The sequence below is a fragment of the Antribacter sp. NEAU-D49 genome (assembly GCF_057158775.1).
The window spans coordinates 56,498-141,680 of sequence record NZ_JBXTSN010000010.1 but is presented as its reverse complement, the minus strand read 5'-3'; the positions used below and the strand labels follow the sequence as shown (position 1 = coordinate 141,680).

Genomic DNA, 85,183 nt, shown 5'->3' with positions numbered 1-85,183 from the left:
TGCCGTCTTCGACCACGCGGCCGTGCTCCATGACGAGCACCCGGTCGGCGATCGCCACGGTGGACAGGCGGTGGGCGATGATGATGGCGGTCCGGTCGGCGAGCAGGGTCTGCAGGCCGTGCTGGACGAGCCGCTCGCCGGGCAGGTCGAGCGACGACGTGGCCTCGTCGAGGACCAGCACGGCCGGGTCGGCGAGGAACGCGCGCGCGAACGACAGGAGCTGACGCTGGCCTGCCGACACCCGCCCGCCGCGCTTGTTCACGTCGGTGTCGTAGCCGTCGGGCATGGCCATGACGAAGTCGTGGACGCCCACCGCCTTGGCCGCCGCCTCGATCTCGTCCTGGGTGGCGCCGGGCCGCCCGAGCGCGATGTTCTCGCGCACCGACCCGCTGAACAGGTACGCCTCCTGCGTCACCATGACGACGGCGCGGCGCAGGTCTGCCGACGACAGGTCCCGCAGGTCCACACCGTCGAGCCGCACGTGACCGGCCGTCGCGTCGTAGAACCGCGTGACCAGCTTGGCCACCGTCGACTTGCCGGCGCCGGTGGTGCCCACGAGCGCCACCGTCTGGCCGGCGGGGATGGTCAGGTCCAGGTCGGGGAGCACGACCGGCCCGTCGCCGTACTGGAAGCGCACGTGCTCCAGGCGCAGCTCGCCCTTCGCCGCGGGCAGCGGCACCGGCTTCTCCGGCTCGACGACGGTCGGCTCCTCCGCCAGGAGCCCCGACACCTTCTCGAGCGCGGCCGCGGCCGACTGGAACGCGTTGTAGAACATGCCGAGCTGCTGGATGGGCTGGAAGAACCGCTTCACGTACAGCAGCACGGCCACGAGCATGCCGACCTCCATGGTGCCGCCCAGCACCCGCCAGCCGCCCACGGCCAGCGCCGCCACGACGGTGACGTTGCCGATCAGGACGAGTCCGGGCTGGTAGCGGCCGTTCACGCCGAAGATGCGGAGGTTGGCCTGGCGGTACTCCTGCCCGAGGCGGTCGTACTCGGCCTCCGTGGTGGCCTCGCGGCGGAACGCCTGCACCGCGCGCATGCCCGTCATGGTCTCGACGAACTTCACGATGAGGCGGGCCGACGCCGTGCGCTGCTCGCGGTAGTACACCTGGGACTTGCGCTGGAACCACCGGGTCAGGAACCAGGCGGGGACGAACGCGCAGGCGAGCACCAGGCCCGAGCGCCAGTCCACGAGCATCAGACCGACGAACGTGAACACCATGACGAGCAGCGAGGAGACGACGCCGGTCAGGCCGCCGTCGAGCAGCTCGCGCAGGGCCTCCAGGTCGGACGTCTGCCGGGAGATGATCCGGCCCGACGTGTACGACTCGTGGAACTCCAGCGACAGGCGCTGCGTCTGGCGGAACACGCGGCGGCGCAGCTCGAGCAGCACCGTCTGCGCGATCCGGGCAGCCGCCACCCGGTAGGCGCCGATCGCCAGGCCCGCCACGACCGCGGCGATGAAGTAGGCGACGCCCACCGAGATGAGCAGGCGCGGGTCGTCGTCGCGCAGGGCGGGCAGCGCGTCGTCGATCGCCTTGGCCACGAGCCACGGACCCGCGACCTGCCCGGCCGTGGAGGCCACCACGAGGACGCCGGCCCAGGTGAGGCCCTTGCCGTGCGGACGGAGGAGGTTGCCGAGGAGCGACAGCGAGCGGGAGCGGACGGCGCGGCTGGTCGCCTTGTCGAGGCGGGTCTCGTCGTCGGCGGCCGCGTCGGTCGGACGGTGGGCCGGACGGTCGGCGGGGCGGGGGCTCACAGCGGCCTCGGCGGTCACAGGCTCTGCTCCTCGGGCTCGGTCTCTGCGTCGGTGTACGGGTCGGGCTCGAGGTCCCGGTCCCCCTCGCGGGCGTGGCTCTCGTAGTCCTCCTCGAGGCTGGAGATGATGTGCCGGTAGTGCGGGTCGCGGGCCAGCAGCTCCGTGTGCGTGCCCACGGCGGTGATGCGGCCGTCGCGGAGCACGGCCACCCGGTCGGCGAGCGCGACGGTGGACGGCCGGTGCGCGATGATCAGGCTCGTCGTGGTGCGCAGCACGTCCCGGAGGCGGGCGGTGACCGCCTCCTCGGTGGTGACGTCGAGCGCCGACAGCGGGTCGTCGAGCACCAGCACCGGCGGCCGGGCAGCCACCGCCCGGGCCAGCGCGAGCCGCTGGCGCTGGCCGCCCGACAGCGAGAGACCTTCCTCGCCGATCCGGGTGTCGATGCCGAGCGGCAGGTCGTGGACGAACTGCGCCTGCGCCACGTCGAGCGCCTCGTGCAGGCGGGCCTCCCGCTCGGCCGCGGGGAGGTCGTCGCTCACGCCGAGGAGCACGTTGTCCCGGACCGACGCCGAGAACAGGGTGGGGTCCTCGAACGCGACGGCCACCATGGACCGCACCTGCTCGCGGGTGAGGTCGCGCACGTCGGCGCCGTCGAGCAGCACCTGGCCGCCCGTGACGTCGAAGAGCCGCGGCACCAGCATCGCCAGGGTCGACTTGCCCGAACCGGTGAGGCCGACCAGCGCCGTCGTCGTCCCGGCGGGCAGGTCCAGGTCCACGTGCTCCAGCACCGGACGCTCCGCGTCCTCGTACCGGAAGGTGACGTCACGCAGGCTGACCTCGCCGGCTGGGACGGGCACGCGGACCGGCTCGGCCGGGTCGCTCACGGTGTTGGGCGTGTCGAGCACCTCGAAGTAGCGGTCGACGGCGGTGCGCGCGTTGAGCGTCATCGACAGGGTCATGCCGAGGTCCACCACCGGGCCGTTGATGACGGCGGTGGTGGCGAAGAACATCACCAGGTCGCCCAGGTCGATCTGGCCGTCCACGGCGAGGACGGTGCCGAGCACCACGCACGCCGCGATCGTGAGCTCCGGGATGAGTGTCAGGCTCGTCATGAGGCCCGCGTCGACGGACGCCTTCTTCATCTCCGTGCGGCGGAGCTCGTCGGCCTGGTCGGTGAAGGTCGCGAGCGCGTCGCGGCCCCGCCCGAACGCCTTGAGCACCCGGATGCCGTGCACGGACTCCTCGACCGTGGTGGCGAGGTCGCCCGACTGGTCCTGCGACTGGCGCGAGACGAGCCGGTACTTGCGGGAGAACCGGAAGACGATCACGACCACGGGGACGGCCCCGGCCAGGTACACCAGGCCCAGCCACCCCGCCGTGGCGACGAGGATGCCGATGCCGACCACGATCGTGGTCGCGCTGACGACCAGCTGCAGCACGCCGAAGATGAGCCAGCGGCGCAGCAGGCCGAGGTCGCCCATGATGCGCGACAGCAGCTGTCCGCCCGGCCACCGGTCGTGGAACGCGATCGGCAGGTTCTGCAGGTGGCGGAACAGCGCCATCCGCATGTCCGCCTCGACCTGAGTTCCAGGGAACATGACGAGGGTGCGGCGGAGCAGGATCAGGCCCGCCTCGGCCAGGCCGAGGACCAGCACGATGGCGACGGCCACGGCGAGGCCGCGCCAGTCGTGCTCCTGCGCGCCCGCGGCGAGCGGCCCGTTGACCACCCACCTGAGGGCCTGCGGGATGGCGAGCGCCGCGAGGCTCGCGCCGAGCGCGGACAGGAGACCGCCGACGAGGCGCGGCATGGCGGGGCGGACGAAGGGGTACAGCCGGCGGATCGAGCCGAACGTCGACAGGTCGGTCGATGCGTTTCGAGGTTCCGCGGCCGTGGCTGACGCTGGGGAGGTGGGTGTGGTTGGCATCACCCCCATTATCCCCCAAGGTCGTTAGTTAGCGTAAGCATCCATTTTGGGCGGGGCGTCCGCGCCGGCGCCCGCCGGGTCCGGCGTGGCGGCCGCCAGCGCCTCCGCGAGCGCCGCCCGGCCCGCCTCCGCGAGCGCGAGCCCCTTGTCGCGGCCGAGGTAGACGAGGCAGGCGTCCTTGGGACCGTAGGCGGACTCGAAGGTGACGCGCTCCCCCAGGTCGAAGCCCATGTCGACGGTCCTGGCGACGGCCTTCTCGTTGCGGGCGTCGGGCTCGCCGACGAGCCGGGCCACCGCCTCGGGCGCGAACAGGAACTCGATCATGGCCGGTCCCAGCACGGCCCACGCGGGCAGGAGTCCGCGCCCGCGGCCGCCGAGGAAGAAGTGGAACCCGAGGTCACCCGGCGCGGCCTCGTAGGCGGTGGCGACCGGGTCGTCCTCCGGGTGATACGCCTGCAGGAGCACCACGGGCTCGCCGTCCCAGCGCACCAGGTAGGCGTTGTGGGTGGGGAGCGACTCCACGAACTCGTAGGTCTCGCAGACCTCGTCGGGCGTGAGGTCGCCCAGCCCCCAGAAGGCGGCACGCGGCTCGGTGAACCAGCCGTGGAGCAGGGCGGCGTCTGCCTCGGGGTCGAGCACGTGGACCGTCACGGTCCCCGCGGGGCCCAGCTCGGTGCGCCACACCTCCTGGCCGCGCGACCCGCCGAGGAGGCGGTCGGTGGCGGTGGCGGGGGCCGTCGCGGGGGCCGTCGTCGGCTCGGGGGTCTGGTTCGTGGGCTCCGTCATGGGGCCACCTCCACTCTCGTGACGCGCCGCAGGCGCGCCCAGTCGGTCACGACGGGCGCGGTTCCCGCGTCCGCCCAGGTCTCCAGCTGGTCGGCGAAGTGCGGCGACCGCGGGTCGCCGCTCGCCCCGAACGGCACGCCCCAGCGGCTGCGCTCCCGGTCGGACAGGTCCCACACCCAGCGCGCGACGGACCCCCGCCACGACAGGTCCGTGGTGCCCGGCGCGGACGCCGTGCAGCGCACGGTGTCGGAGTCGCCCGCGAGCGCCACGGCGGGGACGCCGGGCGTCTCGGCGCCCGGTACGTCGGCCAGCACGTGGAGGGGGTGGAGGCGGTGAGTCTCGCCCCAGGTGACGTCCCTGTGCCCGACGCCGGTCGCTCGCCCGGGTGCGGCCGTCACCCGGGCGGCGACGACCTCAGCGAGGGCGGCCCAGGCCTCGGCGCGCGGGTCGAGCCGCTCGCCGCCGGGCCCGGCGACCAGGAAGCTGTTCCCCGTGTGGCCGTCGGAGGGGGAAGGGGTTCCTGGTCGCGGGGGGTCGGCCGGGCCGGCCGGGCCGGCGGGGCCGGCGGGGTCGGCCGGGCCGGCGGGGTCGGCGGGGTCGGCCGGGCCGGCGGGGCCGGCGGGGCCGGCGGGGCCGGCGGGGCCGGCCGCGGCAAGGATGCTCGCGAGCCCTTCTGCGACGCGGGCGGTCAGCGAGAACCACGGCGCAAAGATGACGCCGTAGCGGGCCACGGGGTCGGCGGCGGCGGTGGCGTCGGTGGCGTCGGTGGCGTCGCGCAACGGTGCGAGGACAGGGTGGGCGGCCACGCGGCGCACGAGCGCGTGCCGCCAGGCGGCGAACAGCGCCGCGCCTGTCGAGCCCGCGTCCATCCGCGCGCCGGCGTCGCACCAGGTGTGAAGCCGGCGGGCGGCGTCGAGCACCTGGGACGTGAGCTCCGTCGTACTGGCTCGCGCGGCTGCGGCCTCCGGGCGCGCGCCCTGCGTGTTCGGCAGTTCGTAGCGTGTTCGGTAGTCCGAGCTGCCGATCACGCCCCGAACTGCCGATCGAGCGAGGGTGTCGGCGGCAGGGTCCAGCCAGGACAGCAGTGCGGGCGCTCCACGGTGGACCGTGTCACCGTGCACCCGCTGCTGCGTCTCGGGCCGCTCGCCGCCGGCCGGGGCCGCAGCGAGCAGCTCCCGGATGCGGTCCGCGCGATGGGGGGCGTACGCCCAGCCGAGCGCGTGCGCCTCGCGGCCGGGCCGACGGTCCGCCGGGACACCGCCGGGCACACCGTCGCCGCCCGGCACGGCGGCCGGCTCACCGCCCGGCACACCGCCCGGCACGCCGTCACCGTGCGCCTCCCCCGCACCCCACGTCGCCGGGCGCTCGTTGGCGTCCACCGCCACGTCGGTCACGGCGACCGGCTCGGGGAGCCGAACCCAGGGCCGGGGGCGGGCGGCGTCGGTCCAGGCCGCTACCGGGAGCACCCGCTCGCGGGGCGACCGCTCGGCGAGGCGGCCGGCGGTCAGGCTGAGGATCTCGGTGCGGTCGGCGGCGAGGACCCGGTTCACGGGGTCCACCCAGCCGGTGAACGCGTCGGCGACGTCGCGCGCCGACCGCGCCCGCAGCAGGGCGCGCCACGAACCGATCCCGAGGTCGGCGCCGGCCCGCACGGGCCAGCGCACGGAGTACGCCACCTCCTCCCCGGAGCCGTCAGACGCTCCCCGGCGCACAGGCCGGGGAGCGTCTGACAACTCATCGAGGGAGCGGGCGAGCCCGGCCACCACGGGGCCTCGGGCCGTCTCCACCCAGGGGACCGTCACGGGCTCGGCGCCACGGACGAGCACCACCTCGCTGCCGGACGCGGCGGGCTCCCACCCGTCCGGGCCGTGCGCCTCCACCGCCGCCTGTGAGGGAGCCTGTCCGGGCCCACTCCAGGCACCGGGCCCGCCCCAGGCGTCGGACCAGTCGGGCAGCAGGTCCCGGTCCGCGGCACGACGGCGGAGCCGCTCCGCGAAGACCTCCGTGTGGTGGGCCATCGCGTTGGTGATGCCCCAGGCGGCATCGCCCGTGTGCCCGAAGTGCTGCACCCCGGGCACGCCGGGGAAGGCGAGCCCGACCACGTCGTACTCGTCGCACGCGAGCCGCACCTGCTGGTACACGCCGGGCAGCTCGAGCAGCCGGTGCGGGTCCCCCGCGAGGAGCGGCGCGCCGGAGGTGGTGCGCGAGCCGTGCACGGCCCAGGCGTTGGACCCGGAGGAGGGTCCGGCGTCGGCGGCGAACAGGGCGGCCAGCTGCTCAGCGGCCACCCCGGGGAAGGCCGGGCCGAGCGTGCGGGCCACGTGGTCGCGCCACAGCACGTTGGCGAACCCGCCGAACAGCACGTGCGCCACGAGGAAGACGCCGACCGGCGCCCAGGTGGGCCACGGCTCGACGTCGGGCAGCGGGCCCTCGAGCTCGGAGAGGGCGGCGAGCTCGGGGGCGCCGTGCGTGCCCTCCGCGAGGCCCGCGTTCACCCCCGCCGTGTACGCGGCGAGCCAGGCCTGCTCCGCCGAGGGCAGCGCGGCGTGCACGCGGCGGGCCGTGTCGGCGAGCCGCACCTGCACGGCGAACCGGTCCCACTCCAGCCCCGCCGGGCCGAGGCGCTCCGCGAGCCGCCCCTCGGCCCGCCACCGGTCCACCTCGATCTGCCAGCCCCGGTCCAGGGCCGTGACGTAGCCCTGCCCGTAGGCGAGCGCCCCCTCGTCGGCGGCGCGGACGTGGGGCACGCCGAGGCCGTCCCGGTAGAGCTCGAACGCGTGGGTCACCGGGCCACCGGGTTCGGCATCTCGCCGGCGTAGATGAGCGAGCCGGACTGGTCGGCGAGGTCGACCATCTGCAGCGTGTTGCGCAGCTGGAGCCGGTTCAGGCAGGAGTGCGCGAACCGCTGGGCCCGGAGGTCCACCCCGGTGCGCAGGTCCGGGTGCTCCGACCGGTGCCGGTCGATCACCTCGGCCACGAGGGCCCAGAACCGGTCCTCGCGCAGCACCCCGTCCGTGGCGAGGATGCCCGCCAGGTGCCGCAGGACGCCGTCGAACACGTCGGTGAAGATGGCGAGCGCCTTCTCGTCGTCGGGCACCACGGACCGCACCCGCTCGATGCCCTCGGGCAGCGCCCGGTCCCCCACCACGACGATCTCCTCGCCGATGTCCTTCATCAGGGTGCGCCGCACCACGCCGTCGCGGAGCACGAGGATGAGGTTCTCGCCGTGCGGCATGAAGGCGAGGTCGTGCGCGAGGAGGCAGTGCACGAGCGGGTAGAGGTACGCGTCGAGGTACGCGCGCACCCAGGCTGTGGGCGTGACGCCCGAGGCCCGCACCAGCCCGCTCACCAGCGCCTGCCCCGACGCGTCCCGGTGCAGCAGGGAGGCCATCGTGGCGAGCCGCTCCCCCGGCGCGAGGCGCGGCAGGGGCGACTCCCGCCACAGTGCCGCGAGCATCTTGCGGTGCGCGTTCGGCTTCGGCGTGCGGTGGTAGACGTCGCCGGTGTAGCCCACCGACGCGAGCTCGCGCAGCACGCCGAACCCGGCACCCTGGAGGGTCGCGTCGCCGGTCACGAGGCCCGCCACCCAGTCGTTGATCGCGGGTGTCGCGCGCATGTACGCGGGCGACAGGCCGCGCAGGAAGCCCATGTTCTGGATCGCGAGCGCCACCTTGACGTAGTGCCGCTCGGGTCGCGTCCGGTTGAGCATGGTGCGGATGGACTGCTGCGGCTGGTACTCGTCACCGCCGGGCCCGAGGGGCACGAGGTCGCCGCGCGCCACGTCCGCGGCGAACGTGAGCGGCACGCGGTGCTGCCACTGCCAGGGGTGGACGGGCAGGTAGAGGTAGCCGGCGGGGTCGAGGCCGCGGGCGGTGAGCCGGTCGGCGAACGCCTGCCGCTCCGCGCCCGACAGCTCCGCCCCGTAGTGCTCGGCCTCGGTCAGCGGGGCGCCGTCGGGTCCGGCACCGAGCGCCAGGTGGGAGTGCTCGCGGCGGGCCGCGAGCCACATGAGCCGCAGGCGCGCGCCGCGCTCGGGGGCGTAGGCGCGGTAGTCGTCGAGGGCGAAGCCGATGCGGCCGTTGTTCGCCACGAAGCCCGGGTGGCCTTCGGTCATCGCGGCCTCGACGGCCTGGAAGGCGTCGGCGGCGAGGCGGCGGTCGTCGCCGGGCTCCGGGCCGACGGCGTCCGGCACGAGCGCCGCGACGAGGCCGGCCGACGACGGCGAGGCGCCGCTCGTCTCCCGCTCGAGCTTCGCGGCCCCGCTGGCCAGCGTGGACGACAGCTCCTCCAGGTACACCGCGAGCAGGTCGTCGGGGATGTGCAGGAGCGGCTGCAGCTCGGCGACCAGCTCGAGCGCGTCGACGGGCGCCGGGGCGCCGGCGACGGTGCGCGTCAGACCTGCCTCGTCGATCACCCAGTGCTCGAGGGCGTACCGGCGGGCCGCGAAGCGGTACTCCACCGTGCAGTCGCCGGTGTCGAGGGCGAGCACGTAGTCGAGCGGCTCGTCGTGCACGTGGGACCCATCGGCGGGGGTGCCGTCGGCGCGCTCGGGCAGGAAGAGGCGCTCGTGGGTGAACTCGGCGATCGCCTTGGCGACCAGGTGGCGGTGCGCGCGTTCGCCCAGGTCAGGGCGCAGGTGCGGGGCGAGCTCCGGCCCGTCGCCGAGGGGCGACGCCGCGTAGTCCTCGCGCGTGCAGACCGACAGGGCGGCGCGCTTGCCCGGCAGCTCCACCTCGCGCAGCACGCGGAAGCCGGCGGCCGCGTTCTTGGCGGCGATCTTGGTGTTGCGCACGTCCGGCTCGACGACGACACGGAGCGCGCCGAGGCCGCCGTCGTCCGGCTCGCCCAGGCAGAACCGCATGACCGTGCCGAAGACGGCGTCCGTGAGGCCCGCGCGCGGGGCGACGGGCGGGGCGACCAGGAGGTGCATGCCCAGGTCACCCGGCAGGGCGTCGTGCACGCCCGCGAGCGCGACGTGCCGCGGGTCGTAGGTCTCGGCGAGGAACAGCGGCTCGCCGTCGAGGCGGCCGAGCCACGCGTCCTGGTGCGGGTGTGCGACCACCGAGGCGAGGTAGTCGCGCACCTCGTCGGCGGTGAGCGAGCCCATCTGCCAGAACGCCGACGCGGGGTGGGCGAGCCAGCCCTGCACCAGGGCGGCGTCGCGGGCGGGGTCGACCGGCTCGACGGTCAGGGTCCCGAGGCGGGACGGCGCGGAGAAGCGGGGCGCGGTCGCCGGGGTGGCGGGCGGCGCGGCCTCGCGGGCGGCCTGCGGGACGACGACGTCGGCGCTCACCGGGCCACCTCCGCCAGGGGTGCCTGCTGCGCGGGGTGCGTGCCGGCGTCGTCGGCGGGGGCCCCCGCGCCGGGGAGACCGAACTGCTGGAACGCGATGCGCCGCTCCACCGGGTAGACCTCCCGGCCGGTGACGCCCGCCAGGATGACGGAGTTGCGCCAGGCGCCGAAGCCCAGGTCGGGGGCGGTGACGCCGTGCGTGTGCTCCTCGGCGTTGACGACGTGGACGCGGCGGGCGTCGTCCACCGTGTAGTCGCGGGCGACGGCGAACCGGCCGCGCTCGTCGAGGTTGAGCAGGTGGCGCACCGGGTCGAGGAAGTCCGGTACGGACGACCCGTAGCCCGTGGCGACGACGACCGCGCGGGTGCGGTGCTCCGCCGTCGTGCCGAGCTGGTTGTGCCGCAGGGTGAGGATGTGCTCGTCACCGTCGGTGCGGGCGTCCGTCACCGCCGTGTCGGTGAGCAGGGTGGTCGGCACGGGGCGGCCCAGGGCGGACTTGCGGTAGAGGGTCTCGTAGATGTCGTCCACGAGGTCGCCGCTGATGCCCTTGTAGAGGTTGCGCTGCTCGCGGCCCAGGGTGTCGCGCAGGGCGCCGGGCAGGCCGTGGAAATGGTCGGTGTACTCGGGCGACGTCAGCTCGAGCGTCAGCTTCGTGTACTCCATCGGGAAGAACCGGGGCGAGCGGGTCACCCAGTCGAGGGTGAGACCGGGGCCGGCGTCGTCGAGCAGGTCGCGGTACACCTCCGCGGCGCTCTGCCCGCTGCCCACGACGGTGACCGCGCCGCTCGCGACGAGGGCGTCGCGGTTCGGGAGGTAGTCGGCGGTGTGGACCACGGGGCCGGCACCCGCCGCGCTCGCGCCGGCCAGCCCGCGGAACGCCTCCGGGACGCGCGGCGTCGTGCCCACGCCCAGGACCACGTGCCGCGCCCGGTACGTCTCCGTGCCGGAGGCCGTCTGCGCGGTCACCTCGAACCCGTCGCCGGTCTGCACGACGGCGGTCACGCGCCTCCCCCAGCGCAGCGAGGTCAGGCGCTCGCTCACCCAGCGGCAGTACTGGTCGTACTCGGACCGCAGGGGGAAGAACGACTCCCGGATGTAGAACGGGTACAGGCGGCCCGTGTGCTTGAGGAAGTTGAGGAACGAGTAGGGCGACGTGGGGTCGGCCATGGTCACGAGGTCGGCGAGGAAGGGGACCTGGATGGTGGCCCCCTCCAGCATCATCCCGGGGTGCCAGCGGAACTCGTCCGCCTGGTCGAGGAAGACGGCGTCGACGTCGGGCAGGGGGTCCGCCAGCGCGGCCAGGCCCAGGTTGAACGGGCCGACGCCGATGCCGACGAGGTCGTAGGTGCGGTTCACAGGGACTCCAGGGCCGTCTCACCCGAGCGGGCGAGACGAGGGTGGACGGTACGGCAGGGCGGGGCGTCGTCCTCGGCGAGCTCCTCGCCCGCGAGGAGACCCTGGGCAGCGGAGCGCACCAGCTCGAGGACGCCACGGACGTCGTCGAGCGTGACGTCCGGGTTGAGGAGGGTGAGCTTGAGGCAGGGGCGGCCGTCGATGACGGTCTTGGCGACGAGGGTGCGGCCGGAGTCGAACAGGACGCGGCGGATCTGCGGCACGAGCTCGTCGGCGTGCGCCGGGTCGAGGCCGTCCGGCTCGTAGCGGAAGAGGACCGTGCTCAGGTCCGTGGGGGCGAGGAGGCGGAGGTCCGGGTCGGCGTCGACCACGGCGTGGACGGCCTGGGTGAGGTCGCAGAACGCGTCGACCATCGCGCCGATACCGTCGGCGCCGAGGGCGCGCAGCGTGGTCCAGAGCTTGAGGGCGTCGAACCGGCGCGTGGTCTGCAGCGACCTGTCGACCTGGTTGGGCTCGGCGTTCTCCAGCGGGTTCAGGTAGTCCGCGTGCCAGGCGACCGGGCCCAGGTCGGCCCGCTCGCGCACGATGAGGGCGCTGGAGCTGACCGGCTGGAAGAACGCCTTGTGGTAGTCGACGGTGACCGAGCGGGCGCGCTCGATGCCGTTCAGGAGGCGGCGGCGGGCCGGGCTCACGAGCAGGCCGCAGCCGTACGCCGCATCGACGTGGAGCCAGGTGCCGGTCGCGTCGCAGAGGTCGGCGATCGGGGCCAGCGGGTCGATGCAGCCACGGTCGGTGGTGCCCGCCGTCGCGACCACCGCCATGACCGTGTCACCCGCGCGGGACGTGCTCGTCAGGGCCGCGGCCAGCGCGTCCGCGTCCATGCGGCCCGTGAGGTCGGTCGGCACGGCGACGACGGCGTCGTCGGCCAGGCCGAGCAGGAGCGCGGACTTGGCGACGCTGAAGTGGCTCGCCTCCGTGGCGAGGATGCGCAGGCGCTCGAGCGGCGCGCCCGTGCGGCGGGCCCGCTGGCGGGCCAGGAACAGGGCCTGGAAGTTGGACTGCGTGCCGCCCGAGGTGAAGACGCCGTCGGCCCCCGCCGGGTTCTCCGCCGATGCCGGCTCGAAGCCGATCCGCGACGCCGTCCACGCGACCACCCGCTGCTCCATGAGCGTCGCGACCGTGGACTGGTCGTACGTGTCGACCGACGTGTTGATCGCCGCGAGCATCGCCTCCGCCGCGACCGCGGGGATCGCCACGGGACAGTTCAGGTGCGCCGTGTAGGCGGGGTCGTGGAACCAGATGGCGTGGGTGGCGTAGAGGTCGGCCACCTCGCGGAGCGCCTCCTGCGTGCCGGCGCCCGGGGCGTCCAGGTCGACCGCGTCGACCAGCGCCTGCAGCTCGGAACGGCTCGCGCCCGAGAACGGCTGGGTGACGGCCGCGAGCCGCGCAGCGACGTCGTCGACCACGCCGTGGACCGTCGCGGCATAGTGCTCGGCGGTCGCGGTGCGCAGCAGGGCGGCGGGGTCGTACGACGCCGTCGCGGACAGTCCGCCGGCCTCGGGCAGGGCTGAGGGCATGCGAAGGGCTCCTCGGGCATGGGAAAGGGACCGGCACGTTCGCCAGGGCTACCAAGTAAGGTATGCCTGGCCTAACTTAATGGAAGCGGGGCCGCCGTCAACCCGGTGCCCGTGATCCGGTCCGGCGATTCCGTGCCACGCGCCGCCAAGCCCTTCGCACGAGCGCCCAGGATCGGTACCTTTCCGTCATGACCTCGGACAGTGGCGCGACGCAGACCGGGCACGACGTGACAGAGAACACACCCGATGTCGAGGAGGCCGCAGCCGCCTCGCAGGGCGCGGCGGCGGAGGCGGGCGCGGCGGAGGCGGCGGAGGCGGGCGCGGCGGAGGCGGCCGCCGGTTCGATCGGCGACTACAACGTGGACCGGCTCGAGCGGCTGCGCGCCCTGCTGACGGCCCCGATCAAGATCCCCGAGTCGGCGACCACCGCGGCGGCGACGGCGGCAGCCGAAGCCGCCTCCTCCGCAGGTGGCGCCGACAGTCCCGAAGGAGCGGCGCCCGGCAACGGTGCTGCGGTTGCGGACCACGGCAGGGCAGCCGGCACCGCGGCCGACGACGACTACGCCGCGCCGGTCGTGGACGTGGAGCCCGCTGCCGGCGGGGTGCAGGTGGTCGCGTCGGTCAAGGCCGCCGCGCTCGCGGCAGCCTCGGCCGCTGGGGAGTCGACGGTCTCCACCGGGTCGCTCCCCCGCGTGCCGTCCGCGGACGGCGGGTCCGCCCCGCGGACGCCCGGTGCCGGGGGGGCACGCTCGCGCCGTACCTGGGCGGACGCGTTCCTGGAGCGCCCCGTCAAGGCGCTCACCGCCGAGGAGCTGCGCGAGGAGCTCGTGACCCGGCTCGACAGCGACGCGGCGGCCGCCACCGAGGCACGCGAGGCGGCAGCGGCGCAGCTCGCCGAGCTCGCTGTCAAGGTGGCCGAGCTCCAGCAGGCACTCACGGCCGCGGCCGACGAGGCCACCGCCGCCCGCGAGGAGGCCGAGCAGGCGAAGGCCGCCGCCGCGTCCGCGACGACGACCGCCCAGACGGCGACGACCAGCAGCGGCGCGGCGACCGAGTCCGCGAACGCCGCGGCCACGAAGGCCGGGTCCGCCCGGACCCTGGCCGTGGTGGCGACGCTCGTGGGTGTCGTCGCCGCGGTGGTGGGGGCGATCCTGCCGATGTAGGGGTTGCTCGCCGGCTCGAGCAAGCGGGCGCGGGGGCGCTCGCCGCTCGAACCGACGGGCGGGGCCGGCCGACGGGGGCAACGCCGGCCAGCCCGGTCAGTGGGAGCCTGCGCCGCCCGCCGCCGGCCGGGCAGCCGTGGGGTCGTCCAGGTCCATGCCCGCCCGCAGCACGATCCGCGTCGGCGCACGCCGGGCAGCGCGACCCGCCGACGGGTGGGACGACGGGTACGACGCCGCAGGACCACCGGCGCGCAGGTCGGCACGCGACAGGTAGGTCACTCGCGGCCGCTCGCGCGCCGAGGCCACGAGCGCGGCGAACGCCCCTTCGACCGGTGACACGCCGGCCCGGATCGGCTCGTCCATCTCAGCACCCCTCTCACCCAGCGACTCGTACGTATGTTCGAGTATAGCGACCGAGAGAAGATCCGCCACCCCACGACCGGCTCGACCACGACCCTAGACGGGCCCACCCACACCCTCGGCGACCCGGGTGCGACGATGCTGCCGTGATCCTCCGGCCCGTCGCACCCGCCGACCTCGAGCGCGCCCCGGCGTGGCTCGACGGGCTTCACCTGAAGCCGGACAGCTGGCGAGACCGCTCCTCCAGGGCCGTCCTCGCCGAGGAGGGCGGGCACCTCGTCGGAGTCGCTCAGGCGTTCGCCGGGCGGGTGCACGACTCCCGGCTCTACCTCGACGTTCGGGTCCGGCCCGACCGGCGTCGCCACGGTCTGGGTACGCAGCTCGTCCGGGAGCTCGCACGCCTTCGCCCGGATCCGCGGCCCTTCCGGGCAAGGGCCCCTCACGGGTCCGCGGCCCACCGGTTCCTGGAGTCGCTCGGCGGCGGCGTCGTCCAGCGCTGCCCGCCCATGGAGGTCGAGGTCGCGGAGGCGCTCGCCGCCCTCGATCCCTGGCCCCTCCCCGACGAGATCCGCACCGTCCCGGCGCGCGACCTCCCGGTCCCTGACCTCGAACGGGCCGTGGTGGACCAGTACCGCTGGCAGCACGAGGGGTGGGCGCCGGTCGCAGACGGGTTCGAGCCGTGGCTGCTGCGGTCGGCCCAGGAGGCCGACCGAGACGCGTCCACCTGTGCCGTCGGCCCGGCGGGCGAGATCCTCGCCCTGGCACTCGCCTATCCGGACGACGATCCGCTCCCCGTCCTGACCGTGGAGACCGAGGCCCGCCATACCGCCGACGGCGAGGCCCTGGTCGCTGCATGCACTCGGGAGTCGCTGGCCGTGCTCGGGTCGGCGGGCATCGGCCGGCTGACGTTCGACGGCCACGTGTCGGACCCGCACTTCACCCAGGTCCTGGCGCGGCTCCCCGCGACGGGCGACACCGTCGTGATCCTCGATCTCCCGTAGCCGACCGGGTTGCCCGTGTGATCGGTAGTTCGGTGCGTGATCGGCAGTTCGAACTGCCGATCACGCACCGAACTACCGATCACACGGCTGAGAGGCCCAGTGCGGCGGCGGCACGCGCCCGGCATGTACGGTCTTCACCCATGGCGACCGACGACACGGCCCCGGCCGACACCTTCGAGCCCCTGACCGCCGGCCCCGGAACCCCGCGGCACGCCACCCCGCGGCAGCGCCGTGGCTGGGGCTTCCTCAACGACCTCACCGCGGAGGTGCGCCAGCAGCTCGCCCGGCTCGACCTCGCCGTCCCCGTCACCGACGCCGACCTCGACCGGGGCGACCTCGACACTCCCGCGCCCCACGCCGCGGCTCCCGCCCCGCAGGCAGCGCCCGCGAACGCTGCGCACCACGCCGACGACGGCGGCCAGGACCCCTGGAGCCTCCACGACCTCGCCGGGCTCGCGTCCAGCGCGCTCAAGATCGCCGACGGCGCGGCCGCCCAGGCCGACACCGCACGGTCCGAGGCGCACGCCGCGCTCGGGTATGCCCAGGCAGCCCAGTCCGACGCGGCCGCGGCCGTCGTCGAGGCCCGGAACGCCCAGTCGGAGACGTCGGCCGCCCGCGGGGAGACAGCCGCCGTGCTCGCGGAGCTGCAGGCCACCCGGGCCGAGCTCGCGCAGCTCGCCGCCACGACCCGCCGCAACATCACCATCGGCTGGTCCGTCGGCGGGGCGGGCCTGGCGCTCGCGGCGGTGTCCCTGGTGGTCGCCCTCCAGTAGCAGGGCCGACGCCGACCCCCGTCACGACACCCGCGTGTACGTGACCTGGCTCGCCCCGCCCTCCGGGGTGCTGTACGAGATCAGGAGCGTGTTCTCGTCCACCAGGACGTACGGGGCCGGCTGGCTGAACGCCGCCCGGACGTACTCCAGCCCGGGGAACGGGGTAATCGGGGTGCCGTCGAGGATCATCGTGCCGTCGCCGGTGAGGCCGGCCAGGACGAACGTGGAGCCGTCGTCGGTGTAGGTGGCGGTGAAGCTGACGGTCCCCGTGCCCGTCCGCTCGAACAGCGTGCACGCAGCCTGGTACCCGCCGGTCCACGTCAGGTCCTCGGCGAAGGTCATCGTGTAGTCGCCGTCGCAGTCCATCGGCGACGCGCCCGCGTCGGGCCGCATGGCGCTGACCACGTCGTCGTAGTCGGCGGTCCACGTGCCCACCAGGCTGCGCTCGCAGGCCTCCTCCAGGGAGACGGACCGCGCACGGACCGCCACGTCGCCCGGCTCCACGGCGCCCGCGGCCGCCACGCCCGGCCCCGCGCCGGCGGGAAGCAGCCCCGGCGGGGTGGTGCCGTCGGGGCACTCGCACTCGGCAGCATCGAGGCAGAACCGCACGCCGGCACCGGGCGCCAGCGGGACGGTGCCCGTGCCAGGCAGCTCGACCGCGCCCGCGACCCCGCCCTCCAGCGTCACCTCCAGGATGGCGACCCCGCTCGGGACCAGCCGCACCGGCAGGGCACCGAACCGTCCGACGGCGAGCCGCGTCTCCTCCGTGCCGCCGTCGCCCACCCGCAGGTACAGCTCGGTCCGGGCCCGGGTGATGCCCGGGCCGGTGGACTCCCACTCGGTGCCGAGGTCGGGGTAGCGCACCAGCGCCATCGCCTGGGTCCGCACCGCGTCCGCCGCGGCCATCCCGCCGAAGAGCGTCTCCACGGCCGTCGTGACCCCTTCGCCGAGCATCGGCAGCATCGTTCGCCACGGGTCCGCCCCCGCGGCCGCCGCCACCGCGTAGAGACCGATCGTGTCGTAGCTCCGGCGGTTCAGCGCCTGCTCCGGCAGGGTCAGCCAGGTGTCCCAGGGCGCGGCGCTGCTTCCCGAGCCCCCCGCGAACGCCTCCCCCGCCCACTCGGCCTGGCCCTCGATCTGCCAGTCGGGCCCCGACTCGAACGCCTCCAGGTCCGCGTCGAGCTGGAAGCAGTGCCACAGCTCGTGCGCGATGGTGCTGGTCGTCGAGGCGGTGTCCGGTCCGTAGATCGACGGGTTCAGCGCCACCCGGCACGCCGTCGGCCGCTCGCCGGTGCCGTACACGCCGGACGCCCGCCCCAGGTCGCGCATCACCCCCTCGCGCACGGTCCTGGCCCGGACCGGGAGCCGTAGGTCGTGGCCGCTGCGCTCCTCGAGCCCGGCCACGATCTGCGCCACGATCTCCCGCAGCTCCTCCCGGGTCGGCACGGCGTCCGGGTCGACGGCGCCGCCCGCGCCCTCCCGCGACCGGCCCGGCTCCACCTCCACCTCCTCCTCGCCCTCCCCGGGCTCGAGGGCCGCGTCGGCGGCCGCGACGACGTCGGCGGGCAGCTCGTCGCGGGCACCCAGCACGCGCCGGGCCGCCAGGCCGCCGAGGTCGTGGTGGTGCCCGTCGGCGGACAGGTCCAGCGGCTCCACCCCCGGCAGCGGGCCCACCTCCGCCGCGAAGATCCGCTGGGCGACGTCGAGCGGCAGCACGCCGTCGTCGTCGAGGAGCTCGCCGAGGGCGACGATCCCCGGGTCGGGCTCGGGCGAGGGCGCGGCCGACGACGGCGTCGCACCGCCCGCCCCGGCTCCGGCCGTGCAGGCCGCGAGCGCCAGGAGGGACAGCACCGCGGCGGCGGTGGCGAGCGGACGAAGAACCGGGACGGTGCCCATGGGACGGCCTTCCGGGGGGCGAATGTTCGGCAGTCCATCCCACCGCACGGTGGCGCGCGGGACGAGTGGCGGGAGGCAAGTTCACCCCCGGCGGCTGCGAGCGGGCGCCGGTCTGCCTACGGTGGCCGCAAGGTCCCAGTGAAGGAGGTTCGTCATGAGCAACCAGCCCGACGACTCGACGCAGTCCCAGGACGAGCAGGTGCAGCGTGCGGCGCCGGCATGGCCGGAGCAGCCCGGAGACCAGTTCGCGGGCGGTCCGGGTGGCGGTGACCTGCGCTCGGGCGACTCCGCGGCGGGCGGCGACGAGGGTGGTCAGGAAGCCGGCGGCGGCTCGGGGCAGGACGACCCCGACATGCCGGTGCCGGGAGAGAGCTCGTCGCAGGACTTCACCGGCGACGCGCAGCGCGGCCCGGACTGGCCGGTCCAGCCGTCGGAGGAGGTCCCCACGGACGACCCGCTGGACGAGGCCGAGAGCGCGGGCGAGTCGGAGGGGTTCGGCCAGGACCAGGGCGGCGGCCAGAGCCAGGGCGGTCCGCAGCAGGGTGGATCCGTTCCCGGCCAGCACCCGAAGGACGACCCGGACGAGGAGGGTGAGGACCGCTTCGACGCGGGCTGAGCCGAGTCCTCGTCCCCGGTCAGCTCCTCCCCCGTCTGCTGTGGGTATGGCTGTGGTGTGAATTCCGGCCGGAGTTCACACCACAGCCATACCCACAGCAGGCGCTGCAGGCGCTCTCACCCGGTGAGCACCGATGAGAACCGGGCCGCTCCGTCGTCGGATCCCGTATGGAGCACCTGCTGTCCGTCCCCGGCGCCGTCCTGTGCGCCTCCACCTGCGGCGACCCCCGCGACCCGGCCCTGCTGCTCATCAGCGGCGCGGCCTCCTCCCTCGACGGCTGGGACGACGCGCTGTGCGCGGCGCTCGCCGCCGGCGGCCGGTTCGTGGTCCGCTACGACCACCGGGACACCGGCCGCTCCACGACCGGCGCGCCGGGGAAGCCCTCCTACTCGGGCGACGACCTGACGCTCGACGCGCTGCGCGTGCTCGACGGCCTGGAAATCGAACGGGCGCACCTCATGGGCGTGTCGATGGGGGGCGGGATCGCGCAGACGCTCACCCTGGACCATCCCGAACGGGTCCTGACGCTCACCCTGGTAGCGACGTCGCCCGTGGTCGCCACGGGTCACGACCTGCCGGGGCCCGACCCCGTGGTCCAGGCGCTCTTCGCCGACCCGCCGCCGGACCCCGACTGGGCCGACGACGAGGCCGTCGCGTGGTACCTCGCCGAGGCGGAGCGACCGTTCCAGGGGGCCGGCTACGACCCGGTCCGGGCGCTGAAGACCGCGCGCCGCACCGTCGCACGGGCGCACGATCCGGCGGCTGCCGCCAACCACTGGCAGGTGAGCGGCACGGAGACCACCGGTAGCCTCGCCGACGTCGCTGCGCCGACGCTCGTGCTGCACGGCACCGCCGACCCGCTGTTCCCGCCGGCCCACGGCGAGGCGCTCGCGGAGGCGATCCCCGGCGCGCGTCTCGTCCTGCTCGACCGGATGGGCCATCAGGTGCCCCCGCCGGAGACGTGGCCCCTGGTGGTGCGCGAGGTGCTCGCTCACACGACACGCTAGGCGACGGGCCGACGGCGGGCCGTGGCGGGGTCGGGCCGACGGCGGGCCGGGCCCGGGCCGGGCGCGCTCCGGTCAGGCGCGCCGCCGCCCGGAGATCCGCATGACCACGTACAGGACGACGCCGACGAGCAGCAGTGCTCCCGCGCGGAGCCACGTCGCGCCCGACTGCTGGCTGAGGAGCAGCACGCAGCTGGCGACGCCGAGCCAGGGCACCACCGTCGCGACCCGGAAGTGGGGGTGCTCCACGTGGTCGCGACGCAGCACCAGCACCGCCACGTTGGTGCTGATGAAGACGAGGAGCAGGAGCAGCACCACGGTCTCCGCGAGCGCCGCGAGGTCGCCGGTGAAGACGAGGAGCATCGCGACGATCGTGGTGACGACGATCGCGACCCACGGGGTGCGCCGCTCGGGCAGGACCCGGCCGAGCGCCCCGGGCAGGAGGCCCTGCTCGGCCATGCCGTAGGCGAGGCGGCTGGACATGATCATGGTGAGGAGGGCGCCGTTGGCGACGGCCACGAGCGCGACGAGGGAGAACAGCCGCTCGGGCACGATCCCGGCGGCGGCCACCACCTCGAGCAGCGGCCCGCTGGAGGCGGCGAGCGTCTCGGGCGGTACGACCGTGACGGCCGCGAGCCCGACGGCGACGTACACGGCTCCAGCGGTGAGGAGCGCGCCGAAGAGCGCGCGGGGGTACACACGGCGGACGTCGCGCACCTCCTCGACCACGTTGGCCGACGTCTCGAAGCCCACGAACGAGTAGTAGGCGAGGATCGCCGCGGAGAGGACGGCCAGCGCGGGCGTGGTGCCCTCGGCGAACCGGGTGGCGCGGCCGAGGTCGCCGTCGCCCCGGCCGAGGACCACGAGGGCGAGCACGACGATGACCACGAGGCCGCTGACCTCGATGATCGTCATGACGACGTTGGCGCCGAGGGACTCGCGGATGCCGCGCGCGTTGAGGACGGCGACGGCAGCGAGGAACAGCACGGCGACCAGGCGCTCGGGAGCGTCGACGAACGCGCCGAAGTAGTCGCCCGCGAACGCGAGGGAGAGGCCGGCGGCGCTGGTGACGCCCGCGGCCAGCATGGAGAACCCGACGAGGAACGACACGACCGGCTTCCGGAACGCCCGTTCGGCGAACACGGCGGCGCCCCCGGCCCGGGGGTACTTGGTCACGAGCTCGGCGTACGACCCCGCGGTGAGCAGGGCGAGACCGAGGGCGACGAGGAGCGGCAGCCAGACGGGCCCGCCCACCTCCCCCGCCATGGCTCCGACGAGGGCGTACACGCCCGCGCCGAGGACGTCGCCCAGGATGAAGAGGTACAGGAGCCTGCCGCTCACGGAGCGCGCGAGGCGGGTCTCCGGGTCTGTGGCACCGGTCGTCATGGCTTCCAGGCTGGCACCGCTTCCGGGCAGTCGCCTCCGCGTGCCCGATATGCGCCGTGGCTGCGGGACAATGGGAGTGCCTGCCCGACGGACGGGCCAGGCGGGAGGACGCGCGATGACGACCGAGACCGGCGGCCTCGCAGGCCGCGGCCACCTGCTCCGCCTGGGGGCGCCCCGGGACACGAGCGCGGTGCGCCACCTGGTGACGTTCCTCGTGGCGAGCGTGGTGACGGTGCTCGCCACGCGGGCCTACCTCGCCGCGGCCGGCTACCCGCAGCTCGGCGGCGGCGACCTGCACGTGGCGCACGTGCTGTGGGGCGGCCTGCTCATGGCGCTGGCCATGATGCTGCTGCTGTCGTACGTGGGCCCCGCGCCGCGGTCGCTGGGCGCGGTCGTGGGCGGCGTGGGCTTCGGGCTGTTCATCGACGAGGTCGGCAAGTTCGTCACCGCCGACAACGACTACTTCTACGCGCCCACGGCGGCCATCATCTACTTCGTCACCGTGGTGCTGGTCCTGGTGGTCGAGGCGCTGCACGGTCGCCGGGAGCACCACCCGGCCGAGTACCTCGCGGTCGCGGCCGACCGGCTCGCGGCGGGCCTCGCGGGCGGCTTCACGCCGTCGGCCCGTGACGAGGCCCGCACCCTCGCGGCCAAGGGCGCGGGCGAGCCCGGGGCGGAGCTCGTCGCGGACCTGGTCGAGGCGGTGCCCGACGACGACGCCGACGTCCCCGACGTGGTGCGTTCGGGGGCGGACCGGGTGGTCCGGTGGCTCGACGCGCTCGTGGGGCGCACGTGGGGCGCGTGGCTCGCGATCGGGCTCATTCTGCTGGTGTCCGCGGGTGAGGCCCTCGTGGGGATCCAGGTGCTGGCAGGTCGGGTGCCCGGGGTGCCGGGGTGGACCGGCGCGGCCATCCTCGCGGCCGTGTCCGCGACGGTGGTCCTGCTCGCCGTCGGCGTGGTGGTGGGCCGGCGCGACGGGCTGCGCGGCGCCGTGTGGGTGCGCCGGGCGGTGCTCGTCAGCCTGCTCTTCACCCAGCTCCTGGTGTTCCGGGCCGTGCGCTGGACAGCGTCCTTCGGGCTGGTCCTGGACGTGCTGGTCTTCATGGCGCTGGAGGTCGCCCTCCGGCCGGACCGCATGGAGGCGGCGGAGGCTGCCGAGGAGGAGGCCGCCACCACGGAGCCGCCGCCGACCAGGTAGCTGTTCCCCTTCCGGCGCCCAGACGGGGAACACTTGCCTGGTCGCGCGGCCGAGCCGGCGCTCAGCCCCGCTCCACGACCTCCACCGTCAGCACGTCGCCGCTCTCCGCGCCGTCGGCCGCCTCCAGCCGGAAGACCACCTCTCCGACCAGGCCCGCAGAACGCACGGCCTCCACCAGGTCGTACTCGACCTCGGCCAGGCCCTCGCCGTCGGCCGGGGTGGTGAGCGTGCGGGACGGGTCCACCGGGAGCCCGTTGAGCAGCACCCGGTGCGCGCGCCCGGGGTGGTCGAGGTACCGCAGCCGCACCGCCGCAGGACGCTCAGGACAGCGGAGCCGGTACTCGAACCACCCGGTGGTGCTGCGCCAGTGGATGCCGCCGCCACCCCCGGCGCGCGTTCCCTCCCCCGTGAACCCGTGGTCCACCTCGGGCTGCTGCTCACCGGCGGTGACCCGGTCGAGCACCGCTGCGGCGGCCGCGTCGGCGGCGTCCAAGGCGGCGAGCCGGTCGAGGGCCCGCGCGGGGTCCGGGTCCGCGGGGAAGCAGACCGTGTACCGCTCGTCGTGGATGCCCGCGAACGGTTCGAGCAGCACCGTGCCGGGCACCAGCACGCCGTCGCGCTCCCGCACCACGGCCAGCTCGAAGGTGAGCGTCCGGCGGTCCACGACGGACGCTGCGGCCTCCGGCGGGTCAGCCACGACGATGCCGGCCTGCCGCAGCGGCACCGCCCGGCCGTGAGCGATGTGCGCCATGCGGTCCTCCCCCGCCACCAGGCCGGCGAGGTCGTCGCCGCCGTCCCGCGCGGCGAGCACCACCGGCCCGTACCGGAAGGCGACCCAGGCCGACCCGTCGGGCAGCCGCTCGGCGGTGAGCCGGGGCTGGAACCGGGCCACGACCGTCGTCGTGCCCCTCCAGGTCCTGGTCACCTCCGCGTAGCCGTCGACGACCACGGGCTCCACCGCGGACCCGTCCACGACGAGGCCCGCCAGCGTGCCCCAGGACGGGACGCGCAGGCGGACGGTGCGCTCGCGGGGCTCGGCCGAGGTGACGAGCAGGCGGGCCTCCGCGTCGAAGGGCGGCTCGGTGGACTGCTCGACGCGCAGCCCCTCCGCCGCCCAGTCGAGGACGGACGGGGTATAGAGCTCGACGCGGAGGTCCGGCCCGTCGTGCGTGTAGGCCAGCTCGTTGTACCGCGTGTGGCCCTCCAGGCCCGACCCGACGCAGCACCACATCGACACGTGCGGCCGCGAGTACACGCGGTAGTGCGCGGGCCGCATGGGCGTGAAGTACACGAACCCGCCGCGGCGGGGGTGCACCGACGAGAGCAGGTGGTTGACCAGGGCACGCTCGGCGAGGTCGACGGCGGCCGCGTCGGGCCGGCGGTCCAGCCGCAGGCGCGCGAGCTCCACGAGGTTGTGGGAGTTGCAGGTCTCCGGGCCCTCCCGGTCGGTCATCACCTCGGTGAAGTCCGACGCCGGGTGGAAGTGCTCCCGCACGCTGTTGCCACCCACCGGCAGGGTCCGGCGCTCCACGACCGACGACCAGAACGCGTCGGCCGCCGCGGCGAACCGCTCCTCGTCGGCGAGGCGCTGATAGCCGAGCACCTTCGGGATCTGGGTGTTGGCGTGCAGCCCGTCGAGCGGGTCGTCGCCCGCGGCGAGCGGGTCCAGCAGCCGGCGGTGGGCCAGCCTGCGCCCCTCGGCGACGTAGTCCTCGCGCCCCACGAGCCTGCCGAGCTCGACGAACGTCTCGTTCAGCCCGCCGAACTCGGCCCTCAGGACCTGCTCCACCTGCTCGCCGGTGAGCGCCTTCGTGACAGAGAGCCACCAGTCGGCCCAGCGCACCGCCATACGGAGCGCCCGCTCGGAGCCGCCATGGGTGGCGGCGTCCACGAGCCCGGCGAACGTCTTGTGCAGGTTGTAGACGGGGACCCAGCGACCGTTGAGGTTGAACAGGTCGGAGTCGATCTGCCCGCTCGCGAGCTCCTCGCCCAGCGCCGGACCATCAGGGACCCCACCGACGTACCCGGTCCCGACGGCGTCCTGGCACCGCTCGAGCACGTCGAGGAGGTGCTCCAGGCGCTCGCGGAGCACCGGCAGCCCCGTGACAGCCCACAGCTTGGCGTGGGCCGAGAGGGCGTGCCCGCCGATGTGGCCGTCGAGGCCCCCCGACTCCCAGTCGCCGTACCGCGCGGCCTCGGCGGGCAGCCCCGCACCCGCCAGGAACGGCGCGAGAAGGCGGTCCAGGTCGAGGTCGAGCACCGCCTCGAGCGCCCGCTGCTGCGCCTCGGCGAAGCGCCCGGGGCCGAGCCGGACGGCGCCGAGCGGGAACGTCCGGCCGGACGTGGCGGGCTGGGCGGTGGTCGTGGACAACGCGGCTCCTCGGGGTGGGACGTGCCGCCCGGCGGCAGCGCGGGGCGGACCGGGACACGGTAACCGAGCCCCTCGCCGGCACAGTCACTCCGTCCGACGACGGCGCTGTCTCGGCGCTACGGCCCCGCCGAGACAGCGCCGTCGCCCGACAGGGGCACTGTCTCGGCGCAGGGACGACGTCGGCCCCCGGCCCCCGGCCCGCGCCCGCAGCGTGGTCACCGCGCGATCGTGAACCCGCCCGTCCAGGGGATCGCCTCGGTGATGGCGAGGCCCATCTGCAGGTAGCCGACCGCCTCGAGCTGGCGCGCGGACGCGAGCGGCCCGGCATCCACGCCCTGCGCGCCCGAGGCCGTGACGAGGTCGATGACCTCGCGCTTGGCGTCGGGGTCGTCACCCGCGACCAGGACCGTGACGGGCGCGTCGCCCACGCTCCCGGCCGACAGCGTGGCGGCGAAGTTCGTGTTGAACGCCTTGACGACCCGCGCCCCCGGGAGCGCCGCCGCCAGCTCGGCGGCGGCGCTCCCCGCCTCGATGTCCACCGGCGTGAAGGTCTCGAAGTCCACGGGGTTCGTCAGGTCCACCACGACCTTGCCGGCGAGCTGGTCTCCGTACCGGGAGGCCACGTCGGCCAGAGCGGGGTACGGGACCGCGAGCAGGACGATGTCGCCGGTCAGCGTCCCGGGATCGTCGTCGTGCCCCACGGGCTGCACCTGGGCGTTCGCCCGCTCCGCGAGGTCGGAGAGCGCGGTACCCATGTTCCCCGTGCCGATGATGCTGATGCTGGTCATGGACGTGCTCCTTCGTCCTCGACGGTTCCGGACGGCTCCGGCCGGAGCGCCGCCGCGCGGCGCTGTCGGTTCCAGCGTCACCGGAACGTCACCGGCCCGCGACCGGGACCGATGAGTTCCCGGCGGCCGGGTCGTCAGCCCTTGCGACGCACCCGGATCGACCGACAACGAGGAGCAGGCATGACGACCACGTCCCAGCACCAGCACGAGGACCACACCGGGCACCACGCGGGCCACGAGCCGTCGGCCGGGGCCCTGCCGCCCGTCGTCGACCGTGAGGCCTGGCTCGCGGAACGGAACGAGCTCCTGGTCCGCGAGAAGGCTCACACCCGCGAGGGCGACGCGATCGCGGCCGCCAGGCGCCGCCTCCCGATGACGGAGGTCGAGGTCCGGGACGTCGTGGGTGACGACGGCCCCACGTCTCTGCTCGACGTCTTCGACGGGCGCGACGTGCTCCTGGTCTACAAGCACATGTTCCACACCGGCATGCCCATCGAGGACCAGTGCGAGGGTTGCACGCTGTGCATCTGGCACGTCCACGACACCTCGTACCTCGCGGCGGTGGGCGTCTCGTTCGCGGTGTTCTGCGAGGGACCGTGGGACGAGGCCGCCCAGCTCCGCGACTTCATGGGCTACACGGTTCCCTGGTACTCGGTCGCGGGGATCGACGACCCGGCGCTCGCCGGGGAGTTCGGCGCCATGGCCTGCTTCGTACGTCAGGGCGACCGCGTGTTCCTCACCTACGAGACCACGGGCCGCGGCACCGAGTCGTTCATCCCGTCGCTGCAGCTCCTGGACATGACGCCCTTCGGGCGGCAGGAGGCGTGGCAGGACTCGCCCGAGGGCCGCGTGGAGCAGCACCGGCCGGGCTGGTTCTGGCGCAAGGACGGCCGCCCGACGGCGCAGTGGTCCCGCCCGGGCGCGACGCCCGTCGACCCGGACGTGCCGCACCGGCACCACCACTGAGCACGCGCCCCCGCACCGCTGTCACCCGGAGGCCGCGGCCAGCGCCACCACCTCCGCCGCGTCGGGCACCGCCTCCTGCGCCCCGCGCCGCGTGACGGCGAGCGCCGCCGCGACGCCCGCCCGGCGCGCCGCCTCGACGAGGCCGTCGTCGCGGGCGCCGCCGCGGGCGCCGCCGCGGGCGAGGCAGGCCGCGAGCACGCCGCAGTACGTGTCGCCCGCGCCGGTGGTGTCGACCGCCTCGACCCGGATCCCCTGCAGCCGGACCGGCGACGCGCCACGCCGGGCCACGAGGCTGCCGCGGGCGCCGAGCGTGACGACGACGGCGGGGGCGCGGGCCAGCAGCGCGGCGGCGAGGTCCGGCGTCGGACCCGCACCGGCCAGGCCCGCGGCCTCGTGCTCGTTGACCACGAGCACGTCGACCTGCTCCCACAGCGCGTCCGGCAGGTGGCGCCACGGGGCGGCGTTGAGGACGAACAGCGCCCCGCGCCGCCGCGCCCGGGCAGCGTCGAGGACGACGTCGACGGGGACCTCGAGCTGGGCGAGGACGACGTCGGCCACGGCGATCCGCCCGGCCTGCGCCGGGCCCACCCGGGCGCGCGCATTGGCGCCGGGCGCGACGACGATCGCGTTCTCGCCGTCGGGTGCGACGGTGATGAGCGCTGTGCCGGTCGGGGCCGGGACACGCGCGACGACGTCGGTGCGCACGCCCGCCGCGGTGAGCGACGCGAGGAGGAGGTCCGCCGCGTCGTCGTGCCCGAGGGCGCCCACGAACGTGGTGTCCGCTCCCCCGGCGCGCGCGGCGGCGACCGCCTGGTTGGCGCCCTTGCCGCCCGGGGTACGGCGCAGGTCGCCGCCGAGGATCGTCTCGCCGCCCGCCGGGTGGCGCGGCACGTCGACCACCAGGTCGACGTTCGCCGAGCCGACGACGGCGACCCGCCCGGCACCGCCTGCTGAGGTCACTGTGGCTCCGTTCCCGAGGCTGACGACCCACACGGTACGACGCCGCCGAGGGAGTCACCTGGTCGGACCAGGTGACTCCCTCGGCGGAGGGCTGCCTGCCGAGGGAGCGCGTCCGCCGGACGGGCGCACTCCCTCGGCGAGGTGACCGCAGGGACCTGCGTCAGCGGCAGGTCACCGTGGTGTTCGACGGCGGCGCACCGCTGCCGATGTAGCCGAACGTGGTGCTGCCGCGAGCCGGGAGGTTCCCGTTCCACGATGCGTTCGTCGCGGTGGCGACGCCACCGGAGACCGTGACGTTCGAGCTCCACGACTGCGTGAGCCCGCCCGGTGCGAGGTTCCACGACGCCGACCAGCTCGTGATCGTCGCGGCCCCGGCGGTCACGGTGATCTCACCCTGGTAGCCGCCGCCCCACGAGTTCACGGTGCGGTAGGTCGCGGTGCACTTGCCCGCCGGCACGGACGGGCTGGTGGTGGCTGTGACGGGGGCCGACGCCGAGGACACGTTCCCGGCCTGGTCGCGTGCGCTCACCGTGTACTGGTACGCGGTACCCGCCGTCAGGCCGGTGTTCGTGTACGACGTGCCGGGCACCGTCGCGACGAGCGTGCCGCCGCGCCGCACCTCGTAGCCGGTCACGCCGACGTTGTCGGTCGACGCCGTCCAGGAGAGCGACGCCGACGTCTCCGTCACGCCGGTCACCTGCAGGCCGGTGGGCACGGTGGGCGCCTGGGTGTCGCCGCCCCCGGTCCCGGTGGTCGTGGCCGTCACGGCGGCCGACGCCGGGGACGTGTTCCCCGCCGCGTCACGCGCGGTCACCGTGTACTGGTACGCGGTGCTCGGGGTCAGGCCCGTGTCGGTGAACGTGGTGCCGGTGACCGTCGTCACGAGCGTGCCGCCGCGCCGCACCTCGTAGCCGGTGACGCGCACGTTGTCGGTCGACGCCGTCCAGGAGAGCGACGCCGTCGTCGACGTCGTGCCCGTGACCGTCACGCCCGTCGGCACGGTGGGCGCCACGGTGTCGGCCGGCGGCTCGCCGCCGTCGCCGAAGAGCCGGTCGTAGTCCGCGAGCGCCGTCGCGACCGCCGTCTGCGCCCAGAACCGGTGGTACCGGAACTGGGGCGCGGGACCGCCGTCGAGGTGCGCCTGGACCTTGTTCCAGTCCGGGTCGTCGAGGTAGAAGGACCGGATGTCCAGGAAGGTGGCGCCGGGGGCGACGATGTCGCCGTTCGGCATGTCGCCGGACCAGCCCGGGGGCACGTAGACGCCGTTGCCGCCGGCCACGTACTCGTCGTCGAAGCGGCCGAAGTCGCTCCGGGTCTCGACCGCGGAGACGCCCTTGGCGTCGCTGTTCTGCGTCCAGATCGCGTCGAGGAGCGCCTTCGCGGTGTCGCGCGCCTCGACGTTGCCCGACGCGGCGGCGTAGTACATGAGGGTGCGGGCGAGCGCGCCGGCGACGCCGACGTCCTGCCCGTAGCTCCTCACGTCCACGGAGAGGCCGGAGTTGCTGCCCGGGCTGGCCGGGTTCCAGGTGTCGGGCTTGCCGGTCCAGGTGAGCTCGGACGGGATCTGCCACGTCGTGTCGGTCACGGTGATGTGGTCGATGACCCACGGGACCCACTTGTCGAGCACGGCCTTGGCCTTGAGGTTGCCGGTCTCCTGGTAGAGCTGCGCGACGCGCTCGACGCCCCACCCCTGCATACCCATCCACTGGTTCGACGGCGGGTCGTTGTAGACGGGCGCCTCGGTGTACGCCATGCCGTAGAAGGTGGGCGTCCCGGCGGGGTGCGCGGCGTAGGCGCCGTCCCAGCTGTTGGTGGCGCCGCCGGCGATGCCGCCGTCGGGGGCCTGGAGCCAGGTGTAGAACTCGACCTGGCGGTCGAGGCTCTTCTGCCAGTCGGCGGTGGCCGTGGGCGACGCCGGCTGGAGGTCGGGGTCGTTGGCGAGGGCCCAGGCGGCCATCGGGTTCTGGTAGCCGAAGTGCGCGTGGCTGGAGCCGATGCGCCAGGCCCAGGGGCTCTGCGTGTTGAGCGCGCCGCCCCAGGCGTAGTACCAGGACAGCAGGTAGTGGGCGCTGGTCCGGCCGCTGCCGGCGGCGCACGACTGCGACTGGCAGCCGATGGTCTTGAAGTACTTGTCGAAGAGCGCGTACCGCAGGTAGTCGCCCATCTTGGACGCCTTGCCGACGGTCGAGGCGACGGCCTCGGGCTGGCCCTGCTCGGTGGCGAACTTGTTGGCCCAGTAGGCGGCCTCGATGGCGCGGGCGTCGGCGTCGGGCGCGTTGGTGTACTTCCACTGCTTCGCGTACGACCCGTCCCCGGTGAAGATGTCGAGGAAGCCGTTGGGGCCGCCGTAGCTGAAGTCGTCGATCGACGGCTGCGGGATGGTCTCCCAGACGGACTCCTGCGGGCCGCGCTGGAAGGTGTTGATGTACGACGTGCCCTCGTACGTGGGGCCGAGCAGCGTCGAGGAGCCCGGTGCGGCGCCGAAGCCGTAGACGTTGTCGACGTCGGCGAGCCAGTGCATGCCGTAGATCTCGGAGGTGCCGTAGGTCGAGCGGAGCTCGGCGGCGATCGGGTCGGTCCCCACGGAGACGCCGCTGTTGAGCGCCGAGGGGTACTGGCTCGGGTGGTTGTACTCGGAGGCGTACGTGGCGGGGCTGTTCGGGTTGTACGCGCCGTTGGTGGGCTGGTTCTCCGTCTGCGGGATCATGTACTCCTCGAGCGTGTCCCAGGCGTGGTTGAACGGGGCCCAGTCCCCGGTCACCTGCCCGTACGACGTCTCGAGCCAGAGCCAGAACGAGTACGCCTCGGACGTGGTCTCGTGCCCGTAGTCGGGGGCCTCCACCATGAGGGTCTCGACGGCGTGGTACGGGATGCCCTGCGGCGAGAAGTACCCGTTCGCCGGGTCGTGGATCTTGTCGTACAGCTCGAGGAAGCGCTGCGTGTACTCGCCGTCCGCGAGGGCCGTCACGTCGGCCTTCGCCGGCGCGGCCGAGACCTGGCCGGCGGCGGTCGCGGGCTGGACCGCCGCGAGGCCGGCCAGCACGAGGGCCGTCGATGCGAGCACGGCGGCGGCGCCCGCGCGCCGGCGTCCGGGCGGGGCGGGCGGGCGCGCCGCCCGCACGGTGGATCCTTGTCGTCGCATGGTGTTGACTCCTTCGTCGGGAAGCTCGTCAGCGAGCACCTCACGGGGCCCGGCCAGGGTCGGGCCTGGCCACTGTCGCCCTGGCCTCCGGGCCCCACAACGCCCTTAACCGATTCAGTAGAAACCGCGAGATCCCGCCTGGTAAGCGCCTTCCGAAGCCGTATCGGTTCGATCCGCGGGGAGCCGCGGGCTCCGGGCGGATCGGGGTCCGGGTCATCCCCCGGGATGACGGCGCGGGCCACCGGATCCGTTCGCGGGGCGACGCGCGCCACGACCCTTCGTTGCGAGCCTGGACCCATGACACCGCTCCTGCAGGCCCGGGACCTCACCATGCACTACCCCGGAACCGCCGCCCCGGCCCTCGACTCCGTCTCCCTCGATGTCCGGCCCGGCGAGACCGTGGCGATCATGGGAGCGTCCGGCTCGGGCAAGTCCACGCTGCTGCACTGCCTCGCCGGGATCCTCCGCCCCACGGGCGGCGGCGTCACGTTCGCGGCGGCCTCGGGGCCCGTCCAGGTCGAGGCCCTGGACGACGCCGGGCGCTCCCGCCTGCGTCGCGAGGAGATCGGCTTCGTCTTCCAGCAGGGGCTGCTCCTCAACGAGCTGACGGCGCTGGAGAACGTGGCGGTCGCGCGCATGCTGGGCGGGGCCACCCGGGCGCAGGCGGAGGCCGAGGCCGCGCACTGGCTCGGCGGCCTGGGCCTCGCGGGCCTGGAGCACCGGCGGCTCGGCGAGCTGTCCGGCGGCCAGGCGCAGCGCGTGGCCATCGCCCGCGCGCAGGTCACCGGCGCGCGGTTGATCTTCGCCGACGAGCCCACCGGCGCCCTCGACTCGGCGACGTCCGTCGAGGTCCTCGACCTCCTGCTCGGCACGGTGCGCGAGGGGCGCACCGTCGTGGTCGTCACGCACGACGCCGACGTCGCGCGCCGCTGCGCCCGCACCGTCGTCCTCCGGGACGGCCGGGTCGTCTCGGACACCTCCCGGGCCGACGACGCCGCACTCACCCCGGGGTCCGGCCGATGAGCACGCTGACCACCTCCGTGCGGCTGGCCGGCCTGTTCGCCCGCCGCCGCGACGGCGACCGGCTCGCCGCCCTGCTCCCCCTCGTGTCGTTCACGCTGGTCACGGCCCTCCTGCTGCTGGTGCTGGGCGGCGCGCAGGCGTTCTTCTCCTGGGACGACGACCTCGGCACCATGTACCGGCTGCTCGCCGTGATCGGCCTGGTGCTGCTCGTGATCCCGCTCGCCACCGTCGGCGCGTCGGCCGCCCGCCTCGCGGCCCGGCGCCGCGACGAACGGCTCGCCTCCCTGCGGCTCCTGGGCGCGACGACGGGCACCGTCACGCTCCTCACCGTCTTCGAGGCCGTCGCGACGGCGTTCGCAGGGGCGCTGCTCGGCACCGTCCTGTACACCGTGACCGCGCCGCTCGTGGGCCTCCTCCACTTCCGCGGCGAGGCGCTCGGCGCGCAGGTCTGGCTGCCGTGGACCTGGCCGCCGGTGGTCGTCGTGGCCGTCACCCTGCTCGCCGCGCTCAGTGCGGTGGCGGGCCTGCGCGCGGTCGTCGTCACGCCGCTCGGCGTCCGCAACCGGCAGCGGCCCGGCACCGCCCACTGGGGCCGGCTCGTCCTGGCCGTCGGGGCGCTGGTCCTCGGGACGCTGATCACGGCGACGCTGAGCGGTCTCGCGCAGCTCGCCGGCACCGTCGGGATCATCGGCGGGATGGCCGTCGCGTTCGGGGCCATGCTGCTGGCGCTGGACGCCGTCGGCCCGTGGGTCGTGCGTCTCGTGGCACGGCGCCGCCACCGCCACGCCAGGACCGTGCCCCGCCTCCTCGCAGCACGCATGGTCCTCGACGACCCCAAGGGGGCCTGGCGGCAGGTCGCCGGCGTGGCCGTGACGAGCTACGTCGGCGTCTTCGGCGCCGTGGGCCTCGCGATCGCCGGCATGACCGACACGAGCGACCTGCCGCCCGACGAGCGCTGGCTCATGCACGACATCTCGACCGGCATCTTCGTGACCGTGGCCGCGTCGTTCCTCATGGTGGCCTGCTCGGTCGGCATCAACCAGGCCGCGACGACGCTCGACCGCGGGGCCGTGCACGTGTCCCTCGACCGGCTGGGCGTGCCGCGCACGGTCATGGCCGAGGCGTCCCGCCGGGCGGTGATGTCGTCGCTGTGGATCGTCGCCGGCGGGTCGGCCGCGTGCGCGGCCGTGATGATCTTCCCGCTCGTCGGCTACGCGATCTTCCTCCAGCCGACGGCGTTCCTCACCGCGGGGGCGGTGTTCGCCGCCGGGTTCCTGACGATCCGGGGAGCCGCCGCGATCGCGGCCCGGCTGGTCCCGGGCATCCTGGCCGCACCCGAGCGGGTGCTCTGACGGCCGCACCTGTCCGGGACCGATGAGTTGCGCCCGGCTGCGTCGTCGGACGGGGTATGACCACCCACGCAACCACCAGCCGCGGCGACAGCGTCGCCTACGACCTGCGCGGCTCCGGCCCCGCCCTCGTCTTCGTCACGGGGGCGGGGCCCGACCGCGCGACCGACCCCGTGACCACCGCGACCGCCGAGCTCGCCTCGGCACAGGGCCTGACCACCGTCGTGTTCGACCGGCTCGGCCGCGGCGAGAGCCCCGCCGAGGGCCGCCTCGACCTGGACCGCGAGCTCGATGCCATCGCCACGATGATCGAGGCCTCGGGCGGGTCCGCCGTCCTGTGCGGCCACTCGTCCGGGTGCTCCCTCTCGCTCGCGGCGGCCGACCGCGGCCTGCCCGTGACCGGCCTCGCGCTCTGGGAGGCACCGCTCAGCGACCCGGCCGCCGTGACCCAGGCCTGGGCCGACGAGATCGAGCGCCTCCTCGACGCCGGCGACCACGAGAACGCCATGCGGCACTACATGAAGGACATGCCGCCGGAGTGGCTCGCGGGGATGGAGTCGTCGCCCGACTGGCCGGTGCTGGCGCGGACCGTGGCGTCCTACCGGGCCGACGCGCAGTCCCTCGCCTGGGCGCAGCGAGCGATCGAGGACCAGCGGCTCGGCGAGATCGGCGTGCCCGTCCTCGCCGCCTACGGCACGGAGACCTTCCCCGGGATGCCGGAAGCGGCGTCGGCCATCGCGGCGGGCGTGCCGGACGGTTCGGCCAAGGCCGTTCCCGGCGCATGGCACAGCTGGGAGCCGGAGGCCATGGCCGCCGAGCTGGTGGCGTTCACGAAGCGGTGCGCGGGCGTCGCCGCCTGAGTGCGAGACTTCCGGCATGACGGACGACTGGGCGAGGCAGCGGGCCGAGGCGGTGCGCGTGCAGGCCGAGCGCCTGCAGGCGCGCCAGGACGCCGAGCACGCCCGGGCGTCGGCCCTGCTGCACGAGTTCGTCGCGGCCGCCGTGACCGCCGGCCTGCCTCCGGAGGAGCTGCAGGTGCGCGGGTACGGCGGCCGGGGCGTCGCCCGCACGCCGCTGCGCGGCTGGTACCTGCGCGTCGACCGCACCGCCGGGGTGAGCACGGACGGCGACTTCTACGTGCTCACCGCGCCGCTCTCGCTGCTCGACCGGGTCCGCGGCGTCCGGCCCGCACCGAAGAGGCCCCCGCTGATCCTCGGGGCGGGCGGCAAGGACGGCGACTCGGTCGAGCTCGCCGACGCGCTCGAGCGTCTGCTCCCGGGCTGGCGGTCGCGGTAGCGGGTCGCCGGCCGCCCTCGCGGCGCGGCCGCCGGGCCCTGTCGCGGTAGGCGACGGCGCGGCGCCCGGCGCGCCGGGTGAATCCATGACCACCATCCGGGAACCGGTTGACGTACGGCTGACCTGATCAGCACGCTCCCCGTGCGGGCCCTCGCCTGTGTCAGACGCCGACGACGCACGTCCGACCGGAAGGACAGCCATGTCCCGAACCGCCGTCAGCAGCGCTGCCAGCCCCGCCGCTCCGCCGCCCGTCCGCCGCAGGACGGTCGCCGCCCTCGCGGCGGTCGGGCTCACGGCCGTGGCGCTCTTCTCCGGTGTCGCCGGCGGCCTCGCCTCGGCCCACGCCGACGCCGCGCCGGCGGGAGGCGCTGTGGGTGATGCGACCCTCGACCGGGGACTCGTCGGACCCGCCGTCATCACTCCACCGCCGAGCTCACCGCCCGCCGGGACGCCGCCCGCTCTGCGGAGCAGCTGCCAGATCCCGCCCGTCGCCCCCGGTACGGCGGTCTGGCCGCTGTGCTGGGTGACGTCCGCCGCCACGATCCTCGGCCCGTGGGACGTCTACCAGCTCCGGTGGGACGGCACGTTCGAACGGGTGCTCCACGTCTCGGACACCTGGACCACGACCGTGCGGTCCCCGGGCACGGGCCTCATCGGCACGTTCTTCATCCAGGATGCCGGCGCGGTCGACCCCGCCTCCGACCTCCTGAACGTCGCGTCGGTCGGCGGCCCCGTGACCGGGCCGGTCCCCACCCCGACGGGCCCCCGGCCCTCGACCCCGGTCGCGGTGTCGTGCGGCACGACGTCGGCCCCCGCCGTCTGCTGGGACCCGGCGACCGTGTTCACCGGCGCCATCGTGCGGTACGACGTCTTCCGGCGCGCCGCCGTCGGCTACGAACGGGTCGCCAGCGTGGACGCGGCCACCACCCGTGCGGACCTCCCGCCCCGAGCCTCCGGCGACCAGCTCCTCTACGTCGCCGCGTTCTCCGACAGCGGCACCATCAGCCCCGTGTCGCAGCCCGTCCGGATCGCGGTACCCCCGCACCTGTCGTGCGACGTCCGCCACCACCACTACCCGTGGGACGCCGGCTTCACGTCGAACCTCACGCTCACGAACACCGGCACCACGCCGGTGGACGGCTGGACGCTCCGGTTCGACGTCGGTCCCGCCCTCCAGCTGACCCACGGCTGGAACGCCGTCTGGTCGCAGACGGGAACCGTCGTCACCGCGGACAGCGCGGCCTGGAACGCGGCGGTCCCGCCCGGCGGTTCGGTGACGCTCGGCCTGGTCGGTGCCAGACAGCCGGGCGCACCGTTCGTCCCGCCCACGGTCTTCACGGTCGACGGCGCCCCCTGCACCACCTCCTCCTGACGAAGCTCCTCCGACCGGAAGGACCGCCATGTCCCGAACCGCTGCCAGCAGAGCCGCTGGCCCCCGCGCCGCCCGCCGTCGGACGGCCGCGGCCGTCGCTGTCGCGACCCTCACGGCGCTCGGCCTCGCCACCGGCGTACTGGGCGGCGTAGCCGCACAGGCCGACGCCGGACCCGCACCGCTCACGACCCCGTACCCGACCTCCACCTCGGACGTCCCCACCTGGGGCCGCATGTGCATGCCGCCGCCGATGGTCCCGGGCAACGCGATGTGGGTGCTGTGCTGGACGCCGCCCCCTGTCGCCGCCGACCAACCCTGGGAGCTGCACCAGCTCACGTGGGACGGCGATTTCGTGCGCTACCCCGGCTCGGCGGACCCGCGGACGGTCATCCTCTCGGCCCCGCGGACGGGCCTGGTCGGCACGTTCTTCGTGCGCGACGCGGGCGGGATCGCGCCCGCCTCCGACCTGACCAACGCCTGGTCGATGGGCGGCCCCGTCCCGACACCCACGAACTGGCCCACCCCGACCCCGACGGCGATCCGCCAGCCGTCGACCCCCACGGCGCACTCGTGCGGGACCGCGACCGCCGCCGCGGTGTGCTGGAGCCCGGTGACCACCTACGGCAGCACCGTCGTGCGGTACGACGTCTTCCGCAAGACGCGCGCCGGCTACGAGCGCGTGGGCCGGGTGGACGGGAACGCCACGCGCGCCGACCTTCCCAGCCTGCCGACGGGCCACCACACGCTGCACGTCGCCGCGTTCGACTCTGTCCGAAACGTGAGCGGCGCGTCGGCACCCGTGCGGGTCTCGGTCGAAGCCCCCCAGGTGCTGTGCGAGGTGCGCTACCGCCACACGGTCTGGGGCACCGGCTTCACGTCGGACCTCACGATCACCAACACCGGTGCGACGCCCGTCGAGGGCTGGACCCTCGAGTACGACCTCGTCCCTGGCCCGCAGGTCACGAGCGGCTGGAACGCCACCTGGTCGCAGTCCGGCACCACCGTCACCGCGGCCGCCGCGCCGTGGAACGCGGTGATCCCGCCCGGCGGCTCGGTCACGCTGGGCGCACTCGGCACGCACCCGCCGGGATCGGAGATCGTCCCGCCCACCGGGTTCACTCTCGACGGCGCCGCCTGCACCGCCTCCTGAGCCCGAAACGTCCGAGCCCGTAGTGCCGGCCTCACGCCCCCGGCCTGTCGATCACCCGGGACATCACCAGCGCCGTCCGCGTCTTGACGACATGGGCGGCCGTGCGGATGCGCTCCACGGTGCTCTCGATCTCCGCCATGCTCGACGCCATGATGTGCACCATCGCGTCGGCGTCGCCGGTCACCGTCGACACGCGCACCACCTCGGGGATGGGGCCGAGCTCGCGCTCCAGCATGGCGGGCGACACGATGCCCGAGCAGAAGATCTCGACGTAGCCCTCGAGGATCCAGCCCATCGCCTGCGGGTCCACCCGGACGGTGAACCCGGCGATCTCCCCGCGCGCGAGCATGAGGTCCACCCGCCGCTTGACGGCGGGGGCCGAGAGGCCCACCGCGCTGCCGATCTCCTGGTACGTGGCGCGCCCGTCGAGGAGGAGCCGCTCGACGATCGCCCGGTTCAGTGCGTCCATGAACGAATCGTTCAGCACAGGGCTCGATGACGCAAGAAACCGCTACGAAAGACGCAACAGAAGCCACTACGTTGCGCGACGGCGGGATCGTAGCCTCTGCCACATGACGCAGCGCACCGCCTCACCCAGGCACTTCCTGATGTGTCCGCCCACCTACTTCGACGTGGTCTACGCCATCAACCCCTGGATGGACCTGTCGAACCCCGTGGACACCGACCTCGCCGTCGCGCAGTGGGAGACCCTCAAGGCGACGTACGAGTCCCGCGGCCACCGGGTCGACGTGATCCGCCCCGAGCCCGGGCTGCCCGACATGGTCTACGCGGCCAACGGCGGCATCGTCGTGGGCGGGCGTGCCCTCGCCGCGCGCTTCACCTACCCCGAGCGGGCCGCCGAGGGCCCCGCGTACGAGCGCTGGTTCGCCACCGAGGGCGCACCCGCCTACACGTCGCTCGGCCAGTCCACCGAGGTCATGGAGGGTGAGGGCGACCTCCTCGTCACCGGCGACCTGCTGCTCGCCGGCACCGGCTTCCGCACCACGCCCGCCGCGCACGCCGAGGCCGCGGAGCGCCTGGGCCTGGCCGAGCAGGGCATCACCCTCGTCCCGCTCGAGCTGGTCGACCCGCGCTACTACCACCTCGACACCGCCCTCGCGATGCTCGACGACGGCTCGGTCAGCGGCACCCGCACCGTCGCGTACTACCCCGAGGCGTTCAGCCCCGCCGCCCAGGAGACGCTGCGCGAGCTCTTCCCCGACGCGGTGATCGCGAGCGCCGAGGACGCCGCCGTCCTGGGCCTCAATATCGTGTCCGACGGCCTGCACGTGTTTCTCAGCGACCGCGCCACGCGCCTCTCCGACGACCTCAAGGACCGCGGGTTCGTGCCCGTGGGGATCGACCTGTCCGAGCTGCTCAAGGGCGGCGGCTCGGTGAAGTGCTGCACGCTCGAGCTGCGCCCCGCCGTCGGCCCCCTCACCTCGGAGATGACGCGATGACCACCGTCCCGTTCCTCGACGTCGCCGCGACCGCCCGCTGGGTGGCGCGCCGCGGGCCGGAGGCCGTGATCGCGTCCCTGACGGACGCGCTCGAGCGTGACTTCGCGCGCTGGCCGGAGCTCGACAAGCGGCCCCGCATCGCGACGCACTCGCACGAGGGCGTCATCGAGCTCATGCCCACGTCGGACGAGGAGACCTACGGCTTCAAGCTCGTCAACGGCCACCCGAGCAACCCGGCGCGCGGCTTCCAGACCGTGACGGCGATCGGGATTCTCGCCGAGGTGCACAACGGCTACCCGTCGTTCCTCGCGGAGATGACGCTGCTCACGGCGCTGCGGACGGCCGCGACGTCGGCGCTCGCCGCGCGGTACCTCGCCCCGGCCGGTGCGCGCACCCTCGCCCTGATCGGGTGCGGTTCGCAGGCGGAGTTCCAGGCGCTCGGCATGCGCGCCGAGCTCGGGATCGAGACGCTGCGCGTCTTCGACGTCGACCCGGCGGCCATGGACAAGCTGGCACGGCACGCGAAGGCGCTGGGGTTCGACGTCGTCCTGGCGCACGACGCCGCCGACGCGGCCCGCGGGGCCCAGGTCATCACGACCTGCACCGCCGACAAGCAGAACGCGACGGTGCTGCACGACGCCGACGTGCCCGCGGGCGTCCTGATCAACGGGATCGGCGGCGACTGCCCGGGCAAGACGGAGCTCGATCCCGCGATCGTCGCGCGGGCGAGCGTCTTCGTGGAGCTCACGGAGCAGACGCGGATCGAGGGCGAGATCCAGCGTCAGGCGCCGGACTTCCCGGTGACCGAGCTGTGGGAGGTCGTGACCGGGCGCGCGCCGGGGCGCCGCAGCGAGGACGAGCTGGTCGTGTGGGACTCGGTCGGGTTCGCCGTCGAGGACTGGAGCGCGCTGAGGTACGTGCGCGACGACGTGACGACGTCGGCCCCCGAGCTGCTGCAGCACCTGGACCTCATCGCGGAGCCGGCCGACCCGAAGGACCTGTACTCGCTGGTGGCGGAGGCCTGATCGTGGCGGATGCCGCCACCTGAGGGGGGCGACGGAGCCCCAGTACGCGACCAGGCAGCTGTTCCCCGTCTCGGGCGGATTCGGGCAACGGCTGCCTGGTCGCGGCATGTCACACAGCGGCCGACGCGTGCTGTCAGGCGGGCACCCGGGAGTACGTCAGGTACAGCGCGCCGCTGCCGAGGACCGTGTGGTCCGTGAGCTCCCAGCTGCGCGCGTCGAACGCGGCGTCCCGGCCGAACAGCGGGATGCCCGCACCGATGGTCAGGGGGGCCAGCTTGACGACGAGCTGGTCGATCTCCCGGTACAGCGCACCCGCCAGGGCGCCGCCCCCGACGAGCCAGAGGTCCTTCCCGTCCTGCTGCTTGAGCTCCCGGACGGTGGCCACGGGGTCGCCCGACACGACCTCCACGGCCGGGTCCGGGCTCTCGCCGAGGGAGCGGGAGAACACCAGGTGGCGCAGGTGCGGGAAGGCGTCGGTCACGCCGGCCTTCAGGCCCACCTCGTAGGAGTTACGCCCTTCGAGGACGGTGTCGAAGCGTGCCCCCTCAGCCGTGATGCCGAGCGCCTGCCGGGCGGGGCCGGGCAGCGTCTCGGGGTACTCGGAGACCAGGTGCAGCAGGTAGTCCTCGGGGATGGGCCAGAAGCCGCCCGGGCCGGTGGGGTCGGCGCCGTCGGGACCGGCGACGAACCCGTCCAGGGTCGAGGCGACGAAGTAGACGAGCTTGCGCATGTGGGACCTTTCGTCGGGGGGCAAAGCCCCTAGCATCCGTGACGACGTCCTGACCTGCAACTATGCCCTCGTCCGACTCAAGGTTGAGCACCCTCCGCCGCCGCCAGGCCCGTGTCCAGCCGCTCCAGGAGGTCGGCGAGCGCCGCCTGGTCAGCGGCACCGAGCCCCGCGACGAGCGTCTCCTCGTGGGTCAGCAGCTCCCCCACGACGCGCTCGACGAGCCGGTGCCCGGCGTCGGTCAGGGTCACGGCGACCGCCCGGCGGGAGGCGTCCGACGTCGTCCGCGTCACCAGACCGTCCCGCTCCGCCCGTGCGACGCGCTGCGAGATCGCGCCCGCGGTCACCAGGGTCTGGGCGGCCAGCTCGCGGGTGGTGAGCCGCCAGGGCTCGCCCGCGCGGCGCAGGGTGGCGAGCAGGTCGAGGGTCGCGGCGTCGACGCCGAGCCGGTCGAGGGTGCGGCGCCGGTCGTCGGTGAGCCGCTTGGCCACCCGTCGCAGCGGGGTGAGCACCCGGATGGACGACGTCGGCACGCCGGGCAGCTCGCGTTCCCAGGCGTCGGCGATGCGGTGGGGCGGTACTGCGCCCCGGTCTGCGGCAGTCATCGGCAGGTCCTCGGCTCGGCTATGTTTAGATCTAAACCTAGTGGATCGGAGAGCCACCATGCCTCGTCTCGTCCTTGTCACCGGCGGTTCCGGCGGGATCGGCCGCGCCGTCGCACGACGCCTCGTCGCGGCGGGCGACGACGTCGTCCTCACCGGCCGCCACGCCGACACCCTCGACGCTGCTGCCGCAGACACCGGCGCACGTGCCGTCGTCTGCGACGCGGCCGACCCCGCGCAGGTGGAGGCGCTCGTCGGCGGCCTGCCCCGGCCGGTCGACGTGCTCGTCGCCCTGGCCGGAGGCAACACGGACTTCGACACGACGGGCACGCCCGCCGGCCTCGCGGGAGTCGCCGACGCGTGGCGCGCGAACCTCGACGCCAACCTGATCAGCACGGTCCTGGTCACCACGGCGGTGCTGGAGACCATGCCGTCCGGCGGGACGGTCGTCACGGTCGGGTCCATCGGCGCCGAGTACGCGTCGTCGTCGTACGGGGTCGCCAAGGCGGCGGTGCAGGCGTGGACCGCGGGGCTGTCGTCCGCCGTCGGGCCGCGAGGCATCACGGCGAACTGCGTGGCGCCCGGCTACATCGAGGACACGGGCTACTTCAAGGGGCGGCTGACGGCCGAGCGCCGGGACGCCCTGATCGCGGCGACGCACGACAGGCGCCCGGGCACCCCCGACGACGTCGCCGCGCTGGTGCAGTTCCTCGCCTCCCCCGGCGCCCGGCACGTCACGGGCCAGACCCTCCACGTGAACGGCGGCGCCCGGACGACGCGGTGAGCCCGGGCGCGACGAGCCGCGTCAGTGGGTCAGCTTGAGCCCGATGACGCAGCCCACCAGGCCCGCGAGGAGCAGCAGGCGGACCACCGAGAACGGCTCCGTGCCGGTGACCATCGCGTAGGTGACGGTGAGTGCTGCGCCGATGCCGACCCAGACGGCGTATGCGGTGCCGACGGGCAGGTCGCGCATCGCGTAGGCGAGGCCCGCCATGCTCGCGACCAGGCTGGTCCCGAAGACGAGGGTGGGTGCCAGGCGCGTGAAGCCTTCGGTGCGGCCGAGGGCGGTGGCCCATACGGCCTCGAGGACGCCGGAGACGACGAGAACGATCCAGGACACGGTGTACTCCCCTGAGCCGTCTTGTCGCGCACCGGGTACGGCATCCCTCGTCCGGGGACCGCTGGGAGGTCCTGAGAACGACCCTGTCACACGGCTCGACCCTGGACAAGCGCCCGCGTGGTGCCGTCGCTCACCATGCGGTATGCGCGGTGTGGGACTCTGGGCTGGACGTTCGGAGGCGTGATGGACGAGGTCGCAAACCTGATCCCGGGCCGACGCGCAATCAAGCCGCCCGACAGGCCCTGGATCCGTGGACGCCTATCCCGCTCCCGCCGTTCCACTGGATGGCGTTTCTGCAGGTGACGGCCACATACGTCTGTCACTGATGACTCTGGCCCGCATTGGATGCGGGGTGGGAAGTCACCCTCGTGAGTGCGATTGTATTCCAGTGGTAACGGTCAGTGACGGCTGAATCTGTCGGGTTTCTGTCGGGGTCGAGTGGCGTATGACGTCGGTGCAGCAGCTACCGGTCAGCAAGCAGGCCGCTCCGCGTTCGGTCCCTCTACTCGTTGTCCCCGCCGGTGCCGAGCGTAGCGTCAACCTGGCCGCCGTCCGCCAGGTCCTGGGCGTCCGGCCAGACCCAGTCGCGCACCTCGGGGATGTCGTCGCCGTGCTCGCGGGTCCACGCACGGGCCCGGATTCGGGCGTCCTGCATGCGCTGACGCAGCCCGGCCTGGGCGCTGCCGAGCGACGGAACCCGGTCGATGACATCGATCACAAGGTGGTACCGGTCCAGATCGTTGAGCATGACCATGTCGAACGGCGTCGTCGTCGTGCCCTCCTCCTTGTACCCACGCACATGCCAGTGCTGGTGCCCCGTGCGGCGGTAGGTGAGGCGGTGGATGAGCCACGGGTACCCGTGGTACGCGAAGATGACGGGCCGGTCGGCGGTGAACAGGCCGTCGAACTGGGAGTCCTCGAGGCCGTGCGGGTGCTCGGACGCGTCCTGCAGCCGCATCAGGTCCACGACGTTGATCACGCGGACCTTGAGGTCGGGCAGCTCGCGGCGCAGGATGTCGGCCGCTGCGAGCACCTCCAGGGTGGGTACGTCGCCCGCCGCCGCGAGCACCACGTCCGGCTTCTCGCCCGGCACCTCCGTGCCCGCCCACTCCCAGATCCCCAAGCCGCGCGAACAGTGCTCGACGGCCTGCTCCATGGTGAGGAAGTTGGGGGCGGGCTGCTTGCCCGCGACCACGACGTTCACGTACTGGCGGCTGCGCAGGCAGTGGTCGTAGGTGGAGAGGAGAGTGTTGGCGTCCGGGGGTAGATACACCCGGACGATCTCGGCCTTCTTGTTCACGACGTGGTCGATGAAGCCGGGGTCCTGGTGGCTGAACCCGTTGTGGTCCTGCCGCCACACGTGGCTGGAGAGCAGGTAGTTCAACGAGGCGATCGGCCGTCGCCACGGGATGTCGTTGGTGACCTTCAGCCACTTGGCGTGCTGGTTGAACATCGAGTCGATGATGTGGATGAACGCCTCGTAGCTGGTGAACAGCCCGTGCCGGCCAGTGAGCAGGTAGCCCTCCAGCCAGCCTTGGCACTGGTGCTCGCTGAGCATCTCCATGACCCGGCCGGCGCGCGCCATGTGCTCGTCCACGTCCTTACCGAGGAAGTCGGCGTTCCACTGCTTGTCCGTGACCTCGTACACCGCCTGCAGGCGGTTCGACGCCGTCTCGTCCGGCCCGAAGATGCGGAAGTTGGTCGGGTTGAGCCGGATCACATCGGTGAGCCACTGGCCGAGGACACGTGGCGCCTCCGAAAGCGAGCCTCCCGGCGAGGGCACGTCCACCGCGTACTTGCGGAAGTCGGGCAGCCGGAGGTCCTTGAGCAGCAGGCCGCCGTTGGCGTGCGGGGTCGCGCTCATCCGCAGGTCGCCGGCCGGCGCCAGCTCCGAGATCTCGGGCAGCACCCGACCGTCGTCGTCGAACAGCTCCTCCGGCCGGTACGACCGCAGCCACCGCTCAAGGACCTTCAAGTGCTCCTCGGTGTCGCGTGCACTCGCCAGCGGCACCTGATGGGCACGCCACGAACCCGTCGTCTTCTTGCCGTCGATCTCGGCCGGGCCGCTCCACCCCTTGGGAGTGCGGAACACGATCATCGGCCACATGGGGCGCGTCAGGTCGCCGTCGGCGGCGCGGGCCTTGATGGCCGCGATCTCGTCGAGCACCTCGTCCAGCAGGGCGGCGAACCGCGCGTGGAACTCGGCGGGAGCCTCCCGTGAGCCGTCCTCCACGGCGAAGAAGTACGGCCTGTGGCCGTACCCGACCATGAGGCTGCGGAGCTCGTCCTCGGGGATGCGTGCCAAGACGGTGGGGTTCGCGATCTTGTAGCCGTTGAGGTGCAGGATCGGCAGCACGACGCCGTCCTGCGCCGGATTGACGAACTTGTTGGAGTGCCAGCTCGTGGCGAGCGGGCCGGTCTCCGCCTCGCCGTCGCCCACCACCGCCGCGACCAGGAGGTCCGGGTTGTCGAACGCAGCTCCGTACGCGTGGCTGAGCGCGTAACCAAGCTCACCCCCCTCGTGGATCGAGCCCGGCGTCTCCGGCGCGACGTGGCTCGGAATCCCGCCCGGAAACGAGAACTGCCGGAAGAGCCGCTTGACACCCTCCGTGTCCTGCGTGATGTCGCTGTAGACCTCGGAGTACGTGCCGTCCAGGTAGGCCGAGGCGACCAGACCGGGACCGCCGTGTCCCGGACCTGTGATGTAGATGGTCTTCTGCTCCCGTTCCTTGATCGCCCGGTTCAGGTGCGCGTACAGAAAGTTCAGGCCCGGCGTGGTGCCCCAGTGCCCCAGCAGCCGGGGCTTGACGTGGTCCCGGGTCAGCGGCTCGCGCAGGAGCGGGTTGTCGAGCAGGTAGATCTGGCCGACCGAGAGAAAGTTCGCGACCCGCCACCACGCATGGATGCGCTCCAGGTCGGCGGGCTCCAGCTCGGCGACGCCCGCGGCGCGCCACGCGGTGGCCGTGGAGTCGGGGACAGTGATTGTCGTCATCGCATCTGCTCCTGTTTGCAGGTTACGTGCGGGATCCGTGCCGTCTGACGACAGCGCCGTTCGGGAGGTGATGAGGGGGCCGCCTACGAGAACTGGCAGCGGTACCAACATCGCTCCGAAGGCCCGGCGCGGGAAAGGGACGAAGGTCCCCATGCACGACGGAGAAGGTCCCGTCGATCCGTGACACTCAGCCCTGCCGCCGACGGCTCGCCTCCGGGCACTCTCGAAAGAAACACCGAGTCGAGGGACGGTTCGTCATGGGTACCACGCAGAGATCGGCTCCTGCCGTCGTCGTCGCCGTCGACGGGAGGGGACAAGGTTTGGGAGCGCTCCGGTTCGCCATCGACGAGGCCCGCGCCCGGGGCACCGGTGTGCGGATGGTCCATGTCCTGGACCGCGACGACACGGGCCAGATCATGGACCCGTACATGACGGAGGCGTGCGTCGCCGCATCCGACGTCGAGTTCGACTGGCGTTTCAGGCGCGGCCCGCTTGCGGACGAGCTGGTCGCAGCCGCTGGGGCCGGCGACCTCCTGGTCCTGGGGCAGACGACACCGTGGAGCCCCGAACGGCCCGGCGTCAGCGCTGTGATCACGGAGATCGCCGCGCGCACGGTGGCTGCCGTGGTGGTGGTCCCCGCCGACTGGCGAGCCCGACACCGCCACCGCATCGTCGTCGGGGTCAAGTCGTGCGCGAAAGCCGGAGGGCTGCTCGCGCGTGCGTTCGCGGAGGCCTCCGCACGGGGGGCCACCCTGGAGATCGTGCACGTGTGTGACACCGCAGATCCCGCCGCCGTCGCCCGGGTCGACGTCCGCCCGGGCGACCGGCACGGGTCTGAGGGCAGGTCGCTGGAAGCGCTCGTGCGCGACTGGTCCGACGTCTTTCCCGGCGTCGCGGTGGAGACGTCGTTCGCCCACGGGCAGCCGGCGCGCGTCCTGATCGACGCCGCGACCGGCGCGGACCTCCTGATGATCGCCCGGCACCAGCGGGACTTGCGGCACCTGACCCGCCTCGGGCCGCTGCTGCGGGCAGTCCTCGGGGCCTCGGACGTTCCGGTCGAGGTCGTTCCGCTGACCGGTGCGCCGACCCCGGCGCCGCTCGTGCTCGCACGAGCGGGCACGATCCTGAAGAACTGACGCATCCAACGTCGACAGCACCGTGGCGATGCCACGGTGGCAGCCCAGCGACCGGTCAGGACCGGCGCAGGTAGTCGATCAGCAGGTCGAGTATCGACTCGAGTTGGTCGGTGCTTCCGGTCGCACGCAGTACCTGGACGCCGCCCTGGATGCCGGCCACGAAGGCCCCGGCGATCCGGTCGGCGTCCAGGTCCGCCCTGACCAGACCGTTGCCCTGCATGGTGACGACCCCCGTACTGACCCGCTGCTGCCACTGGCCCAGCAGCTCGGACACCACCGCGGCCGCGCCCGGCGTGCTCGACACCTGATCCATGAGCGCGCCCAGCGGGCAGTACCGGCCCTGGGCGCGGTACCGGACCAGGAGCGCGTCGCGCCAGGCCGACCACGACTCCCACGTGTCGAGCGCGCTGAGGTGCGGCTCCTGATCGGTGAGCACCCGGTCGGCCTCGTGCTGCGCGACGGCAAGCAGCAGCTGCTCCTTACCGTCCGGGAAGTAGTGGAAGATCTGACCTTTGGAGGTGCGGGTCACGGCTCGGACGTCGTCCAGCGTGACAGCGCCCGGATCGTTGCTGCGCAGGTACTCGGCGGCACCCTCGACGATGCGCTGCCGCGTCGCCTGGCCCTTCGGCGTGAGCTTCACGGTCCCGACGGTACGAGCGATCTTCTGGACTTGCTAGTCCAAAATCGGCTCCCTACCGTCCCCTGCATGGCACAGCAGACCACTCGGTACGCGGCACGGCAGCGGCTCCAAGACCGGACCGCCCTCGTGACCGGATCCACCAGCAACATCGGCCGGTCGATCGCGCAAGCACTCGCGGCGGAAGGAGCGCACGTCGTCGTCTCGGGGCGGAACGCGCAGCGAGGGAAAGATGTGGTGGCAGACATCCGCGAGCGGGGCGGCAAGGCCGACTTCGTCGCCGCCGACCTGGACGGCAGCCCAGCGGCGAGCCACGCCCTCGCGGCCGCAGCGGCCGAGGCGCTCGGCGGGCGGATCGACATCCTCGTGAACAACGCCGGCATCTACTCGCCCCCGGTGTCCCTGGCCGACACGGACTCCGAGACCTTCGACCGCTACTACGCCGTGAACGTCAAGGCGCCCTACTTCCTCACGCAAGCGGTCGCGCCGCGCATGGTGGCCGACGGGGGCGGCGCGATCATCAACCTCGGCTCGTGGGTCGCCCGGCTCGGCACCCCGCTCGGCGGCCTGTACGCCTCGACAAAGGGCGCTCTCGAGACCCTCACCCGCGCCTGGGCCGCCGACCTCGGCCCACAGGGTGTGCGCGTCAACGCGGTCTCGCCAGGCGTGATCCGTCCGCCGGAACTCGACCCCGCCGTCGACTTCGCGGGCGCCATGACCCGCGGCACGCCCGCCGGAGACGCCGGCCACCCGGACGTCATCGGCCCGGCCGTGGTCTACCTCGCCTCGGACGACGCGCGGTTCGTGCACGGCACGGTCCTGGACGTCGACGGCGGCCGCGCCGGTGTGGCCGTGATAGCCAACTGACCACCATGCATCCGGCAGAGCAAAGCCTCGGCGCTGGTCGTCAGTACGTCGTCAGGCCGTGCGCCCGAAACTGGTTCCGCACGCGCTCGGTCAGCTCGGCCGTCGGCGGCCGGGTCGCCTCGAGCTCGTAGGTGCGCCCGAGCGCGGCCCACTTGTAGCGTCCCATCTGGTGGAAGGGCAGCACCTCGACCCGCGTGACGGTGCCCGGCCGGATCTCGTTGAGCTCGGCCACGTAGGCGGCGACCCGCTCGACGTTCTCGACGTCGTCGGTCAGGTCAGGGACCAGGACGAACCTGACCCAGACCTCGGGAGCGTGGCCCCCGGCCAGTCCAGCCCTGGCGAGACGCCGCCCGAACGCGAGCGTCGGCGCCAGCTCACCGCCGGTGACCCGGCGGTACGTGTCCGGGTCACCGGACTTCACGTCGAGCAGGACCAAGTCGGTGTCGGCGAGCATCTGGTCGGTGAGGTTGGCGCCGAGGAAACCGGAGGTGTCGAGCGCGGTGTGGACGCCGAGCTCCTTGGCCCCGCGCAGCAGGCGGGCCGCGAAAGCCGGCTGCATCAGTACCTCGCCACCGGACAGGGTCAGACCGCCGCCGGTGGCCCGGAACACCGGAAGGTAGCGGCGCACCCGCGCGAGGATCTGCTCGGCCACGACCGGCTCGCCGTCTTTCATCTCCAGCATGTCCGGGTTGTGGCAGTACAGGCAGCGGAGCGGGCAGCCCGACAGGAACACCGTGAGCCGCGCGCCTGGCCCATCCACCGCGGTGACCAGCTCCCAGGAGTGCACGGAACCGAGCTCGCCGGATCGCATCGCGGCCAGCCGCTGCGAGCGCAGGGTGGCGGTGACGGGCGCCGGCGCCTGGAGGGTCATCAGAGCGACCCGTGGAAGGTCCTGCTGAGCACGTCGAGCTGCTGCTCGCGTGTCAGCCGGACGAAGTTGACGGCGTATCCGGAGACCCGGATCGTCAGCTGCGGGTAGTTCTCGGGGTGCTCCATGGCGTCCTCGAGCGTCTCGCGGTTCAGCACGTTGACGTTCATGTGATACCCGTCCAGGCCCACCGAGGCGTCCAGCAGACCCGCCAGGTTGGCGACCTGCTCCTCCCTCGTTCGGCCCAGACCGGCCGGTATCACCGTGTTGGTGAGCGAGATGCCGTCCTGCGCCTGGTCGTACGGCAGCTTGGCCACCGACAGCGCCGAGGCGAGCATGCCGTGCGTGTCGCGCCCGTTCATGGGATTGGCGCCCGGTGAGAACGGCTCCCCCGCGCGTCGCCCGTCAGGCGTGTTGCCCGTGGCCTTGCCGTACACGACGTTCGACGTGATGGTCAGGACCGACTGGGTGGGCAGCGCGTCCCGGTACGTCTTCCGGCGCCGGATCTTGTCCATGAAGGACTCGACGAGCTCGACGGCGATGGCGTCGGCCCGGTCGTCGTCGTTCCCGTAGGCCGGGAACGATCCCTCGACGTCGTAGTCGACCGCGACGCCGCGCTCGTCGAACACCGGCGTGACGCGGGCGTACCGGATCGCGCTCAGCGAGTCCGCCGTCACCGCCAGCCCGGCGATGCCGCAGGCCATGGTGCGCAGCACGTCGCGGTCGTGCAGCGCCATCTCCAGGCGCTCGTACGCGTACTTGTCGTGCATGTAGTGGATGACATTCAGCGCCTCGACGTAGGTCGCGGCGAGCCAGTCCATCGTCGTGTCGAGACGGCGGCGGACGTCGTCGTACTCGAGCGGGCGGCCGGCGGGGACCGCCGGGAAGGCCGGCGAGACCTGTTCGCCGCTGACCTCGTCGCGCCCGCCGTTGATCGCGTACAGCAGGGTCTTGGCCAGGTTCACGCGAGCGCCGAAGAACTGCATCTGCTTGCCGACCGCCATCGGGGACACGCAGCACGCGATGGCCGCGTCGTCTCCCCAGGCGGTCCGGATCTGCCGGTCGGACTCGTACTGCAGCGCGCTGGTGTCGATCGAGACGCGGGCACAGAAGTCCTTGAACCCGCGGGGCAGTTCCTGGCTCCAGAACACGGTCAGGTTGGGCTCAGGAGCAGGGCCCAAGTCGTACAGGGTCTGCAGGTAGCGGAACGAGGTCCTCGTGACCAGGGTCCGTCCGTCGTCGCCCATGCCGCCCACGGTCTCGGTGACCCAGGTGGGGTCGCCCGAGAACAGGGTGTCGTACTCGGGGGTGCGCAGGAAGCGCACGATCCGCAGCTTGATGACGAGGTCGTCGACGAGCTCCTGGACCTGCTCCTCGGTGATGCGGGCCGCCGTCAGGTCCCGCTGGAAGTACACGTCCAGGAAGGTCGAGGTGCGGCCCAGCGACATCGCGGCGCCGTTCTGCTCCTTGACCGCGCCCAGGTACGCGAAGTAGAGCCACTGCACGGCCTCCCTGGATGTCCTGGCCGGTCCGGAGATGTCGTAGTCGTACGAGGCGGCCATCTCCTTGAGCTCGTCCAGCGCGCGGATCTGCTCGGCGTGCTCCTCCCGCTCGCGGACGACCTTCTCGGTGAACGGCTGTGTGTCCAGGCTCAGCTTGTCCGCCTTCTTGGCGTCGATCAGGGCGTCGACGCCGTACAGAGCCACCCGGCGGTAGTCGCCGATGATCCGGCCCCGGCCGTAGGCGTCCGGCAGGCCGGTGATGATGTGGCTCCTGCGGGCGGCGCGGACATCCGGGGAGTACGCGTCGAAGACGCCCTCGTTGTGGGTCTTGCGGTACTTGGTGAACGTCTCCCTGACGGCCTCGTCGACGTCGTAGCCGTAGGTCGCCAGCGAGGTCTCGACCAACCGCCAGCCGCCGTTCGGCATGATCGCGCGCCTCAGCGGCGCGTCGGTCTGCAGACCGACGATCAGCTCGGCGGAGCGGTCGATGTAGCCCGGCGCGTGGGCGGTGATGGTTGCCGGGGTGTGCGGGTCGACGTCGTACACGCCCCTGGCGCGTTCCTCCGGGAACAGGGCGCTCACGGTGTCCCACACGTGCGTGGTGCGGGCGGTCGGTCCGGCGAGGAAGCTCGAGCCGCCCTCGTACGGCGTGTAGTTGCGCTGGATGAAGTCGCGCACGTCCACGTCCTCCTGCCAGGGTCCGCCGACGAATCCCGCCCATGCGGAGCTCGGTTCGGTACCCGGCGCGGGGACGGCCGGCGCGTCATGGACGGTGGTCATGGTTCGCTCCTGCGTGATAGTCGGGCTCAGAAGCCGAAGACGATGCGGGCGGGCACCCGGCCGACCAGCACGTCCGCGAAGGACTCGTTGACCTCCTCGAGCTTGCGCTCGACGGCCACGACCTCGGTACGTCCGGCCGCGTGCAGCGCGAACACGTCGGCGAGGTCGTTGCGGGTGCCGACGATCGAGCCGATCACCGAGATGCCCTTGAGCACCGTGTCGAAGATGGGCAGCTGGATCCTGCCCTCGGCGGGCAGCGCCACGCAGACCAGCCGGCCTCCCCGGCGCAGCGAGTGGAAGGCCTGGTCGAACGAGGCCGACGACGCGGCCAGCGCCACCGCGACGTCCGCGCCACCGAGCCGCTGGATGGCCTCGACCGGGTCCTCCCGGGCGGCGTTGACGACGTGGTCCGCACCGAGGCGGGTGGCCAGCTCCAGCTTGTGGTCCTCGACGTCGACCGCGATCACGAACGCGCCGGCGATGCGCGCGTACCGCAGCGCGAGGTGGCCCAACCCGCCGATGCCGAACACGACCACCGTCTCCGCGGGCGACACCCGGGCGACCTTGATCGCCTTGTAGGTGGTCACACCCGCGCAGCTCAGCGGAGCGGCGTCCGCGGAGGACACACCGTCGGGGACCGGCACGGCAAACGCTGCCCGGACCACCGCGTACTCGGCGAACGCGCCGTTGACGGAGTAGCCGGAGTTCTGCTGCTGCTCGCACAGGGTCTCCCAGCCGGCGACGCAGTAGCGGCACTCGCCGCACGCACTGCCGAGCCAGGCGATCGCCACACGCTCGCCGACGGCGCGGCTCGTCACACCGGAGCCGAGCTTCTCGATGCGGCCGACGCCCTCGTGCCCAGGGACGAACGGCGGGGTCGGCTTGACCGGCCAGTCGCCGTTGGCGGCGTGAATGTCGGTGTGGCACAGCCCGCTCGCCTCGATCCGGACCAGGACCTCGTCCGGGCCGGGCTCCGGGACGGGGATCTCCTGGATCTCCAGCGGGGCGGTGAAGTCGGTGACGACTGCGGCTCGCATGACAGCTCCGTTCGGGCGGTGGTACTGGACTGGCGACCGCCGGGTGCGGCGGTAGCTCCAACGTCTCTCCACACGGCCCGCGCGGGGCAGGGACGAAGGTCCCCCGTGCTGCAGAGAAGGTCCTGAGAGCTCCGTGACCCTGGTCCTGCACAGGGCCCGCGGGAACCGCAGGGTCCACGGGTTCAGGGATGCAGGCCCCAGACCACCAGGAGCGGGGCCAGATTGAGGGCGGTGGACACGGCCGTCACGACGATCGCGATGACACGCAGGTCCCGACCCGCCGGGTCTCCGAGCCGCTCGGCCCTGCGTCCGCACCAGGCCGCTACGGCGGGCGGAATGACGAGCACCGCGAGTGCGGGTACGCCGGCACGGAGCGCGACCCCGAAGGGCATATCCAGGTCAGCGCGCAGATACCAGCCTTGCTCTGCCAGCGATCCGCTCCACAGGAACATCGCGGCGGTCAGGGCGACCGGGAGCAGGGCAAGGAACAGCCATCCCGCCCGGAGGAACCATCGAGCCGAATCGGGTATCCCCGGCTCGACCGGCCTCGGAGAGCTCATAGGACTCGACATGACAACGCACCTCCGTTTGTTGTGGGTGTCAGCCTCGATCGGAGACCAAGGGCACTGCCCCACTGCCGCCGCGGGCTCTGACGGCCTTGGCGGCAGCGTCCGCCAGCACGACAGCAACTGGCGCGGCGAGCACGACGGCCCAGCCCGCCAGGGGTGGGGAGCTGCCGCCGAGCAGACCTGCCAGCGGGGGCGCCAGGAACACAACCAGCAGCACGATCTCGACGGCGACCGCCCAGAGCAGCATCGGGTTGTCGGTCATGCGGAGCGCGCCGGCCCAGCGGGTCTCGCTCCGGCAGGCGAAGGCGTTGCCGAGCTGACCCAGCACGACGGCAGCAAAGGCAGCGCCGGACGCCGCAGCCAGCGTCTGCGCGGAGGGTTCTGCGCCGAGTGTCCAGCCGGCCAGTCCGAGGACCACGAAGAACGCAGCCATCTCGACGGCTGCCTCGGCCGGGCCGAGAACGCCGAAGACCCGCCCCAGCACGCCACGGTCGATCAGCGCGCCGGTCGACGGCCGCTGCCGCATCGTCGTACGGCTGGGTGGCTCCGCACCGAGCGCGAGGGCGGGCAACAGGTCGGTCCCGATGTCGAGGGCGAGGATCTGCAGCACGGTCAGGGCCAGTGGGATCTCTCCGCCGCTGAGTGCCCAGAAGAGGAACGGCGTGAGCTCGGCGACGTTGTCGGTCAGGTGGTAGGTCAGGAACCGGCGGATGTTGGCGAACGTCGCGCGGCCCAGCTCGATCGCGGCGACGATGGTCGCGAAGTTGTCGTCGAGGAGCACGACGTCCGCGGCCTCGCGGGCGACGTCGGAGCCGCTGCGTCCCATGGCGATACCGATGTCGGCCTCGCGCAGGGCCGGGCCGTCGTTGACCCCGTCCCCCGTCATCGCGACCACGTGGCCTCGGGCGTGGAGGGCACGTGCGATCCGCAGCTTGTCCTCGGGCGTGACCCGGGCGATGACCACGCCGTCGCGGTCGACCAGCTCACCGAGCGCGGCGTCGTCCGCCGGAAGGTCGGAACCTTCGAGGACCGGCCCGTCCCGCAGCAACCCCACCTCGCGGGCGATCGCGGTCGCCGTCCCGATATGGTCGCCGGTGACCATGGCGAGCTTGATGCCCGCGCTGCGGCACGCGGCCACGGCGGCGTGGACGTCGTCGCGCGGCGGGTCCTCCAGGCCGACGAGACCGAGCAGCTCCAGGTCCTTCTCCACATCAGGGACGGACGCGTCCAGGTCTGCCGCAGCAGCGGCGCGACGTGCGATCGCCAGCACTCGCAGCCCTCTTGCCGCCATCTCGGCCACGGCGGCGGCCGCGTCTTCGCTCGCAAAGGTGAGACCGAGCACCGAGTCCGGTGCGCCCTTGACGTACACCTGGTCCCCGGCGACGACCGACATACGACGTCGGCGGGAGTCGAACGGCAGCCGCCTGCGCAGCGGCCGCGCCGCCTCCTCGGCGGACATGTCGACACCGGCGCGCAGGGCGAACACGTGCAGGGCGACCTCCATCGGGTCGCCGTGCGCCGTCCACTGCTCACCGCTGCGGACCATCCGTCCGGTCGAGCACCGCACGGCGGCCAGCGCGACGTCGCGGAGGGACGGAACCACACCGTTCTCGGCGGTGATCCGAGCGGTCGGCGCGTAGCCGTGCCCGATGACCGACGCGCTTCCCCGCGGCATCCAGACCTCGACGACCGACATCTCGTTCCGGGTGAGCGTGCCGGTCTTGTCGGTGCAGATGAACGTCGTGGACCCCATGGTCTCCACCGAGTCGAGGCGACGGACCAGCGCGTTGCGGGAAGCCATCCGCTGCGCACCCCGCGCCAGCGAAAGGGTCACGGTCGGCAGCAGACCCTCAGGGACCAGCGCGACCATCACGCCGACGGCGAAGAGGAACCCGTCCGACACCGGCATGCCGAGCACGAGGGCGAGGACGAAGAACGTGGCGCCGACGGCGATGGCGATCCCGGCGATCATGCGCACGACGCGACGAAGCCGGATCGCGAGCGGGCTCGCGGAACGGCTCGCGGTCCGGGTGAGGGCCATGATGTGGGCCAGCTCTGTCGCCGTTCCTGTTGCGGTGGCCTCGACGGTTGCCTCGCCCTCGACGACATAGGTCCCCGCGTGGACGTCGGCGCCCGGCGATGGATGGGTCGTGCTGCTCTCGCCGGTCAGAGCGGACTCGTCGAGCGCGAGGCCGGTCACCGAGACCACGCTGCCGTCTGCTGCGACGCCGTCGCCGGCCTCCAGGAGAAGCAGATCCCCGACGACGACGTCCGCCACCGGGATCTGCCGGCGACGCCCGTCGCGCAGGACGGTCGCCAGGGCCGGCATGAGCTCGAGCAACTTCTGGCCGGCCTTGTCCGCCCGGTACTCCTGCAGAAAGGCGAAGACACCGTTGACGACCACCACCACCGCGATGGCGACCGCGAGCTCGGGAATGTCGGCGATCCAGGCGAGGACCGCCGCGGCCCACAACAGCAGCGCGAAGAAGTGGAGCATCTGCCCGAGCAGGAGCCGCACCGGGGACGGCGGCCGAGCCTTCGGTACCGCATTCGGCCCCAGCTCCAGGAGGCGATGAGCCGCATCGGACGACGACAGGCCCACGCGTTCCCCGGCGTCCGACGTACCTGTCCCTACCGTTTCCATCGTCACTCCCGACGCGGTTCGCCCTGTGCCCTTCCAGCCTGTGGTCACGGCCCCGAACCCGACAGGGTCGACCGTCACGCTTCGACGGGACCTTCGCTGCGAACCTCGGGACCTGCGCCCCTGCCGTCGTCTTCGGGGACTTCGTCCTGGGGTTCCGGGCCGTTCGTCCCTGGTACGGCCGTGAGAGGGCGAGGAATGCTGGCCGCACGGTTGCGCCCGGCATACCGCCGGCGAAGACCGTGGAGTCAATGGCATGAGCACGCGACTGCGGGCGCAGACCGATGGAGGCGCAATGACCACGCATGCGGACAGCCGGCCCCTCACCACGAGCACACCGGTAGAAGCGAGGGGCGAGCGATACGTCTACGACCTGTCGGAGGGGAACGCCGGGATGAGAGCGCTGCTCGGCGGCAAGGGTGCGGGCGTCGCCGAGATGACGCGCATCGGCGTGCCCGTCCCGGACGGCTTCACGGTGACCACCTCGGCGTGCGTCGCCACGATGAGGAACGGCGGTGCCTGGCCCGAGCAGCTGTGGGACGAGATCCAGGCGCACCTGGGCGCCCTGGAACGGCGCACGGGCCGCACGCTGGGAGCGGCCGAGCGGCCGCTGCTGGTGTCGGTGCGGTCGGGCGCCGTGCGCTCGATGCCAGGGATGATGGACACGATCCTCAACCTCGGCATCTCGGACGAGGCAGCCGACGGCCTGGCTGCTGAGTCGGGCGATCCGCGGTTCGCCTGGGACTGCTACCGCCGGTTCGTGCAGATGTACGGCGAGGTCGTCGAGGGCGTTCCGGGGCAGGTCTTCGAGGATGAGCTGACAGCGCTCAAGGAGCGCCGGGGAGTCACGCAGGACACCGACCTGACGGCGGACGACCTGCGGGAGCTGGTGGCGACGTTCCGGAGCGTGGCCCGCCGGAGCACGGGCCACGACCTGCCGACCGACCCGCGCGAGCAGCTCCGCCGTTCGGTGGACGCGGTGTTCGGGTCGTGGAACAGCCCGCGCGCGCAGGTGTACCGCAGGCTGAACGACATCCCGGACGACCTGGGCACCGCCGTGAACGTCATGCAGATGGTGTTCGGCAACAAGGGCGACGCATCCGCGACAGGCGTGTGCTTCACGCGCAACCCGGCCACGGGCGCGAAGGAGCGGTACGGGGAGTTCCTCCTCGACGCGCAGGGCGAGGACGTGGTCGCGGGCATCCGGACGCCGCGTCCCCTGCCGGAGCTGGAGTCCGTGCTGCCCGACGCGTACGCGCGGCTCATGGCTGCGATGGACCAGCTGGAGCACCACTACAAGGACATGCAGGACATCGAGTTCACGGTCGAGGACGGCACGCTGTTCCTGCTGCAGGTGCGCACCGGCAAACGCACCGCCGCGGCGGCCCTGAAGGTGGCGCGCGACCTCGTCGCGGAGGGCGAGATCGACAAGGAGACCGCACTGCGGCGGATCGACCCGGCCCAGCTGGACCAGCTCCTGCACCCCACGCTCGACACCGCCCGGGCCCCGGCCCCGCTCACACACGGCCTCAACGCGTCCCCGGGCGCGGCGGTGGGCACCATCGTGTTCGACGCCGACACCGCGGCCGAGCGGGGCGGAGCCGGTGAGCACGTGGTGCTCGTGCGCTGGGAGACGACGCCGGACGACATCCACGGCGTGGCGGCAGCCCAGGGCGTGCTCACCGCGCACGGCGGCATGACGTCGCACGCCGCGGTGGTCGCGCGGCATGGGCAAGCCGTGCGTGGCCGGCGTCGGCGACCTGCGCATCGACGCCGACGCCCGCACGCTCACGATCGGCGACACCGTCCTGACCGACGCGGACACGATCACGGTGGACGGCACCACGGGCCTCGTCTACGCCGGCGCGCTCCCGCTCGTGCCGCCGCAGATCACCGACGACTTCTCCACCGTGCTGGGCTGGGCCGACGACGTACGCCGCCTGGGCGTGCGCGCCAACGCCGACACCGGCGAGGACGCCGCGAAGGCCCGCGAGCTGGGCGCCGAGGGCGTGGGCCTGTGCCGCACCGAGCACATGTTCATGGCCACGGACCGCCTGCCCGTGGTGCAGCGCATGATCATGGCGGACTCCACCGCCTCCCGGCAGGCCGCCCTGGACGAGCTACTACCCATGCAGCAGGCCGACTTCGAGGGCATCGTCACCGCGATGACCGGCCTACCGGTCGCCGTCCGGCTCATCGACCCGCCGCTGCACGAGTTCCTCCCCGACCTGGTCGAGCAGTCCCTGCTGGTGCAGCGGCTGGAGACCGACGGAACGCCCGGGGAGCTGGAGAGCGCGCGAGCGCTCCTTGCCCGCATCACGCGACTGTCCGAGACGAATCCCATGCTGGGCACCCGTGGCGTGCGCCTCTCGCTGCTGTACCCCGAGATCGCCGTCATGCAGACCCGCGCGATCATCCGCGCGGCGCTCGCGGTGCGCGGGCGCGGCCTTGACCCGCGCGTGGAGATCATGGTGCCGCTCGTCGGGTTCGCCGAGGAGCTGCACAGCGCGCGCGAGATCGTCGTGGCCACCGCCGACGACGAGCTGGACCGCACCGGAGAGCCGGAGCTCGACTACCGGGTCGGCACGATGATCGAGCTGCCGCGAGCAGCCCTTACCGCGGACCAGATCGCCGAGCACGCCGACTTCTTCTCATTCGGTACCAACGACCTGACCCAGACGGCGATCGGGATCTCTCGTGACGACGCCGAGGAGTCCTTCCTCGCCGCCTACCTCGAGGCGGGCATCGTGTCGGCCGACCCGTTCGCGTCCCTCGACGTCGAGGGTGTCGGCGAGCTCGTCCGGATCGGCGTCGAACGCGGGCTGCGCACCAGGCCCGACCTCGAGACCGGCGTCTGCGGCGAGCACGGCGGCGACCCCGCGTCGATCGCCGCGTTCGACGGACTGGGCCTCGACTACGTGTCCTGCTCGCCCTACCGCGTCCCGATCGCTCGCCTGGCCGCTGCGCTCGTCAGGCTCGACGCGGCAGCGCACGACGAGGCAGCGCACAACGCAAAGTGACCGCTACGGCCGTCAGCCCCGCGGTGAGGACCGCGGGGCTGACGGCTGCCTGGTACGCCGGCTACTCGGCGCGGCGGGACATGTCGTCTCGGAGTGCACTGGCCCGGCGGGGTGCGCTCGTCGGCCTCGGGCTGTTCCCGAGCCGCATGAGCATCTGCGGGAAGCTGCCAAGGGACAAGGCCTTGCGCAGGTCGTGACGCGTCGTGGGATTCTCCAGGACGGTGGTCGCGAACGACGCGTGGACGAAGTGGGTGGTGGCAGCCAGCAGCGCGTGCTCCAGCGCCTGGCCGGCCGCGGTCCATTCCCTGGGCGAGTCGCCGGAAGTGCTCAGGACCGCCAGCGTCGAGTCCCGCTCGAACTGTTCGCGGCCCACGCTGGCGGGGAACCGACGCACAGGTGCGTCGGGGTTGCTCGGCGCGCGCCCCAGGAGGTGTGCGGGTATGCCGTCGTCCCGCCCCGGCCAGCTGGTCGTCCACGCCGCCTCCTCGCCGCGGCCGGCCATGTCCTCTGCCGCGATCGCCTCAGCCCTCCGCATGAGGCCGATCACCTCGGCACGCGAAGGGTCCGAGGGCTGGATCGTGCGCAGGCTCGCCCCTTCGGCGTGGGCGGCCCGCTGGATGACGACCAGGACGTCCCCGGGGAGCGGCCGGTCGTCGAAGGGCGTCCGGGACGTCGCGCGGTGCTCTATCGCCAGGGACAGCTCGAGCTCGTCCGCGCTCGGGTCGCCACCCGGCTCGAACACGAGCTCGGCAACGAGCATCTCGTCCTCCGGATCGGGCAGCACCGTCACGACCGCGGTCAGCGACTCACGACGGGCCGCAGCTCTGGCGTTGAACAGGAACGCCCCGCAGCTGATGAACATCTCACGGCCCTGGGGGTCGTTGTGCCGCAGCCGCCGCGACGGGTCGGCACGAAGGGTCAGGCTGGAACCCGAGACCGCCACCTGCCAGGGCTGGGTGTTCAAGGCACTCGGGGCATCTCCGGCCGCTTTCAGGATCCTCTCGATCCGTGCGTCGACGACATCCATTTCTCGTCTCCTCGGTTCTTGCTCACTCGAGCGTCGGCCCGACCCGCCGGGACCGGAATCGCCGTCCCGGCAGGGACCGACTCGTGCTACTGCCCAGGACATCACCCGCTACCCCGCGCCGGGCAGGGTAGGTGGTCCCCGCTTCACCTGACCTTCGTCCCGGATGGGACAGACCAAGGCCCCGCAGCGGCCGGACGATCGCCTCTGCCACCCCGCGCCGTCCGGTTGATGTCCTGGTGACGAGCAGGAGGAGGGCGATCATGAACAGCTCCTTGTACCGGAGCCTTGTCGCCGCGGTCGCCGCGATCGCGGGCACGTGGGCCGTGCGTCGTGCATCCCTTCGCTGGGGTGCCGAGGCCGGCGAGCTCAAGATGCTGCTGCCCGGCGACGACTGGCTGCCCGCGCCTGATCTGCAGGCCACCCGAGCGATCACGATCAACGCCCCGAGCTCGCACGTGTGGCCGTGGGTTGCCCAGCTCGGCCAGAACCGCGGCGGCTTCTACACGTACGACTGGCTCGAGAACCTCGCCGGCTGCGACATCCACACGTCAGACGTCATCGTGCCCGAGCTCCGCATCCGCGCCGTCGGCGACGAGGTCAAGCTCGCCCCTTCCGCAGCGCTGAGGGTGGTCGCCCTGAAGGAGGGGCACCACCTCGTGCTGCGTGGCGCGGTCGCCGGGGACGGCACGGACGCCCCTGCCCCCTATGACTTCACCTGGGCCTTCGTCCTCACCGACGACGCCCCGGGCATCACTCGGCTCATCGTCCGTGAACGATTCGTGTACCTGGCCGACTGGGCGCCCGTGCTCGCTGAACCCGTCGAGATGGTGAGCTTCCTCATGTCGCAACGGATGCTCCGCGGTATCCGGGAGCACGCGGAGCGCTGGACGGCGATCGAGGCCTGAGAAGCGACCCATGCACCCACCGGACGAACGAGCCACCCACGGAGGTGTAGACCAGCGCCGACCGGATCGACACGATCGGCGCCGGTGGATCCTGGCTGTCTCCGTGGGCGAAGGCGTCGGCTTCGCGATTGCGACGTCCCTGGCGATTCTCGGCCTCGTCGCCGGGATCGATGGTCCGGGCCGGCTGGCGCTCGCGATCGCCGGTGGCGCCCTGGAGGGTGCGGCCCTTGCGTCGGGACAGTACCTCGGCATGCGCGCGCGTCGCCCAGCCGCATGGCGGTGGATCGGCGCCACGGCACTCGCGGCGGCACTCGCCTGGGCGCTCGGGATGATGCCGAGCACCCTTGGCATGGACCTCCGCGAACCGGTCGTGCTGATCGCGCTGGGGGTCGGCGGGATCGTGCTGCTCACGAGCATCCCCGTCGCGCAGTGGCTGGTGCTCGCACGACCGGGCACGTTCCGGTGGGTGCCGGTGAATACCGGGGCATGGTTGGTCGCGATCCTCTGGACCTTCGCGCCGTCTCCGTTCATCGACGAACAGAGCCCGATCATCGTGGTCGCCACCCTCTACGTGCTGGCCGGGGTGCTGATGGCCGTCACCTTCGCGTCACTCACCGCAGGCGTCGCGGGTTCCCTCTTCCTTCCCGGCACGACGCACCGGGTCGGCCGGAGAGCCGGCCGAGAGCCTGGTGACTGAGATGCGCCCAGCAGGACAGCGGCTCGCCGCGGTCGACGAGGCGAACCTCGTGCTTGACCACGCCGGCCAGGTCAACGTCTTCCTCGTCGCGGGTCTCCTCGGCGCGGGTGGGTTCGTCGGTCCCGGCGCCACCCCTGACCTCGCGGCGCTGCGTTCCGCGCTCGGCACACGGGTCACCGAGCTGCCGCCCCTCCGTCGAGTTCCCGTCGTCGCCGGTCGCAGGCACCGCTGGGACGAGAGGTCGCCCGACCTGGACGAGCACGTTCGGCTCGTCGATCCGGTCGATGGCCTCTCGGGCCTCGAACGGCTGTGCGCCGAGCTGATGAGCGCGCCACTACCGCTCGATCGCCCCCTCTGGGAGCTCTTGGTCGTCCCGGGCGCGAGCCCTGGACAGACGTGGCTCGTGCTCCGCATCCACCACGCGGTCGCAGATGGAATGGCCGCGGTGGCGATCGCGCAGGAGCTGTTCGATCCCTCCGAACGAGGGGATGCCTCTGCGTGGGCGCCTACGGTTCCACCGTCCCGGCAGAACACGCAGGCACGACCACGACGCGATCTGCGACGCCTTCTCCGCAGCGTCGACTACGGCTCTCGCCGCATTCGCAAGACGCTCACGGGCCGTGAGCTGGGGTCCACGGTGCTGCTCGGCGAGCGCAACCGGTGCCGCGGCGTCGCCTTCGTGGACGTGGACCTCGCAGCGCTCGAGGCGCGTGTGCGGCCGTTCGGCGCCACCGTCAACGACGCGCTGCTCGCGGCCGTCACCTCGGGCTACCGGGCTGCTCTGCCCGCCGCCGGTGAACGCATCCCGGCGCGACTACCCGTCTCCGTGCCGGTCGCGCTGCGCCGGCGTGGCATGTCGGGCAACCAGGTCGGTGTCATGCTCGTGCGGCTGCCGCTCGACGTGCCCGCGCCGGGCGATCGCCTTCGGCTGATCGCGGAGCAGACCCGAGCGGAGAAAGTGCAGGCGCGGGAGCAGGGCACGCTCGAGCTCATGCGTGGACCCGTCGGAGCGCGCCTCATGGACCGCGTCGCGCGGCGGCAGCACCTCGTCGGCGGGTTCGTCACCAACGTGCCGGGTCCGGCCAGCACGTTGCGCCTCGCGGGCGCTCCCGTGATCGCCATCTGGCCGGTTGCGGTGCTCGCCGCGAACGTCCGACTCGGCGTGGCGGCGGTCTCGTACGCCGGCCGGCTCTCCTGCAGCGTCCACTTCGACGCGGCGAACGTGCCCGGTGCCGTCTTCGCACGCGCGATGAACGAAGAGCTGGTGCGCCTGAGCGCGTGACCCTCCGCCGGGACGGCACGTGTCTCGGTCCTCGCGATCGGGGGACGTTGGTCCCGCTCGTGCGGGCCGCTCGTCTCTGCCGCCGGGACGAGCCAGTTGGTGTCCTGGTAGTGAGCAGAGGAGGACGATCATGAACAACACCTGGTACCGGAGCGTCGTCGTAGGAGTCGACGGTTCGGACGAGAGCCTGGCGGCGCTGAGCTGGGCGACCGTCACCGCGGACCTGCACGGGGCCCGTCTCGCCGTGGTTGCGGCGCACCCCGTGGAGGTCGACGCCGAGCCGGCTGCGGCAGGTCTCGTCGAGGAGGCGCGCGAGCGGGCGCACCACGCGGCCCGTGCCGCCCGGGAGCGGCTCCACGGATGGCGTCCTGGGGGCAGGGACATCGAGATACGTGTGCTGCCGGGTAGTGCGGCTCGCGTGCTGGCCGCACAGTCGACCGCCGACGACCTGGTCGTGGTGGGGCGCCGCGGGCTGCGCGCGTTCGACCGCGCGCTGCTCGGGTCCGTCTCTTCGGCCCTCGCGGCCGGCGCACCCGGGACGATCGCGGTGGTACCGGCCGGCGCGGCGACCGACGAGCCCCGGAAGATCCGTGTGGGAGTGGGCCCGGTCGACGAGCCGGACGTCCTGGGTACGGCGTTCGCGGAGGCGGACGCGCGCGGGCGCCCGCTCGAGGTGCTGCACGTGACGGGGACCGACCCGATCTCGTCGGCCCTGCTCGACATGGATCCCGTGGCCGCGTCGTGGCACGAGGCCGCAGCGGTCGACCTTGCTGATCGGCTGGCGCGGTGGTCGGACAAGTACCCGACGGTCACGTACACCGTGGTGATCCGCCGCGGGGACCCGGTCACCACCCTGCTCCACGGCCTCGTGCGGAACGACCTCATGGTCGTCGGCGGACGCAGCCACTCGGCGGTCGCCGGGCGCCTGCTGCGCAGCGTGCCCGACTCCGTGGTCCGCGGCGCACAGTGCCCGGTCCTGGTCGTGCACGCGCACCGTCATCCGGTCGGCTGACCGGACCCGGTTCGAGCGGAAGGAGAGAACGATGATGTACGGAAGCTACGGGACGGGCATGTGGGGCGCCCTGCTCATGGTCGTCTTCATGGTCGTCGGCGGCCTGTTGCTGTGGGGGCTGATCGTCGCCGGTGTGGTGACTGTTGCCCACTACCTCAGGGGCCCCGACAGGTCGCGTGGGACGTCGGAAGCAGGCACGTCCGCACGACAGGTGCTGGCCGAGCGGTTCGCCCAGGGCGACATCGACGAGGTCGAGTACACCCAGCGGTTGCACGTCCTGGACACGACCGGACCGCGACCGCACCCTGCGGACACGACCCGGCAGAGGAGGTGACGTGATGGGAGACCGGAACACGGGCGCGGCCGCGGGCGGCGGCGCGATCTACGGGCTCGGCATCTTCGGTGCCTTGGTCTATTTCTGGCAGCAGGCTGACGGCTTCTGGGAGTTCGTCTGGGCGATCGTGCAGGGCATCTTCTGGCCGGCGTTCATGGTCTACGAGGCCTTCGCCGCGCTCGGCGCCTGACGCCCAGAATCGCGGCAACCGCCGATGCCCGCATCGGCGGTTGTCGACGTTGGTGTTGTCGCCGGTGATCCCGTCAGCTCTTCAGGATCTCTCCATCGCTCTCCAGCACCAGCGGTGCCGTAGCCGGTTCACGCTTCAGCGGCACCACCTCGACCGGTGTGTCCGAGACACCGAGCACGGCGCGCGGCGTCCGGCCCAGGCGCACAGGGTGCCGCAGGTCGCGGTGCGGCCGGGCGAGCATCAGGAGGTCCGCATCGGCCGAGGCGTCGACGAGGGCGTCGACCGGGCGGCCCTCGACCGCTGTCGTCTCCACCGTCACGTCCGGAAAGGCGTCCCGCCACTCGTGGGCAGCGTTCTCCAGCATCCGTCTGCCGGAGCTGAGGGAGTCGTCCGCGTAGGCGTCCGCGATGCCGATCTCGGCCGCGAGCTCGGGAATCTCGACGACATGCACGAGGCGCAGGGTGGCGTGCCGCGCGGACGCCATCGAGAACGCGCGGGCCAGGAGCTCCCCGTCAGGCAGGGCCGACTTGATCCCGACGACGATCCGGCCGTGCTCGCTCTCTCGCCAGTCCGCCGGCACGACCACGACGGGAGCTGCCGCACGGGCGACCACTCCAGCGGTCGTCGTTCCCGCGAGCAGTCGCTCCGCTCCCCTGCGGGTCTCCCTGCCGAGCACCATGAGTTCACCTGTCGCCGCCGCGGCGGCAAGCTCCGCCACACGCGAGCCTCGGCCGAGCAACGACTCGAACCTGATGTCGGGCGCACCGGAGCGTGCTTCTGCCACCGCCCGCTCCAGGATGCGCTCTCCTGAGCTCCGCAGGTCTTCGACGTCACGCCCTGCCGCGGGCCAGAGACCGCCCTCCGGAAGGGGTGTCGACGCGACATGCACCAGCTGGACGGTGCGCTTCTGGGTGCGGGCCTCACGAACCGCGTACCGGACAGCGCCGGCGCTGCGTTCACTGCCGTCGACAGCGACGACGACCGGGGCGGGCTGCTGGGTTGTTCTCATGACGGATCTCCTTCTCCTGTGCGCACTGCGCTCTTCGAGTCGTGGTTCCTGAACTGCTCGTGCCCAGCCTGTCGGCCCTGCCACGCCCTTTGCAGGGTCGACGGTCTCCCGCTCACGGGACTTTCGCCCCGTGCAGCAGCGGTAGGCCCGGTGGGCGGGCCGCCCAGCGCACGGAGGGCGTACAGGATCGTCGCCAGGTCGACGAGCTCCTGCACCAGGGCGCCCACGACCGCGGGGATCGCCCCGGTCATGGCCACCAGCATGAGACCGGTGCTCAGCGCGATACCGATCCAGATCGCGGTGAGTGCGACACGCAGTGTGTGCCGACCGATCGAGACGGCGTCGACGACCTTGGCGAGCGAGTCGACCAGGAGCACCACACCGGCGGCGTCCCCTGCCGCGGTCGCGCCCTTCGCGCCCATGGCGACACCGACGTCGGACGCCGCCAGCACCGGGGCGTCGTTCACGCCGTCCCCGACCATCATCACCGGCCGCGGGCGCAGCTCTGCGGCGAGCCGCACCTTCTCGGGAGGGAGGAGCTCCGCGTGGACGTCGTCGATCCCGACCTGCCGGGCGATCGACTCCGCCGTCGGCCGGGCGTCCCCGGTCAGCATCGTGACGTGTTCGATGCCGTTGGCCCACAACCAGGACACGACCGCGGGCGACTCGGGGCGCGGGTCGTCCGCGAGGACGACAGCGCCGGCGAAGCGTCCGTCGACGGCGACGTAGGCCGCTGCCTCTCCGGGGCCCAGGGCTACCCGGGTCGTGCCCGGCGCGATCGACGCGACGTAGGCGGGCTTGCCGACGACGACGGTCCGGCCCCCGACGACCGCTGTCACGCCGTTCGTCGCGACCTCAGCGGCATCGGTGGCGGACAGCAGGTCGAGGCCGCGCTCGGTGGCTGCACGACGGATGCTCTCCGCGAACACGTGCGACGAGTACTGCTCGGCCGAGGCCGCGAGCCGCAGCAGCTCGTCGGCGGTGAACCCGTCGGCGGGCCGGACGGCGACGAGGTCCGGGCGGCCCTGCGTCAGGGTTCCTGTCTTGTCGAAAGCGGCGGACCGCAGGCGTGCCAGCTGCTCGACGACCGTGCCGCTCTTGATGATCACTCCGCTCCTGGCCGCACGCGAGAGCCCACCGAGAAAGGCGACCGGTGCCGCGATGAGGAGCGGGCACGGGGTCGCCAGCACGAGCACCTCGGCGAAGCGGGTCGGGTCCCCGGAGATCGTCCACGCCGCGCCCGCCAGGATGAGCGCGACCGCCGTGAACGGGACCGCGAAACGATCGGCGAGCCGGACGACCGGCGCCCGTGACTCCTCGGCGGCCCGCACGAGCGCGACGATCTGCTGGTACTGGCTGTCCGCACTGCGGCGTACGGCCTGGATCCGCACCGCCCGTGTCCCGTTCACGGCGCCCGACAGCGCCTCCTCGCCGACCCCGCGGGTGACCGGCAGGCTCTCCCCGGTCAGCGAGGACTCGTCGAACGTCCCGCTGTCACCGAGCAGGACGCCGTCGACCGGCACGATCTCGCCGGGCCGCACGAGCAGCACGTCCCCGATGGCGACGTCGTCGACGGCTACGTCCTCCAGCTCCTCGGCCCGGGATGCGCCCGGGGGCCGCAGCACGTGCGCGACTCGGGGCGAGCGATCGAGCAGGGCCGTCAGGTCACGCTTGGCACGGCGCCCGGCGAAGTCCTCGAGCGCTCTGCCGCCTGAGAGCATCAGCACGATGATCAACGCCGCGACGTACTCCCTGACCGCAAGGGTCGCGACCATCGCCACGACCGCGAGGACGTCGAGCCCGACGTGCCCGCGAAGCACGTCGCGCACCATCCCGACGAGCGTCCACACGATGAACCCGCCGACGTACGCGGTGGCTACCCATCGCGCGACGACGCCGTCGCCTGCCGCGCGGAGCAGGAGCACCGCCACCAGCGCCACGATCGCGACCGTGATCCCTGGATACAGGCGCAAGCCGCGGAATACGCGCATGGTCACGTGCCCTCCGTTCCGTCGTACTCGTCGAGGTCGCTCCAACGCACCGCCCAGGTCTCCCCCGGCGCCAGCGCACGTTCCCCGCCGTCGAGCGCGACGGTGATCGGCCGCTGCCGCGACCGGGACAGACCGATACGTGCGCCGTCGTGGTCGCACCGCACCGTGACGCCCCAGTGGTCCTGGTAACGGAGCCGGAGCTCCAGTGCATCAAGCTCCGCGGGCAGCCGCGGGTACAGCCGGAGCACGCCACCGGTGAGAGTCAGGCCGGTGTAGCAGCGTTGGACCAGGTCGACGGCGCCGGCCATCGCGCCGAGGTGTATCCCTTCGGCGGTCGTCCCTCCTTGGACGTCGGCGATGTCGCTGTCGAGTGCCTCGCGGAAGAACCGCCAGGAGGCGCTGCGGTCCCGGCTGGCGAGGACCCAGGCATGCACGACCGCGCTCAGCGTCGAGCCGTGGCTGGTGCGCGCCAGGTAGTAGTCCACCGTGCGGCTCAGCGCGGCATGGTCGAGCTCGTACCCGAGCGATCCCAGCGCCCCGCGCACACCGTCCTCGCCGAGCAGGAACACCAGCATCAGGACGTCTGCCTGCTTTGACACCTGGTAGCGGCTGACGGCGTCGTCCTCCGCCTCGAGGATCCGGTCCAGCCGCCGGATATCGCCGTAGCGCGATCGGTAGGCCGGCCAGTCCAGCTCCGTGAGCTCGTCGTAGCCCTCGAACTGGCTGATCACACCGTCGGCGTGGAACACGACGCGGATCCGCCTGCTGACGTGGTCGAACAGCTCCGTCTCGCGTTCGTCCAGCCGGAGCCGGCGGCGCAGCGCGTCCCCCTCCGGCGCGGAGAGCAGCGCGAGCGAGTCCAGCGCATTTCTCAGCACCCGGGCGACCATCACGTTCGTGTACGCGTTGTTGTCGATGCCAGGCCGGTCGGCATCTGGATAGCGATCGTGGTACTCGTCCGGCCCCACGACGCCGCGGACGTCGTACCGATCCGCCCCGGCGTCGTACGTCGCCAGGCTGCACCAGAACCGGGCGATCTCCACCAGCATCTCGATGCCGTGGTCGCGCATGAACTCCAGGTCGCCGGTCGCCTCGTAGTACTGCCACACGTTGTGCGCCACGGCGATCCCGACGTGCCGCTGCAGATCCGTGTGGTCCTCGAGCCACCGGCCGGACGCGGGATTCAGGTGCATCCGCTGCGTCTCCTCCCGGCCGTCGCTCCCGCTCTGCCAGGGATACATGGCACCCCGGTAGCCGGCGTCGGACGCCGCGCGGCGGGCCTGCGGCAGACGCCGCCACCGGTACATGAGCAGCGACCGCGCCACGTGCGGCAGGCGGAGCAGCAGGAACGGGAACACGAACAGCTCGTCCCAGAAGACATGCCCCCGGTACGCCTCGCCGTGCAGACCGCGGGCGGGCATGCCGACGTCGAGTTGCGCCGTGTGCTCGGATAGGACCTGCAGCAGGTGGAAGACGTGCAGGTCCAGCGCCTGCTGCGCCTCGCCCGGTACGACGACGGCGCTCTCCTGCCACAGCCGGTCCCAGGCGCGGACGTGGTCCGCCAGGAGCTCGTCGAAGGACGGGAGCCGTGCCGCGTGCCGGCGCGCTGCGTCGAAGGGCTCGGAGATCGCCCGGTCCTGCGACGTGTACATCGCCACCCGCTTCTCGACCGTCAGGGGCACACCCTCCGCGAGCTCGGGCCACAGCCGCACGGCCGGCTCACCGACGTCGTGCTCGTAGGTAGCGGTCACCGACGGACCCGTGGCCGAAACCGTCATCGCCTCTGCGATCCGGATCTGCGACGTAGCGGTGCGGACCTGCAGCCAGGCCACTCCCTCGTCCTTGTCGTAGCCCTCCGCGACGGGGACGAGGTGCCCGCCGTCCAGGTCCCGGTAGCGCGCGACCCCGGAGTTGGTCACCCGCCCGTCGAGGCTCGCACGCACCTCGAGGGTTCCTGACCAGTTCTCCGCCACGAACGTCGTCTCCAGGGCGGCCACGTGGGGGTCGTGCATCGACACGAGCCGCCGCTGGGTGACCGCGAGCACGCGGCCGAGCGCGTCGCGGAACCGGGTCCGCCGGGTCAGCAGCCCGCGCCGGGTGTCGAGATCCTGCCGGTGGTCCAGGACCAGCCCCCCGGTGAGGTCCAGCCAGCCCTGCCCGGGCGTGCAGAACGTCAGTGGCAGCCAGTTCGGCGCGTTGACGAGGTCCTCGTTCTCGACGCTGCGCCCGGCGACCGTCGACGTCAGCCGGTCGTAGCAGCCGGCGAAGTAGGTGCCCGGGTAGTGGACGTCGTCGGCGTGCGACTCGGGTGCGGCGCCGCGGGTCGCGACGTAGCCGTTCCCCAGGGTGCACAGGGCCTCCCGCAGGCCTTCTGCCGCCGGGTCGAAGCCCTCATACGAAAGCATCGCGTGTTCCATCGCGCCTCCCGGTCACGGTGAGGTCGGCGAGATCGTCGACGACGATGTGCGCTCCCCTGTCCGCCATGTCGTCGCCGATCCGGTGGTGCCGGTCAACCCCGACCACCAGCCCGAACCCGCCCCGGTGGCCGGCCTCGATCCCGACCAGGGCGTCCTCGACCAGCGCACACCTGCGCGGAGCCACCGTCAGGCGCCGCGCGGCTTCGAGGAACAGAGCCGGTTCCGGCTTGCCGGGGAGCCCGAGCCGAGCTGCGTCGAGGCCGTCCACCCGCACGTCGACCAGGGCGTCCACACCAGCGGCGCGCAGCACCGACCCACAGTTGCGGCTGGCCGAGACGGCCGCGATCCCGGTTCCGCGGTCCCGTAGCGTGCGCAGGAGGGCCACGGTGGAGGGGAACGCATGGACCCCGTGTCGGACCTCGTCGAGGAAGTATCGGTTCTTCCGCTCAAGGAGCGACTCGAGCGACTCGGTGCCATCGGCGGCCTGCTCCGGCAGCACGATCCCGCGTGACGCGAGGAAGCCGCGAGCGCCGTCCTCGCGTGACCGGCCGTCGACGAAGCGCGGGTAGTCGGAGTCGATGTCGAACGGTGGCAGGTCGGCGCCGGCCCCACGGCCCTGGTCCCGCAGGAGCTCGTCGAACGCGCGCTTCCAGGCGGCTGCGTGAGTGCGAGCGGTGTCCGTGATGACGCCGTCCGTGTCGAGCACCACGGCGTCGACGAGCCCGAGGTCCAGCACTGCGCGGCGCGGCGCGGCCATGTCGTGTCCCTTCACCGGGGAGGTCAGGAGCTCGGTCTGCTGGGCCGGCGCGCCGCGACCTCGGAGCCCAGGGCCCTATCCCAGTCACGTGCGCGATCGACCTCACCGTCGACCAGAGGACCGGCGACATCCGTGACCCGGAAGCTGGTGAAGGCTGCCGTGAGGTGGTAGCCCAGCCGGGCCAGCCGGTGGCTCGCCGCGCGCGCCGCGGAGCCGGTGACCCGCGAGGTCACCCGGGTGTCGAACGTCGTCGCCGCCGTGTCTGCCGTCGCGGCCGGAAGGCTGCCGAGCCACTCGCGGATACCGCGGTCGCGGGAGACGAGGGTCGTGGCCCGCTGGGCGGCGTCGCGCCGGGTCGTGGGCCAGGACATGCTGAAGGCGTGGGTCGGCCCGCCGACGACCAGCAGTGTGACGTCGGCCGGCACCGTGTCGGGCGCAGCACCACCTCGACGACATCGGCGCGCATCGACGCCTCGATCCCCTCCCCGATCGCCCGCGCGATCTCTTCCGTGTTGCCGAACATGGACTCATAGACCACGAGTGCACGCATCGCTGTTACCTCCTGTGCTGTCCACCTTCCTCGCCCGGGCCCGGGGACATCAGGGCCGTCCGGCCCGGGTCGGCGGGACGTTCGGCCCTGCCTCGCGTGAACCGTGCGACGAAGACTGAGATTGCCGGCCGCGACCGCGGTCGAGCGGCCCGAGGGAGTGATCGGTCATGAATCGCCTGAACGACAGAACTGCGCTGGTCACCGGTGGTGCGAGCGGCATCGGTCGCGCAATCGCGCTACGGCTCGCCGCGGAGGGCGCTGCGGTGCTGGTCACCGACATCCAGGACGACGAGGGTCAGAAGGTCGCCGACGAGATCGTCGAGAAGGGTGGCCGAGCGGTCTTCGTGCACCATGACGTGGCCGACGAGAGCGCGTGGACCGTGGCGGTGGAACGTGCCGTGTCCGAGTTCGGTGGACTGGACGTGCTGGTCAACAACGCCGGCATCGGCGACCTCGGCACCATCGAGGACACGACCCTGGACCAGTACGAACGCACGATCTCGGTGGACCAGACCGGTGTGTTCCTCGGGACGAAGGCCGCCGCGGAACAGCTCAAGGCGTCGGGTCACGGTTCGGTGATCAACATCAGCTCGATCTTCGGCACCAGTGGTGGACTGGGTACGTCGCCGGCGTACCACGCAGCCAAGGGTGCGGTGCGCACCCTCACCAAGAACGTGGCGCTGGCCTGGGCGCGAGCCGGGGTCCGGGTCAACTCGATCCACCCGGGGTTCATCGACACGCCGATCCTCGACGCGGCCAGGGGCACCGCGTTCGAGACCGCCATGGTCGATCTGACCCCGATGGGTCGCCTGGGCCGGCCGGAGGAGGTCGCGGCCGCCGCGGCGTATCTCGCCGGCGACGACGCATCCTTCGTCACCGGCGCCGAGCTCTACGTCGACGGCGGGTACATCGCCCGCTGAGCCCCAACGCAATCCTGCGGGAAGGGCAGCCCGGACCGGTGCGATCCGGACGGTCAGCTGAAGGGAGAGACATCATGGGCATCGTCGACTCGCGGGTCGAGCGGATCTTGAGGGCAGCAGCGAGGGCCCCGAGCGTCTACAACACCCAGCCGTGGCAGGTGGACGTCACGGGCAACACCGTGCTCCTGCGCGCGGACGCCGCGCGTCAGCTGCGGCACTCCGACCCGCACGGCAGGGAGATGCTGATCAGCTGCGGGGCATTCCTGTTCAATGCGAGGACGGCCGCTCGGCGGGACTCGCTGACAGCCGTCGTCAAGGTCCTGCCGGACCCGGACGACGAGCTCCTGGTGGCCGAGATCGAGCTCGAACCGGGCCCTGCTCCGAACACGGACGAGCTCGAGCTGTCCGTGGCGATCGAGCGGCGCACGACGTCACGAGTCCCCTTCGACGACCAGCCACTGTTCACGGACGTGCTGATGTCCATCCTGCAAGCAGCTCGGGACGAAGGAGCGGAGCTGCGACTGATCCAGCCCTCGGAGCCGGTACGCGAGGACGTGCTCGGGCTGGTGCGCAGAGCGGAGGCGCTCGCCGCCGAGGACCCAGCAGCCCGCGCCGAGGAGGAGGCATGGACCACCACCGACCCTGGGCGCGACGACGGCGTCCCGCAGGACCTGCTCGGTCCTGCCGCCGACGACGACCAGGCTCCGGTGCGACAGTTCCATGCCAGCACCGGCAGCGTGCCGTTTGAGCAACGGTCGACGTTGGCGGTTCTCTCGACCGCCGGTGACTCCGCCCGGGACTGGGTGACGGCGGGCCAGGCATTGCAGCATGTCCTGCTGGTCGCCACCACCTACTTCGTCCACGCGTCGTTCGCGACCACGGTCCTGGAGAACCCGACGACTCGTCATGACCTGCGCCAGGTCCTGTCGCTCGACGGGGCACCGCAGATGCTCATGCGGCTGGGGTACAGCGCGACGCAGAAGCGCACACCGCGCAGGTCCGTTCCAGGGGTGGCCGCCCACGATCCCGGGTAGCCAAGTCGGCGGCGCGTCGTGGCAGGTACCGGACGGCCGCGCCACGACGTACCGAGGCTCAGGAGATGTTGCTGGCCCGGCGGGCCGCTACCTCCGAGCCCAGTGCCCCGCCCCAGGTTCGAGCTCGATTGAGCTCCCCGCCCGCAAGAGGACCGGTGAGACTGGCGACCCGGAAGCTCACGGGAGCGGCGACAAGGGGGTAGCCGAGCCGGTCGAGCCGGCGGCTGGCCGCTCGTGCGGCAGAACCGGTGAGGTGTGACGTCGCCCGTGTGTCGAACGTGGTGGCCTCGGTCCTGGACCCGGCCATCACGCCTGGAAGCGCCCCGAGCCACTCGCGGATCCCGCGCTCGCGTGAGATGACGGAGGGTGCTCGACCGGCGGCGTCCCGTCGGGTCGACGGCCAGGACATGCTGAACGCATGCGTCGGCCCGCCGACGACCAGCAGTGTGACGTCCTGGGGCACGCTGTCGAGCGCCGCGCCCACCTCGAGGATGTCGGCATGCATCGACGCCTCGATCCCTTCCGCGATGGCTCGCGCGACAGCCCGGGTGTTCCCGAACATGGACTCGTATACGATCAGGGCACGCATGGCGGTTTCCTCCGTTGAGATCGGGTCACGTGAAGACGATCTGGCCGCCGGCCGCGAGGTCGTAGAACTCACCGACCGTGATGACGTCCTTGACCTGGCCGATGAAGTCGTCCCTGGCGAATCCGAACAGGTCGACCGAGGCCTGGCACGCGTACAGTCCCGCGCCGGTGTCGGCGATCATCTCGACGAACTCGGCGATCGGCGGGATGTCGAGCCTGTCCATCTTCCGCGCCATGTACCGGGTCATCGCCGCGGAGACGCCGGGCACGCTGCCCACCCAGGTCGGCAGGTGCAGACCAGGGTTGCCCACCGTGGCCAGCTTGATGTGCTCGTACCGGTCCTTGTGGATCGCATCGAGACCGAAGAAGGTGAAGAACAGGTTCGCCTCCATCCCCTCGGCGCGAGCGCCGTTGGCCATGATCAGCCCCGGGTAGATGCCCTCGAGCGAGCCCTTGGAGATGATGATCGAGACCTTCTCGATCCTGCCGTCGCCTGCCATGACACACCGTCCTTCCGGTCGTTCGTGGTCTTCAGATATAGCCGCGGGGCTTCGGGACGCCGGCGATCTTCGCCGCCAGCTTGGCCGGGCCCTTGGGGAAGAGCTCGTAGAGCTCCTTGACACCGACGCCGGAGCTCTTGCCCAGTGCGCGGACGGTCGGGCCGGAGCCCTTCTCCTCGTACTCGTGGCGCACGTGCTTGACGACGCGCAGGTGCTGCTCGGTCAGCGGGTCGATGTCGGCCTCGCGAGCTATCTCCGGCGCCATGTCCTCGCGCCACTGCTCGGGGTCGGTGAAGAACCCTTCGTCGTTCACGGACACCTGGGTGCCCGCATAGGTCACGTTCGGCATGTCGCGTCGCCTCGTTCTCGTCGTCGTCCGACCGGTTCAGGCCTGGTCAGCCGCTGTTCACGGCATCGTGCTTGCCCGCCCGCGGCATGGCGGAGCCGACTCCGGGAATGTCCCTCCCGGGCAGCAGGCTGTGCCAGTACAGCCAGGCGAACATCAGCTTGCCGAGGTGGTTGAGCCGTGACTCCTTGAGCAGGGGCAGCCCTACGGCCGCCGGGTAGTGACCTGGCAACGGCTCGGTGTCGTAGTTGAAGTCGATGAGCAGCGCCTTGCCGGAGCCCGGCTCGACGAAGCAGTTGGCGTGCCCGTCGAACCCGGCCACCAGCTCCTGGCCGGCGAGGAACCGGGCGACGTTCCGCACGAGCGTCTCGCCCTCGAAGTGAGTGACCGAACCGGCCTTGGACGCGGGGAGCGCCGTGGCGTCGCCTATGACGAAGATGTTCGGCCGCACCGTGGACTGCAGGGTGTGCGGGTCGGTGGGTACGAAGCCGAGCTCGTCGCCCAGCCCCGGCGAGGCGTCGACGTAGGCCGCCCCGCCATGCAGTGGCACGACGACCGCCAGGTCGAAGGGCACCTCGCGGCCGTCGAACGACACCAGACGACGGCCCGAGCCGCCGTCCGCGCCGTAGACGGTGCCGGTGTTGAACTCGGTCACCAGCTCGACGCCCTTCTCGGCCAGCAGGCCTGCCAGCGCCTGGGCCGCGACCGGTTTGGTGAAGGCCGCGTCCAGCGGGGTCACGTACGTCAACGAGACCTTGTCGCGGATACCGCGGTCCCGGAAGTACCAGTCCGCGAGGAAGCAGAACTCCAGCGGTGCGACCGGGCACTTGATCGGCAGGTCCACCACGTCGACCACCAGTCGGCCGCCCTGGAAGCGAGACAGCGCACCGGCGAGCGCCGTGGCGCCGGCGTAGTCGTAGAAGGTGTGTACCGACTCGCCCCAGCCCGGGCCCGTCAGGCCGTCGGTCTCCTCGGGCAGGAGCCGGGCGCCCGTGGCGATCACCAGCACGTCATAGGGCAGCGTCGCACCGTCGTCCAGGTGCACGCGGTCGTGGTCGACGTCGACCTGCCGGACGCCGGCCCGGTGGTAGCCGACGCCGGCGTGCAGCTGACGGCGGCGGGACCGGACGAGGCTGCCCGCGCCGGCCGGACGGAAGGGCAGGAACAGCAGCCCGGGCTGGTAGACGTGCTCGTCGTCCCGGTCGACGACGGTTATCTCCACGCCGTCGCCGAGCCTGCGCCGCAGCCGGTTGGCCGCCAGCGTGCCGCCGGTTCCGCCACCCAGGATCACGATGCGCTCTGTCATGCCTCCAGTCTTCGCAGGTCCGGCCCGGCGCGGGCAGGGGCGTTGGTCCTGCCGGGCCGGGCCGAAGGTCGCGGGTTCGTCCCGCCGCGCGATCAGCCCTCGGCGATCACGCCGATGACCGCGCGGAGACGCTCTCCCGCCTCGTCCGCGACCGCGGACAGCGCCGAGTTGCCGGTGACACCGACCATGATCTGCGGGTCCAGGACCTCGACGGTCGTCGTGCCGTCGCCCTCGTCCCGCACGACCACGTTGCACGGCAGCAGCAGTCCTATGGACTCCTCGGCTTGGAGCGCGCGGTACGCAAGGGGCGGATTGCAGGCTCCGAGGATGACGTGGGGCCTGATGGCGACGTCGAGCTTCTTCCGCATGGTCGCCGCCATGTCGATCTCGGTCAGGACGCCGAACCCTTGCTCGGCGAGCGCCTCGCGGACCGCTTGGACGGTGTCCTCGAAGGGCCGGTGGACACGGGTGGTGATGCCGTAGCTCATCGTGTGCTCCTCACAGTGGTGCTGGGCTCTTGCGGTATCTCGTGGTCGTCGCGCGCTGGTGCAGGCGTCGCTCGGACGGCGTCACGCCAGGTGAGGTAGCCGCCGTCCAGGTTGCGCACGTCGTAGCCCAGCTGGGTGAGCAGCCGGGCGGCGGTGTGCCCGCGCTGCCCGACCTGGCAGTGCACGACCACGGGCACCCCGGTCGGGATCTCGGCGTGCGCGCGGGCACGGAGCTCGTCGAGCGGGATGTTGCGCGCCTGGCGGCGTGCGCCGCCGATCGTGGTCTCGATGGTGCCGCGCGCGCGCTCGGCAGCGGTCCGGACGTCCACGAGCGTTGCGCCGCGGCTGACGAGCTCGTCGAGCTCGTGCCACTGGAGGCTGCGGGTCTCACCGGTGCGGAGGTTGTCCGCGACGTAGCCGAGCATGTTGACCGGGTCCTTGGCGGACCCGTAGGCGGGCGCGTAGGCGAGCTCGAGGTCCGCGAGGTCGGACGCGGTCAGCCCTCCGGCGATGGCTGTGGCCAGCACGTCGATGCGCTTGTCGACGCCGTCGCGGCCGACCGCCTGGGCACCGAGGATCTGGTCGGTGTCCGGGTCGACGAGGAGCTTGAGCGCCAGCGGGACGGCGCCCGGGTAGTAGCCGGCGTGCTGGCTCGGGTGGGTGTGGATCGCACGGTAGGGGCGGCCCTCGGCCCGCAGCCGCTTCTCGTTGCGTCCCACCGCGGCGGCCGTCAGGTCGAACACGCCCACCACGGCGGTGCCGATCGACGGTCGCATGCCGGTCCGGCCGAGGATCACGTCCGCGACGTGCCGACCGTGCCGGTTGGCGAGGTTCGCGAGCGGGATGAGCGCGAACGGCTCCGGCTCTCCCTCCACCGCGAACGCGTCACGCTTCACCCCGGCGTCACCGACCGCGAAGACGTCCGGCACCGAGGTGCGCAGGTCCTCGTCGACCAGGATGCCGCCGCGCGGGCCCAGGGCGGCGCCGGCCAGGGTCGCCAGCTCCGTGTCGGGCCGGACACCGACCGCGGCCACGACCAGGTCCGCGGACACCTTGCCGACGTCGGTCCCAGCGGTGTCCGCAAGGACCGCTGTGTCGGGCGTGAGCGCGGAGACCTGCGTGGACGTGCGGACATCGACGCCGTGCGCCTCGAGCTCGTCGCGGACGCGCACGGCCAGTTCCGGGTCCAGCGGTGGGAGCACCTGGTCACCGAGCTCCACGAGGGTGACGGTCAGACCGCGGCGGACGAGGTTCTCCACGACCTCCAGGCCGACGAAGCCGCCACCGATGACCACGGCCGTGCGCACGCCGTCCACCACGTCGACAAGCCGGTCGGCGTCGGCGACGTCACGCAGCACGAGCGCACGTTCGATGCCGGGAACCGGCGGCACGACCGGTCGGGCACCAGGGCTCAGCACGAGGTGGTCGTAGGCCTCGACGTACTCGTCACCCGTTCCGGCGTCGCGCACGGTCACGGTGTGCGCCGCGGCGTCGACACCTGTCACCTGGCTGCGGATGCGCACGTCGAGGCGGAACCGCGCCGCGAGTGACTCCGGCGTCTGCAGCAGCAGCGCCTCGCGGTCCTGGATGACTCCGCCCGCGTAGTACGGCAGCCCGCAGTTGGCGTACGAGACGTGGTCACCGGCCTCCAGGACGACGATCTCCGCGTCCTCGGCCAGGCGGCGCAGCCGGGTGGCCGCCGACATGCCCGCGGCGACTCCCCCGACGATGACGATCTTCATGTGGTCCTCCTTGGCTTTGACACGAATAATACCCCAGGGGGTATTATTCCGAGCAACCGAGCGAGGGAGACACCGTGTGCAGGGCTGTGACATGCAAGACGTGCGGCAGGACGACGTGGGCCGGCTGCGGTCAGCACGTCGACCAGGTGATGGCCGGCGTGCCGCGCCGTGACCAGTGCCAGGGACACGCCGAGGAGTCTGCAAAGGGCTCGTTCCTGTCCCGGATCTTCGGACGCTGAGAGGGCCGCTCGTGGAACTCGATCCGAACGAGATGCGAAAGGTCTCCAACCGGCTCAAGCGCGCCCAGGGCCAGCTCGCCGCCGTGGTGCGCATGGTGGACGACGGCGCGGACTGCGCGGATGTCGTGACGCAGCTGTCCGCCGTCTCGAAGGCGCTCGACCGCGCGGGCTTCGCCGTCATCTCCTCGGGGCTGAAGCAGTGCCTCGCCGACGAGGAAAACGGCACGGCCGACCTGCAGAAGCTCGAGAAGCTCTTCCTGTCCCTCGCGTAGGCGTCACCCGACACGCCTAAGCAACCGCACGGGGGTGCCGCGTCCGCCAGAGCAGCTTGCGGAGCTCGTCGAACCAGAGCACGGACGAGGCCATGGCGACCGCGACGCCCCAGTGCGCCAGGTCGAGCCCCGCGGTGCCGAACGCGACCTGGAGGAACGGCACCTGCACGACCGCGACCTGGAGCGCCACGCCCAGCCCGATCGCACCCCAGAGCCAGCGGCCCGCGAACATCCGGTGGAACGCGCTCGTGGTCTCCGACCGGGAGTTGAGCACGTTGAACAGTTGAGCCAGGACGAGGGTGGTGAACCCGGCGGTGCGGGCGACGGTGAGGTCGTCGCTGCCCTCGACCAGGCCGCCCGGCAGGAAGATGTCGATGGTCGCCAGGGTGGCCACGCCCATGACGAGCCCGATGCTCAGGACGCCGGTCCACATGCGTGCATCGATGATGCGCTCGTGCGCTCCGCGCGGGGGCCGGGCCATGACATCGTCCGTCTCGGGATCCACGCCCATGGCAAGGGCCGGCCCGGAGTCCGTGACGAGGTTGATCCACAGGATCTGAGTGGCGAGCAGGGGGACGACGACGGCCTCGCCGCCGGCGGCTCCGTCCAGCCCGACGACCCCGGCGAGCACGACCCCGAGCAGCACCGTGGCGACCTCGCCCATGTTGGACGACAGCAGGTAGCGCAGGAACTTCTTGATGTTGTCGAAGATGATCCGGCCCTGGCGCACGGCGGCCACGATGGTGGCGAAGTTGTCGTCACCGAGGATCATCTTGGCCGACTCCTTGGTCACCTCCGTGCCGGTGACGCCCATGGCCACGCCGATGTCGGCGGTCTTCAGGGCGGGGGCGTCGTTCACGCCGTCGCCGGTCATGGCGACCACGTGCCCGTCGGCCTGGAGCGCGTCGACGATCTGCAGCTTGTTCTGCGGTGCCACGCGCGCGTACACGGAGACGGTGCGCGCCGTCTCGCGCAGGCCCGCGGCGTCGAGGCCGTCCAGCTCGACGCCGGTCACGGCCCGGGCCCCGGGTTCCACGATGCCCAGGTCGCCCGCGATCCGGAGGGCGGTGATCGGGTGGTCGCCGGTGATCATCATGACGCGGATGCCCGCCCGGTGGGCCTCCGCCACCGCCGCGGTGACCTCGGGCCGTGGCGGGTCGATGATGCCCACCACCCCGAGGTACACCAGGCCGGACTCGTGCTCCTCCAGCCCCTCGGGCCCGATGCCCTCGTCGACCCGCCGGTAGGCGACACCGAGGGTCCGGTACGCCTGCCGGGAGAGCCGTTCGACGGCGGCGAGCGCGGCGGCCCGGCGCTCGTCGTCGAGCGGCACCGTCTCCTCACCGACCTGGACGTCGGTACAGCGCGTCAGGAGCACGTCGGGCGCCCCCTTGGTGACCAGCGCCCAGGCGCCGTCGCCCGGCGGGTCCACCAGCGCGGACATCAGCTTGCGCTCGGACGTGAACGGGACCTCGCCGCGCCGCTCGAAGCCGGCCACCCGGTCGACGGTGCCGCTGAGCTTGTGCGCCGCGACGAGGAACGCGGCCTCGGTCGGGTCGCCCTGCACCGTCCACTCGCCGTCGTGCTCGACGAGCTGGGCGTCGTTGGCCAGCGAGCCGCCGCCCAGCACCATGGTCACCTCCCGCACGAGCACCTCGTCGATGAGCTCCCCGGCGGCGGCGTCGTCGTCCGGGCCGGTCCACACCTCGCCGTCGGGCCGGTAGCCGACGCCGGTGAGCGTGACCTCGCCGGAGGCCGTGACGACCCGCTGGATCGTCATCTCGTTCTTGGTCAGGGTGCCGGTCTTGTCCGACGCGATCACCGACGCCGAACCGAGCGTCTCCGCGGAGTGCAGCTTCTTGACCACGGCGTTCCGGCGCGCCATGGTCTGCACCCCGACGGCCAGGACGACCGACAGGATGGCGGGCAGCCCCTCGGGGACGGCGGCCACGGCGAGCGAGACGCCGAGCAGCAGGACGGTGACGAGGTCGGCCGCCGAGCGCACGTCGTTGACCAGGACCGCGAGGACCATCACGACGACGGCGATGCCGATCACCGTGAGGCCCAGCACCTTGCCGACGCGCGAGATCTCCCGCTGCAGCGGGGTGACCTCCTCCTCGGTGGCGTCGAGGAGCTGCGCGATGGCACCCATCTGCGTGCCCATGCCGGTGGCCACCACGACGGCCCTGCCGACGCCCTGGGCGACCGCGGTGCCCTTGTAGACCATGTCGAACCGGTCGCCCAGCGGCGCGGGGGCCGCGAGGGCCGCGGCGTCCTTGAGGACCGCCTCGCTCTCACCGGTCAGCGACGACTCCTGGACACGCAGCGCGGTCGCGCTCAGCAGACGCGCGTCGGCGCCGACGGCGTCGCCCTCGGTCAGCACGAGCACGTCCCCGCGCACCAGCTCGGCGGACCGCACGGTGACCCGACGGCCGTCCCGGAGCACGGTGGACATCGCCTCCGTCATGGACCGGAGTGCCGCGACGGCGTTCTCGGCCTTGCTCTCCTGGACGAGCCCGAGCACGGCGTTGAGCAGGATGATCGCCGCGATCACGACGGCGTCCACGGGCACACCGTCGGCACCCTCGACCCACCAGACGGTGACCGAGATGGCCACGGCGACCAGCAGCAGGGCCACCAACGGGTCGCGGAACTGCTCGAGGACCTTGCGCCAGAGCGGCACGGCTGGCTTGGACCGCAGCTCGTTCGGGCCGTCGGCCGCCAGACGGCGGGCGGCCGCGGCGTCGTCCATCCCGACGGCGGGATCGACGCCGAGCTCGCGAGCGACGTCGGCCGCCTCCCGCACCGACGGGTCGGACGGATCGGAGGCCGTCGACGAGACGGACGACGGGCGGCTGGGTCGGGACGAGGTACCTGAGGTCACGGGTGCAGCCGGACCGGGCGGTGCTCGATCTGCGCGATGTCGTCCGACGTCGCCCGCAGCAGCCGGTCTGCCAGGTCCCGCAAGGCACGCGCGGCGGCCAGCTCCTCGCCGATCTCGCGGACCTGGGGGTCGTCCGGGTTGCGCCGGGCGCGTCCATGGCCTTCGAGCGACGTCCCGCTCGACGTGGTCAGCACGGCGTGCGCGGCGGTGAGAGTGCCGTCCCGCTCGATGTCGTCCGCGTCGAACAGGCGGATGGTGACTTTCCAGGTGTGGGTCATGGCGGTGCTCCTGTCGATCGGTTCCCCTCCCGTTGCGGAAGGACGAGCGTGCTCCCCAGCGTTTCGCGCGGGCGGGCACGCACACCAGGGACCAATGACCCGAGGCATCGGGACCGACGGCACAGGACGATGCCGGAACCGGCTGCCTAGCGTGAAAGACGCCCGGTGAGCTGCCGGGATCGGCACGACGCACGACACGGAGGAACCATCATGCGCACCATCGTCGTCACCGGCTCGGCCTCAGGAATCGGCCGCGCGACCCTGCGGCTGCTCGAACAGCGCGGCGACCGGGCCATCGGCGTGGACCTCCACGACGCCGAGATCGAGGCTGACCTCCGCACCCGGGACGGCCGGGCCACGATGGTGGAGGAGCTACGGGCACGCCGGGACCACATCGACGGCATCGTCGCCAACGCCGGGGTGGCACACCAGACCCCGGACGACGTCGCGGTCAACTTCTTCGGCACGGTCGCGACGCTGGAGGGGCTGCAGCCCTTGCTCGCCGGCTCGCGAGCCCCTCGCGCGGTCGCCACGGCATCGATGGCCAGCCTCATGCCGTCGGATGCGGAGCTGGTGGACCTGTGCCTGGCCGGCGACGAAGCCGGCGCGATGGAGCGCGCCGTCAAGCTCGTCGAGGCGCGGCAGAACGACCTGATCTATGCCAGCAGCAAGGTGGCCCTGTGCCGGTGGCTGCGCCGCGCGGCTCCCGGGAAGGAGTGGGCGGGTGCAGGGATCCCGCTCAATGCCATCGCGCCGGGAGTCGTCGAGACTCCCATGGTCGCGAACATGATCGGTACGGAGATCCAGCGCGCGGCCATGTCCGCCCTGGTACCCATGCCGCTGAACGGCTTCATGCGGCCCGAGGTCCCGGCGCACCTCCTGACCTGGCTCGTCAGCGAGAAGAACTCGCACCTGTGCGGCCAGGTCATCTTCGTCGACGGCGGGTCCGACGCCGTCATCCGCGGCGACTCCACCTGGTAGACGCCGCCCAGGGCCATCGGCCCGTCCCGGCGCGGGACCAAGGTCCTACCGACAGGAGCCAGGTGGCCCTGCACCCGTCCACATCGTTCGCGGGACCGTGGTAACAGGCAGCCGGAACCGTTCCGGCGCATCCCCAGGAGGAACATCATGAGCTCCATCAGCCACTCCGCACCGGCGGCGCACGGGCCGGTCGCGCGTGAGCGTGCCGCCTCGGCCGCCACCACCGTCACGAGCACGGCGGTCGCCCGGTACAGCTTCGCGGGCGTCCGGCTGCTCCTCGCCGTCGAGCTCCTCTGGGCGTTCGGCGACAAGCTCTTCGGCTGGGGCCTCGGCACCCCCACCGAGCGCGCCTGGATCAACGGCGGCTCCCCGACCGAGGGCTACCTCGGCGGCGTCGAGGGTCCGTTCGCCGGATTCTTCGGCTCCCTGGCCGGCAACGCCGTCATCGACTGGCTGTTCATGCTCGGCCTGCTCGGCATCGGCCTCGCCCTCGCGCTCGGCATCGGGATGCGGATCGCGGCCGGCGCCGGTGCGCTGCTCATGCTCCTGATGTGGATGGCCTCGCTGCCGCTGGAGAACAACCCCTTCGTGGACTACCACCTGGTCGACGCGGTCCTGCTGATCGGGCTCGCCGCCTTCCTGGCCGGTGACACGATCGGCCTCGGCAAGCAGTGGGCCCGGCTGCCGCTGGTCAAGCGGTTCCCCGTCCTGCGATGAGCTCCGGCCCCGCGGTGCCCGTCCCGGTAGTGACCGGGACGGGCACCACAGCTACGGTGGGACCCATGGACCGGGACGTACGCGTGTTCCTCGTGGACGACCACGAGGTGGTCCGCCGCGGCGTCGCCGACCTGCTGGAGTCAGAGCCCGGCGTGCGCGTCATCGGTGAAGCGGGTACCGCCCGCGAGGCGCTCGCCCGCGTCCCCGCCCTCGCCCCCGACGTCGTGGTGCTGGACGTCCGGCTGCCCGACGGTGACGGCGTCACCGTCTGCCGCGACCTGCGCTCCCGCATGCCGGACCTCGCGTGCCTCATGCTCACCTCGTTCTCCGACGACGAGGCCCTCTACGACGCGATCCTCGCCGGAGCCGCCGGCTACGTCCTCAAACAGGTCCGCGGGACCGACCTCGTCCAGGCGGTGCTGACCGTCGCCTCGGGCGGGTCCATGCTCGACCCGCGCGCCGCGGCCCGTGTCATGGAACGCATCCGCGAGGGCGCCCACCACGAGCCCGACCCGCTCTCCGGCCTGACCGACCAGGAGCGCCGCATCCTCGGCCTGATCGGGCACGGCCTGACCAACCGGCAGATCGGCGCCGAGCTGTTCCTCGCCGAGAAGACCGTCAAGAACTACGTCTCCAGCATCTTCGCCAAGCTCGGCCTCGAACGGCGGGCACAGGCCGCCGTCCTCGCCGACCGCCTCGAACAGGACGAACGCCGGCCACACTGAGACGGACAGCCCCTGATCGGACAACTCTGAGCGCTGCCGGAGAAGACGCTCGAGTCATGCCTCCAGGGAATCGTCGGTGGGCATCGGCACCCGCCACACCAGACGTGTCCCAGCCCGGTCAGCGCTCGGGTCCACGGGCTCGATGAGGAGTGACCCGCCGAGCTCGTCCGCACGCTGCGCCAGGTTGCGCAGCCCGCTGTGTGCGGCCGACGGCGGGACACCCGTGCCGTCGTCGCTCACGACGAGCACGAGGTCATCGGCCACACCCAGCCGCACGTCTGCCCGGGACGCCGACGCGTGCCGGGCGACGTTCGACAGCGCCTCGCGCACGACCGCGACGATGTGGTGGGCGACGTCCGGGGGTACCAGGGTGTCCACCGCGCCCTCGAAGCGCAGCCGCGGCGCGAACCCGAGCGAGACTGCGGCGACGTCGACCTCGGTGATGACGCGTGAGCGCAGACCGACCCGGCGAGCGTCGGCACCACCGGACCGTTCACCTGGCTGCAACCGGTAGATCGTGGTCCGCACCAGGGCGATCGTCTCGTCGACCTCCTCGACCGCCGTCGTCAGCTGCGCGGCCACCTCCGGCGGCGCGGTACGCGCCACTCGCTGCAGCGAGAGCCCGGTCGCGTACAGCCGTTGGATCGCCAGGTCGTGCAGATCCCGTGCGATCCGCTCGCGATCACGGAGCAGGACGAGCCGTTCGGCGTCAGCACGTCCCTCGGCGAGCTCCAGCGCGACGGCGGCCTGCGCGGCGAAGGCGCTCAGTGCCTCCACCACCACGGACGAGAACGGCTGGCTGCCCCGCACGCGTGCCGCGGCCAGGACACCACGGACGCGCCCCTGCTCGCCGAGCGGCCATACGGCCAACGGGCCGAGCTCGACCGGCAGGTCCAGCGCGAACTCGGCGCGTTCGTCCTTCGTGGCGTCGTCGGTGACCATCGGCACCCCGGTGCGGAACGTGAGCGCGGCGAACGTCCCGTCGGCCGACAGGACCGAACCCACCCGGTCCTCCGCCCCCAGCCCGGACGCCGTCTGCAGCAGCAGGCGACCGGTGTCCGGATCCGGCACGGAGACGGCCGTGAGGTCTGCGTTGGCCACCTCACGTGCCTGGCTGCCGATGAGCGCCAGGACCTCGTCGGGCGACGATCCGGCCAGGACCTGGCGTGAGATCCGGTCGTTGGCGCGCGCCCAGCGCTCGCGCAGCTGCGCGACGTCGTACAGACGCGCGTTCTCGATGGCCACGCTCGCAGCCGAGGCGAGCGCTTCCAGCACCCGCTCGTCCTCGGCCGTGAAGTCTCCCCCGTCGCGCTTGTCCGTGAGGTAGAGGTTGCCGAACGGCGCACTGTGCACCCGCAGCGGCATCCCGGCGAAGGTGTGCATCGGTGGGTGGTGCGCGGGGAAACCGACCGAGACGGGATGGGCGGACAGGTCGTGCAGGCGCAGCGGCACGGGGTGGCGGATCAGCTCGCCCAGCACGCCGTGCCCCGTGGGGTAGGGACCGATCGCGGCGATCTGCTCGTCGGTCAGGCCGACGGTCAGGAACCGGGCGATCCGGCCGTCGTCGCCCAGCACGCCCAACGCACCGTACCGGGCATCGACGAGCTCGATCGCGGTCTCGACGATGTGGTGCAGCACCGTCTCCAGATCCAGGCCACGGCTGACCGTGACGACCGCTTCCAGCAGCAGGTCGGTGCGGTCGCGTGGGGTGTCGGCCGAGCCCATGTGTGCCTCCCGGGGCCACCGTAGCGCGCGCGGACCGGGGCAAGCCGGTTGGGACCTTGGTCCTGCTCCCGCGGGTCCCCGGTCTCTGCCGGACGAGATCGGCCGCCTGGTGTCCTGGGAGAGACGAAGGAGGACGATCATGAGCATCACCTGGTACGACGGCATTGTCGTCGGGGTCGACGGGTCGGCCGAGAGCCTGGCCGCCCTGGCCTGGGCAGCCCGCGCCGCCGATCTGCACGAGGCCCGCCTGACGGTCGTGGCGACCTATGGCGTGCCGATCACCCAGGACCCGGGCATCGGCGGTCTGATCGGCGAGATGCGCGATCAGGCCTACAGGGCCGCTGAGGCGGCACACACCTGGCTCACGGAGCATCGCCCGGGCGAGCAGGACGTCGAGGTGGTGTCCGGCGACGCGGCCTACGAGCTGAGCCGGCGGTCCAGGACCTGCGGTCTGGTCGTGGTCGGACGCCGTGGCCTCGGGAAGTTCGACCGCATGGTGCTCGGCTCGACCTCCTCCGCACTGGCGGCGACCGCTCCAGGAGCCGTCGCCGTGATCCCGGCCGGCTCGACCGCCGGAGACCCGAGGCGGATCCGGGTGGGCGTGGACCGCGACGACGAGCCAGACGTGCTGGGCGCCGCGTTCGCCGAGGCTGCCGTACGTGACTGCACCCTGGAGGTGCTGCACGTGACGGACACAGACGCGATCTCCGCGGCTCTCCCGGAGACGGACCCCGTCGCCGCTTCGTGGCGCGAGGCGGCCAAGGCCGACCTGGCC

At 72.7% G+C, this 85,183-nt stretch carries 72 protein-coding genes, 1 pseudogene and 1 riboswitch (1 of these 74 only partly in view); of the genes and pseudogenes, 33 read left to right on the top strand and 40 right to left on the bottom strand.

The genetic code is table 11. The annotated features are described in order from the left end of the window. The 7 genes from AC060K_RS10285 to AC060K_RS10255 form a co-directional block, all read right to left on the bottom strand. Positions 1-1,762: ABC transporter ATP-binding protein (locus AC060K_RS10285; RefSeq protein ID WP_483765333.1), on the bottom strand; the 1,762-nt coding region annotated here is incomplete at its 3' end. A 14-nt stretch (positions 1,763-1,776) separates the two neighbouring features. Next, positions 1,777-3,687 (bottom strand): ABC transporter ATP-binding protein, encoded by a 1,911-nt coding sequence (locus AC060K_RS10280; protein WP_483765078.1) that lies wholly within the window; start codon positions 3,685-3,687, stop codon positions 1,777-1,779. Positions 3,688-3,711: 24 nt separating this feature from the next. After that, positions 3,712-4,473, bottom strand: a complete 762-nt coding sequence (locus AC060K_RS10275) for a GNAT family N-acetyltransferase (protein ID WP_483765079.1) — start codon at positions 4,471-4,473, stop codon at positions 3,712-3,714. Further along, positions 4,470-7,259 carry a penicillin acylase family protein gene (locus tag AC060K_RS10270; RefSeq protein WP_483765080.1) on the bottom strand — a complete coding sequence of 930 codons (2,790 nt, stop codon included), beginning with the start codon at positions 7,257-7,259 and terminating at the stop codon, positions 4,470-4,472. The genes AC060K_RS10275 and AC060K_RS10270 overlap by 4 nt, the downstream gene beginning before the upstream one ends. Then, the gene (locus tag AC060K_RS10265) at positions 7,256-9,766 is read right to left on the bottom strand and encodes a GNAT family N-acetyltransferase (protein WP_483765081.1); all 2,511 of its coding nucleotides are present in this window, start codon (positions 9,764-9,766) and stop codon (positions 7,256-7,258) included. Before AC060K_RS10265 ends, AC060K_RS10270 begins: the two co-directional genes overlap by 4 nt. After that, positions 9,763-11,121, bottom strand: coding sequence for a lysine N(6)-hydroxylase/L-ornithine N(5)-oxygenase family protein (locus AC060K_RS10260; RefSeq protein ID WP_483765082.1), 1,359 nt, complete (start codon positions 11,119-11,121; stop codon positions 9,763-9,765). Before AC060K_RS10260 ends, AC060K_RS10265 begins: the two co-directional genes overlap by 4 nt. After that, the gene (locus tag AC060K_RS10255) at positions 11,118-12,695 is read right to left on the bottom strand and encodes a pyridoxal phosphate-dependent decarboxylase family protein (protein WP_483765083.1); all 1,578 of its coding nucleotides are present in this window, start codon (positions 12,693-12,695) and stop codon (positions 11,118-11,120) included. Before AC060K_RS10255 ends, AC060K_RS10260 begins: the two co-directional genes overlap by 4 nt. 188 nt (positions 12,696-12,883) lie before the next feature. Between AC060K_RS10255 and AC060K_RS10250 the strand changes: the two genes are divergently transcribed. Beyond that, positions 12,884-13,858: a hypothetical protein gene (locus AC060K_RS10250; protein WP_483765084.1), complete on the top strand. Its 975-nt coding sequence runs from the start codon at positions 12,884-12,886 to the stop codon at positions 13,856-13,858. A 96-nt stretch (positions 13,859-13,954) separates the two neighbouring features. Here the strand turns inward: AC060K_RS10250 and AC060K_RS10245 are convergent, their stop codons facing one another. Continuing rightward, entirely contained in the window at positions 13,955-14,221 is a 267-nt protein-coding gene (locus tag AC060K_RS10245; protein ID WP_483765085.1) for a hypothetical protein, read from the bottom strand. A 143-nt stretch (positions 14,222-14,364) separates the two neighbouring features. On the opposite strand from AC060K_RS10245, the gene AC060K_RS10240 reads away from it, so the two are divergent. Further along, on the top strand, positions 14,365-15,219 hold the full coding sequence (locus tag AC060K_RS10240) for a GNAT family N-acetyltransferase (RefSeq protein ID WP_483765086.1): 855 nt from the start codon (positions 14,365-14,367) through the stop codon (positions 15,217-15,219). A 140-nt stretch (positions 15,220-15,359) separates the two neighbouring features. Next, positions 15,360-15,992 carry a hypothetical protein gene (locus AC060K_RS10235; protein WP_483765087.1) on the top strand — a complete coding sequence of 211 codons (633 nt, stop codon included), beginning with the start codon at positions 15,360-15,362 and terminating at the stop codon, positions 15,990-15,992. A gap of 21 nt (positions 15,993-16,013) precedes the next feature. On the opposite strand, the gene AC060K_RS10230 is transcribed toward AC060K_RS10235, so the two are convergent. Beyond that, complete coding sequence (locus AC060K_RS10230) at positions 16,014-17,888, bottom strand: hypothetical protein (protein WP_483765088.1); 1,875 nt, start codon at positions 17,886-17,888, stop codon at positions 16,014-16,016. A gap of 154 nt (positions 17,889-18,042) precedes the next feature. On the opposite strand from AC060K_RS10230, the gene AC060K_RS10225 reads away from it, so the two are divergent. Both AC060K_RS10225 and AC060K_RS10220 read left to right on the top strand, forming a co-directional pair. Then, positions 18,043-18,504: a hypothetical protein gene (locus tag AC060K_RS10225; RefSeq protein WP_483765089.1), complete on the top strand. Its 462-nt coding sequence runs from the start codon at positions 18,043-18,045 to the stop codon at positions 18,502-18,504. Between the two features lie 167 nt (positions 18,505-18,671). Beyond that, a complete protein-coding gene (locus AC060K_RS10220; protein WP_483765090.1) occupies positions 18,672-19,511 on the top strand; it encodes an alpha/beta fold hydrolase in 840 nt (279 codons plus the stop codon). A 72-nt stretch (positions 19,512-19,583) separates the two neighbouring features. Here AC060K_RS10220 and AC060K_RS10215 read toward each other — a convergent pair whose 3' ends face one another. Continuing rightward, the gene (locus AC060K_RS10215) at positions 19,584-20,894 is read right to left on the bottom strand and encodes an APC family permease (protein ID WP_483765091.1); all 1,311 of its coding nucleotides are present in this window, start codon (positions 20,892-20,894) and stop codon (positions 19,584-19,586) included. 115 nt (positions 20,895-21,009) lie between these two features. On the opposite strand from AC060K_RS10215, the gene AC060K_RS10210 reads away from it, so the two are divergent. Next, positions 21,010-22,092 (top strand): hypothetical protein, encoded by a 1,083-nt coding sequence (locus tag AC060K_RS10210; protein WP_483765092.1) that lies wholly within the window; start codon positions 21,010-21,012, stop codon positions 22,090-22,092. A 61-nt stretch (positions 22,093-22,153) separates the two neighbouring features. Here AC060K_RS10210 and AC060K_RS10205 read toward each other — a convergent pair whose 3' ends face one another. Together AC060K_RS10205 and AC060K_RS10200 are read right to left on the bottom strand one after the other, a co-directional pair. Beyond that, positions 22,154-24,463, bottom strand: a complete 2,310-nt coding sequence (locus AC060K_RS10205) for a beta-L-arabinofuranosidase domain-containing protein (protein WP_483765093.1) — start codon at positions 24,461-24,463, stop codon at positions 22,154-22,156. Between the two features lie 215 nt (positions 24,464-24,678). Beyond that, positions 24,679-25,251 (bottom strand): NADPH-dependent F420 reductase, encoded by a 573-nt coding sequence (locus AC060K_RS10200; RefSeq protein WP_483765329.1) that lies wholly within the window; start codon positions 25,249-25,251, stop codon positions 24,679-24,681. Between the two features lie 180 nt (positions 25,252-25,431). Here AC060K_RS10200 and AC060K_RS10195 point away from each other — a divergent pair, with 180 nt between their 5' ends. Further along, positions 25,432-26,217 carry a DUF899 family protein gene (locus tag AC060K_RS10195; protein ID WP_483765328.1) on the top strand — a complete coding sequence of 262 codons (786 nt, stop codon included), beginning with the start codon at positions 25,432-25,434 and terminating at the stop codon, positions 26,215-26,217. 21 nt (positions 26,218-26,238) lie between these two features. Here the strand turns inward: AC060K_RS10195 and AC060K_RS10190 are convergent, their stop codons facing one another. Then, on the bottom strand, positions 26,239-27,177 hold the full coding sequence (locus AC060K_RS10190) for a ribokinase (protein ID WP_483765327.1): 939 nt from the start codon (positions 27,175-27,177) through the stop codon (positions 26,239-26,241). 160 nt (positions 27,178-27,337) lie between these two features. Next, positions 27,338-30,319, bottom strand: a complete 2,982-nt coding sequence (locus AC060K_RS10185) for a glycoside hydrolase family 48 protein (RefSeq protein WP_483765326.1) — start codon at positions 30,317-30,319, stop codon at positions 27,338-27,340. Positions 30,320-30,616: 297 nt separating this feature from the next. Here AC060K_RS10185 and AC060K_RS10180 point away from each other — a divergent pair, with 297 nt between their 5' ends. The 6 genes from AC060K_RS10180 (at position 30,617) to AC060K_RS10155 (ending at position 36,509) form a co-directional block, all read left to right on the top strand. Beyond that, a complete protein-coding gene (locus AC060K_RS10180) occupies positions 30,617-31,342 on the top strand; it encodes an ABC transporter ATP-binding protein (RefSeq protein ID WP_483765325.1) in 726 nt (241 codons plus the stop codon). Beyond that, positions 31,339-32,694 (top strand): FtsX-like permease family protein, encoded by a 1,356-nt coding sequence (locus tag AC060K_RS10175; RefSeq protein WP_483765324.1) that lies wholly within the window; start codon positions 31,339-31,341, stop codon positions 32,692-32,694. The genes AC060K_RS10180 and AC060K_RS10175 overlap by 4 nt, the downstream gene beginning before the upstream one ends. 56 nt (positions 32,695-32,750) lie before the next feature. Beyond that, positions 32,751-33,551: an alpha/beta fold hydrolase gene (locus AC060K_RS10170; protein ID WP_483765323.1), complete on the top strand. Its 801-nt coding sequence runs from the start codon at positions 32,751-32,753 to the stop codon at positions 33,549-33,551. Positions 33,552-33,567: 16 nt separating this feature from the next. Further along, positions 33,568-33,987, top strand: coding sequence for a hypothetical protein (locus tag AC060K_RS10165; RefSeq protein ID WP_483765322.1), 420 nt, complete (start codon positions 33,568-33,570; stop codon positions 33,985-33,987). A 199-nt stretch (positions 33,988-34,186) separates the two neighbouring features. Then, a complete protein-coding gene (locus AC060K_RS10160) occupies positions 34,187-35,359 on the top strand; it encodes a cellulose binding domain-containing protein (protein WP_483765321.1) in 1,173 nt (390 codons plus the stop codon). A gap of 28 nt (positions 35,360-35,387) precedes the next feature. After that, positions 35,388-36,509 carry a cellulose binding domain-containing protein gene (locus tag AC060K_RS10155; protein WP_483765320.1) on the top strand — a complete coding sequence of 374 codons (1,122 nt, stop codon included), beginning with the start codon at positions 35,388-35,390 and terminating at the stop codon, positions 36,507-36,509. 31 nt (positions 36,510-36,540) lie between these two features. Here the strand turns inward: AC060K_RS10155 and AC060K_RS10150 are convergent, their stop codons facing one another. After that, positions 36,541-36,978, bottom strand: a complete 438-nt coding sequence (locus tag AC060K_RS10150) for an Lrp/AsnC family transcriptional regulator (RefSeq protein WP_483765319.1) — start codon at positions 36,976-36,978, stop codon at positions 36,541-36,543. Positions 36,979-37,081: 103 nt separating this feature from the next. On the opposite strand from AC060K_RS10150, the gene ddaH reads away from it, so the two are divergent. Both ddaH and AC060K_RS10140 read left to right on the top strand, forming a co-directional pair. Beyond that, complete coding sequence (gene ddaH, locus AC060K_RS10145) at positions 37,082-37,969, top strand: dimethylargininase (RefSeq protein WP_483765318.1); 888 nt, start codon at positions 37,082-37,084, stop codon at positions 37,967-37,969. Beyond that, a complete protein-coding gene (locus AC060K_RS10140) occupies positions 37,966-38,994 on the top strand; it encodes an ornithine cyclodeaminase (RefSeq protein ID WP_483765317.1) in 1,029 nt (342 codons plus the stop codon). Before ddaH ends, AC060K_RS10140 begins: the two co-directional genes overlap by 4 nt. Positions 38,995-39,127: 133 nt before the next feature. Here the strand turns inward: AC060K_RS10140 and AC060K_RS10135 are convergent, their stop codons facing one another. Together AC060K_RS10135 and AC060K_RS10130 are read right to left on the bottom strand one after the other, a co-directional pair. Further along, complete coding sequence (locus tag AC060K_RS10135) at positions 39,128-39,724, bottom strand: dihydrofolate reductase family protein (protein ID WP_483765316.1); 597 nt, start codon at positions 39,722-39,724, stop codon at positions 39,128-39,130. Between the two features lie 77 nt (positions 39,725-39,801). Further along, entirely contained in the window at positions 39,802-40,326 is a 525-nt protein-coding gene (locus AC060K_RS10130; protein ID WP_483765315.1) for a MarR family winged helix-turn-helix transcriptional regulator, read from the bottom strand. A 58-nt stretch (positions 40,327-40,384) separates the two neighbouring features. Between AC060K_RS10130 and AC060K_RS10125 the strand changes: the two genes are divergently transcribed. Further along, entirely contained in the window at positions 40,385-41,107 is a 723-nt protein-coding gene (locus AC060K_RS10125) for an SDR family NAD(P)-dependent oxidoreductase (RefSeq protein WP_483765314.1), read from the top strand. Between the two features lie 21 nt (positions 41,108-41,128). Here AC060K_RS10125 and AC060K_RS10120 read toward each other — a convergent pair whose 3' ends face one another. Both AC060K_RS10120 and AC060K_RS10115 read right to left on the bottom strand, forming a co-directional pair. Beyond that, positions 41,129-41,443 (bottom strand): DMT family transporter, encoded by a 315-nt coding sequence (locus AC060K_RS10120; RefSeq protein ID WP_483765313.1) that lies wholly within the window; start codon positions 41,441-41,443, stop codon positions 41,129-41,131. 10 nt (positions 41,444-41,453) lie between these two features. Then, positions 41,454-41,518, bottom strand: a riboswitch (guanidine-III (ykkC-III) riboswitch). Positions 41,519-41,945: 427 nt separating this feature from the next. Further along, entirely contained in the window at positions 41,946-44,435 is a 2,490-nt protein-coding gene (locus AC060K_RS10115; protein ID WP_483765312.1) for a phosphoketolase family protein, read from the bottom strand. A gap of 257 nt (positions 44,436-44,692) precedes the next feature. Between AC060K_RS10115 and AC060K_RS10110 the strand changes: the two genes are divergently transcribed. Then, complete coding sequence (locus AC060K_RS10110; RefSeq protein ID WP_483765311.1) at positions 44,693-45,571, top strand: universal stress protein; 879 nt, start codon at positions 44,693-44,695, stop codon at positions 45,569-45,571. A gap of 55 nt (positions 45,572-45,626) precedes the next feature. Here AC060K_RS10110 and AC060K_RS10105 read toward each other — a convergent pair whose 3' ends face one another. Continuing rightward, entirely contained in the window at positions 45,627-46,211 is a 585-nt protein-coding gene (locus AC060K_RS10105; protein WP_483765310.1) for a TetR/AcrR family transcriptional regulator, read from the bottom strand. A gap of 66 nt (positions 46,212-46,277) precedes the next feature. Here AC060K_RS10105 and AC060K_RS10100 point away from each other — a divergent pair, with 66 nt between their 5' ends. After that, complete coding sequence (locus tag AC060K_RS10100; RefSeq protein WP_483765309.1) at positions 46,278-47,075, top strand: SDR family NAD(P)-dependent oxidoreductase; 798 nt, start codon at positions 46,278-46,280, stop codon at positions 47,073-47,075. Between the two features lie 40 nt (positions 47,076-47,115). Here AC060K_RS10100 and pflA read toward each other — a convergent pair whose 3' ends face one another. The 5 genes from pflA to AC060K_RS10075 form a co-directional block, all read right to left on the bottom strand. Further along, positions 47,116-47,946, bottom strand: coding sequence for a pyruvate formate-lyase-activating protein (pflA, locus tag AC060K_RS10095; protein WP_483765308.1), 831 nt, complete (start codon positions 47,944-47,946; stop codon positions 47,116-47,118). Further along, positions 47,946-50,225 (bottom strand): formate C-acetyltransferase, encoded by a 2,280-nt coding sequence (gene pflB / locus AC060K_RS10090; RefSeq protein ID WP_483765307.1) that lies wholly within the window; start codon positions 50,223-50,225, stop codon positions 47,946-47,948. The genes pflA and pflB overlap by 1 nt, the downstream gene beginning before the upstream one ends. Positions 50,226-50,251: 26 nt before the next feature. Then, positions 50,252-51,262, bottom strand: a complete 1,011-nt coding sequence (gene adhP, locus AC060K_RS10085; RefSeq protein ID WP_483765306.1) for an alcohol dehydrogenase AdhP — start codon at positions 51,260-51,262, stop codon at positions 50,252-50,254. 182 nt (positions 51,263-51,444) lie between these two features. Next, positions 51,445-51,822 (bottom strand): hypothetical protein, encoded by a 378-nt coding sequence (locus AC060K_RS10080; protein ID WP_483765305.1) that lies wholly within the window; start codon positions 51,820-51,822, stop codon positions 51,445-51,447. A 40-nt stretch (positions 51,823-51,862) separates the two neighbouring features. Beyond that, positions 51,863-54,475 (bottom strand): cation-translocating P-type ATPase, encoded by a 2,613-nt coding sequence (locus tag AC060K_RS10075; protein ID WP_483765304.1) that lies wholly within the window; start codon positions 54,473-54,475, stop codon positions 51,863-51,865. 253 nt (positions 54,476-54,728) lie between these two features. On the opposite strand from AC060K_RS10075, the pseudogene AC060K_RS10070 reads away from it, so the two are divergent. Then, positions 54,729-56,144: pseudogene (locus AC060K_RS10070) on the top strand (pyruvate, phosphate dikinase); the annotation flags it as partial. Between the two features lie 55 nt (positions 56,145-56,199). After that, the gene (locus tag AC060K_RS10065; protein WP_483765303.1) at positions 56,200-57,492 is read left to right on the top strand and encodes a putative PEP-binding protein; all 1,293 of its coding nucleotides are present in this window, start codon (positions 56,200-56,202) and stop codon (positions 57,490-57,492) included. 61 nt (positions 57,493-57,553) lie between these two features. Here AC060K_RS10065 and AC060K_RS10060 read toward each other — a convergent pair whose 3' ends face one another. Then, on the bottom strand, positions 57,554-58,519 hold the full coding sequence (locus AC060K_RS10060; RefSeq protein ID WP_483765302.1) for an Acg family FMN-binding oxidoreductase: 966 nt from the start codon (positions 58,517-58,519) through the stop codon (positions 57,554-57,556). A 260-nt stretch (positions 58,520-58,779) separates the two neighbouring features. Here AC060K_RS10060 and AC060K_RS10055 point away from each other — a divergent pair, with 260 nt between their 5' ends. From AC060K_RS10055 to AC060K_RS10030, 6 genes are all read left to right on the top strand, one after another. Next, a complete protein-coding gene (locus AC060K_RS10055) occupies positions 58,780-59,424 on the top strand; it encodes an SRPBCC family protein (RefSeq protein WP_483765301.1) in 645 nt (214 codons plus the stop codon). A gap of 103 nt (positions 59,425-59,527) precedes the next feature. Then, entirely contained in the window at positions 59,528-60,121 is a 594-nt protein-coding gene (locus tag AC060K_RS10050) for a hypothetical protein (protein ID WP_483765300.1), read from the top strand. A 1-nt stretch (position 60,122) separates the two neighbouring features. Further along, positions 60,123-61,403, top strand: a complete 1,281-nt coding sequence (locus AC060K_RS10045; protein WP_483765332.1) for a wax ester/triacylglycerol synthase domain-containing protein — start codon at positions 60,123-60,125, stop codon at positions 61,401-61,403. 130 nt (positions 61,404-61,533) lie between these two features. Beyond that, the gene (locus tag AC060K_RS10040; protein ID WP_483765299.1) at positions 61,534-62,415 is read left to right on the top strand and encodes a universal stress protein; all 882 of its coding nucleotides are present in this window, start codon (positions 61,534-61,536) and stop codon (positions 62,413-62,415) included. 31 nt (positions 62,416-62,446) lie between these two features. Further along, entirely contained in the window at positions 62,447-62,749 is a 303-nt protein-coding gene (locus tag AC060K_RS10035) for an SHOCT domain-containing protein (protein WP_483765298.1), read from the top strand. A 4-nt stretch (positions 62,750-62,753) separates the two neighbouring features. Further along, on the top strand, positions 62,754-62,939 hold the full coding sequence (locus AC060K_RS10030) for a hypothetical protein (protein ID WP_483765297.1): 186 nt from the start codon (positions 62,754-62,756) through the stop codon (positions 62,937-62,939). Positions 62,940-63,012: 73 nt separating this feature from the next. Here the strand turns inward: AC060K_RS10030 and AC060K_RS10025 are convergent, their stop codons facing one another. The 5 genes from AC060K_RS10025 to AC060K_RS10005 are packed head-to-tail and all read right to left on the bottom strand — an operon-like array spanning position 63,013 to position 69,484. Further along, positions 63,013-63,948 (bottom strand): universal stress protein, encoded by a 936-nt coding sequence (locus AC060K_RS10025; RefSeq protein WP_483765296.1) that lies wholly within the window; start codon positions 63,946-63,948, stop codon positions 63,013-63,015. Further along, positions 63,945-65,939, bottom strand: a complete 1,995-nt coding sequence (locus tag AC060K_RS10020) for a heavy metal translocating P-type ATPase (protein WP_483765331.1) — start codon at positions 65,937-65,939, stop codon at positions 63,945-63,947. Before AC060K_RS10020 ends, AC060K_RS10025 begins: the two co-directional genes overlap by 4 nt. 2 nt (positions 65,940-65,941) lie before the next feature. Beyond that, a complete protein-coding gene (locus AC060K_RS10015) occupies positions 65,942-68,344 on the bottom strand; it encodes a glycoside hydrolase family 65 protein (protein ID WP_483765295.1) in 2,403 nt (800 codons plus the stop codon). Continuing rightward, complete coding sequence (locus AC060K_RS10010) at positions 68,331-69,113, bottom strand: HAD family hydrolase (protein WP_483765294.1); 783 nt, start codon at positions 69,111-69,113, stop codon at positions 68,331-68,333. The genes AC060K_RS10015 and AC060K_RS10010 overlap by 14 nt, the downstream gene beginning before the upstream one ends. Before the next feature lie 23 nt (positions 69,114-69,136). Beyond that, positions 69,137-69,484, bottom strand: a complete 348-nt coding sequence (locus AC060K_RS10005) for a hypothetical protein (protein ID WP_483765293.1) — start codon at positions 69,482-69,484, stop codon at positions 69,137-69,139. A 346-nt stretch (positions 69,485-69,830) separates the two neighbouring features. On the opposite strand from AC060K_RS10005, the gene AC060K_RS10000 reads away from it, so the two are divergent. Then, positions 69,831-70,583 carry an SDR family NAD(P)-dependent oxidoreductase gene (locus AC060K_RS10000; RefSeq protein WP_483765292.1) on the top strand — a complete coding sequence of 251 codons (753 nt, stop codon included), beginning with the start codon at positions 69,831-69,833 and terminating at the stop codon, positions 70,581-70,583. A gap of 74 nt (positions 70,584-70,657) precedes the next feature. Beyond that, on the top strand, positions 70,658-71,617 hold the full coding sequence (locus tag AC060K_RS09995) for an Acg family FMN-binding oxidoreductase (protein WP_483765291.1): 960 nt from the start codon (positions 70,658-70,660) through the stop codon (positions 71,615-71,617). A 58-nt stretch (positions 71,618-71,675) separates the two neighbouring features. Here the strand turns inward: AC060K_RS09995 and AC060K_RS09990 are convergent, their stop codons facing one another. The 6 genes from AC060K_RS09990 to AC060K_RS09965 all read right to left on the bottom strand — a co-directional run bounded on the left by AC060K_RS09990 (position 71,676) and on the right by AC060K_RS09965 (position 76,587). Then, the gene (locus tag AC060K_RS09990; RefSeq protein WP_483765290.1) at positions 71,676-72,206 is read right to left on the bottom strand and encodes a flavodoxin family protein; all 531 of its coding nucleotides are present in this window, start codon (positions 72,204-72,206) and stop codon (positions 71,676-71,678) included. A gap of 25 nt (positions 72,207-72,231) precedes the next feature. After that, positions 72,232-72,705: a DsrE/DsrF/DrsH-like family protein gene (locus AC060K_RS09985; RefSeq protein WP_483765289.1), complete on the bottom strand. Its 474-nt coding sequence runs from the start codon at positions 72,703-72,705 to the stop codon at positions 72,232-72,234. A gap of 31 nt (positions 72,706-72,736) precedes the next feature. Next, complete coding sequence (locus AC060K_RS09980; RefSeq protein ID WP_483765288.1) at positions 72,737-73,054, bottom strand: TusE/DsrC/DsvC family sulfur relay protein; 318 nt, start codon at positions 73,052-73,054, stop codon at positions 72,737-72,739. A 46-nt stretch (positions 73,055-73,100) separates the two neighbouring features. After that, complete coding sequence (gene sqr / locus AC060K_RS09975) at positions 73,101-74,357, bottom strand: type III sulfide quinone reductase, selenoprotein subtype (RefSeq protein WP_483765287.1); 1,257 nt, start codon at positions 74,355-74,357, stop codon at positions 73,101-73,103. 92 nt (positions 74,358-74,449) lie between these two features. Next, positions 74,450-74,845, bottom strand: a complete 396-nt coding sequence (locus tag AC060K_RS09970) for a DUF302 domain-containing protein (RefSeq protein WP_483765286.1) — start codon at positions 74,843-74,845, stop codon at positions 74,450-74,452. Beyond that, positions 74,842-76,587 carry an FAD-dependent oxidoreductase gene (locus AC060K_RS09965; RefSeq protein WP_483765285.1) on the bottom strand — a complete coding sequence of 582 codons (1,746 nt, stop codon included), beginning with the start codon at positions 76,585-76,587 and terminating at the stop codon, positions 74,842-74,844. Before AC060K_RS09965 ends, AC060K_RS09970 begins: the two co-directional genes overlap by 4 nt. A 250-nt stretch (positions 76,588-76,837) precedes the next feature. On the opposite strand from AC060K_RS09965, the gene AC060K_RS09960 reads away from it, so the two are divergent. Beyond that, positions 76,838-77,098: a metal-sensitive transcriptional regulator gene (locus AC060K_RS09960; RefSeq protein WP_483765284.1), complete on the top strand. Its 261-nt coding sequence runs from the start codon at positions 76,838-76,840 to the stop codon at positions 77,096-77,098. 16 nt (positions 77,099-77,114) lie between these two features. Here the strand turns inward: AC060K_RS09960 and AC060K_RS09955 are convergent, their stop codons facing one another. Both AC060K_RS09955 and AC060K_RS09950 read right to left on the bottom strand, forming a co-directional pair. Further along, positions 77,115-79,982 carry an HAD-IC family P-type ATPase gene (locus AC060K_RS09955; protein ID WP_483765283.1) on the bottom strand — a complete coding sequence of 956 codons (2,868 nt, stop codon included), beginning with the start codon at positions 79,980-79,982 and terminating at the stop codon, positions 77,115-77,117. Next, positions 79,979-80,260, bottom strand: coding sequence for a dsRBD fold-containing protein (locus AC060K_RS09950; RefSeq protein WP_483765282.1), 282 nt, complete (start codon positions 80,258-80,260; stop codon positions 79,979-79,981). The genes AC060K_RS09955 and AC060K_RS09950 overlap by 4 nt, the downstream gene beginning before the upstream one ends. Before the next feature lie 210 nt (positions 80,261-80,470). On the opposite strand from AC060K_RS09950, the gene AC060K_RS09945 reads away from it, so the two are divergent. From AC060K_RS09945 to AC060K_RS09935, 3 genes are all read left to right on the top strand, one after another. Beyond that, positions 80,471-81,241 carry an SDR family oxidoreductase gene (locus tag AC060K_RS09945; protein ID WP_483765281.1) on the top strand — a complete coding sequence of 257 codons (771 nt, stop codon included), beginning with the start codon at positions 80,471-80,473 and terminating at the stop codon, positions 81,239-81,241. 147 nt (positions 81,242-81,388) lie between these two features. Further along, the gene (locus AC060K_RS09940) at positions 81,389-81,958 is read left to right on the top strand and encodes a hypothetical protein (protein WP_483765280.1); all 570 of its coding nucleotides are present in this window, start codon (positions 81,389-81,391) and stop codon (positions 81,956-81,958) included. Positions 81,959-82,023: 65 nt separating this feature from the next. After that, on the top strand, positions 82,024-82,683 hold the full coding sequence (locus AC060K_RS09935; protein WP_483765279.1) for a response regulator transcription factor: 660 nt from the start codon (positions 82,024-82,026) through the stop codon (positions 82,681-82,683). Positions 82,684-82,737: 54 nt separating this feature from the next. Here the strand turns inward: AC060K_RS09935 and AC060K_RS09930 are convergent, their stop codons facing one another. Further along, the gene (locus tag AC060K_RS09930; protein WP_483765278.1) at positions 82,738-84,408 is read right to left on the bottom strand and encodes a sensor histidine kinase; all 1,671 of its coding nucleotides are present in this window, start codon (positions 84,406-84,408) and stop codon (positions 82,738-82,740) included. A gap of 139 nt (positions 84,409-84,547) precedes the next feature. On the opposite strand from AC060K_RS09930, the gene AC060K_RS09925 reads away from it, so the two are divergent. Further along, positions 84,548-85,183, top strand: the 5' portion of a protein-coding gene (locus AC060K_RS09925) for a universal stress protein (RefSeq protein ID WP_483765277.1). The gene runs 240 nt beyond the window's last position; 636 of the gene's 876 nt are visible here — the first part of the coding sequence; the start codon lies at positions 84,548-84,550; its stop codon lies beyond the right edge, outside the window.

What these genes read in the sequence shown, in the direction of transcription:
- AC060K_RS10135 (WP_483765316.1), bottom strand. Translation starts at nt 39,724, where the DNA reads ATGCGCAAGCTCGTCTACTTCGTCGCCTCGACCCTGGACGGGTTCGTC.
- AC060K_RS10110 (WP_483765311.1), top strand. Translation starts at nt 44,693, where the DNA reads ATGGGTACCACGCAGAGATCGGCTCCTGCCGTCGTCGTCGCCGTCGAC.
- AC060K_RS10160 (WP_483765321.1), top strand. Translation starts at nt 34,187, where the DNA reads ATGTCCCGAACCGCCGTCAGCAGCGCTGCCAGCCCCGCCGCTCCGCCG.
- AC060K_RS10080 (WP_483765305.1), bottom strand. Translation starts at nt 51,822, where the DNA reads ATGAGCTCTCCGAGGCCGGTCGAGCCGGGGATACCCGATTCGGCTCGA.
- AC060K_RS10255 (WP_483765083.1), bottom strand. Translation starts at nt 12,695, where the DNA reads ATGCCCTCAGCCCTGCCCGAGGCCGGCGGACTGTCCGCGACGGCGTCG.
- pflB (WP_483765307.1), bottom strand. Translation starts at nt 50,225, where the DNA reads ATGACCACCGTCCATGACGCGCCGGCCGTCCCCGCGCCGGGTACCGAA.
- AC060K_RS10065 (WP_483765303.1), top strand. Translation starts at nt 56,200, where the DNA reads ATGGGCAAGCCGTGCGTGGCCGGCGTCGGCGACCTGCGCATCGACGCC.
- ddaH (WP_483765318.1), top strand. Translation starts at nt 37,082, where the DNA reads ATGACGCAGCGCACCGCCTCACCCAGGCACTTCCTGATGTGTCCGCCC.
- AC060K_RS09930 (WP_483765278.1), bottom strand. Translation starts at nt 84,408, where the DNA reads ATGGGCTCGGCCGACACCCCACGCGACCGCACCGACCTGCTGCTGGAA.
- pflA (WP_483765308.1), bottom strand. Translation starts at nt 47,946, where the DNA reads ATGACCCTCCAGGCGCCGGCGCCCGTCACCGCCACCCTGCGCTCGCAG.
- AC060K_RS10220 (WP_483765090.1), top strand. Translation starts at nt 18,672, where the DNA reads ATGGAGCACCTGCTGTCCGTCCCCGGCGCCGTCCTGTGCGCCTCCACC.
- AC060K_RS09950 (WP_483765282.1), bottom strand. Translation starts at nt 80,260, where the DNA reads ATGACCCACACCTGGAAAGTCACCATCCGCCTGTTCGACGCGGACGAC.
- AC060K_RS10200 (WP_483765329.1), bottom strand. Translation starts at nt 25,251, where the DNA reads ATGACCAGCATCAGCATCATCGGCACGGGGAACATGGGTACCGCGCTC.
- AC060K_RS10125 (WP_483765314.1), top strand. Translation starts at nt 40,385, where the DNA reads ATGCCTCGTCTCGTCCTTGTCACCGGCGGTTCCGGCGGGATCGGCCGC.
- AC060K_RS10235 (WP_483765087.1), top strand. Translation starts at nt 15,360, where the DNA reads ATGGCGACCGACGACACGGCCCCGGCCGACACCTTCGAGCCCCTGACC.
- AC060K_RS10275 (WP_483765079.1), bottom strand. Translation starts at nt 4,473, where the DNA reads ATGACGGAGCCCACGAACCAGACCCCCGAGCCGACGACGGCCCCCGCG.
- AC060K_RS10010 (WP_483765294.1), bottom strand. Translation starts at nt 69,113, where the DNA reads ATGGCCGCGCCGCGCCGCGCAGTGCTGGACCTCGGGCTCGTCGACGCC.
- AC060K_RS09940 (WP_483765280.1), top strand. Translation starts at nt 81,389, where the DNA reads ATGAGCTCCATCAGCCACTCCGCACCGGCGGCGCACGGGCCGGTCGCG.
- AC060K_RS10015 (WP_483765295.1), bottom strand. Translation starts at nt 68,344, where the DNA reads ATGCTTTCGTATGAGGGCTTCGACCCGGCGGCAGAAGGCCTGCGGGAG.
- AC060K_RS09970 (WP_483765286.1), bottom strand. Translation starts at nt 74,845, where the DNA reads ATGAGCTACGGCATCACCACCCGTGTCCACCGGCCCTTCGAGGACACC.
- AC060K_RS10100 (WP_483765309.1), top strand. Translation starts at nt 46,278, where the DNA reads ATGGCACAGCAGACCACTCGGTACGCGGCACGGCAGCGGCTCCAAGAC.
- AC060K_RS09980 (WP_483765288.1), bottom strand. Translation starts at nt 73,054, where the DNA reads ATGCCGAACGTGACCTATGCGGGCACCCAGGTGTCCGTGAACGACGAA.
- AC060K_RS10150 (WP_483765319.1), bottom strand. Translation starts at nt 36,978, where the DNA reads ATGGACGCACTGAACCGGGCGATCGTCGAGCGGCTCCTCCTCGACGGG.
- AC060K_RS10185 (WP_483765326.1), bottom strand. Translation starts at nt 30,319, where the DNA reads ATGCGACGACAAGGATCCACCGTGCGGGCGGCGCGCCCGCCCGCCCCG.
- AC060K_RS10030 (WP_483765297.1), top strand. Translation starts at nt 62,754, where the DNA reads ATGGGAGACCGGAACACGGGCGCGGCCGCGGGCGGCGGCGCGATCTAC.
- AC060K_RS10000 (WP_483765292.1), top strand. Translation starts at nt 69,831, where the DNA reads ATGAATCGCCTGAACGACAGAACTGCGCTGGTCACCGGTGGTGCGAGC.
- AC060K_RS10115 (WP_483765312.1), bottom strand. Translation starts at nt 44,435, where the DNA reads ATGACGACAATCACTGTCCCCGACTCCACGGCCACCGCGTGGCGCGCC.
- AC060K_RS10155 (WP_483765320.1), top strand. Translation starts at nt 35,388, where the DNA reads ATGTCCCGAACCGCTGCCAGCAGAGCCGCTGGCCCCCGCGCCGCCCGC.
- AC060K_RS10045 (WP_483765332.1), top strand. Translation starts at nt 60,123, where the DNA reads ATGCGCCCAGCAGGACAGCGGCTCGCCGCGGTCGACGAGGCGAACCTC.
- AC060K_RS10225 (WP_483765089.1), top strand. Translation starts at nt 18,043, where the DNA reads ATGAGCAACCAGCCCGACGACTCGACGCAGTCCCAGGACGAGCAGGTG.
- AC060K_RS09985 (WP_483765289.1), bottom strand. Translation starts at nt 72,705, where the DNA reads ATGGCAGGCGACGGCAGGATCGAGAAGGTCTCGATCATCATCTCCAAG.
- AC060K_RS10180 (WP_483765325.1), top strand. Translation starts at nt 30,617, where the DNA reads ATGACACCGCTCCTGCAGGCCCGGGACCTCACCATGCACTACCCCGGA.
- AC060K_RS09990 (WP_483765290.1), bottom strand. Translation starts at nt 72,206, where the DNA reads ATGCGTGCCCTGATCGTATACGAGTCCATGTTCGGGAACACCCGGGCT.
- AC060K_RS10035 (WP_483765298.1), top strand. Translation starts at nt 62,447, where the DNA reads ATGATGTACGGAAGCTACGGGACGGGCATGTGGGGCGCCCTGCTCATG.
- AC060K_RS10060 (WP_483765302.1), bottom strand. Translation starts at nt 58,519, where the DNA reads ATGGATGTCGTCGACGCACGGATCGAGAGGATCCTGAAAGCGGCCGGA.
- AC060K_RS10195 (WP_483765328.1), top strand. Translation starts at nt 25,432, where the DNA reads ATGACGACCACGTCCCAGCACCAGCACGAGGACCACACCGGGCACCAC.
- AC060K_RS10005 (WP_483765293.1), bottom strand. Translation starts at nt 69,484, where the DNA reads ATGTCCTGGCCCACGACCCGGCGCGACGCCGCCCAGCGGGCCACGACC.
- AC060K_RS09965 (WP_483765285.1), bottom strand. Translation starts at nt 76,587, where the DNA reads ATGAAGATCGTCATCGTCGGGGGAGTCGCCGCGGGCATGTCGGCGGCC.
- AC060K_RS10020 (WP_483765331.1), bottom strand. Translation starts at nt 65,939, where the DNA reads ATGCGCGTATTCCGCGGCTTGCGCCTGTATCCAGGGATCACGGTCGCG.
- sqr (WP_483765287.1), bottom strand. Translation starts at nt 74,357, where the DNA reads ATGACAGAGCGCATCGTGATCCTGGGTGGCGGAACCGGCGGCACGCTG.
- AC060K_RS09935 (WP_483765279.1), top strand. Translation starts at nt 82,024, where the DNA reads ATGGACCGGGACGTACGCGTGTTCCTCGTGGACGACCACGAGGTGGTC.
- AC060K_RS10040 (WP_483765299.1), top strand. Translation starts at nt 61,534, where the DNA reads ATGAACAACACCTGGTACCGGAGCGTCGTCGTAGGAGTCGACGGTTCG.
- AC060K_RS10075 (WP_483765304.1), bottom strand. Translation starts at nt 54,475, where the DNA reads ATGGAAACGGTAGGGACAGGTACGTCGGACGCCGGGGAACGCGTGGGC.
- AC060K_RS10140 (WP_483765317.1), top strand. Translation starts at nt 37,966, where the DNA reads ATGACCACCGTCCCGTTCCTCGACGTCGCCGCGACCGCCCGCTGGGTG.
- AC060K_RS10245 (WP_483765085.1), bottom strand. Translation starts at nt 14,221, where the DNA reads ATGGACGAGCCGATCCGGGCCGGCGTGTCACCGGTCGAAGGGGCGTTC.
- AC060K_RS09995 (WP_483765291.1), top strand. Translation starts at nt 70,658, where the DNA reads ATGGGCATCGTCGACTCGCGGGTCGAGCGGATCTTGAGGGCAGCAGCG.
- AC060K_RS10170 (WP_483765323.1), top strand. Translation starts at nt 32,751, where the DNA reads ATGACCACCCACGCAACCACCAGCCGCGGCGACAGCGTCGCCTACGAC.
- AC060K_RS10215 (WP_483765091.1), bottom strand. Translation starts at nt 20,894, where the DNA reads ATGACGACCGGTGCCACAGACCCGGAGACCCGCCTCGCGCGCTCCGTG.
- AC060K_RS10280 (WP_483765078.1), bottom strand. Translation starts at nt 3,687, where the DNA reads ATGCCAACCACACCCACCTCCCCAGCGTCAGCCACGGCCGCGGAACCT.
- AC060K_RS10130 (WP_483765315.1), bottom strand. Translation starts at nt 40,326, where the DNA reads ATGACTGCCGCAGACCGGGGCGCAGTACCGCCCCACCGCATCGCCGAC.
- AC060K_RS10210 (WP_483765092.1), top strand. Translation starts at nt 21,010, where the DNA reads ATGACGACCGAGACCGGCGGCCTCGCAGGCCGCGGCCACCTGCTCCGC.
- AC060K_RS10055 (WP_483765301.1), top strand. Translation starts at nt 58,780, where the DNA reads ATGAACAGCTCCTTGTACCGGAGCCTTGTCGCCGCGGTCGCCGCGATC.
- AC060K_RS10230 (WP_483765088.1), bottom strand. Translation starts at nt 17,888, where the DNA reads ATGGGCACCGTCCCGGTTCTTCGTCCGCTCGCCACCGCCGCCGCGGTG.
- AC060K_RS10250 (WP_483765084.1), top strand. Translation starts at nt 12,884, where the DNA reads ATGACCTCGGACAGTGGCGCGACGCAGACCGGGCACGACGTGACAGAG.
- AC060K_RS10025 (WP_483765296.1), bottom strand. Translation starts at nt 63,948, where the DNA reads ATGAGAACAACCCAGCAGCCCGCCCCGGTCGTCGTCGCTGTCGACGGC.
- AC060K_RS10165 (WP_483765322.1), top strand. Translation starts at nt 33,568, where the DNA reads ATGACGGACGACTGGGCGAGGCAGCGGGCCGAGGCGGTGCGCGTGCAG.
- AC060K_RS09945 (WP_483765281.1), top strand. Translation starts at nt 80,471, where the DNA reads ATGCGCACCATCGTCGTCACCGGCTCGGCCTCAGGAATCGGCCGCGCG.
- adhP (WP_483765306.1), bottom strand. Translation starts at nt 51,262, where the DNA reads ATGCGAGCCGCAGTCGTCACCGACTTCACCGCCCCGCTGGAGATCCAG.
- AC060K_RS10175 (WP_483765324.1), top strand. Translation starts at nt 31,339, where the DNA reads ATGAGCACGCTGACCACCTCCGTGCGGCTGGCCGGCCTGTTCGCCCGC.